The organism is Terribacillus halophilus, from assembly GCF_900101385.1.
Classification (GTDB): Bacteria; Bacillota; Bacilli; order Bacillales; family Amphibacillaceae; genus Terribacillus; species Terribacillus halophilus.
The window spans coordinates 1-115,343 of record NZ_FMZB01000006.1; the positions used below are offsets into that span (position 1 = coordinate 1).

Below are 115,343 nucleotides of genomic sequence, written 5' to 3' on the forward strand. Positions count from 1 at the left end.
TTTTCTGCATAAAAAATACCCTCCAAATTGACACTTAGTTTAAGTGTACCACTTGAAGGGTGTTTTTTTATGTCCCATTTGACTAGGTTAGTCTACTCGGGAAGTGTCTTTTTTATAATGCTAGATCGATTAAGGTGCAAAACCATAGAAAATAAGTATGAAGATAAAGAAGGATACATAACTCAATCCTGCCAGCAAAGCGAACCAAAAAATGTACATGGTGACTCTTATCCAAGTCAGTTCAGACAGCTTGGGAATCAGTTTGAATAATGTATATGCAATAAGTAAGATTGTTGGAATGATGTATAAATAGGAAAATACACTGACCCAATGATAAAGACTGTTGAAACCACCCTCCAATACAGGACCGTCATATATCCGATATTTGTTGGAAATGTATATGATTCCGGTTACGAAAATGATGGAAAGCAATGTGAAGTAGGTGAGGGTGGAATATCTTACACCTTTTTTTTCTCCCCTCAGAATGAAATACATAAAAAGAAGAAAAATTATCAAAATGAATATTTTAAACATTGTTTCACCTCGGATGAAAAGCATTATGCCAAAGACCAAGTGTACCATTATTTGCTACATGGAGACTAAGGTCGCTTAATAAAAGGGTATAAAAAAAAGCTATGTATTGCACAATAGTCATTCGAGTGTTAATATAGAAAAAATTTACAAGTGATGAAGCGGAGTAGTATAGTGTGTCAGTTCCTTCTACAGAGAATCCCCGCAATGCTGAAAAGGGTGGAGGAGCCCAGCTGGAACAAACCGTGGAGCTGCTTGCCGGATAGATGATGGCAGGCCGGGAGTGCTCGTTATTGCACAAAGGTCTACGCATTCAGCGTGTACTTTTTGAGTCTGGCAGGGTGACTTGTCAGGAAAACTAGGGTGGCACCGCGACGGAATCTCGCCCCTAAGATGACAATCTTGGGGGTGGGATTTTTTTATTTGCTTCACTTCAGAAAATGGGGAGGAATGAAGATGGGGAAATACCGTTTTCGTGCTATTGGAATGCTGATAGCGATTACCTGTGCATCTTGTGGGGATTGGTTGTATTTGATTGCTTTGAATTTGAAAGTATATGAGCAGGCAGAGCAGACAGCAGCAGCTGTCGCCATCCTCTATATGATCAAACCGGCAGCAGGATTGCTGATGAACAGCTGGGCTGGAAGTATTATTGATCGGTTGGATAATCGAAAGCTGATGATTACGTTGCACTTAATAAGGATTGTCGGATTAATCGGGATGATCATGGCTGATTCCCTATGGCAAATTTATGTGCTGGTGTTTTTCGTTGCAGCAGCTGGATCTATTTTTGAACCAGCGAGTTTGCCCTATATAACTGGATTGATCAAAGAACGGCACTGGCAGAAATTCAATTCATACCGCGCTATTGCAGATGGCAGCGGCTTTGTGATAGGGCCGGCAGCAGCGGGAATCTTGGTTGGTGCTGGGTCTGTTGAGGCTGCGTTAACCGTAAATATATTACTTTTGCTGTTGGCGGCAGTCATTTGCTTTGTTTTGCCATCTGTAAAAGTTGCCTTGGAGGAGAAAGCGGAAAGCAAATGGCTGCAGATCTGGAAAGAGGATTGGCGTCTAGTTTTCGATTATAGTAAAAGCTTTGCCATGCTGACATTTCTGCTTCTTTTATTCAGCTGCTTTACCGTCATGACCGCATCTGTTGATTCCATGGAAGTAGCTTTTGCGGCTGAAGCGATTGGGCTTTCAGAAGCTTCATATGGATTACTTGTAAGTATTGCTGGAGTCGGCTTTATCTCTGGTTCCGTACTGCTTACTGTAGTAACTCGTTATTTCAGGTCGGTTCAATTACTCACATATGGTGCATCAGCAGGAGCTATGGGATATGTACTGTTCGCTTTTTCACAAAGCTTCATACCGGCAAGTGCTGGTGTATTCATTCTATCCGGCGCACTGGCTTTTGCCAATGCTGGATATGTGACCTATATGCAAGAGCGGATTCCGGTCGAGCAGATGGGCCGTATGCTAAGTATGTATCAATCAATTGAAGCCGTCTTAATTATCGGGATGACGGCAGTACTTGCTGGTATCAACCAGTTGACGAGTGTGGCAGCTGCGGTACAAATCGGTTGTTTGATCATGCTGATGTTAGCGATCTTGCTAGGGATGTGCAGTTTGAAAGCGAATGTAAAAACAAAAGCTTGAATAATCAACAAAGGGTATGTGTCATCCTCATACCCTTTGTTGGCACATGGAAACTACTATAACACCAAGCCGCTGATAGCGCCGATTATTACAATGACCCAAGCTGGCACTTTCCAGAAGGCCAGCAGGCTATAGTAAACAGCAGCAAGTGCAATGTCAACAGCTGTGTGTATAGTCGTGGACCAGATAGGGATAAAAAATGCACTGATCAAGATTCCTACAACGGCAGCATCCCGATTATGAGCAAAAAGGCTGGAAGGAAAATGGCCAGTGTAGCAAGTAAACCTCCTTGCCAGCCGTACAGTACAGTTCCGAGATAAGCAGCAAATGTAAATAATGGCCCGGGTACTGCCTGGGCAGCGCCGTAACCGGCAAGGAAGTCTTGCTGACTGATCAATCCTGTAGAGACGAATTCCCGTTCAAGGAGTGGAAGGACAACATGACCGCCCCCGAAGACGAGTGAACCAGAACGGTAAAAACTATCGGCCATAACAAGAAAAGGAACATCTGCTATCAAACGCAGTAAGGGCAATCCGGCTAATAAAATGAAAAATAGACTTAGGCAGATTGCACCAATCTTTTTATTGATGGAGAGGCTTAGCTCGGCAGATTTTTTATCGCCCTGATCAGGGTGCAGCAGAAAATAGCCTGCAACAGCTGCAAGTAATATAGCCAGCAGCTGTGCCAATTGATGGGACCATAAAAGTGTAAGTACAAGAGCTCCTAATGCAATACCCTTTGTGATGGGACTTGCTGCGAGTTTCTGGCTCATTCCGAGTATGGCATGAGCGACAACGGCAACTGCTACGAGCTTCAACCCCTGAATCCACCCAGCATCCGCCAAATCTATATGAACAAGGAATAAGGCAAACAAAATGAGAATGATGACAGAAGGCAAGGTGAATCCTATGAATGAGATGATTCCTCCGAGTATGCCGCCTCTTATGATTCCGATCCCAATTCCAACTTGACTGCTGGCCGGCCCGGGCAGGAACTGACTTAATGCAACAAGATTGGCATATGCTTGTTCTCCAAGCCAACGTTTATTTCGTACATACGTCTCCTGGAAGTAACCAAGGTGGGCAATGGGGCCACCGAAGGATGTACAACCCAAGCGAAGAGATATAAGAAAAATTTCAATAAGGGCAGATAATTTCTTTTGGTTATTCGTCATATTCCATACGCCTTTCCATATATTAATCGTTGGTATGAGATGAAATGTGCTGTAAGAAATTCATTTGTACTATAACATTACCTTTGTTCTGGTGTTTAGAGATTTACAGTAACTTTATAAAATATTATACAGATTATATTCTTGACAGTCTGAACGAAAAAAAATATTATTATCTAGACCAATTGCTATAATTTAAGGAGTGTAAGGTTGTATGGTGCAGTGAAAAAGAAGGAAAGCACAAAAGAACTTATATTATGTACTGCTTCGGAATTGTTCCAGCGGCAGGGCTATCACGGAACAGGCTTGAATCAAATTATTGAGGAAAGCGGTGCCCCAAAAGGGTCGTTGTACTATCACTTTCCAAATGGAAAGGAAGAGATCGCAGTCGAAGCCATCAGGCTCATGAAAGAACATGTCTTGGAAGGAGCCGCGAGGGATCTGGCAGCGAAGGGTACGGCAGTAGAGGCTTTTCAGTACCATATTCACAAGATTGCTTCCGAATTTGAAAAAAAACATCAAATGGAAGGTGTGCAAATCGGACTGATTGCATCTGAAACTGCAGCAACGCACGAAGCATTGCGAAATAGCTGCCAGCATGCTTATGCAGATTGGCAGGCATTATATACAGATAGATTAATCGCCTTCAGTTACGATAAAGAAATGGCGAAAGAATTGGCGGTTACGATAAATGCCATGGTGGAAGGAGCGGTCATCCTTGCTCTGACAAGTGCATCGGGAAGTCCGTTGTATAGTGTCGCGAAACAGCTTCCATCATTACTTAATAAATAATTCCGCATTGGAGGAGAAAGCTTTGCAAATGGATAGTAATAATACAGCTGCAACAGCTGTGGATACCAGCAATATAAAGACGATGCCGATCATCATCTCATTCTTGATTGCTGGTTTTGTTGGACTTTTCAGTGAGACAGCGCTGAATATCGCGCTGCAGAATATCATTAATGGATTCGGAATATCCGCTTCCTCAGCTCAATGGCTGACTACTGGGTATCTATTGACATTAGGTGTGCTCGTACCGGTTTCCGGTTTAATCATGCAGTGGTTCACGACGCGTCAGCTATTCCTGACTTCTTTGGTCTTCTCGATCATTGGTACTTTGATCGCTGCCATTGCACCTTCATTCGCCGTATTGCTGATCGCGCGTATCGTGCAGGCAGTCGGGACGGCTTTGCTGCTTCCGCTTATGTTCAATACGATCCTGAACATCATCCCTCCGCATCGACGCGGTAAAGCAATGGGATTGATTGGATTGGTCATCATGTTCGCACCTGCCGTAGGTCCGACGGTTTCTGGTTTGATCATCGATAAATTGACTTGGCACTGGATCTTCTGGTTCTCCCTTCCATTGCTTGTAATTGCACTTGTTTTCGGTGCATTCTTTATGCAGAACGTTACGCAATTGACGAAGCCGAAAATCGATATCTTGTCCATCGTCCTATCGACTATCGGTTTTGGAGGAGTGGTTTACGGCTTCAGCCATGCTGGTGAAGGTGGCGGATGGGGCGATCCAATCGTTATTGTCACGATTGCGGTTGGTATCTTGAGTCTGATTCTATTCTCTGTCCGCCAAGTTAAGATGGAGCAGCCAATGATGAATTTGAATGCATTCAGATATCCAATGTTCGTATTGGGCTTGCTGCTGATACTTGTGAGTATGATGGTTATGCTTTCTTCCATGATCTTGCTGCCATTGTATTTGCAGACATCACTAGCACTCACACCGCTGGTTGCCGGTCTGACAATGCTTCCTGGCGGTGTTATCAACGGTTTGCTATCTCCTGTAATGGGTGGCTTGTTCGATAAATTCGGACCGAGATTCCTTGTAACACCTGGTCTGATCATCGTCACTTTGGTTATGTTCGGTTTCTCTACCATTTCATTGGAAACATCCACATCTTTCATCGTCGGTTTGCATATCGCGCTGATGATCGGTATTTCCATGATCATGATGCCGGCTCAGACAAATGGTCTGAACCAGCTGCCCCCTAGTCTGTATCCGGATGGGACGGCTATCATGAACACATTGCAGCAGGTTGCTGGTGCAATCGGTACAGCTGTTGCTATTTCCATCATGACAGCTGGAAGTGATAGATACATGGAGAGTGCTGCTAATCCGCAAGATCCAAATACAGCTATCCAAGCCTTTACAGAAGGTGTCCAAAGTTCCTTTATCTTTGGTATCATTGCTGCGATTGTCGGTGTTGTCATCAGCTTCTTCATCAGACGAGTGAAAGTGGACCATCAAGCAAATTAATCAGAATCCTGCCGTTAACGCGGCGGGATTTTTTATGTGGAAAATTAAGGTATAATAGGTGAAGCAACTGACATGGGGGGATCGAGATTGCTTACAGTGGCTCAACTAAAGGAAATAAAAGCGCTTCAGCAAACAGTGGAGCAGTACGACGGGATAGAGCTGAAACTGAATTGGGATATGCTTGAGAACAGGAGTGAATCCGAGCAGACAGATTTTATGTCATATGAAGCTGGCCAGCTTGTTGGTTTTCTGGGTCTATACAGCTTCGGCAGCAAAGTCGAGGTTTGCGGCATGGTGCATCCGGATTACCGGAGGAAAGGCATATTCAGTGAGCTTTTCCAAGAAAGCATCCCTGCCATGGAAAAAGCTCGGCACAAATTACTGAATGTGCCGGCAGATAGTATATCAGGCAAAGCATGGATAGAAACAGTGAATTGTACTTTTAAAGAATCGGAATACATGATGAGATGGGAAGGTGAAGCACTCCCAGGTTCCGATGGGTCAGTTCGTTTGCGCCCTTCTTCTTTGAAAGATATCGAAATGAAGATACAATTGGATATCCTTTGTTTCGACTTTGATGCGGAAGAAGCGCAAGTATACAATGACCGCATGGAGAAGGATGGTTTTCAGAAGGAGTTTTATATAATCGAGACTGAAAGTAAGGCAGTCGGAAAGATCCGGATTCATCAAAATGGAAAAAGAAGTGAGATATATGGATTCGCTGTGCTGCCGGAATTCCAAGGGAAAGGGTATGGGAGGAAGGCGCTGCAGGAAGCGGTGCGGATGGAAACAGCCAAGGGTCAACGTGTGTTTCTGGAAGTTCAGACCGAAAATGAAAAAGCATTGTCTTTGTATACTTCCATTGGATTTATGAAGGAAAGTCAACAAAATTATTATCTTTATCCAAATTGAAAGAGGCCGCCTCTATGGCGGCCTGATTTTATTTTTGCAACAGACGATTGATGCTGACCATTTCTACGCATAAGCATAGCACTTCGATAGCTTTTTTCAGCTCTTCAGTCGGCGGCAGTGTTGGTGCGATGCGGATGTTCCGGTCGGATGGATCCTTGCCGTACGGGTAGGTTGCACCCGCACCAGTCAATGTCACACCGGCTTTCTTGGCAAGCTCAACCACATCTTTGGCGCAACCGTCCATCGTGTTCAAGCTGATGAAGTAGCCACCATTCGGATTCGTCCAATCGGCAATCCCTTTTCCGCCCAATTTCTCCTCCAGGATGGATAAGACAGTATGGAATTTAGGTGCGATGATTGCTGCATGTTTTTTCATATGAGCAGAAAGTGTATCTTTATCTTTTAAAAATGCGACATGGCGTATTTGATTCAGTTTATCCGGACCAATTGATTGGACGGATAAGTTCTTTTTATAAAATGCTATATTCTTCTCGCTGGATGCAAGTGCTGCAACGCCCGACCCCGGGAAAGTCACCTTTGAAGTCGATGTGAATTCCATGATGCGGTCCGGGTATCCTGCTTTTGCTGCAGCAGGAAGGATGTTTTTCAATTCATCTGGTTCGTCTGAGAGATGATGGACGATATACGCATTATCCCAGAATATCCGGAAATCATTCGCGGCGGTCTGCATGCCCGCAAGTCGATCGACGACTGCATCGGTATATGTAAAACCATCCGGATTGCTGTATTTAGGTACACACCAGATTCCTTTGATTTGTGGGTCGGCAGCTGCCAGCTTTTCCACTTCATCCATATCCGGACCTTCTGGTGTCATCGCTACAGGAATCATTTCAATACCCAATGCTTCACAAATGGTGAAATGGCGATCGTAACCAGGGCTGGGGCAAAGGAATTTCACATTGCCTTGCTTTATCCATGGTGTAGCTTCCTCGGAAACACCATGCAGCAAAAATTGAACGATAGAATCATGCATCATTGTCAGACTGCTGTTTCCGCCTACGATCACTTGTGTCGGTTCAACTTCCAAAATAGAGGAAAAAAGTGCTTTTGCTTCCGGAATGCCGTCCAATACACCATAGTTCCGGGCATCTGTTCCGTTTTCTGTTTTGACTGTGCTGCTTGACGTAAGGATATCGAGCATCGGCTGGGAAAGATCAAGCTGCTCGGTGCAAGGTTTCCCGCGCGACATATCGAGCTGCAGCTGCTGACTGGCGATCGCCTCGTATGCATCCTGCAGCGTATTGTATTTCTGTTGTAACGCTTCATTCGAAAGATCTTGATAAGTAGCCATGGTTGCCGCCTCCGTCTGCGTGTTTTTCAAAGATAATCTTAACACGAAAAGTATGGAATTCCTAACGTGTTCGAATTATTCTATTATAATTACAAAGAAATGATTGGGGGTATGGAAAGTGGGAAATGTGTTTACTAGAATCGGGGAGTCAACAGGTGATTACCCGTTATTTGCAGGGGAATGGGAAAAACGAGCGCGGGAAATTCTCCCGGCTGGTCCGTTTGGTTTTTTGCAAAGCGGAGCAGGTGATGAGGTAACGTTAGGGCAGAATCGAGAAGCATTCAACGACTACGACATTCTGCCGCGGGTTCTGCGCGATGTTTCGAATGTGGATCCGTCCATCCAGCTGTTCGGCCAAGAACAAAGCCTGCCGTTGATGCTTGCTCCAGTCGGATTCCAAGGGATCTTTCATTCCGAGAAGGAAATTGGCAGTGTGAAAGCTGCTGCAGCTGCGGGTATTCCATTTGTTGCAAGCACGGTTACATCAGCTTCGTTAGAAGAGATTGCAGCGGCAGCGCCAAAAGCGGTGAAATGGTTTCAACTGTATTGGTCGAAGAATCTTGATTTAACTGCCAGCATGGCAAGAAGGGCTGAGGAGGCTGGTTATCAGGCTATTGTTGTCACAGTCGATACTGGACTGCTGGGCTGGAGGAAGCGAGATTATCGAAATGGATATTCTCCGCTCAAACTTTTGCAAGGAGCGGCAAATTACATACATGATCCTGTTTTTCAAGACATGGTGCCACAGCTTACAGAGAAGCATATAAGGGATGCGATTTTGGATAATATCCATCACCCGAATCTGTCATGGGATGATTTGCGATTCTTGCGGAACCAGACAAAGTTGCCGATTGTTGTAAAAGGTATCCTGCATCCTGCCGATGCAAGACAGGTAGTCGATTTGGGATTGGACGCAATTATCGTCTCCAATCACGGCGGCCGGCAGCTTGATGGTGCCATTGCTTCAGTGCGTGCACTGCCGGCTATTGTGCAAGAAGTAGATGAAGCAGTGCCCATACTGATGGATGGCGGTGTGCGGAGCGGTGCAGATGTATTCAAGGCGATCGCTTTGGGAGCTGACAGTGTCCTGATCGGCCGGCCTTATGTGTACGGACTCGTAGCTGATGGACAAGCTGGGGTAAGCCGTGTGATTGGTGATCTGCGAACTGAGCTTGAATTGACGTATGCATTATCCGGAGTGACACGAACTGCCGAAATCAGTTCCGCGTATTTGGTGAAAAGGTAGGGAATAGTAATATTTGAGGTGATACGATGCGGACCCAAATGCGTACAAAGAAGAAGCATACGAAAGCACAATTGCGAAAGTCTTGCGGAATATGTATTGAATATCGGCCTGATTCTTTTGGCAATCGCCATTACTATCTTGTTGGCGAAGGAATTGATCGATATTATCAACAATTCCTTATTCAATGAAGGGAACACTTCCAGACTGGAATTTTTGAATAATATTTTGGTGTTTTTCCTGTATTTCGAATTCATTGCCATGATAGTGAAGTACTTTCAGGAAGATTATCATTTTCCGATCCGCTATTTCCTGTATATAGGGATAACAGCATTGATTCGCCTTATCGTCGTCTGCGCACTCCATACATTATATTATTGCGGGGCAATCCTCTTGCTTGTCATCTGTTATTTCATTATGAATGTAGCTAATGAAAAATCGAAAAAGGAAGATTTCTAAAAAGAGAAGCATGCAGCTCTAGGAGCCTGCATGCTTCTCTTTTTTAGGAAACAGGATATAGCTGAAACTGATGAGAAAATCGATTCCGAGAACGATTGACCAGATCCGCAGAACACTGGTGAGTGCTGCTGTCCTTTCTGCATCATCAATCCAAAAGATGACAGCAAATAATAGCCCGGCACCAATGATATATGCAAGCACATGCTGCAGCCATCCTTTTACTTCCTTCAAGGCATGCTCTTTACCGTAGAGCTTCTTGGGCTTTTCACCTTGCTTTATGATGTAATAAGCAAACCGCTGATCAGCCCAGCGTATCATCGATTTCCCATAGGCTAGGCTTACACCGATGTACACGGCAGCAATTGCATGTGCGATTGTTGCTGTCGCTCCACGTGCCAAATCAAAGCTTGTAGCTGCAAGTAAAACCAGGTCGATCAATGGGGTTGCCGAGAGCAAGATCAAACCAACTTTGGGAAGCTTAAATACATAACGGGCAATTAACCCAGCTGCAATAAAAATCCAGAAACCAATTTCGCACAAGATGATCAATATAATGATGGCGTTCATTTTTCAGCTCCTTTTTTAGTACAGTTGTATTATTATGCTAACACAAGATTTATGGTGATACAACTGTATTAAAAAATTGATTTTGCATGCGCCCTCTGCTACATTAATGCTATGCCAAAAAAAATAGATCATGAAGCAAGGAAACAAGATATAGCCAAAGCAACTTGGAAGGTCATCATGGATAGGGGGATAGAGGCAGCATCCGTCCGGAATATTGCCAAGGAGGCCGGTTTGTCATTAGGTTCGCTGCGTCATTATTTCACAACGCAGGATGAACTGCTGGAGTATGCGATGGAACTTGTCAAAACCCGTTGTAAAGATCGGATCATGCAGGTCATCAAGCAGCCGCTGCCGCCAAAACAGCTTGCCAAAGAGGTGCTGTTGGAGCTTCTCCCGATAGATTCGGAGACAATGGCGGAGATGCAAGTATGGTTTGTATTCACCTTGCATTTCAAATATAAGCACGGGAATAATTTTCAGCAGACGGACGGAATCAGGGAAGTCGTACAGCGCTTATTGGTACTGCTTTCGGATAGTGATATATTGAAAAGTGGGAAGGATTTAAACAAGGAGACGGAAAAATTATATGCGCTGGTTGATGGATTGGCTATCCACCGATTTTTAGATCCAGGACATTTTACTGGCGAATATGCTGCGGAAATCCTAGGAGAATATGTAGATGATCTATGCCAGGAAGTGGAGGGGAGCGAATGATGCTCCTCTTTTTTTAGTTAAAAAAGAATGCATTTATACGTATATTCATCGGATTCCAATCTGTTATGGATAACAGATTTAACAATAATAATGACATACTAATTTTATATGTTATATACTTAGAAACCTTGATATTACGGAAAAAATTAAATTAATTTTTTTGAGCAAAAAGATTCCATTATAAAAATGTTAGTAGTAGAATGAGTGTCAGAAACTTTTTTAAGTTTTTTAATTAAATAAACTAACTGTAACACGAGGAGGAAAAAGGAATGGAGTCAACATTAACAGCACAACGTTATTACGTGAATGGCGAATGGAAAGAAAGCACCACCGGTAATGTAGTGGAAATCATGTCTCCGTACAAAGAGGGCGTCGTTGGAACTGTACAGGCATTATCCCAAGAAGAGGCAGCAGCGGCAATCCAATCTGCAAAGCAAGCACAAAAAGCATGGGCAAAGGTTTCCTTGCAGGAAAAGGCAGATTTGCTTTATAAATGGGCGGATGAACTGCTTGCAATGCAGGATGAACTTGCACAAACAATGATGTTTGAAGTCGGTAAGAGCCTGAAAGATGCCAAAAGTGAAGTGCAGCGGACATATGATTATATCCGTTATACTGCACAGGAAGCATTGCATACCAATGGCGAAAGCATGAGAGGCGATCGTTTCCCGGGTGGTTCCAGTTCCAAGGTTGGTATTGTGGATAGGGTACCATTAGGTGTCGTTCTGGCAATTGCGCCATTCAACTATCCAGTAAACTTATCAGCATCCAAACTGGCTCCAGCACTTATTTCCGGTAATACGGTCATCTTCAAGCCTGCAACGCAAGGCGCTTTGAGCGGTATCAAGATGATGGAGGCATTCGACCGAGCTGGCTTCCCAGCGGGTGTTGTCAATATTGTCACTGGCCGCGGTTCTGTCATCGGTGACTTCCTTGTGGAGCATAAAGATATAAGCATGGTTTCATTCACTGGGGGAACGAAAACAGGTGAGAATCTGGCGAAAGTTGCTGGCATGAAGCCTGTCGTTCTTGAGCTTGGCGGTAAAGATCCTGGTATTGTCCGCGAAGATGCAGATATTGATAAGGCTGTGAAGAATATCATCAGCGGAGCTTATTCTTATTCAGGTCAGCGTTGTACAGCGATCAAACGTGTACTTGTCCATGATAATGTGGCAAATGAATTGGTTGCGAAATTGCAGGCTGAAGTGGAGAAATTGGCTGTTGGTTCTCCAGAAGACGGCAATACAGTTGTTCCATTGATCGATAGTAAATCAGCGGATGGCGTGCAAGCGTTAATCGATGATGCATTGGAAAAAGGAGCGACACTTCTTGCAGGTAACAAACGCGAAGGCAATCTGATTCATCCGACTTTGCTTGATCATGTAACGGAAGATATGGATGTTGCATGGGTAGAGCCATTCGGTCCAGTACTTCCTGTCATCCGTGTTGGTTCTGATGAGGAAGCGATCGAAATCGCCAATAAATCCGAGTACGGCTTGCAGGCGAGCATCTTCACACGTGATGTGGATAAAGCCTTCTATATTGCGAATGAATTGGAAACTGGTGCTGTCCAAATCAACGGACGCACAGAGCGTGGTCCAGACCACTTCCCATTCCTTGGAGTAAAAGGTTCTGGTATGGGAACGCAAGGTATTGCGAACAGTATTCTTTCCATGACAAGAGAGAAACTGACTGTATTGAACTTGGATAAATAATAGAAAAGAGGAATCCCGCGGGATTCCTCTTTTTTGTGCTTAGTCTTTGTCGATGATTGTCAGCTGACGAGTTTTTTCAGCTACTTCTTCCGGATCAACCGTGATACGGTTGACACCAGTATCCATCGCCGCTTTTGCTACTGCTTTTGCAACAGCTGGCGCAACGCGAGGATCGAATGGAGCCGGGATTACGTAATCTTCGTTCAAATCGCTCTCGTCGATCAGCTCGGCAATCGCTTTCGCAGCTGCAATCTTCATCTCTTCGTTGATGCCAGTTGCGCGAACATCCAGGGCACCGCGGAAGATACCAGGGAAGGCAAGTACGTTGTTCACCTGGTTCGGGAAGTCAGAGCGGCCAGTACCGATTACGCGGGCGCCTGCTTCTTTTGCATCATCCGGCAGGATTTCCGGATCTGGATTCGCCATTGCGAAGATGATCGGATCTTTTGCCATTGTACGAACATCGTCTTTTGACAATAGGTTTGCCAACGATACACCAATGAACACATCAGCATCCTTGATCGCATCGGAAAGGCTACCTTCCTGACGGTCGCGGTTCGTGATTTTCGCTACACGGTCTTTCATTTTGTTCATGCCTTCCGGACGACCTTCGTAGATCATGCCTTTGGAGTCACACATGATGACATTGTTTACACCAAGGCTGTGCAGCAATTCGATGATTGCGATACCGGCAGCACCAGCACCATTCGCGACAACTTTGATGTTATCGAAGCTTTTGCCAACCAATTTCAACGCGTTCAGCAAACCGGCAACTGTTACAATCGCAGTACCATGCTGATCATCGTGGAATACTGGGATATCTGTTTCAGCTTTCAAACGCTCTTCGATTTCGAAGCAGCGAGGAGCAGAGATATCCTCCAAGTTCACGCCGCCGAATGTTGGCGCCATCAATTTCACAGTGCGAACGATTTCGTCCACATCGTTTGTATCAAGCACGATCGGGAAGCTATCAACACCCGCGAAACTTTGGAACAAGACAGATTTTCCTTCCATTACTGGAAGAGCAGCTTCAGGGCCGATATTTCCAAGGCCAAGCACGGCAGTACCGTCACTGACAACAGCAACCATATTGCCTTTCATTGTGTACTCGTAAACGTCATCCCTGTTTTGGTGGATTTCCTTACAAGGTTCCGCTACACCAGGAGAGTAAGCAAGGCTCAGATCCGTCGCATTACGAACGGGGATCTTCGACTTCATTGTCAGTTTCCCTTTATTTTCACGGTGTATTTTCAACGCATCTTCTCGTAGATTGCTCATCCTCTTACATCCCTTCTGTATATGTAAATATCTAATAGTAGATTTCTATACCAGCTTTGATTATACCTTTCTGCAGAGTAGGAAAGCGATTAATTGGCTTGTAATTTCCATTTTATAATTAAAATAATCGTTAGTTTAAATAAAGAAAGTGAAAACGGACTTTACTTCCTTAGATTGACAGGGAAATACTGCTGTGATATTTTCAGTGTAAAGCGTTTACAAATTGAGCGAGGATTGTTACCGCATTGCGGGCAAAACCTGAATTTGCACAAGCAGACAGCTGCTATGTGTAAATTTGGGTTTTTTTCATTCTGTTAGGACATGGGGGAAAACGATGAAGATAGAAAAAATCTTGAACAATAGTGTTGTAGTTACAAGGAATGATAAAAATCAGGAACTTGTCGTGATGGGAAAAGGTTTAGCTTTTAAGAAGAAAATAGGAGATAGCATAGATGTATCCCAGATTGAGAAAAAATTCATCTTGGAAAAGTCAGGTATGACCGATAAATTAGAGACATTATTGCGGGATGTTTCTCCAGTTTATCTTAATATTGTTGCCAAAATAGTGGAATATGCACGTGGCCATCTCCCGTACGACTTGGATGAATATCTTTATGTCGCATTGACTGATCACCTCAGTTTTGCCATCAGCAGAGAGAAACAAGGAATCACCTTGAAGAACCCGCTTGTTTGGGAGATACGGAAATATTATAAACAAGAATACAAGATTGCGTGGAAAGCGCTGGACATAATCGAGGAAGATACAGGTTATAAACTGGGTGAGGATGAAGCGGCATCCATCGCATTGCATTTGGTCAACAGTCAGCTGACAGGCGAGCACGTGATGACAGCCGTACAAGTGACGGAAATGGTCAGCAACCTGCTGAATATTGTTACGTATCATGTAAAAGGAAACCTGGATGAGAGCTCGGTCAATTATGAGCGTTTCCTGACACACTTGCGATTTTTTGCTGTGCGTTTCCTGCGAGATGAAAGATTGCCTGAATTAGCAGAATCATTCCTTTATGATCAAGTACGGCTGAAGTACAAGCATGCATTCGAATGTACAGAAAGAATAGACGTCTATTTGAGGGAAAAATTTGATTCTGGACTTACGCAGGATGAACAATTGTATCTTACTGTTCATATACATCGTCTGACAAAACAATCGAATCAGCATAAAAGTAAATAAATTGTAAATGTAAGCGTTGACATTTTTGGGTGAAGGTGATACATTTTAACCATCAGCTGAATATCCTTCGAAGGAATGTTACCTTAATAGGGCATAACCTGATTAGTTTGGCCGCACAGCATTTGTGCGCCAAAGCTAATCAGGTTTTTTATTTGCCAAATTCCAATAAAAGGTGGGATTAAGATGAAGTATGAACAATTGGCTAAAGATATCATCCAACATGTCGGCGGCCGGGAGAATGTCAACGGTGTTGTCCATTGTATCACCCGTTTACGGTTCAAATTGAAAGATGAAGATAAAGCAAACACCGATGCACTCAAGAACATGGACGATGTCGTCACCGTCCTGAAAAGCGGAGGGCAGTATCAGGTTGTCATTGGTAACCATGTGCCTGATGTTTATAAAGCAGTAACGCATGTCGGAGGTTTTACCGGCAACGAACAATCAGCACAGGAAGACGATAAAGATACGAATCCTTTCAATAAATTCATCGATATCATCTCAAGCATTTTTACGCCAGTACTTGGGGTTTTGGCTGCAACAGGTATGATCAAAGGTTTCAATGCCATGTTCCTGGCCTTTAAATGGATTGAAAAAGATTCCGGAACCTATCAAATCCTTAATGCTATTGGCGATTCCTTGTTCTACTTCTTTCCTATTTTCTTAGGTTATACCGCAATGAAGAAATTTGGCGGCAGTCATTTTATCGGGATGGCTATCGGTGCAGCACTTGTTTATCCGACATTATCGGGACTTACAACGGGCGATCCGCTGTATACATTATTCAGTGGTACGCTGTTTGAATCTCCTGTGCATATTACTTTCTTAGGGATCCCGGTAATCTTGATGACGTATTCATCCTCTGTCATTCCGATTATTTTGGCGACTTTCTTTGCAGCAAAGATCGAAAGAGGCTTCGCTAAGATTGTACCTGATGTCATCAAGACCTTTGTTGTACCGTTTTTGACACTGCTGGTGATAGTACCGCTGACATTTCTGATAATAGGCCCGATTGCTACGTGGGCAGGACAGCTTATCGGTCAAGCGACACTTAGCATTTATGATCTAAGTCCGATCATTGCTGGTTTGTTCCTAGGGGCTTTTTGGCAGATCTTCGTTATTTTCGGATTGCATTGGGGGCTTGTCCCAATCTCAATCAATAACTTGTCCGTATACGGCGGAGACCCGGTTTTGGCACTTGTTTTTGCTGCTTCCTTCGCTCAAATCGGTGCAGTATTGGCAGTGTGGATCCGTATTAAGCAGCGGAAACTAAAAACATTAAGCATACCAGCATTTATTTCAGGTATATTTGGTGTGACGGAGCCAGCAATTTATGGTATTACACTCCCGCTGAAACGTCCATTTATCATTAGCTGTATCGGCGGTGCTTTAGGGGGAGCTGTTTTAGGTATCTTCAAGACGACAGGGTATATGACAGGCGGACTCGGTATATTCCAGATTCCTACATTCATTGGTCCAAATGGATTCGACGTGGGATTCTGGGGTTCATTCGTTTCAATCGGAGTGGCGTTTGCTGCTGCATTTGTACTGACGATGCTATTTGGATTCACAAAGGAAAACAATAAGCCGGATACAGTTCAGGAGCCGACAACGCCAATTCAGAAAGAAGAGAAGCTAGCTATTGGCAATGATGTTATTGCTAGCCCATTCCAAGGTTCTGTAGTTCCTTTATCTGAAATCAAGGATGAGGCATTTGCAACAGGTGCACTAGGCAAGGGTGTGGCAATCATCCCGTCAGAAGGAAAACTGTACGCACCTGCTTCTGGCGTTGTGTCGGTTTTATTCCCAACAAAACATGCCGTTGGAATCACAACGGATAACGGAGCCGAAATTCTCATCCATATCGGTATGGATACAGTTCAGTTGGATGGGAAATTCTTTGAGGCTCAAGTAAAGCAAGGGGACCGCGTGGAAAAAGGACAGCTGTTAATAGAGTTCGATTTGGAAAGTGTCCAGAATGCGGGCTTCGATATCACGACACCAGTTGTAGTCACGGATGTAAAGGATTACAATCTGGTTGCGGCAACAGAGGAAAAGCAAGTGAAATGGGGCGAGCCGTTGCTTACCCTGAATATTTAATGCTTGATAGTAGATTGAGAGGAGCAGTGTACATGAGTATTTTTCCGGAAGGATTTTTATGGGGCGGTGCGGTTGCAGCCAACCAAGTAGAGGGTGCCTATCGTGAGGGCGGAAAAGGATTGACGACAGTCGATCTGCTGCCGATTGGAGCAGATAGATTCTCCATCATGCAAGGTAATATCGATACACTCGAACCAGTTGCAGGAGCGTATTATCCATCACACGAGGCTATTGATTTCTATCATAGCTATAAAGAGGATATTGCGTTGTTTGCAGAGATGGGATTCAAAGCATTGCGAGTTTCGATTGCTTGGGCTCGAATCTTCCCGCACGGGGATGACGAACAGCCGAATGAAGAAGGATTGCAGTTCTATGATGATTTGTTTGATGAATTGCTTAAATATGAAATTGAGCCAGTGGTTACGATGGCGCATTTCGATGTACCAGTCCATCTTGTACAGAAATATGGAAGCTGGCAGAATCGGGCACTTGTCTCCTTCTTTGAAAACTATGCCAGAACCATTTTCACCAGATACAAAGATAAAGTGAAGTACTGGATGACATTCAATGAAATCAATATGCTCCTGCATCTGCCATTTGTCGGTGCTGGATTAGTCTTCCGTGAGGGGGATGACAAAAAGCAAATCCAGTACCAGGCCGCTCATCATCAGCTGGTTGCGAGTGCATTGGCTGTGAAGCTATGTCACAAGATCATTCCCGGGGCAAAAATCGGCTGTATGCTGGCTGCGGGTACGACTTATCCGTATTCACCAAATCCGGCCGATTATCTGGAAGCGATGGATAGGGACAGGGATTCCTTCTTCTTTATCGACGTACAGGCTCGCGGTGCCTACCCAGGCTATGCGAAACGCTTTTTCAAAGATAATGATATTGTCATCGAGATGGAACCAGGCGATGAAGAAATACTGCGCCATACTGTCGATTATATTGGTTTCAGCTACTACGCCAGCCGTACGACAAGCACGGATCCGGAAGTGCTCGGCAAGACCACTGCCGGAAATGTATTTGGATCGGTGGAAAATCCATATTTGCCAAAATCTGAATGGGGTTGGACAATAGACCCGACAGGCTTCCGTATTACAGCGAATCAGCTTTATGATCGCTATCAGAAACCGTTGTTTGTAGTGGAAAATGGCTTGGGTGCAGTGGATACGGTCAATGAAGAGGGGAAAGTGGAAGATTCCTATCGGATTGACTATCTTCAAAAACATTTGGAACAAATGCGCGAAGCGATTGAGGATGGCGTAGAAATCCTTGGCTACACAAGCTGGGGACCGATCGATCTCGTCAGCGCGAGTACTGGGGAAATGAAGAAGCGATATGGCTATATATACGTAGATAAGGATAACGATGGTAATGGTTCTCTTAAAAGAGTGAAAAAGAGCAGCTTCCATTGGTATAAAAAGGTCATCAAAACAAATGGCGGAAGCTTGAGCGATTAACGAAAACAGCACCTCCCGGGGTCAGCCCGAGGGGTGCTTTTCCATTGTTATCAGTCTTTCTGTTTTGTCGGACGGTGGGCAGCTTCGGATATCAGATTCCACCTATTAATAACCTGTTTGGAGAATATGAAACATAAAAAAGAGCCTCCTTAAAGGAGACTCGGGTTTTGATCAGTCATCATCACCATCATCATCATCGTAATGGATGGATTCTTTTTCTGTATATGTCACGTCGCCGGATTCTGCGTCAACAGTCACTTCGATTTCATCCTTATCTGTGCGAAGTTCCACATCATATTCCAGTCTGCCATCGTCTTCATCTAGGGAGATATCAGTCAGTACAGCACCTTTTTCTTGTGCCAGAGCTGTTTTGGCTGCTGCTTTGATATCTACTTTTGGCTGCGTTACTTGATTATCATCATCATCGTCATCTTTCCGAGACTCGACTGATCCATCATCTGCATTTACGCGAAGATCATATTCTGCTTTATCGTCATTAATATCCACTTCGTAATAAGCCTGCCCATTACGTGCAGTATCCAGCTCTACGCTAGTGACTGTTCCTGCTTGTTCTTTGCTTGCATTATCGATTGCTTGATCCAGATTCACTTTTGTGTCAGTTGGAACTTTATCATCGTCCGCGCTCACATGCTGGAAACCGAACCCCAATCCTGCTGCCAATGTCAGTGCTAGACCGCTTGCTAGTAGATTCTTTCTTTTCATAGTAATCCATCTCCTTATTCGTTGTTATGGTTCTACTATATCCAACACATCTTAGAGCAGCATGAAGTGAAAATTAGAAAACGCTGAGAAATGGAGAAGACGTCTCACAGGTGACTTGTTTAATCTCATGCAGAGGGGGAATTGTCTCTAAGTCGAGATAAACCCAAGGGAGGCGTTATCATGCAAAAGCAGTTCGATTTACTTTATATAGACGGTGAATGGCGTAAAGGAAACAGTGAAGAGACGTTTGAAAATATCAATCCATATACAGGTGAAACTTTGTTTACGATTCAAGGAGCAAATGAAGCTGACGTGGATGAGGCTTATAAAGCAGCAGCCAGAGCGCAGAAGGAATGGGCAAAGCAGCCGCCGCAAGTGAAGCGGGAGCTTATTGAGAAGGCAATCCAGATCATGGAACAAGAGAAAGAGCTGTTCATCGAATGGCTGATCAAGGAAGCAGGCAGCACGTATCGGAAGGCGGTCGGCGAAATCACGACTGCGGTCAATTTTATGAAGGAAGCGGCTTCTTATCCGAATCGGATGAAAGGGGAAGTATTCCTTTCCCATGTTCCCGGCAAGGTGAATAAAGTTTATCAGGAACCGCTGGGAGTAGTGGGTGTTATCAGCCCTTGGAACTTCCCGCTTCATTTGACCATGCGTTCTGTTGCAGCGGCCTTGGCCGCTGGTAACGGCGTGGTCATCAAACCTTCCAAGGATACGACAGTGACAGCAGGTTCGCTTGTGGCTGCTTTGTTCGAGGAAGCTGGAGCGCCAAAAGGTCTGGTCAACCTTGTCAGTGGTAAGAGCTCCGAAATCGGTGATGCTTTTGTGAAGCATCCGATTCCGCGATTGATTTCTTTTACAGGATCCACCGGAGTCGGTAAGCATATCGCATCTCTTGCAGCTGGTGAACTTAAATGTACAGCATTGGAGCTGGGCGGTAACAACGTGCTCATCGTGATGGATGATGCCAGCATCGATATGGCAGTGGAATCCGCTGTTTACGGTAAGTTCTATCACCAAGGACAGGTTTGTATCGCGCTGAACCGCATCCTCGTTCAAGCCTCCGTAGCCGAGGAATTCACGAGCAAGTTCGTTGCAAAAGTCAAAAAACTGCGATACGGTGACCCTGGAGATAAAAATACTCAAGTAGGTCCGATTATAAATGCGCAGCAAGTGGAAAGCATAAAAGAGCAGCTGCAGCGTGCGATTGATGCTGGAGCAAACGTTTTGACTGGCGGCAATTGGAATGGCAATGTGTTAGAGCCTACTGTCGTCAACCAAGTGGACAATCGGTCTCCGCTTGCCGCAGAAGAAATTTTCGGACCGATTGCACCGATCATTACATTTGAAACAGAAGAGGAAGCGATCGAGATGGCCAATGAGCATCCATACGGTCTTTCCGGTGCTGTGCATTCTACAGTGGGGCATGGTGAATTGATTGCCAAGCGAGTCGAAACGGGAATGATTCATGTCAACGACCAGAGCATCAATGATGAACCGCAAGCGCCATTTGGCGGGGTGAAGCAATCCGGGCTTGGCCGTTTCAATGGTAAATGGGCATTGGAGGAATTCACCGAAACGAAATGGATCGGTGTCCAGAATGAGCGCACGGATTATGACAGCTTTTTGAAATAAACGGAAATGAGGGATGAACATGAGCAAAGTATTCATTATCGGAGCAAACGGTAAAGTAGGGAAAAACCTGGTTAACGTACTGAATGAGAAGAAAGAGCACGAAGTATCCGTCGGATTGCGGAAGGAAGAACAATTCGGATATTTCGAAGAGAAAGGCGTAAAACCGGTCTTCTTGAACTTGGAGGATAATGTGGACGCGATTACAGACGCAATTCAAGGCTCCGATGTTGTTGTATTTACAGCAGGTTCTGGAGGAAGTACTGGAGCTGATAAGACGTTGGCGATTGATTTGGACGGCGCTGCGAAGTCAGTGAAAGCCGCTGAAGCAATTGGAGCGAAGCAATTCATTATGGTCAGTGCTATCCACGCTGATTCTCCAGAAGAGTGGAGCGAAAGCATGAAGCCGTATTACATCGCGAAGCATTATGCGGATCAAATCGTTCAAGGCAGTAAGCTGAACTATACGATTTTGCGTCCAGGTGGATTATCGGATGATGCAGGAACTGGCAAAGTTACAACAGATCCATCCGAATTCAAGACAACACAGATTCCGCGAGAAGATGTGGCACGTGCAATTGTCGCAGCTATTGGAAATGAGAAGGCGGAAGGGAAGATTGTTTCCTTGCTGGCTGGAGATACACCAGTTGAGGAAGTTTATAGCTAATATAATGGAAAGAAGACCGCTAAAATAGTAGTGGTCTTCTTTTTATTGCCTTTTAACAATACTGCATAACGTTAATATATAATTTTAGAAATTAGATTAGAAATATCGGAAAAGTGTAATTCATATAAAGCATCCCATCTATCGTATTTAGCTTCTCGATAAAGTTAAAACAATAATTTCTGGACGATTAAATACTCCCAAAGGAATTGTACTATTTCCAAGACCTCTATTAACAAACATTGAAGTATTATCTGAGACGTGTTTACCTGCAGTATACTTTGGGAGAAAACCTTGGTTCGGAGCGACTAAACCACCAACAAAAGGTATTCTAACTTGACCGCCGTGAGCATGACCTGAAACTAATGCAATAACTGCTATTAAGGTAAATAACAATCGCTTTTTTATCTTCTTCAAAGTATCACTTCTTTCATTGTACGTGGAATATTATACCAATTTGTGTCTATTCAAAGAGATATTGATCGATTATACATAAAAAAAGAACCTCTTTAATTGAGGTTCTTTTACGTGATTACTTCCAAAGCTCGGATAGTAATGTATAGCTATTTCTGCGTTTTTCCTGATCAAAAATGTCGGCTGAAACGATAAGTTCATCAAACTGCGTTTTCGCATGGAATGCTTCTAATTCACTGGCTACTTTTTCTTTATCTCCGACGAAGGAGTAGGTCAATGTGTTTGTCACATGCAGCTTTTCGTGCTCGTTCCAAATATGATCCATGCTCTCGACAGGGGCAGTGGAAGATCCAGAGCGGCCGCGAATGATGCTGAGGAATTTAAGCTTTAATGTCGTGGAAAGGAATTCCGCTTCTTCATTCGTATCTGCAACGATACCGTTAACTGTAACCATTGCATATGGTTTGTCCAGGTAAACAGAAGGCTGGAATCGTTCGCGGTATAAGCGCAGTGCATTGTGCAGCTCTCCTGGTGCAAAGTGGCTGGCGAATGCAAAAGGCAAACCGAGCATCGCAGCAAGCTGTGCGCTGAACGTGCTGGAACCTAATAGATAAACCGGCACATTCGTACCGTGTCCAGGGTGTGCTTTAATTGGCAGGTTGGCATCACTGAAATAGGCGAGCAGCTCTTTCACGTCTTCTGGGAAGTTCTCTGCACTTGTATGTGCATCACGACGCAAAGCGCGGCTTGTCATATAGTCTGTACCAGGTGCACGTCCTAATCCAAGGTCGATACGGTCTGGATACATCGTTGCCAATGTGCCGAATTGCTCCGCTATGACTAGCGGAGAGTGGTTCGGCAGCATCACACCGCCGGAGCCGACACGGATAGTGGAGCTATGGCCAGCTAGATAACCGATCAAGACAGAAGTCGCAGAGCTGGCAATGCTCGGCATATTGTGATGCTCCGCAACCCAGTAACGATTATATCCCAGTTTTTCTGTGTGCTGAATCAGCTGTTTGCTGTTTTCAAAGGCTTCTTTTGGTGTTTTATTGTCTGGTACAGGTGATAAATCCAAAACCGATAAAGGTGTTCTGGTCATCATTCATACTTCCTTTCTGCTTGCTTCTTTTTATTTATAATCGTATCCGCTCTGTTTCAGAACGTCTGTTACTTTTCCGTATTCTTTATACCGTTCGGAATAGAAAGCGGCAATTCTTTCCGACCAAGGGTGTGCTTTCGTTTCGCCGGTGCGGGCTTTGATTGCTTCTTGCTGTCTTTTATCCATTTCTTCAACTGCTGCTTTCTGATTTTGTACGTATGTTTCCTTATGATAGAAAGCTTCCATTGGAATTCGCGGGCTCTGAGCTGGCAGTGGATCAGCAGGATAACCAATAGCAAGACCGGAGATCGGGAATGCGAGCTCTGGCAGCTCAAGCAGTTCGGAAATCTCAGCAGGACTTCTGCGGACGCCGCCAATCGGAACAGTGCCTATACCCATGGATTCTGCTGCAGCAACAGCAGTACCAAGCGCGATACCTACATCTGTAGAGCCTACTAATACAGCTTCGATATCCCTCATAACCTCAAGTTTCTTATCGTGTATATCAGTTATGTGCTTAGCGCGGCTGTAATCCATGCAGAAAACGAGAAAAGCAGCAGCGTCATCAATATGCTTCTGATTACCGGAAAGCTCCGCTAATCGGCTTTTTCTTTCCTTATCAGTTACGGCGACAACAGAAACCTGCTGGCCGTTAATCCAGTTCGGTGCTTGGATAGCTGCACCCATAATCGCATCCAGCTGCTCTTGAGTGAGTTTTTTATCAGTAAATGTCCGTACGGAACGGTGATTGTGCAATTGATTGATGAAGTCGTTCATAATAGCCTCCTATTTCGTCATGCGACTTACATGCTCTACGGAATATTATACGTAGGTGAAAGAATAGAAAGCAAAAGAACAGCTTACAAGCAGAAAGCACAAGCGCTACGCTCGTGCTTTCCTGCTTAGTCCTTATTCAATGTCAGAACTGTTTCAGCTGTTTCGTTCAATACATGAATCTGCTTGGTTTGAGTTTGTGGGAAGTAATAGCCATGCTCCATCATGTAACTGAAAATACGTTCATGCTGTTCGATGTGTTCATGTAGCTTTGATTTCAAATCGGTGCGCAGCTGTTCATTGCTCGTCTCATTTATAGCCTTCGCGGTGTTTATGATGCCGGTTTTAACAGTGACAAGTAAATCAGTCACAATGACTTGATCTGTTATTTCCCGGGCAGATCCAAGTATTTCAATAAGCTTATCCATGCGGCTCCTCCTGGTTCAGAAAGCGCTGCAGCATATGGATATGGCGCTTATCCGAATCGGCTTGAACTTTCAATAGCGTTTTTAGTCCATCATCTTTTGCCAAAAAGCGCATACCGGAGGATTTTGTCAGCGAAAGACACGATGTATTTAATAATTCCATTGCTTCCATGGTTTCGTGGATACCGGAATGATGCATACCAGAACGCCTCCTTTTTACTGATAGCTTGTGAGAAACAGGCCCATTTATACATAAAAACGTGTTCAGGGGACAAGCTGAAACAAGATAAGGAGGTTGGAGGATGAGTGATAATCAGCAATTGGCTCCGCATGAAACGATGGAGGTCCATGAGCTGCTTAACTTTAAAACGACAGCAGTCATGAAAGCGAAATTCCTGCAAGGTGTCGTGTTCGATCAGAAGATCAAGCAGCTGATGGAGAAAGATGTAGAAACTTCTGTACGTCAAATCAGGGAGCTGGAGGAGCTGTACAGCAAGTCCCAGCTGGTAAAGGGGGCCGAAGCGGATGCGTGATTACTTGGATCCGGAAAATGCAAAAGGGATGCCCGACTTGATGGATTCGGCCATTTGTACGGAAATGCTCATCACGGCGAAGTCGGCTGTGAACAATTATGCAATTGCGGTGACCGAAGCTGTGAATCCGGAATTGCGCCAAATATTGGTGCGCCATTTGGATGAAGCCATCGAGATGCAGGGCGCTATTTCGGCTTTGATGGCGCAGCACAACTGGCTGTTTCCAGCTGACCCGAAATCACAGTATCCGTTTGATAGGAAAGCAGCCAATACAGCAATCGATGTCGTCAGTATGGATTTATTCCCATATGATACCGACCGTCTGGGTATGTTTGCGACACCGACGAATACCGAATCTAAGGAGAATCAGCCATGAAGGCAGTGACATATCAAGGGATAAAGGATATCCGCGTAAAGGAAGTGAAAGCACCTTCGATCAAGAAGCCGGATGATATCATCGTCAAGCTGACTGCCACAGCGATATGCGGATCTGATTTGCATTTGTTCCATGGGATGATCCCGAATATGCCGGAGAATTATATCATCGGACATGAGCCGATGGGTGTCGTCGAAGAGGTCGGATCCGAAGTGACAAAGGTGAAAAAGGGTGATCGTGTCGTCATTCCGTTCAACGTAAGCTGCGGAGAGTGCTTCTTCTGTCAAAACCACTTGGAGAGTCAGTGTGATAACAGCAATAAAAATGGCCAGGTGGGTGCTTATTTCGGCTACTCGGACAATAATGGCGGCTATCCAGGGGGCCAAGCAGAATACATGCGCGTTCCATATGGTAATTTTGTTCCTTTCAAAATACCGGAAAACTCAGAGGTTGCGGATGAGCAGTTGATTATGCTGGCAGATGCAGGATCGACAGCGTTTTGGTCCGTCGATAATGGGGGTGTGAAGCCAGGGGATACGGTTATCATTTTTGGCTGTGGTCCTGTGGGTCTGCTGGCACAGAAATTCGCATGGCTAAAAGGTGCCAGCCGAGTCATCGCTGTCGATTACATCGATTATCGGCTGGAGCATGCCAAGCGAACCAATCAAGTGGAAATAGTCAATTTCGAACAGCATGAAAATACCGGGGAATATTTGAAAGAAATCACCAAAGGTGGTGCGGATGTTGTCATCGATGCAGTCGGCATGGACGGGAAGATGACGCCGATGGAGTTCATCGGCAGCGGGCTGAAGCTCCAGGGCGGAGCATTAGGTGCATTCGTCATGGCTGCGCAATGTGTGCGCAAGGGTGGCAATATCCAAGTGACAGGGGCATATGGCGGTCGTTATAATGCCTTTCCATTCGGCGACATCTTCCAGCGCAATATCACGATCAAGAGTGGTCAAGCGCCTGTCATCCATACAATGCCTTATTTACATGGTCTGCTGCAGGAGCGGAAAGTCAATCTTGCTGACATCATCACGCATATCCTGCCGCTTGATCAAGCGAAGGAAGGCTATGAAAAATTCGACACGAAAACGGATGGCTGTATCAAAGTCATCTTGAAACCTTAAAAGCACCCTGAGCAAGGGTGCTTTTCCTATGCCAATTTATCAATCCACAGTTTACGGAAATTCGGGTGGCCGAATCCAGTCAGTTCCAAATCCTGCAGAAAAGAAGTATGGGTTCGTTCTTTGATCGGATGGTTTTGAAAGATGATAAGTCTTTCCATATGAAGATAAGCTTCGATTTTTTCAGCAATACTGCTGCGTTCGTCCTTGGTCTGTCCTTGTTGATAGCGATCTAATTGTGCGTCGATTTCCTTTAAATGGGGACCGAAATAAGTTCGAAACAGCAAAGCTTCATTCTTGAAGGCGCCGATAAAGGAAAGTTCCCGATCACTGTTCGCCACTTCTCCCATAAAAGCCATATCAAATCCAAGCATTTCCTCATTATTATAAATGCTGTCCAAGTTATATTCGCATAGTTCGAGCATGATGTTGTATTTAGCTGCTTCCTCTACGAGCCACTCGGCCTGCACAAGGGCTGATTTATGACGGAGAACGCCAACTTTCAGTGCCTCACCTTGATATGCTGATTTAGCCAGGGCTCGCTGCATTTCCTCTACACTTTTCCGGGGAGGGAAAGAGTTTTCGGGAAAGTAGCTGCTCGCATGCTTCAGCTTACCAAACTGCTGCTCCAGATTTAATTCAGTAAAAATTCGCTCCGTATCTACTAAGTGATACATTGCTTCCCGGAAATATCTGTCCTGGATAATGGAATCACTATGAAAGTTGAATGCAAGGAATCGGAACCCTTGCTCGATTTCATAATGAGATTGGGTCGGCCCCTTTTGATCAGGCAGGCTGTAATTCACTTCTTTTTCGTCTGGTTTGATGCGCCACATTTCAATCCGGTCAAGGAAGGGGCGCATATGAAAGTAGGAAGGGAAGATTTCTAGTACAATTCTTTGATCAGTCCGTTCTTTCAGTTGATAAGGGCCGGTAGCTACCCATTCATTTTCATCGAAAGGTACATCATGCGGCAAGATGGCCATATGAGCACTTGCTATGTATCGCAGAAAAAACGGATTCGGTTTGGCTAATTTGAACCGGATTATATAGCGATCCATCACTTCGGTCTGTGAAATATCCCTGACTAGCCAATGAAAAGGGGTACCGACAGTAAATCGTTCCACTGTATAAGCGATGTCTGCCGCACTCATCTCACGTAAATGATGGAAGAGTACGCCTTTGCGTAAATAAAAAATCCACTCGGTACAATCCTCATTGGTTTTCCAATGATGGGCAAGATGAGGGTGTACGCTATCTGTTTCTTGATCATAAATGACAAGTGTATCGCTGAGTTGTTCGATTAGATGGCTTTCGAAGGTGACTGAGCTTTTGCAAGGGTCAAGCGTCGTAATCTGTCGGTTAAAGACCGTGCGAAGTGTATCCTGCCCTTCCTGCTGCTGGTATCCGAAAAGCTGCTCCAGCTCCGTCATATGCGTATACCAGTGACGAGGGATCGGCAGCTGCAAGACCTGGAAAAGAATAGTTGGCTTGTCCTCGCGAATACAATAGGACAGACAGTTTTCAACCTCTTCCTGGAAATCGGTCAAAAACGTAAGGGCAGAACTGTGTCCTCTGCCGCGCCCTGGCTGATAACGAAGCATACCGAGCTCCTCCAGCTTTTTCAGCTTGCGGATGACATGCCTTCTAGTGCATTGCCAAATAGCCTCGATTTCCTGCAGCGTACATGAAACTTGTTGGTTCTGTTCTTTCCCGTATAAATGAGCTCGTAAAAGGTAGTAACTGATATCCAACTTTCTCCCCCCTAAAAGGTGACATCTTTAATAGAATTATACACTTTTCACCTCTTTTTAACTTCTACATAATGGAAAAAAGAGAGAGGGGGAGCAGAAATGTTCAAAAGCCTGCATCCAAATATACGGATAAGAATTTATACATCTTTCATGAGCCGGATGATCGGTTCGATGATTTTCCCATTCATGGCGGTCTATTTCGTTCGGGAAATGAATGCTACGATTGCTGGAGTGCTGATGATGATCAATGTCATCATCCAGTTCCTTGCGAGCCTATATGGCGGGCACTTAGCCGACCGGATCGGGAGGAAGCGGATGATGGTGCTTGGAGAAGCGGCGAAAATGATCGCATTCATCGGAATGGTACTTGCTAATATGCCGGGCTTCACTTCCGCGATCATTACTTTTGCCATGCTGATGGTGATCAGCGTTGCCAGCGGGATGATCATGCCGGCGCAAGAGGCGATGCTGATAGATGTGAGTACACAGGAAACGCGAGCATATATGTATGCCATCAACTATTGGGCTAATAATTTGGCCATGATGATCGGTCTTACGATTGGTGGCTGGTTGTTCCAGGATTATATGTTCCAGCTGCTTATCGGATTGGCCGTCATGTCACTTGCAACGCTGGCTGTCACTGCAGGATTCATCCAGGAGACATATACTGTCAGCTCGATGTCCGGAGAAAAGAACAATCTGGGATTGAAATCTTTATTTGCAAGTTATCGCAGCGTGAGCAAAGATACGGCATTTCTGCTGTTCGTTCTAGGTGGAATCGCTATTCTTTCGCTTGAATTTCAGCGCAGCAATTATTTGACAGTCCGAATGGAGAAGGACATTTCCGAAATGGGGTTATCCTTATTTGGTTTCAGTTTTTCCATTGACGGTTTGCGATTGGTCAGTCTCCTGACGGTGGAGAATACGCTTTTGATCGTGTTGTTCACAGGGGTGGTTACCAAATTGATCAAAGGACATAATGAACGTCTGGTCATGTATGCAGGCTTTATTCTGTTCGGAGCGGGATTCATCATCATGGCTGTCAGCAATAACCCATTCATATTGGCGGCAGCGGTATTGATCCTATCCGTTGGCGAGCTGATGTATGTGCCAACCCGACAAAGCATGCTCGCTGATATGGTCGATGATACAAGACGAGGGACATACATGGCCTTCCATGGTTTTGTGTTCCAATTCGGGAAGCTGATTGGCGCAGGGGGCATCATCATGGGTGAAGCAGTTGGTAAATACGGCATGGGTCTTAGCTATATTGTGCTCACCTTGCTTGGCATCTTGTTTTGCGAAATGGCAAGGAGGCAGCGTCAAGTTTCTATTATGCCTACATCAACAAAAGAAAAAGAACTTATCTAGAAGTTGGAACAAAAGCCCCCATCTCTTCGTATCCAGGAAATAGAGATATTAGCGGAGGTGCGGCAATATGGGGACTTATTATATCAAGCAAAAAGTATTCAGCTTCAAGGATAGCTTTTCAGTATTTGATGAAAAGGAGCAGGAGGTTTACCGCGTCAAAAGTAAACTGTTCTCCTTCCAGGATCGATTGACAATCACCGATTTGAATGATCAGCCGCTAGTTGCGATCAAGCAGCAACTATCCTTTTGGAAGCCAAGATATATTATTGAAGAAAATGGCAGGCAGGTAGCTGAAGTGACCAAGAATTTCACCTTTTTTAAAGCCAATTTCTCGTTGAAGCCGCAAAACTGGACCCTGGATGGCGATGTGTGGTCTCACAAGTACACACTGTCGGATGAGAATGGATTGCTGATGCATGTAACGAAGAAGTGGTTCACTTGGGGTGACACATATGAGCTGCAGATAGAGGATGAATCCCATCTGCTTACCTATATCGCTGTCATGATCGTATTGGATATGGTCTTACACAATAATAATGGCTCCTTCTCAGTGGATGGAGGCGGAGGGGAATGACAAAGGCAGCACGTCATGTACAGCACGGTATATAGGGAGATACGTTTTAAGATCAATCAGGATAAAGGGTGGGACACATATGAAATTGGAGCGTTTGATCTCTATAATCTACAAACTTTTGAACAACGAAGTTCTGTCTGCATCTATGCTCGCTGAAGAATTTCAAGTTTCCCCAAGAACTATCTACCGGGATATTGATGTGATTTCAGCTGCGGGCATCCCAGTTATATCGTATCAGGGAAATAAGGGTGGCTATGGCATAGTGGACGGATACAAGATGGACAGAAGTTTGCTCGGCTCATATGATGTCGACTATCTAATAACGGTGCTCAAGAGCCTTTCCACTGTATTTGAAGATGAGCGTGCACAGGGAACCATTGAGCGACTGCAAACAATTGGGGAGGAGCATAAGCATCAGAATCTCTCGGTGGACTTTGAAAGCTATCGGACAGAGCCTGAAGCACTTCGCCAATTGCGCTCTGGCATCACGGAGCGGAAGGTTGTCCGCTTTGATTATATCAATGCACAGAATGAACGTACCGCACGTGATATGGAACCACTACAGCTACATTATAAGTACAGCAATTGGTACATTAATGGATTTTGCCGTAAACGACAGGATTATAGGGAGTTCCGATTGTCGCGGATGCTGAACTTGACTTTGACACAGGAAACATTTCAGCCACATGATGAAATGCCGAAAGAAGACCTTACTTCCGATAATGTATGGCGGAATAAGGTGTCTGATGTGGTAATAAAGGTTAGGAAGGAGGCATTGGCGGAAGCGCTCGATCAGTTTCACCAGGTGGATAAGCAATTTCAAGATGATGGTAGCATGATGATGAGAATCCCTGTTTATGAGCCTTTAAAAGCAAGATGGTTATGGTCGATCCTGCTGAGTTTCAGCAGCGGAGCTGAAGTTGTCGAGCCACTTGCCTTGCGAGTCATTCTAAAAGAGAGGCTGCAAAACACCATTAAACTTTATGAAGAAGTATGACAGACTGCTGTCATACTTCTTTTTTTATAATGTGATCAGCAACAACTCAATACTATTATCTCAAAAGGAGACGATACGAATGAATCATCCTGAACAAATGTTTAACTACCACTCTTGGGCTAATCAAGTTCTCTTGAATCGGATCAAGGAGCTCCCATCCGCTGTGCTGCGCGAAGAAGTGAACACCTCGTTTCCGACTATCGCCCAAGCTTTTGGCCATATCTATGCAGTGGAAAGCGTCTGGTATAGGGTTTTAAATGGTGTCCGTATGCAGGAGGCTCTGGAGATGTGCATGCCTCTCGAAAAGGAGACCCTGCTGCATTCTGCAGATCATTTCGCAAACGACTTCGCGCAGTTGGCAGAACAATACAGAGAATGGTTTCGAAGGCAGGAGGATTTGGACCGGACTATTCTGCTCGAGAACCCATATGCTGGAACGAGGGAAACTCGTTTATCGGAAATTGTACTGCATGTAGTCAATCACGGTACCTATCACCGGGGTAATATTTCTGCAATGCTGCGCCAGTTGGGTCACGCCTCTACTATGAACGATTATTCACTCTTTTGGTATCAAGGAGCCGGAAACTCAACTAATCTTTGACATAGTAACTTTATGGTTGATGCACGCTGGGAGAATCCTTTTTGATCTTTGGCAGCTCATTAGGGGCTGCCTTTTTCCAATGTTATGCGCGAATTTGGCTGCTTATTACGGATCAGTCGCTTAAGATGTATCCGATACAGGAACATGACAAGCATATGAATTGGTGCTTGGGTATATTTGTAAACAATCCATGGCAAGGACGGCAAATACTCGTGGATTGCTACGATCATCTCCTCTTTCCCGGGTATTTGCCGGAATTCGATCCGACCGTTCTGTGTTTCTTTGACATTTGCGAATAAGCCACCAGTAATATAATAAAGCGCACAACGAGAGGTGCTTCTTTCTTTGGCGTAAGAAAGGATCAATATGGATTTCTTCATAAACGTTAGATAGATTTTGCAATTGTGGTTCTCATCAACTTCTGTCCGAACAAAAGGCCAGAGCGATTCGGATAACCAGCTCATATAATGCTTGGCTGCCCAATCTGCATCTTTAAAATCGGGAAGCGGCATCCGTTGAACAGATCGTACATCCTGGCGAGATGGGAGGGAAGGGAGCTTCGTATTTTTGCTATGCTTGGGACCTTTATTTTGCTGCTCCTCTTCCAGGGCTGCCCGGGCAGCTTCCTCAAAGGAAATCTTGCCATCACTATAAACCTCTACATAGTGGGATGGCTGTGCTACCATCGGATGGGACAAGCTTTCGATAAGAGGATAGACCGTCTCTTTTGGTATACCGCTGATTAATTTCACCCATAGGCGGGAAAGCCTGACTGTCGGAAATGGTATATGGAAACTGCGGAATTTCTTCCCCGTCACATGTGCAATGTGCTTCAGCATTTCTTGATACGTCATGACCTCCGGACCGCCGACATCAATTGCTTTGCTAGCAACATCATGGTTGCCGACACTCTTTTGTAAGGCAGTCAGTACAACGGCAAGCGCAATCGGGGGTGTTTTCGTCCTTGTCCAGCTCGGAAGGATCATGACAGGCAAGCGTTTGACCAATTTTTCGGCTATCGGGAAGGAGGAGCCTTTCGGGCCGACAATAAGTCCGGCACGAACAGTTGTGACCGGCACACCATAGGATCCCAGGATTTTCTCTACTTCCAAACGGCTGCGGAGATGGCGCGAAAGTTTCTCTTCTGGCGGTATGATGCCGCTTAAATACACGATTTGCTTCACTCCGTTTTTCTTGGCAGCCTGGGCGAAATTATCGGCCAGGATGACGTCCATATCCTCAAACCGAGCCTGTGTGAGTTTTGCGGAAGGGCGTATGGAATGAACAAGGTAAACAGCGATGTCAGCTCCATGCAGTCCTTTTTCGGTATCGATCTGGGAAAACAGGTCACATGACTGCCATGTAACATGTTCTGTATTTTCCCGCTTATCACCGCTGCGGGACAGGGCGATGATATCAAAGCGCTCCTTCAATTTATCCAGTAAATGACTGCCGATATAGCCGCTTGTCCCTGTCAAAGCAACAACTGGCCGATTCTTCTTTTTTGTCTCCATGATATATACACCTCTATCTTCTCGTTAACCGTTGTAAACGTACCCTTCGTTCAGATGACTGTAACACGAATAAACCTTCTCTGTAACAGAGAAGGTCAATTTGGTACAAGTTTAGTAGCGCCATTCTTGTTATAAAGGTGAGAAAGCGCCAGCTGCAGCTGATGGAGCTCCTGCTGCAGGTCGAGTTCCTCGTACCTTTCAAAGGAAACAGGCTGACGTGTGGTGAGACTGGTCATGATGCTTGCAAGTTGATTCTGAATCGCGTCGTATTGAGCTTCCGTCAATTTATCTTTGTGCTTACGGTAGGACATGAGCAAGTAGCCGGCATGCTGGGTGTGCATGATGGCAGGCCAGAGAATCTCTGCTTGCTGCTGGGAAGCCGAGAGGTCACCTAGGCTTCGCTCATAAGCAGCGCGCAGTTCGATCAAATTGTTCATCAGTTTTTTCGTTTGTTTCTTTTCCTGACCTCCTGAGTGTATGGCACGGAGCAGCTCCTGCATATGCAGAATGGTTTCTTTCATTATGATTGGCAGGAAGCGGGAATGGATACTGCGCCATAGAAGCAAAACCGCCAAAATGGCGATCAAGCTGCCGACAATCGTATCCACGACTCTGGCTGTCACGAAGTAGCTCACGGTATTGCCAGGATTCATTGTTTCTACCAGTACAAGGACGAGTGGAGCGATGAACATATTGGCAAAGACATAGTTACGTACAATCACAAGTTCCACGCATAGCTGCAGCAGACCGACAATAAAGATCAGATAAAAGCCTGACGGGTCCAATGATAGAATCAATCCGCCGATTAATGTACCAACAATGGTGCCGAGTGAGCGCTGAATGGCCCGGTGTATGGTCAGGGTCATATTGGCACCGATAAGGACAGCAGCGCAGGCAACAGGTACCCAGTATGGACGATTGAAACCAAGCCAATGTGCCAGTAAGGATGCAATCATGATAAACAGACCATAAAACAAGGAGTGCCGGACAGTGATGTTCGTGCGGGAAATACCATTGCGAAGCACATTCCAAGCAGATTCAGTCTCGACTTGCGCAGGAACCTCTGCCGTTTGCTGTGAAGCGAGATTATATGCTTGTTCCAGTTCGGATTGAAGCGTTTTTAGCAATGGTTTTTCGGATGCTGTATATGCAGGCCAATTACCTTTTGCATCCTCAAGTGCATCGACGACGGCAGTCAGTTGATCTTCCAGCGGCTTTCGAATGTCCGTTGAGAAATTCTTGCTTTTGAGCTGAGTCAACGTTTGGAAAATGTCGGCGGCCAGTTCATGTAAACGAAGTGTTGCAGGTTGTCTTTTGGATGCATAGATGATTCGATCCGCTTGCTTCAAAGTAAGGACAGTGAGATGCTGCATCTGATAAAACGATGGTGACCCGATCGACTGCAGCATAGCCATAAGCTGTCGGTAAGATTTGACAAGCATTTGCTTTTCGCTGTTTTTCTTCGTCCATAGCCAGCTTGACATGGCCAACAGCCAAGAGAGTGCGCCTCCGAGCAGGACATAGAAACCTCTTTCCCAGGCACTCTGTGGATCCAGGGGCAGCCCCGTCGCCATAGAGAATATCAAGACGAAGAACATCGGGCCGGGAATGAGGAGCTGCAGGGTGTTCAGGACATAAAAAGCAATCACACCGATAATGCCTGCAACAATGGAAAGTAGAATGGTATAAGGGGCAAGCAAGCTTCCAAGTACCATGGATACTGCAAGGCAGATAGCGACTGCAGCAAGTTTTTTGGCACGTTGTTTATACGTTTCAGCTCCTATATATAAAAATGTGAAAGCACCTAGAGCGGCCGAGAATCCATGTGTGATGTCACCCAGCAGGAATCCGATCAATATCGGCAGACAGGTGGCAAGACCTGAGCCTATTGCCCGGTTCCAAGGATAAGCTGCGGATCTGACACGCAATGCATCTCGCAGACTGAGTCGCGCCGGTGCTTGTGGTAAATGATAATCTTTCAAGTAAAATCCCTTCTTTTCTTCCGTGATACCCATAAAAAAAGGGCTTAATCAGAACTATTATATTGTAATGCAATTCACAAACTAATTCAATCGAGTGAAGTATTAACCTGTAATCAAATTTGTTGCAAGGCATCCATTTTTACTTTTTAATGTTATGATGAGATGTGAAAGATGAAATCTATTAATTCTGTAATAAAGGAGCGATTAGATGGCAAAGAAGAAATCCGCAGGCAACACATCACAGGCTGCTTCCAAAGCCTCGAAGGTCATCGTTTGGGTAGTCTTGGCGATTGTTCTTTTAGTTGTGGCGCTGGTCCTTATCAATTCCTATTCCGGCAGCGATGACGCACAGGACATCGACTACAGCAATCAGCCATTCCTCGGTGATGAAAATGCCCCGGTTAAAATAGTTGAATTCGGCGATTACAAATGCATCCACTGCCAGGAGTTCCATCATAATAATTTCCCGGTGATCGATCAGGAACTGATCGAAACAGGTAAGGCTAGTTTTTATTTCATGAATATGCCAATCATCAATGCAGACTCAAAGAAGGGTGCGCGTTTCAGTGAGGCAGTTTACCAAGTCCTTGGAGATGATGGGTTCTGGAAATTCCACGATGTTCTCTTCGCCGAAGATTTGAACACGAGTTTCACCGAGGAGTTCCTGATGGACAAGCTGCGTGAAGTGGTCAGCGATGAAGAAGCGGAAGAGGTGCTGCAAGTCTATCAAGATAACGGCACTGATGATGCCGTTTCAACGGATACGGAGCTTGCAAAAGAACTCGATGTCCAAGGTACACCTACGATCTTCGTCAACGGAAAGCTATTCGAAGGTGAAGATATGAACGACCTGATTGAGATGGTGGATGAGGAAACACAGGAGGCGAACTGATGAATAAGAGTCTGTTATTTGCCTGGATAACAGCTGTGATTGCTACGCTGGGCAGCCTCTACTTCAGTGAAATCATGAAGTTCGTTCCATGTACGCTCTGCTGGTACCAGCGGATCCTCATGTACCCGCTTGCCATCATACTGGGCATCGCATTTTATAAGAACGATGTGCGGATCCATAAATATGTGCTGCCGCTCAGTATTCTTGGCATAATCATTTCAGGTTATCATTACTTGCACCAAAAAGTGCCTGCTTTGCAGGGGGCGAGTCTATGCTCGGGCGGTGTGCCATGCTCCGGTTATTATATCAACTGGTTCGGATTCATTACGATCCCGCTGCTGGCCTTCACCGCTTTTGTGATCATTACAGTAAGCATGTTCATCCTTCGTAAAAAACATGCATAAGAAAAAGCATTTGCCATATTGGCAAATGCTTTTTTTTATAAGATGGTGATCTGCAGCAAGGAAGGAATGAGCAAGCCTGCCCAAATCAATGTCATACCAGCAGCCATGATCATGCCGATCGTGGAGAATGTCCCTTCTTGCTCACCATATTCCATTGCTTTGTTGGTGCCGACTCCATGGGCACCCATACCAAGTGCCAAACCACGGGCAACTGGGGATTTAAGTGCCATCAGACGAATGACGTAAGGACCGATGATCCCGCCTGTCACACCGGTGACAATGACGAAAACGGTCGTCAATGTTGGTAAGCCGCCGATTGTCTTCGATACTTCGATAGCAATTGGTGTTGTAATCGACCGAGGCAGGATACTGATCAGTAAATCGCCATTGAATTGCATGACAAGGCTCAACAGCAGGGAAGACCCGATTGCAACCAGTGTCCCGGCTGCAATACTTGTCAAAATGATCATGATATTTTTGCGTAGCAAGTGAGCGTGTTTATAGATGGGGATTGCAAAGGCTACAGTCGCAGGTCCAAGCATATGTGTCCACAAGCTCGAAGATAAGGCATATTCGCCAGGATCTAAATGAGATAATTGAATGATTGCAATCAGAATAAGCGGACACAAAAGCAATGGGTGAAAGAACGGCAGCGGCCATTTTTTATACACGATCTTAGAAGCGCGGTAAATGACATAAGTAACGATGGTGCCGATCAAAATGATGAGTGCAGTAGTCATGATGTGTGTCCTCCTTTTCTTTTTCGTCTATACAGTTTCTCAGCAGTGAATCCAGTAGCGGCCATCACGATGAAGGTACTGATCAGGATGAGCAGGACGGTCTCCAGCCCTTGCCAATTCAGTATTTCCTTATAATTCAGGATGCCGACGGCGGAGGGGACAAAGAAAAGCAGAAGTTCAGCTAACAGCCAGCCTCCTGCTTTCTCGATCCATTCCAGTTTGACGATGCCTGCAAATAAGCTTAGTAATAACAAGACCAGACCTACAATCGAGCCTGGTACCGGAAGTGATAGTATATGTGCTAAGCCGACACCGGCAAAATAAAAAACGTGAATGAGCGCTAGCTGAGAAAGTATGGTAATCGTTTTTAGTACCATATTTCTTCCTCCTAACGGAAAGTTATCCATACCTAATATTATTGATAACTCCATCATACAGCGTTCCCCACGTATTCGTAAAATACATATATTTCATATTATATATAACTTATAGTTATATCGATTCAGAGGAAAAATTCGATGAATCGTCTGCCGGCATAAGAGATATATCTGTCTTTTTTTGTGATGATTGCCAAGTTCCATGGGATGGAAGGCGTTAAGTCGATGATTCGGATGTCAGCATTATAGGTTCGATTACAGATTGACTCAGGCAGCAGGCTGACACCGAGGTTAGCGGCAACCATTTCACTGATGAAATCCCATTGCGCACTTTTGAAGAGGATATGCGGTTCGAAACCTTCTTCAATGCATCTTTTCCGCATGATATCGTGCAAAGCAAATTCTTCATTATAGAAAATGAAATCTTCATTCTTCAGTTCCTTGAGTTCGACCAATTCCCGATTTGCCAACGGATGATCGCGATGCACCATCAGTTTCATGTCTTCCTCGACAATCGGATAATAGTTGAACTCTGTTTCATCAAGAGGAAGTACTGCCACCCCAAGCTCGAATTCACCTTCATTTACCGCTTTAACGACACGAGCAGCCCCGTATTCGGTGATGTTGATCGTGACATTCGGATAGGTTTGGTGAAAGCGTGCCATCACTTTCGGGAAGAAAAGACTGCCGATGATTGGCGGTATTCCGATTGTAACTGCCCCTTGTTTCAAGTCGGTAAGATCTTGAATCGTTGTCTGCATTTCATCCAATTGAGCGAGCACCTGCTGAGCGTAAGTATGTACGACCTTCCCAGCATCGGTCAAGGTAGTTGATTTGTTAGTTCGATTGAATAAAGTGATGCCGAGTTCCTCTTCCAAGCTCTTGATGGTCTTGCTGAGAGCTGGTTGGGATACGTGCAGGTTCTCGGCTGCTTTGGTCAACCTTTTCTGTTTCACGATTTCGACCAGATATCGCAGCTGCCGTAATTCCATAAACGTTACCGTCCTTTCTTATATTCAAGTATACCCATTTCTCAGTGAATGAGAAATGCTATAATACAAGCAAAAGTAATAGAAGGAGTCCTATCGATGGGATATGAGATAAAATCTTTAACTGCTGATGATGCGTATACAATATTACATTGGCGTTATGCCCCTCCTTACGATCTTTATAACCTCACCTATACGGAAGGTGCCGTCATGATGCTCATGGTCGGTGGCTATTATGGGGTATATGAAAATGGGGTCCTGCTCGGGTACTTCTGTGTCGGAGAAGATGCCCGTGTGCCTGGTGGTGATTACAGCGATCATTCCTTTCTCGACATTGGAATTGGCATGGCACCTGAAAGGACCGGACAGGGAAAGGGCTCGATGTTTTTCACCCAGATTCAGCATTGGATCGAAGGGAATTTACAAAAGAAACGTTACCGCCTTACGGTAGCTGCATTCAATGAGCGTGCTATCCGTCTTTACGACAAAACTGGGTTCAGGGAAGTAGATCGTTTTACAAGGGAAAAGGATGGATTGCTGTTCATGGTTATGACAAAGAGCCCATGCTGAACATGGGCTCCGTTTAAGCTAACGCGCCTTCCGGATTATAGGCAGAGATATTAATGTCCGTTTCCTGTCCAAGCATCAGCTTGGTGAGCTGGTAGGCGACAAAAGGACCCATCGTGAGCCCCGACGCACCTAACCCATTCATCACATATAGATTCTGATGCTGTGGCATACGGCCGAATACTGGCAAGAAGCCGGGTGTGAATGGACGGAAGCCGACTCTTGTCTCGGTCAATCCAGCTTCGGCAAGTCCTGGAGCAAGCTGCATGGCTTTCGTCAGCACTTCATGCACCCCGCCAGCAGTGATGCTTGTATCCATTTCGGTATCATTTTCGTGCGTAGCACCAGCCACGATTCTTCCATCAGGGAAAGCTAGCAGGTATTGGTCATTTGGAGGCATAATCACTGGCCATTCATCTGTCATCCTATCTTGCAGCTGCAAATGGCAGATTTGTGCTTTCTGGAAACTGACTTGCATGTTATAGTCCAATGGCGCTAACAGCTGTTTAGTCCAAGCGCCTGCTGTGACAGCAACTTGATCAGGAGTCCATTCTTCATCGCCGGCTGTGACGACAATTGCTCCTTCTCTCATGGAAAGGTGGGCTTCGGCCGCGATGAAACGTGCGTTGTATTTCTTGGCTGCTCGGTGCAAGCTGTTACGTAAAGCCCGGCCATCGACACGAGCTGCACCGCTTACATGGACGGCGCCATATCCAGGTGCAAGCAAAGGAAACAGATTGCGTGCGTCTTCCTCATCGAGTCGGGTGATCGTACCGATTTCCGGTGCATCCGCTTTCCGTTTCTCTGCCCGATCCTGCATGGCATCAAGTTTCTTCGAATCTTGATGCAGACTTAAGGCGCCCACTCGGGCGTAGCCTGTTTCCTCTTCTCCGTCAAGGCGAAGTTCCTCGATGATTTCTGGGTAATAACGGGCTCCGCCCTTGGCAAGCTGGTACCAATCCTTATTCCGTCGCTGAGACAGCCACGGACACACAATTCCGGCGGCAGCGTCTGTTGCTTGTCCATCATCGAAACGATCGACCACAGTTACCTGCATGCCAGCTTTGGCCAGCTTATAAGCGGTGACGGATCCAGCTATTCCGGCTCCAATGATTGCTATATGCATATCGAACATCCTTTTCTTTATTTAGCTACAATATACCATAGCATATTCGTCCTTTTTTCAGTATCATAATCGAATGATATAGTATGAGTGGAGGTTCCAACAAAAAATTCACAATTGATAGCTATATTGTCGATGTATCCGTTTTCGGTTTCTCAATCTTTTTATTTCAGATAAAATAAAACTTACATCATTAAGGCATTAGGGGAGTGACAGACTTGGATAAGAAAGAAATAGAAATACTCGAGCTATTAGAAAAAAACGGCAGAATGGATGTACATATGATAGCGCGCATGGTAGAGATGTCTGCTGAGGAAGTGGAATCTGCCATCAAAAAATTCGAGGAGATGCAGATCGTTCACGGCTATTCAACGCTGATTGATTGGACAGAAGTACGCGGTTATGAAGGAGTGACCGCTATGATAGATGTAAAAGTGACACCTATACGAGGCAAGGGATTCAACGATGTAGCAGAGCGGATTTATCGTTTCCCGGAAGTGAAAGCTGTCTACTTGATGTCGGGTGCATATGATCTTTCCGTTTCAGTGGAAGGGAAAACAATGTCGCAGGTTGCACGCTTTGTATCCGAAAAGCTGTCCACTCTGGACACAGTCATTTCGACGACAACACATTTCATCCTGAAAAAGTATAAACATGATGGCATCATTTTCGGTGAGGATGACGATAACGACCGCAGAATGCCGGTGAGCCCATGAGTCCCGGTACAAGCCGTTTCATTGCGGAACATGTAGAGGCATTGAAACCATCCGGAATCCGGCGTTTCTTCGATCTGGCTTCGACGATGGATAATGTCATCTCGCTGGGTGTTGGGGAACCAGATTTCGTCACGCCGTGGAATGTAATCGAAGCGAGCTATCATTCACTCGAGCAAGGTTATACGGCCTATACGGCCAATGCTGGGCTGATGGAACTGAGGGAATTGATAGCTGATTACCTTAAAACGACTTATTCCGTTTCTTATCGTCCTGCAGATCAAGTGATCGTGACAGTAGGAGCCAGCCAGGCCATCGATATTGCCTTGCGGGCAATCCTCAACCCTGGTGATGAGGTTATCATCGTCGAACCGTGCTTTGTGGCCTATGCTTCGGCTGTGACATTGGCAGGCGGTGTGCCGATCTCTGTCGGTACGAAGGCGGAGAATGGCTTCAAACTGCAGCCAGAAGAGCTGGAGAAAGCCCTTACGCCGAAAACCAAGGCAATCATCCTATGTAATCCGAACAATCCGACAGGCACGATGCTGAATCGGGAGGAATTGCTGCCGATTGCAGAGCTTGTGGAGGCACACGATTTACTCGTCCTATCTGATGAGATATATGCAGAACTTAGCTATGAAGCTGATTATGTCAGCTTTTCCAGTTTGCCTGGTATGCAGGAACGCACCATCCTCATCTCTGGATTCTCCAAGTCATTTGCGATGACAGGCTGGCGTCTCGGCTATGCCGCAGGACCTGTGGAACTGATCCAAGCAATGACGAAAATTCATCAGTATACGATCATGTGCGCGCCAACCATGGCTCAATACGGTGCAGTCGAAGCGCTGCGCAGCGGATCTGCAAGTGTGGAACATATGAAGAAAAGCTATCGGCAACGGCGGAATTTCGTCACTTCATCCTTTGAGGAAATGGGTTTGATGACGAACAGACCTGGTGGAGCTTTCTATATCTTCCCGTCTATCAAGGAGACCGGAATGAGCTCGGAAGCCTTTGCGGAAGCTTTGTTGATGGAAGAAAAGGTTGCCGTTGTACCCGGAAGTGTATTCGGGGAAAGTGGGGAAGGCTATATCCGCTGTTCATACGCAACTTCCATGAAGCAGCTGACCGAAGCGATGAAACGGATGAAGCGATTTGTTGACAAACGCCTTGCAAGATAAAACCCCTCTCGTATGAGAAGGGTTTTTGGCTATTCATTCAATAATAGTTTATCCCGGCCGAACTGGAACCAGTCCTTAACCGTCTGCTTCTGATCCTTGTCGAGACTAGTCAGTCCTTTATCGGATTCTGCTGCAAAAACAGCATCGCCATGGAGCTTGCCCAATTCATGAACGTGATCATTGTGGCGTTGGAAAATGGTGAAGTTCAATGGATCATTTTCTGTAGCATTTTCATTGCTGACGACGACAATTCCATCAACCAATCTTGTCATGATCGGTGAACCGCCGACATATTTCTGAATGCCTTGCGGGTCTGAAGGTACAGACTTAGCAGCGAAATCTCTTTCTGGTTTAAGTACCAATGCTGATATTTTTGCCATAGTGGCTCTCTCCTTCGTGCTTTTCTTCCATTAAAGCATAATGCAGTATGCTTTTGCCATTACTCTGCTTTGGTCGGAACCCAGCCTTTTGTTTGCAGGATGATATTCCAAAGCGGCTCTGGAATGCCGTGGTGGTCTTCGCGTGCTGGGTCGATCAGACGGATGATCTCGTCTTCGCGCCCTTCTTTAAGCTTGGTAACGAATTCTGGATCGATCAGCAGTTCGCGTCCCATGGCAATCAGCGGAACACCGGTAGCTTTAGCTGCAGCTACGTCTTCTGCGGAATACAAAGATCCGACACCAATCAATGGAATTCTGCCATTGATTCGTTCTTTGAGCAAATCGATACGTTTCGCATTTGCGTCAGCACCGCGACGAGCTGTGGAATGGAAGTCCATCAAAGATACGTGCAGGTAATCCAATGGTTTCTCTACAAGCGCGTCAATTAGCTCAAATGTTTCTTTCATTGTCAATCCAGGTGTTTCCGGTTCTTCTGGAGAGAAGCGGTAGCCAATGATAAAGTCTTTGGAGCCATGTTTTTCTACCGTTTCCTTCACTTTGTCAATGACAGCTAATGGGAAGCGCAAACGCTCGCCCCACTCATCGTCACGACGATTGGAGAATGGAGAGAAGAACTGCTGAATGATATAGCCATTAGCACCATGGATCTCTACTCCATCAAAACCTGCTTCGATAGCGCGGCGAGTAGCTTCACCGAAATCTTCTATAATTTGCTGTACTTCAGCTGTTTCCAATGCGCGCGGAGTAGCTGCGCCTTCTTTTTCAACAGCACTAGGGGCAACAACATCTCCATTAGGCACAAGATCAGCAACTGCTTCACGGCCGCCGTGGTGGATCTGGATGATTGCTTTTGCTCCTTCAGCCTTGATTGTGTCTGCCTGCTTTTTCAAGCCAGGAATGTCTGTATCGTGGGCAACAGAAGGCTGTCCAGGGAATGCTTTCCCGCTGTCAGATACATTGGATGCAGCAGTGATGACCAAGCCGATATCCTTGGAACGCTGGGCGATATATGGAAGTTCCTGATCGGAAATCGTACCATCAGGATTCGAAGAGTAATGTGTCATCGGGGCGAGTACGAATCGGTTTTTCAACGTAACGCCATTTGGTAAAGTCAAACTTTCGAAAAGTGAAGCGTATTTTTCATTCATAGGGAACTATTCCTCCTTTATATGGACTTTATTCTAGAGACTTGTGAAAAGGGTAGCAAACAAAATGCTCATTCGTAAGCAAGTTACCATTGGTAACAGATGTATCTGCAAAATATACTTTCGTCATGCTATACTGTTGACACAACATAGACAGGAGCAATGATAGTATGCTGAACAAATATGATTATTATTATGGTGCCTTCCTCTCCAAGCTTGTGTCCATGCAGATCGTTCCGGCGCTGATCGAGGAAAGTAAGGAAAGGCGCGTCTACCAGCTTGAAACACGTTCGAATCGGATGAAAGTCTACTCTAAATATGCGACAAGTACGACTAATACATGGAATTTTCGTTTTTCAGAAGAAGAAAGGGTACGGCTGCTGCAGTGGTCTGACGAAGAACGTGACCAGCTTTTCGTGCTGATTTGCAGTAAAAAAGATCTTCTTGGGGGAGAAATCGCTATCCTGACCTTCGACCAGTTGCTTGCCTGTATGGATGTCCGGGAAAAATACAAGGAAGCAAGCTTAAGAGTTGCAATCAGGAAAAAGAAACACAGTCCGTTCCTTTATGCGTACGGTACTTCCCGAAGCTTGGATGATGCCTTGCCGGTAACGCGTAATTTCGCAGATATTTTATTGCATACATCGATACCAGAGCCAGTATAAAGAAGTGTATAGCATAAAATAGCTATGCATTTTTTCTATTTAGGGAAGAAAGCGGATACAAAAAAATTACACAAAGGACTAAATATCTATTACAATGGCGGTATGAATAAAAAAGGAGAAAGTCTATGGGGAAATCCTTTTCTGTCCAGAAGGTATTGAATAATAATGTACTGATTGCCGAAAATGAGGAGACAAAAGAAGTTGTGCTGATCGGTAAAGGCGTCGGTTTCGGGAAAAAAGCAGGCAGCAGGCTGGAGGAGGGCGAATTTGAAAAGTTGTTTGTGCTTCAGGATGAAAAGGAGCAGAACAGCTACAAGCAGATGCTGGATCATATCGATGAAGAACTGGTTGCGGTGATGAATGATGTGATCCGTATGATTACAGAGCGGATGGAACAGCCGCTGAATGAGCATATCCACGTTGGATTGACAGATCATTTGGCTTTTGCGATGAAACGTCTGGAAGAAGGTTTGGGTATTAAGAACCCATTTGCAGTTGAAACAAAATTTATCTATCCGAAGGAATACAGCGTGGCAAGTGAGGCAGTTTCACTTTTGAATGAACGGCTCGGCATTCAGCTGCCCGAAAGTGAGATCGGTTTCATCGCCCTGCATATTCACAGTGCTTGCATCAACCAGCCTGTAGGAGAACTTAGTCAATATACGAGACTGATTGCACAGATGTTCCAAGTGATCGAGGGGAGTTTGGCTATTACAGTGGATCGGGAAAGCATAAATTATATAAGGCTTGTCCGTCATTTCCGTTTTGCGATCGACCGGATAAAACGGGGAGAGGAAGTTAGGGAGCCGGAAAAGATTATGAATCTATTGAAAACCGAATATCCGCTGTGCTATAATACGGCTTGGAAGTTAGTCAAAATATTACAACATACGTTAAAGCGTCCAGTACAAGAAGCAGAGGCAGTCTATCTCACTTTGCACTTGTACCGTTTGACCAATAAATTATAAGGTGCATTGCATTTGTACGTGTAACTGATTTGATCAGGCATGAGGATAAAGGATGCGCAGAAAGAATTATATTCTTTTTGTGTTATTTTCTTTATTTCTCGTGCTTTTTTATTGGCTGGATTGTAACCGTTACCATAATTTGTGATGGAGATGAATAGGATGAAAAACGCTTTTGGAGTCTTGCAGAAAATTGGCCGGGCACTCATGCTTCCTGTGGCGATCCTTCCTGCTGCGGGTATTTTGCTCGCGTTGGGTGATGCGCTGCAGAACCCTGATTTGATAGGTAATATCGGATTCCTGAACAGTACTTGGATGCAGCTGATTGCTTCTGTCATGCAAAGTGCGGGGGATATCGTATTTGACAACTTGCCGCTGTTATTTGCTGTCGGCGTTGCCATCGGGCTTGCTAATGGTGATGGCGTGGCAGGTATTGCTGCAATCATTGGTTATCTTATCATGAATGCAACGATGAGTGCGGTACTCATCGCTAATGGAAGCATCCCGGCTGATGCTGTAGAGCGGGCAGAATTCATTGCAGGAAATAATCCGGCTTATACATCGATGCTCGGGATACCGACACTCGCCACGGGTGTATTCGGCGGTATCATTGTCGGGGTGCTGGCAGCTATCATGTTCAATAAGTTTTATAAAATCGAATTGCCGCAGTATCTAGGTTTCTTCGCGGGTAAACGTTTTGTCCCGATTGTCACATCGCTTGCGGCTTTGGCTCTGGGTCTGATGATGCTCGTCGTCTGGCCGCCGATCCAAAATGCGCTGAATAGCTTCTCTAATGGTCTGTTATCATCTAACATGACACTAACAGCTTTCATTTTCGGGGTCATCGAGCGAGCCTTGATTCCCTTTGGTTTGCATCATATATTCTATTCACCGTTCTGGTATGAGTTTTTCAGCTACACGAATACCGCTGGTGAATTGATCCGCGGCGATCAGCGTATTTTCATGGCACAAATCAGAGATGGCGTTGAACTGACAGCAGGTACTTTCATGACTGGTAAATATCCGTTCATGATGTTCGGTTTGCCAGCTGCTGCTTTGGCTATTTATCACGAAGCAAGTCCGACTAGGAAAAAAGTCGTGGCAGGTCTGATGGGTTCAGCAGCATTGACGTCTTTCTTGACTGGTATAACCGAGCCGCTGGAGTTCTCCTTCCTGTTCGTAGCACCATTATTGTTTGCTGTACACTGTGTATTTGCTGGATTGTCCTTCATGACGATGCACATTCTGAACGTCAAAATCGGGATGACTTTTTCCGGAGGGTTCATTGATTTCTTCCTTTACGGAATCCTGCCGAACCGGACGGATTGGTGGCTGGTCATTCCGGTGGGATTGGCTATTGCAGTCATCTATTATCTTGGATTTCGATTCGCTATCCGTAAATTCAACCTCATGACACCAGGCCGTGAAAAAGAGGTGGCAGAGGATGGAGATGGTAGAGGTGTACGGACAGGTCAATTATCTTATCATGTGCTGGAAGCAATGGGGGATAAAGAAAACATCAAGCATTTGGACGCTTGTATCACACGTCTGCGTGTGACAGTACATGATAAGAACAAGGTCGATAAAGATGCATTGAAAAAACTTGGCGCAGCAGGTGTCCTGGAAGTCGGCAATAATATGCAGGCTATCTTCGGGCCTATATCGGAGGGCCTGAAAGAACAGATACAGGATATCATTCTTGGGAAGATGCCAACCCCGCAGGCAGAAGCTGCTCCAGCTGTAGAAGTTGGCAAGCAGATTGAAAATATCATGACGAATCCCTTTCAATATGACCCAAAAGCAAACGTCTTTGTCATCCCGATGACCGGAACGCTTCGTTACTTGGAGGATGTGCCTGATCATGTATTCTCGGAAAAGATGATGGGGGATGGGTTTGCTATCGAGCCGACTGAAGGCACGGTTGTTTCTCCGGTGAATGGAAGAGTGATCAATGTCTTCCCGACCAAGCATGCGATTGGATTACTGGCCGACAACGGTCGCGAAATACTGATCCATATCGGTTTGGAAACGGTGAATTTGAAAGGGGTAGGTTTTCATGTCTTCGTGAAAGAGGGAGATCGGGTTACTGCGGGTCAGAAGCTTGTAGAAGCCGAATTTTCTAGTATAAAGACGCAAGTTCCCTCCTTGATGACACCGATTGTATTCACGAATCTGGGGGCTGCCGAGAGAGTTATCTTCCAGGAAGGGGAGCAAGTAAAAGCAGAGCAGGATAACAAAGTAAACATTGAGGTGTTCTAAGTAAAAACAGCTATAGCGTAAATGCTATAGCTGTTTTTATTCGTTCAGATATGTTTTTTCGAGATAATCCTCTTTATTACCGTACACTTTGACGATATGCGATTCACCCCAGCTGCATAAGGAATCAAGAATTCCTCTCAAGCTCCAGCCATAGTCGCTCAGCTCATATTCGACACGCGGCGGCAGCTCATGGTATTGGATGCGAGTGATGATACCATCAGCTTCCAGCTCCCGGAGCTGCTGTGTGAGCATTTTTTGGGAGATATTCGGCATAAGCCGCTTCAATTCGCTTGTCCTTCTTTTACCGTGAGTCAGATGACATAGAATGACAGTTTTCCATTTACCACCGATCACTTCCAGCGTTGCTTCCACGGAAATATTGTATTTTTTCTTCAAGCTGATTCCTCCTTGATAGGTACTGAAAGGTGCCTATAGCACAAAAAAGTACGTACTGTTCAAGCTGTACCCCATACGACATAATAACATTACTCCAGCAGAAGCGGGAGATAAAAAACCGGAAAGGAAACGTAGTATGAAAGGAAAACAAACCTTTGCTTTGATTGCTTTGGCTATTACTGCTTTTGCGATCGGCACGACAGAATTCATCAGTGTGGGTCTGTTGCCGCTGATTGCGGATGACTTTCAATCATCAGTGCAGGCGGCCGGACTTACCGTATCCCTATATGCCATCGGGGTCGTGGTCGGTGCGCCGATCCTGACACCGATGCTTTCCAGGATACCGAAAAAGAAGCTACTTCTTTTGGTCATGCTTGTCTTTTTGATAGGTAATAGTATAGCCGCTGCCGCTCCGAGTATGTCCATTTTACTCATGGCGCGTTTTATATCAGCTTTGGCGCATGGTGTCTTCATGTCGATCGGTTCGACAATCGCTGCCAGTCTGGTTCCGCCCGATAAGCGAGCTGGAGCCATCAGCATCATGTTCACAGGACTAACAGTTGCGACCATCACTGGCGTTCCATTCGGCACGTTCATCGGGCAGCAGCTCGATTGGCGACTGGCATTTTTATTTATTGTAGTGATCGGGCTTCTCGCTTGTTTGGCTAATTTGGCGCTGCTGCCGAATACCCTTCCCAAAGGTGTGAAAGTTCATCTGAAAGATCAAGGAAGCCTTTTGCGATCGGTGCCTATCCTGCTTGTTCTTATTATCACGGCGCTTGGCTACGGCGGTACATTCGTCGTCTTTACGTATTTATCACCATTGCTCCAGCATATAAGCGGATTCCAGCCAGAGACCGTGACGTGGCTGTTGCTTGTGTACGGAATAGCAGTTGCTATCGGAAATATTGCTGGAGGCAAGCTTGCCAATAAACGGCCCGTCCATGCGTTATTTTATATGTTTGCCATCCAAGCAATCGTACTTGCAGCACTGTACATTACTTTGCCTGTCAAATGGCTTGGGCTGGTCTTTATTTTGCTGATGGGATTATTCGCTTTCATGAATGTGCCAGGTTTGCAGTCCTATGTCGTCGTGCTGGCAGAGCGGCTTGTACCGCAGGCCGTCGATGTTGCATCTGCTTGGAATATCGCTGCTTTCAATGCAGGGATTGCCCTCGGTTCTTATTTGGGTGGAATGATCTCAGATCAATTCGATCTCCTCCATACAAGCTGGGTGGCAGCAATCATGGTTGGTACAGCAGCTGTTTTAACAGCTATTTCGAGAAAACTTGAAAACAAAGGAGAAGTATATCGTGAAATCAGTAAAGCTCAATAATGGCATATCGATGCCGATGTTAGGTTACGGCGTTTTTCGTGTGGAAGATGGAAAGGAACTGGCTGATAAAGTTTATTTCGCTATCGAACAAGGCTATCGCAGCATTGATACAGCGGCCATTTATGGTAATGAAGCAAGTGTGGGGGAAGGGATCAACCGGGCCATAGAAGCAGGCGTGGTGAAAAGGGAAGAGTTGTTCGTCACCTCCAAAGTGTGGAATGCAGGTCTGACGTTTGAACAGACGAAAGCAGCCTATGCAGAAAGTTTGGAAAAGATGCAGCTGGACTATTTGGATCTCTATTTGATCCACTGGCCAGGAAAAGATAGGTTCAAAGAGCCATATCGAGCACTGGAGGAACTTTACAAAGACGAGAAAGTGAAGGGCATCGGCGTCAGCAACTTCCAAGTGCATCACCTGGAAGAACTGCTAAGTACAGCATCTATCGTGCCTGCAGTCAATCAGGTAGAATTCCATCCGCGTTTGATCCAAGAAGAACTCCGAGTGTATACGGATAGGAAGGGAATACTTTTGGAAGCATGGTCTCCGCTTATGAATGGGGAACTCCTTGCACATCCCTTGCTGCAAGAGCTATCCAGCAAATACGGTAAGTCTTTGGCACAAATCGTTCTTCGCTGGGATATCGAGCATGGTGTCATCACGATTCCTAAGTCCATGACAGATTCAAGAATCATCGAAAACAAAGACATCTTCGATTTTGAGATTGAGCCAGCGGATATGGAGCGCTTGGACCAATTGGATGACGGTACGCGAAGCGGACCGCATCCGGATGAATTTGATTTTTGATCAAAACAAAGGCAGCTGTCGTCTCCAGACAGCTGCCTTCGTTTATTTATATTGTTTGAACCATTGTTTCCATCTGGACTTGCCGGCTTTCAGCAAGGATTCAGTGGTTTTGTCGTGCTTCTGTTTCTGGTATTCCATGTAGCTCGCTGAAGCGATTAGCAATAAGCCGGCCCCGATGAGGTAAAGCCACCACGGCGCACTGCCCCAAAGCATGCGCGTGTTGAAGAATAAATTGAATACAACGGTGATTGTCCCAGTCAGGAAGTATGCACGATATTTTCGTAAAAATCCGATGACCGCTGCTGCCAGGGAAAGGCTGCCAAGGGACAGTGCATCATAAATCGTCATGGTAGACAATCCATCTATCACCAGTACGCCAAAGCCGATGGATAGCAAAATCAGCTCAATATGCGGCGTTACTTCAGGATCGTAAAAGAACAACCGCAAAATGATCAGGACGAGCAAGGCAACCGGAACGACGTGTAACTCTGCCGATAAATACGGACTGATATCTGCAATCTGCAGAGCAAGCAGATAAGGATACAGACAGGATATAATGGCAGCCAACCGGACATAACGCTTTTCGGCTGCAGGTGCCGTGTACATGCTGATTGCGAACAACAATGCCGGGATCGTCAAACCAAACAGTGTATCCGCCAAGCCGGATTCGTAGGCGTTGACACCGGCCAGACTCCCGATGAGTGCATACACGATGGCTGAGATCCGGTAAACATCCACTCTGTTCCAAACAGGGTGCTTTTCTGCTTTGGCAACAAAAGATTGGTAGTTGCTGAAGCTGGTAACAGCCAAAGCTATTGCGCCTGCGAGCAGTAAGTAAGCTGTCCGGGCTTCCTCGCCGATTGTTCCATACAAAAGAATAATAGCTAAAAGCAGGAACAAGGTGCTGGAAGAAACGAGGTCCAGCTGCCACTTATACTGCTGATAAACTGCGATAATCCCGACAATGATGGATAATAAAATGATCTGCCAAGAGAACGAAACAGTGAGTTCGGCTAGAGCGAACAGCAGCATCATATTATAAACTGCCAGAAGGCTGAAGCGCAGGAAATCACGCCACACAGGCAGCAATGCATAAACACTGGCTGTGCAGATTGCTGTCAATGCCATAGATAACGTCATCAGATGCGTCAAATTCGTGTACTGATACAGATGCGTGGTTGCCAGGATGAAGACCATGAAAATACTGACATTGGCAAAGATGAACCTTTCTGCCATTCTCTTTGTCTGATGTGCTGAAAAAACGAACTGGGCGAGCGGCAGGAAAAGCCAGGCCGGCGGAACCAGATCGATACTTTGCGCGAAGAACACCCACATGATGGCGAATGCAGCGACAGCATGACTGCACCAGAAGAAATAAACGGCGCCAATCGGAATTCTTCTCTGCATGAAGAGGCTTCCAGCGAACAAAAGCACAGCGCATGCTATTAGATAGGCTGCCGTTGCATTCGGACCTTCGATTCCAACTAAATCCTGCAAAGAGGCATACGACACGATGATGGAACCAAGCAGAGCAGCCCACAGTGGATGCTTGCGGAATATAGTGAGTGCAATGAACTGGATCCCTACATTGATGAGTGTGACCAAAGTGACGGTTACAGCAGGCAGATTCCAGGATAAGATGGCCAGTAAAGCTGCCAAGCTTTGCAAAATCTGGCCAGTTAGAAAGAACGACAAAAACATAGGTTGATATTGGTATTTACGGCTTAGGAAGGCAATGCCCAAAGCTACGATAGCGATCAACGTTGCGTGCCCGGGAATCCCGAATTGCTGTTGATAAAATTCATTTTCAGCATATAAGCGGTAACCGCCAAGATACAAGGCAGCAATCAAACTGACAGGTGTAATGATCTTACTGATGAGCACGATTTCTGTATTTTCTTTGCGGTAGCAGAAAAAGCCAGCTGCGGCCACCAATAAGAGAAGGTAGCTATTTGCCTCATACAGACTGTAATGATGATTCACAAAGAATAGAGGAATCACCAAGCCGACTGCAACCCAGTTGATCGTTTTTTGGAATGACCTCAAAAAAGTCTTTCCCGGCCAAATATAACAGTATGCCAACCCGATGAAAGCCAAGGTTGCAAAGGTGCCAGTATACAGCCAAGTCGGTGCATCGATCATATAAAGCAGCCAGTAAAAGACTACTAGAATCAGCCCGACACTTGGATAGCTGTAATAGACATTGCGGGACGCTGCCGTCCAAACCGTATATTGGACAAGCAGGAATAAGATTCCGATCAAGTACGCCCAGTCGAACACAAAATAATAGATAAGACTTGTGAAAATAAGAAAAATAAATCCGTTAATAGCATGAATCAAGCATTCATAGACTATTTGCAACCACCTTGGCATATTCCATGTCAGCAAGACTAAAATGAAACCTACGGACAGGAATTGACCCAGGAACATGTTGAAAAAAGAATCGAACTCCAGTAGCAGCAAGATGCCTGAAATCAACGTAAAAGCCATGAAGCCGAAATGGTAAAGTCTGCTGAAATTCTTGGCAGCCAAAATCAATGCGTTGATTCCGATCAACAGCACAGTAAGATCATAAGTAATGGCGCTGCTCATGAGAATGATGGTGATGACGGCTTCCGTGCCAAGCTTCATCTGCAAATAGTAGGGCCAGTATCGCTTTAAAGCCTGCAAATTAAGTGATTTGCGAATCGTTCGCTCGAATAGAAGCAGCAGGAAATTGGCCAGCTGTAAACAAAATAAGAAGGCGCTATACGTAGTCGTCATATACAACAATGCAGAGATCAGTGTGGTCGATAAACCGACATAAGTCACCCAAATGAATGCTTTGGACCCTGTACGTGCTGCCACGGAATAGTACAAGGCAGTACATCCCAATGCCGCTATGGTGCCAATCAAGGCCGCTCCATCACCACCGAAGGACAAATAGCTGCCGAACAGCTGATAATAAGAAGCAGAGAAAATCACGATTGGTACGAACAAGGCTGCCAGCATCAAAAAGGCAAAAGCAGTCTGCGGTATGGCAACTTTATAGCTGATATAACTCAAGCCGGCGAAAAGGAAAGGAATCAAACTGATTAACAGCACTTTTCCTAAAGAAGAAAAGTTCCCCCAATTGGAAGTTCCAAGATACAATCCGCCGAAGAAAAGCATGATGATTCCGAGAACAAGTATGATTGTCAGATTGCGTTCCCGGATTTGTTCGGGAGTCTTTTGTTTTTTCTGCTTTTGGTGAGAGTATGCGTTTTTGGCCATAGCAGGTTTTCGTGAAGCTTGCATATGCTCTATGGCTGCAGCTGTTTGCGGCACAGGAGATGCTGCTTTTTTAATCTGTGTCTCCCTGCGTTTGGAGGCATCACCAACCAGTTTTGTCCGGTAACCGGTCAAAACACTTGTGTATGCTTCGTCAGATATGTAGCCTTGCGCAAATAAATCCTGAAGCTTTCGTTCAAAGAGATCCTCGGATTTATTGGGAGGCATATTAGCCATCATTTCACCCCGCGTTGGATTGGTTTTTATTTCCACAGTCCATTATATAGAAGTGTGACTTGTCTGAAAAGACGTGTCATTCCTTTCATTCCGGTTTTCTGTTATGATAGGCGGTAGAAAACGTGAACGAATCTGTTCATATAGAAGGAGAATGGATATGAAGGATTTTCTACAATTAAAGGATAAGCACATCGTCATCATGGGTGTGGCGAATGATCGCAGTATTGCATGGGGTGTTGCACAATCCTTATATGCAGCAGGTGCGAAATTGATTTTTACATATCGTCAGGATCGCTCTGCCAAAAAGTTGAACAAGCTGTTGGAGAAAAACGAGATGGAAGCAGCAGTCATTCAATGTGATGTGAATGATGATGAAAGCATCGCGTCTGCATTTGCTGAAATCAAGGAAAAATACACAACTGTCCACGGCTTGGTACATTCCGTTGCCCATGCGCATAAAGAAGATTTGAACGGCGATTTCATCGATACTTCCCGTGATGGCTATGCATTTGCACAAGATACAAGTGCCTACTCGCTGGTAGCGGTAGCGAAGGCAGTCCGCCCGCTGATGACCGAAGGTGGTTCAATCGTGACGATGAGCTATCTCGGAGCTGACCGAGTACTTCAAGGCTATAATGTCATGGGTGTAGCGAAGGCTGCCTTGGAAGCAAGCGTACGCTACCTGGCAAATGACCTTGGTCCGGATGATATCCGTATCAACGCCATTTCTGCAGGTCCAATCCGTACTTTGGCCGCAAAAGGTGTACCTTCTTTCAATGACATTCTGTCCAAAGTGGAAGAAACAGCACCGCTTCGCCGTAATGTGTCTGCCGAAGAAGTCGGCGATATGACTGTTGGCCTTTTGGGTGCACTATCCCGAGGTGTGACTGGTGAAATCGTTTATGTGGACGCAGGTTTCAACATTATCGGCATTGGCTAACTTTGTGCTTATGTCCGCACCAATCCTTGATTGGTGCGGTTTTTCATGTTCTCAATAAATGGGTACGATACTTTTGGTGCGAAAGAAGCAATTGGAAAGTTATGCTTAATTTAGCTTATGGAAAACCGGACTAGAGGGCAGATCAAATTAGATTCGCCCTCTAGTTCGGTTTATTTATATGCAGCAGTAATTACACTCGCTGAGTACTGCATGATGAGGCTAACCAGCCGCCCACACGAAAACGGAGTGTTCTGCGGTGCCGGACATCCATATTATTCGTATTTAGAAAGGGTCTCCTTTCTTTTTTGTTTTTTGGAAGAAAGTTCTTTTCAATTGGTAGACGTTGGTGTATACTACAGTGTATCAAGCGTACTACTATAACTAATACAGTTAATACAGAAGCCTGAATGAGGTGAATTCATGTTTGAACTTGACTTGCGAAGCGGCAAGCCGATTTATGAACAAATCGTGGATAAGTTCAAGGAACTGATCATCAATCAGGTGCTGGATACAGACGAAAAGCTCCCTTCGGTACGGGAACTTGCCCAGCAGCTGACGATCAATCCGAATACAATCCAAAAAGCGTACCGTGAATTAGAGAATCAGGAATTGATTTATTCCGTAAAGGGACGGGGGAGTTTCGTGAACGCGATTAGTTCAAAAGTCAATCCGCATAAAGTGAAGCAAATGGAGGAAGAGTTGAAAAAACTGCTGACCGAAGCGCTGTATATCGGCATGACAATAGATGAGATTCGAGATGTTGTGGAGCAGCAGCTGCGTAATGGGGGAGGAAGCGACACATGATCAAAGCAGTGGAGATCAGTAAGAAATTCGACCGGAAGCAAGTACTGGATCAGGTCGGTTTCCAAGTGAGAAAAGGAACAATCTATGGCCTGTTAGGTTCGAATGGTGCTGGGAAGACAACCATCATGCGTATCCTTGCTGGTATTTTGAAGCAAGACAAAGGCAGCGTGCTGGTTGACGGTAAGTCTGTATTTGAAAATGTAAAGCTGAAACAGCGTGTCATTTTCATGCCGGATATCCTTTACTTTTTCCCGCAATACACCGTGAAGCAAATGGGACAGTATTATGCCGATATGTACGACAATTGGGACCAGCAGCGATATGATCAGCTGATCAGCCAATTCAAGCTGGAGAATAAGAAAGTCACAACATTTTCCAAAGGTATGCAGCGGCAAGTGGCCTTTTGTCTGGCATTGGCAGCAAAGCCTGATTTTTTGATCATGGATGAACCGCTGGATGGGCTGGATGCTGTCGTGCGGCAGCGGATCAAAGGCCTGCTCATCAATGATGTCGCGGAGAGGGAAATGACCGTACTCATATCTTCCCACAATCTGCGCGAGATGGAAAACCTATGTGATGACGTCGGTATCTTACATAAAGGGAAGATGATTTTGGAGCGTAATCTGGATGATATGAAGACGGAAGTGCAGAAGGTTCAATTCGCATTGCGAAAAGGTCAGGATATGAGCTTCCTGGAAAAACTGAACATCCTGCATCAGGAAAAACGCGGCAGCATTCATCTGCTGATCGTGAAAGCAGACCTCCAGGAAGTGGAGACGATACTTACGGCGCAGAATCCAGTCGTGCTCGATATGCTCCCGCTTTCCCTGGAAGAGATCTTTATTTACGAAATGGGAGGTGCTGGCTATGCCATCGAAAACATCCTCGATTAAGAAACAGATCATTTTGCACGACATCCGTCAGGGTGGCTGGCTTAGCGTGCTGTACTTTTTGGCTTTATTGCTTATTTTGCCACTACAAATCATCATTCAGTACTCGGATCCACAAACGAGGAAGTATATGGAAAAAGGGAATCTATTCCTTTATTCCCCTGATCTCCAATGGCTTCTTTCTATAACAGTACCAGTGCTTTTGGGAATATTACTGCTGCGTTACTTGCATAAAAAACAGGTATCCGATTTCGTTCACAGTATGCCTATTAAAAGGGTGTCCTTGTTCCATCATCATTTGATAGTGGGAATGGTACTGTTGATTATACCAATCTTGCTTAATGGACTGATTCTTTTTGGTTTACGTGCTTTTGGTAGTATAGGAGATTATTTCACTGCCCTGCATGTTTTTGCCTGGCTGGGCATGCTGCTATTCCTGAATATCCTTATGCTGCTTGCCACGGTATTCACAGGGATGATAACGGGTATGTTCTCCATGCATTTCATACTCACGTATATCTTTATTTTGCTTCCAGCTGGTCTTGTCCTTTTAGTGCTGGCAAACATGGGTGTATTATTCGTTGGTTTTCCAGTTGATTATTATTTTGAATTGGCAATTCATAAATTTTCGCCAATCTCTTATTTCTTTGTTAACTTCACTGCTACCCTGAATTTATCTTGGGTTATCATGTCTGCCTACGCAGTTGCAGGTATCCTCTTGTACTTGGCAGCATTATGGCTGTATATTCACCGCCGAATGGAAGCAACATCCCAAGCAATCGTGTATCCATTTATGCGACCTGTCTTCCGTTATGGCGTAACTTTCTGCTTTATGATGGCAGGAGGGTTCTATTTCCATGTGATGTCTTCCTCATTCGCTTGGGTGATATTCGGCTATGCAGGAGGATCGCTGATTGGTTTTATCATCGCCGAAGCAATACTGCAGAAAACATGGCGTATATACAGCAGCTATAAATCATATTTGGTATTCGTGATTTTCTTGGCTGTTGTGATGGTTGCAACCAACCTTGTAAAAGGGAACTATGATAATAAGATTCCTTCAGCTGATGCTGTAAAACAAGTTTATTTTGGAGAATTTTATAACTACACAGGAGACGTGGAAGATCAAAGCATCAAGCCATTATACTTCACGGACAAAAGAGAAATCGAATTGGTTCAGAAGTTACATGAACGAGCTATAGAAACTCCTGAAATAAACGGTTGGTATGAAGGAGATCAGCGTACCACGTTCATTGTATATGAGATGAAAAACGGAAGTAAGGTGAGCCGATCTTATACGTATGCACTTGATGATGATCCGGAGCTTAAAAAATTGCAATACGAAATCGAGGGATTGAACGCGTATAAGCATGCGAATAATCCGGTTTTCAATATAGCGTCGAGTGAAGTGTATGGTGTGGATGTGCAGCCGAATAATATTAAACAAAGCAGCACTACCATATCAGATCGTGAATTGATCGATAGGCTTATAGAAGCTGTTAGAAAAGATATTGAGCTTGCGGATCCACAAACTGATCTAGAAGAAGTGCGTACTTATTCTATGGATCTATTGACAAATAAAGAGCAAGGTTACTATTATGTCGAATTTGATGATAGTTATAAGAATACCATCAGTGTATTGAAAGATGCGGGACTGTATGACGATTTACATGTGTATCCAGAAGATATATCCAGTATCAAATTAGAGAATTTTGAACGAAACAATACCATGATGGTTGAGGATCAAGAAGATATCAAGCATATACTCGATCATGCTATTTACTACAGTGAAGAAGAGGATTCTTATTATGTAACGTTCAACCTCGACAGGGGAAGAAGTTTGCAGGATGAGCTGTCGATTGAATACGAAGACCTGCCAGAATCTATCAAAAAACAATTGGAGGAATAAAACGTGGCAAGCGAATGTGTATATGTGATGGAGTCGTTGTTTCAGCATATCTATTCGCTCTACCATCAGCGAGTTTATCACGCAGCCCAGAAGGTGCTGCGTGATGCACAGCTGGCGGAGGATGCGGCGCAGGAAACGTTCATTAAAGCTTATCGGAATCTGGATAAGCTGGACGATATGGCAAAGGCGGGTGCATGGCTGGCAACAATTGCTTCCCGCACGGCAATCGATATGCTGCGTAAAGAAGGAAAGCGAAAGTTCATCAGTATGGAGCTTGCCAGCTGGGAACTGGAGCAGCATTATCTTGAGCATATCGTCATCGAGGAAGTCGAATTGCGGGAGACACAGCAAGAACTTGAGCGGGACATTCGGGAATTGAAGCCGAAGCTCAGAGAAGTGCTGGCACTGCGCTATGTGAATGAAATGAAAGAGAGTGAAATTGCTGCTTCTTTATCCTTGCCCAAAGCAACAGTGAAGACAAGGCTGTACCGTGCGAAAGCAGCAGTTAAGCAAGCAAAGCTGCAGCGGGAACGAATAGAGTATGTGTAAAGGATACAGATCAATCGACGATCTGTATCCTTTTTGCCGAACTTTTCTTTTAATTATTCCAAATAATATGTATAATTTAATTGGAATTATGATTTTTAATAAAAAAATGTTCGTGTTTGGGGTGTTTTATGAGGGAAAAGCTGATTTTGGATGTGGATACAGGCATTGATGATGCAATTGGGATTCTTATGGCAGTGCAAAGTGAAAAGTTAGAGCTTATCGGTATCACCACTGCCTGCGGAAATGTTTCGTTGGAAGCCGCAACAAGGAATACATGTAAGGTGCTGGATCTAATTGATGCACCTGTGATTCCGGTAGTCCAAGGTAGTGATAAACCGTTAAAACGCCAGCCGCATTATGAGCATAAGGTGCACGGGACGGATGGAATTGGCGGAGCCTTGCAGGATGTTGTCTCCAATCGAAAGCTAGCAGATGGAGATGCAGCTGCTTTTATGGTCGAGCAAGTCATGAAAAGTCCCGGGGATATCACAATTGTCTGCACTGGACCGCTTACCAACCTGGCTTTGGCCATTCAACGGGAACCAGCCATTGTAAACAATGTAAAAGAAGTCATCTACATGGGCGGAGCTATCAACGGAGTTGGAAATGTCACGCCGGTTGCAGAATTCAATATGTTTGCCGATCCGGAAGCTGCAGCCATTGTTTTGGAAGCTGGTATACCGAAACTAACCCAAGTTGGGCTGGACGTCACAAAAAAGGCTTTGCTCACAGAGAAGTATATCGGTGCAATTCAGCATCCGGTGCTGCATGATTTTGTGAAAACGAGTACAGCTACATATCGAGAAGCATTCTATGAACAGAACGGAATATGGGCATGTGCCATGCATGATCCGCTGGCAGTAGGGGTGCTCATCGATCCAACCTTGGTTGAAAAGGCATCGTGTTCAGTTGCAGTGGAAACAAACAGTACATACTGTGATGGTCAGACTGTGTGGGACCGCCAAGGAAAATGGGGTAAGCAGGAGAATGTCCAAGTATGTATGGAAGTCGCAGCAGATCGTTTCCTCGAATTAATGGTTGATGTGCTGAACCGTGCATAAAAGTTACTTGGGGGTATCCTTTTTCGTGCGGGAGTTTTTACATAGTTAGATGGAAGGAGTCTGCGTCTGCAGGCTCTTTTTCATATGCTCATGATAGAAGCGTTTACCTTGTTTCGATATAATGAAGGAAAATCATGAAGATGAAGGTGAATTCGCATGCTAGACATAAATGAAGCACTTTACGACTACATCATGGATAGCGCTCCTCAAATAACGGATCGGTGGGCCTCTTTGTTATATGATTACAAGAATTCGATTTATGCAGAGGATGCTGGTGATGAGATGCGTGCGAAACTCCGGAAACAGCACCGGATGACAATTGAGACTGTAGCCAGTGCAATCTTGGGAGATGAAGAGCAATACAATAAAAATGTGAAGGTATGGGTGGACAGAGTAGCGAATAGCCGAGTGAAGACGAATACGCCGATCCATGAAGTGCTGAAAGCGGTAGGGAAATCAGGAACGGTCATTTGGGAATTCATCGAAACTTTCACTGAATTGCATAGGCAGCATGTTACTCCGGCAATGGTCATCCATTGGTCGAAAAATCTCCACCGGGCATTAGATGAGGTTAACAATAAATTTACAAGATTTTATTATGAGCTGATCGACAGGAAAATCAAGAGCCAGCGCGAAGAGATTCATAAGACTAGTTCGCCTGTTATCCCGATAATGAAAGGTATCGGAGTTTTTCCCCTGGTTGGGCAAATCAGTGAAAGGCGGGCAGATCTGATCATTCAATATATACCGCAAGTTTGCAAGGAGAAAGACATCGAAATACTCTTCATAGACCTGTCCGGGACAAGTTTTACGGAGACATACGTTAGGGAAAAGCTCAGACAGATGGTAGGGATCCTGCATATGCTGGGAATTGATTGTGCAGTTTCCGGTCTCCGTCCTGATTCGGTGATGATTTTAGGAGGGAACAGGCAAGTGCAGGATATTCCTTTCTATAATTCCTTGCAGCAGGCATTGGCACATTATGGTTTGACCCGCAGTTAATACTTCATAGGAGGATTCGAATGAGAGTCGAGCAATTAACAGTGAAAGCGAATGGAATAAATTTGCATATGGCTGCAGCCGGTCCGAATGATGGGGAGTTGGTGATACTCCTGCATGGGTTCCCGGAATTCTGGTATGGATGGAAGGAGCAGATTGTGCCGCTTGCGGAGCAGGGGTTCCGTGTGCTGGCGTTGGATCAGCGAGGCTATAATCTAAGTGATAAACCAGAAGGTGCTGACAAGTATGTGCTCGACATGTTACGTGATGATGTACTTTCAGTCATGCGCGTTTTCCAAAGGGAAAAAGCAATTATCATCGGGCATGATTGGGGAGGAGTTGTTGGCTGGCATTTGGCAGTAACGCGTCCCGAGCATGTGGAGAAATTCATTGTTATCAATATGCCGCATCCCGCTAGCATGCCGAAAATACTTGCAACCGAACCACTGCAATGGTTCAAGAGTTCCTATATGGCTTTTTTCCAAATGCAGGATGCACTTGAGCGTTCTTTGGCAGCCAATGATTATCATCGCCTCGCAATGGCGCTGACAAAATTCAGTCAAGCAGGCGCGTTTTCCCAGTTGGATGTGGATCATTATAAAGAAGCGTGGGCTAAGCCAGGTGCGCTGACAGGGATGCTGAATTGGTATCGAGCGTTGACGGAAAAGGACAATATTAGCATGTATGGCAAGAAGGATTCAGTCATGGTCCATGTTCCGACAAAGATCATCTGGGGAATCAAGGATCAATTCCTGTTGAAGAAATTAGCCCAGAAATCAACGGAATTTTGTACCGATTACGAGCTGGTGTACATCGATGATGCAACGCATTGGGTCCATCATGAACAGCCGGAAATCGTCAATCGACTGATAAAAGAATTCCTGGAAGATAAAAGCCAAGTGGCAGAAGGAGCAGGTGTATGACATTCGATTTGCATACACATCATTATCGATGTGGGCACGCAGAAGGCCAAATAGAAGACTACGTCAAAGCAGCGATAGAAAAAGGATTGGACTATATCGGAATCGCAGATCACTCTCCGTATTTCTATAGTGAGGAAGACCAGCTTTATCCTGGTATTGCCATGCCGATCAGCGGATTCGAAGCTTATGTTCAGGAAGTACTGCAACTGAAAGAAAAATATAAGGAGCAAATCCATGTCCTGTTAGGAATGGAGAGTGACTTCTTTCCGCAGCATGCTGCATTATATGCGGACTATTACCGTAAATACCCATTCGACTATATTATCGGCTCGGTGCATTATGTGGATGAAGTGAATATCTTCAAGAAAGGCAGATGGGATGGCTTATCGGAAGCAGAGCATATCAGAGTGAAAGAATCCTATTATGATTTGATTCAGCAGTCGGCAAGAAGCGGCATATTCCAGGTGCTTGGTCATATCGATGCGATGAAAGGATTCTATCCGGCTTTTTCTGATATTCCTGCTGATCATGCCATCGAACAGACATTGAAGGTGATTGGGGAAGCTGGCGTCGCCATTGAAGTAAATACATCGGGAAGTACGAAAGCAGTCGGCGGCTGGTACCCTTCCGACCGTATCCTTGAGCGGGCGCTGCATTATGGAGTGGATATTTCCTTCGGTTCCGATGCCCATATACCTTCCCGGATCGGCGAGGATTTCGATAAAGTGAAAGCGCGTTTGAAGGATATCGGATTCAAGGAAATGGTCTACTTTGTCCAAAAACAAAAAAGGTCGCTGCCATTGTAATGCCCGTTTTTTGTTTACTTTCATTGGGAAGGGGTATGTATACACCAATAGAGCAAACAAAAAAGTCTAAGGAGTGTTCATAATGGTACAAGCACAAACAGTAGACAAGCATGAAGTGAAAGAGCAGGCAAAAGCAGGTTCCAAACTATTGACTGGCGCAGTCGCTGGAGCTGTTACCGGAGCGGCAATCGTTTTACTCAACAAACACACACGTCAGAAAGTATTCCAGAATGTCGGCATGGCAAAGGATACAGTTGTCAGCTTTGTGAAAGAGACGAAACAAGATCCGCAGGGTACAAAAGAACAAGTGATGTCCAAAGTACAGGATGCGACGGAGCTCGCCAAGGATGCGGCGAATGACGTCAAGAATGTATATGACAAAGCGCAAAACGAAATCATGTCTTCTGTCAATGACGTTCAAGAAGACTCCAAATCAGCTCTAGGCACTGTGAAAGAAGTAAAAGACGATTTGAAAAATGCCGGCAGCAAAGCGAAGGAAGCTTCCAATAAGCTGATGGAAACTAAACCGGAAAGTGCACCGGATAATCCAATGACAAAGCCAAAGAATGAAGCTAATGGTTCTTCGGATGAACAGAAGAACCAGCCGACCAACAAGACAACCAACAAGACAACAACAACACCAGCAGCTCCAAATAATAAACAGTCTATCTAAAAAATCGCCTCCAATTTGGAGGCGATTTTTTAATTGGTGATTTCTTTAATATATTGTCCGATGTCATTGCTTTGTGAATCGAGGTTCTGAATATCTTCCATGAACTCTACCATCACACGGGATTGCTCTTCGGAGGCAGTGGATACCTCGCCGATACTTAATGTCAGGTTCTCCATATTAGTCCGTATCTCCTGAAGCGACTGCCCGATCGTTCCGACAGCCTCCTTCGTTCCAATGGAAAGCTTGCGGATCTCATCTGCCACGACACCGAAGCCTCTGCCAGCATCGCCTGAGCGGGCTGCTTCAATGGCTGCATTCAAGCCGAGTAAATTCGTCTGTGTCGAGATATCTTCAATTAACTGAACAACCTTGCTGATTTCCTGAGAGTTGGCATTCGCATGGGATGCTTGACTGTTGATATCGGTACTTGTAGCGGAGAGCTCTTCTGCTTGCGCTGCCACTTGCTGTACTTTTCCTTGCAGGCTGCTTACGATTGCACGTAATTCATCCAGCTCTTCATCTAATGCTTCTTCGTCTTTCAACGTTTTGGTGATCTGGATGACACCGACGACTTCTCCACTTTCGTCACGGATAGGATTGGCGGTGTTTTGCATACCGATGCCAAAGCGTTCTTTTGGAATATGTACTTGTACTTTTTCACCTTGTAACGCTTGAAGCAGCAGGTCATTTTCCTCTGTAAAGGCAAAATCGCCAACCTTGATACCCAGATCCAAATCTTTAGAAGGAGAGAAATAAACGAAATTTTCCCTATCTGTTACTGTTACAACATTGTTTTCCCCGATATTCTTTTTGATTTCCGGTGCTAAGTGGACCATTGCTTGTACTGTAGGGTGCATGGTATGGATAACCTCCTTAATCTTGGTTCGTTACTTTTTTCATTGTTTCGATGATTTGTTTGCTCTTTTCATCCAAAGCCTGGATATCATCCATGAATTCAACCATGACGACGGACTGCTCCTCGGAGGAAGTGGATACTTCATTGATGCTTAGTGTGAGATTCTCAATGCTGGTACGGATTTCTGTTAGGGATTTACCAATCGTTTGGACGGCTTCCTTTGTGTTATCGGATAGCTTTCGGATTTCATCTGCTACAACTCCGAAGCCTTTTCCTGCTTCGCCTGACCGAGCTGCTTCAATGGCTGCATTCAGACCAAGAAGATTTGTCTGTGTGGATATTTGTTCAATAAGCTGAACCACTTCACCGATTTGGTGTGAGTTTTGATTGGCGCTATTCGCTTGCGCATTTATGTCACTGCTTGTAGCGGAAAGCTCTTCTGCTTGGGCAGCTACATGCTGTACTTTTCCTTGAAGGGCATCAATCACTTCATTTAATTTGCTAAGCTCTTTATCCAGCTTAGCTTGATGCTCCAATGTACGGGATAAGGATAATAAGCCTACAATTTCATTAGTCTCCATATCGCGGATGGGAGTTATGGAAGTGACGACAGGTGCGCCAAGTTCTTCATAATCCTCAGTGATGGCAAATACGATTTGTTCCCCTTTGATTGCGCGCAGATAAACGTCATGTTCATCCAGTCTTGTTTTTCCCGCTTCGATGTCTAGAGTCAAGATTGTCGATGGTGCATAGTATACAAACTTCTCGGTATCCAGTACGCCCATAGCGGCTGTCGGGCCTAGTGTGTCCTTTATAATCGGGGCAATATTGACTACTGCCTGAATTGTAGAATTCATAAAGCGAGCTCCTCTGCACATGATTTCTCTTTATATCGGTAAGAAGTACCTGGAAGTGAAGCGCTTCACTGCAAAAAGTCCTATTTTGTCATATTTTGTAGAAAAGTTTCCTTGAAATGAATTAGGGGAAAAGCAGAGAAGAACATAATTCGGGAGGGTATCGACATGTACAATGACCTGGAAGGAAAGACTGCAATCGTCACTGGATCATCCAAAGGAATCGGGCGGGCAATTGCAGAACGTTTCGGACAAGAGGGCATGAATGTTGTTGTTAATTATCACGGAGATGAGGATGGTGCTAACGAAGCTGCTGAAAATATCCGTCAAGCAGGTGGGGAAGCGATCGTCATTCAAGCGGATGTATCCAAGAAAGATGAGGTACAGCAATTGCTGGAGGCGGCATTGAAGGTATTCGGCGGAGTGGACATAATGGTGAACAACTCTGGTTTCAGTAAGCCGGAGTCATTTCATGAAATGGATGAAGATACATGGAGAAGTGTCATTGATGTGAATCTGACGGGTACCTTCCTTGGCGGGCAAATGGCCCTTCGTCACATGCTGGATCATGATATGAAAGGCAGCATCATCAATATCTCGAGTGTGCATCAGCAGATTCCGAAACCGTCGGATAGTCATTACGCAGCGTCAAAAGGCGGAATCAAGCTTTTGACGGAGACAATGGCCCTCGAGTATGCAGACAAGGGTATCCGTGTGAATGCCATTGCACCAGGAACGATCGCCACGGAGCGAAACAAAGATACAAAACCGGAAAATGAAGCAAAACAGATGAAAAAGATACCGATGCAGTCCTTCGGTAAACCAGAGGAAATTGCAGCAGCAGCGGCATGGTTGGCATCTAAGGAAGCAAGCTATGTAACGGGCACGACACTCTTCGTCGATGGCGGAATGACGCTGTATCCTTCCCAACTTGAATTGTGATAGGTGACAAAATCGTCACTTCCCTGCTCATAATGTTACCAAAATAACAGGAGTTCGTACCCGTTTCCTTCTATTATAAGAGTAAGGAATGGAAAAGGAGAGGGTGGAAATAGAGCAGATCACTTTTGTAGGCGCTATGCTGATGCTGGGGATTACCTTTGTGCTTGCAGCAGCCGCTATTTTGTCCAATGGGTTGAAGGTGTTGTTCGACCTGACAAGCAATTACATGCGAGTAGCAGTTTTCTGTTTTGCCATCTACGTTATCAGTTTTAGTGCCTATCTTGTTATTGCTAACTAAAAAAGCGCCTTTAAGGGCGCTTTTCTTTTTAGAGAACGTCATAGTATATAACTATTGCAATCGAGCTTACTAAAGCAGTAAATGGGAGGTAAGCAGAAGGTGGAAAATCTTATTTCAGCCGTTTTATAACCTAGATAACTTTATTATGGGCTTGTGCCCGATTGCTCGCACTTATCGAAAATCACTATGCTTGCCAGAAGTAATAACACCATCAAGTCCATATAGAAACTTATGGATAGAAGCCAAATCAATGAAATTCCGCAACAATAGTAAGACAGACGATAAGCGAAGCATTATTGGCTAGGAACCATGCTGTTAATGGCGAGCCAGCAGTGTACGATATTGATCGTTCGCTTACAGCCTTCCCCGGATTTAGTGTAATAATCAAAAAAGCGCCTATAGGGCGCTCTTCATTGGTCGATATGCATTTCCAGATGCGGGTAATCCTTGAAGCCCTGCCAATCCCCGCCCCATTCAAAGCCAAGGTTTTTGGCGATTTCGACTACTTCCATCCAATCGGATTTCCCATTTTCATTCCCATCGTATTCCATATCCCAAATGACATTTCCCGGTTCTGGCTCCAAGGCGAAATCGATGGCGAGTCCATAATTATGCATGGATTCTCCGCCTTGGACATTAGTGACGATCTGTCCATCTGTTGTCCGTCCTTGGGCGTACAGCTTGTCTTGTTCTTCATTGGAACGATAGTCATCTGTTATGATGATGGAAATTCCGATATCAGCAGACTTGTCGATTAGTTCATGCATGTTCTCTTCCACTGTAGGATGGAGGCCGGTGATGCCTTGTGTATCCATGGAATCGGCTGGGGTGGATTGATTGGGCGAAAGCTGCTCTATATGCAAAAAGCCGAATAGGATCAACGCTGCAACTGTCAAAGCCAAGGTCGTTACTATAATCCTTTTCCAGTGCAAGTTCTATTCTCCTTTTGTAATCTCGAATACTATAAGTCTAGCATAGCGGAATGAGGGACAGATTGCACGTTTTGAAGAGTAGATTTAACAGGTAAGATAGGAGATTTAAGGAAGGGGGAGGAAGCGGTCATGATCAGCTTGTCTGGACTTGTCTCATCATGCGCTTCTCGATGCTTGCGTCCAATTTGCGGATGCGTTTCAGTGCTTCCTGCTGAGAAATGGTCTTGTAATGATGTGCGCCGCCAGCTTCTTCATCAGCCGTATCTGCTTCAGCTACCACTTGCTGTAATGGATCAAGCTTCAAGTTATGCTCTGGCAAGTACGAGTCAGTATGCAAAAGGATAGCCAAGGAAATCGCTTTAGCTGCCTGTGGATCTTCACCTAAACGGATCAATAATTTGTGGGCACGCGCAGCCCCTTTGATGGCGTGGATATCGTTTTGTTTATAAAGATCATAATCCCATTTACCATCACGATACCATTCGTAATGACCAATATCATGCAGCAATGCCGCTTTGACTGCCATGTCTGGATCGACTTGCTCCCTTTCACTGATGATCAAGGCTTTTTCCGCTACCGATATCGCATGAGCCTGCCCGGAGCGTCCGAGGTATTTCAATGCAATCGGATGCGTGTAGATCTGTTCTAATGTTACTTTTCTCATTTTTGTGTCTCCTTCCTTTGTAAAAGTATATTGTTCAAGATATTAACACGTCGGGCTGAAGACTGCAAGTGAAAAAAGTTGAGTTCCATGTATATGGAATAACCGTTTGTACTAAAACTAAAACACAATGGCTGCGCATACGGGTCTGTGTTGCATTCAATGTATGCTATGCTAAAATTATTGTTACCATAAACTACTACATATAAATACCACAAAGAAGGAAGAGACAGCATGAAAGAATATGTAAGTCTGTTACGTCAGGGAAGTAAATCAGCTGCATTGGCTGCAATGGTCAATCTGGTTATTGCACTTGTAAAAGGAGGAGCTTTCCTGCTGACGGGGAATGTGGCAATGTTCGCGGAAACGATGCACAGTTTCGGTGATGCTGCTAACCAGCTATTCGTCTATGTTGGATCAGCGCTTAGCAAGAAAGCCCCGACAGAGCGGTTCCCGGGAGGGTTTGGCCGGGCAGTCAACTTAGTGCTACTTGGGGCTGTCCTGATCGTCGGGATATTAGCTTATGAAACGATACGTGAGGGAATTACGCACTTGGCGCATCCATCGGAATCAGAAGGACTATGGATAAGTATCACAGTACTTGCACTCGGCTGTATTCTTGAAGGGTATGTGCTGCTGAAAGCGATGCGTGAGATTGCCCATGAGAGTGAATCAGGTGCGAAGGGGTTTGCGGTCATTCCAATGAGTTTCGTGCATGTGAAACGGGCTAAGCCAGCTACAAAATTGGTTTTCATGGAAGACTTGGTGGCAACCAGCGGGGGACTGGTTGCCATTATCGCGATCCTGATTGCTGCGTATACACCGTTTTACCAAGCAGAAGGCATCGCTTCCATCATAATAGGTGCAATGATGTTTTTAGTGGTGGGACGCGTTTTCCTTGATAATGCTGCTGGTGTCATCGGGGAAGCTGACGAGGAGATGGCCGACAAAATCGGAAATATTCTTTTTGCAGATAAAGACGTGAAGGATATCCAGGAAATGACCGTGGTAAAGGAAGGAGAGTCCTTCCACGTAGAAGCAAAACTGGAGATCGACCCGGCACTTACAGTAGCTGCTGCCGATGATATCAAGGACCGTCTGGAAGCTCAGATAATGGAGCATAGAGGTGTCACGGATGTCATTATCGAATTTGATGAAGATGATAAAACACAAGCTTGGAAAAGCAAAGAATAAGGAAGCTGCATCTGCAGCTTCCTTATTTCATTTAAGATGACATATAGTCTCCGCCATTTACGTGGATGAACTGTCCAGTAATATAAGCTGCTTCATCACAAGCGAGCAGCACATAGCTTCCGATTAGATCAACAGGCTGGCCGGGTCTGCCAAGGGGTGTTTGGGTACCGAAGCTTCCCAGGGTCTCTTGCGGCATGGTGGCCGGGATGAGCGGTGTCCAAATCGGTCCGGGTGCTACGCCATTCACTCGTATTCCTTTGGAAGCAAGACCTTTCGCCAGTGAGCGAGTAAAAGCGACGATGGCTCCCTTGGTCGACGTATAGTCAATCAATGTCGGGTTGCCGATATACGGTGTGACGGATGATGTATTGATGATACAGTTGCCTTTGCCAAGATGCGGCAGCGCAGCACGTGTCAGGTAGAAATAGCTGAAGAAATTGGTACGGAATGTACGCTCTAACTGCTCAGGCGTAATATCGGTCAAATCATTCTGAACTTCCTGACGTGCAGCATTGTTTACCAGGATATCAAGCTTATTGAAGTCCTGTACAACATGATCGATCAGATTGTCACAAAACACAGCATCGCTTATGTCCCCTGGATAGAGAATACATTTGACACCTTCTTGCTCGATGCGTTTCTTTGCATAGTCCGCGTCCTTTTGTTCATCCAGATAGGAAATCGCAATATCAGCACCTTCTTTTGCATACGCGATAGCAACAGCACGTCCGATACCGCTGTCTCCTCCGGTAATCAAAGCCACCTTGCCCCGCAGTTTTCCGCTTCCCTTCCAATGCTCGAATTCCTCAATCGGGAGGGGGTCCATCTCATGCTGGATACCTGGCTGTCTGGTTTGTTGTCTCCCGGGATTGCCCTCTTTCATGAATTCATATAAATCCATCTTTTCTCTGCCTCCTTCTGTTCCATAAATGAAGTTATTGACATAAACGGGATGTTCTAAAACGCAGGGAGGGTGAATAAGTTCCTTTGAATGGGTTTTTTTCGGCAGGGAATTGAGCTAGAATAGACGAAAGAAGAAATGGAAAGGAGTTGTTTGCGATGCGAGCTTATGAAGACTACATTGCAGAGCTTTTCACTTTTGATGATCCATTCTTTCGTTCAACAGATCTTGATTTTGATATAGATGTCCAGCGTATGGAAAAGACGATGGAGGATATGAAGGCATATCTGAATACGAAGCCCGCGGAGAACTGATTCGCGGGTTTTATTTTTCGGCTTTTATCAGGTGATTGGTTTATACTATAGAAAGAGAGCATGATACATAAATAGATTACGTTCCAGCTTGAGAGGGAAAAGAGTACTATCATTATTCATCGAGGAGGCAAAATCATGTCCAATCAAACAAGAATCATCGAAGAGCTGCAAGTAAAACCAACAATAGACGCTAAGCAGGAAATCCGCAGCCGAATCGACTTCCTGAAGGAATATTTGCTTAAGACCGGTGCTAAAGGTTTCGTTCTCGGTATCAGCGGGGGACAGGATTCCACATTGGCAGGACGTCTTGCGCAGCTGGCAATTGAAGAATTGAAAAACGAAGGCAAGGATGTGACCTTTGCTGCAGTACGTTTGCCATATGGGGAGCAAGCGGATGAAGAAGATGCACAGCTGGCATTGAAATTCATCGATCCGGCCGAGTCTTATGTATACAATATCAAGGAGGCTGTAATCAAAGCTGCCGATGCTTACGAAGATGCTGCAGGCGAAAAGCTTGCTGATTACCATAAAGGCAATATCAAAGCAAGGATGCGTATGATTGCCCAATATGCAATTGGCGGTCAGAAGGGGTTGCTTGTCATCGGTACAGACCATGCAGCGGAAGCAATCACCGGTTTCTTCACGAAATACGGAGATGGCGGGGCAGATGTTCTGCCGCTCAGCGGCCTGAATAAACGGCAAGGCAAGCAGCTGCTGATAGAGCTTGGTGCCCCGGAACGTTTATATGAGAAATTACCAACTGCTGATTTGCTTGATGAAAAGCCAGGGCAAGCAGATGAAGCGGAGCTTGGGTTGAAATACGAGGATATTGATGATTATCTCGAAGGGAAAATCATCGACGAGAACACGGCAAAGCTGCTTGAAGATCGTTATTTCAAAACAACACATAAACGGCAGCAACCTGCATCCATACATGATGACTGGTGGAAATAATTATAATGGCAAACGGGACTCCATGCGGGGTCTCGTTTTATTTTGGGATGGCTATACTTGAAAAAGATAGATGGATGCGTAAAAATGGTACTAGCCGAAGGAGGGATACATACGATGCTCAAGGAATTCAAAGAGTTTGCGTTACGCGGAAACGTCGTGGACTTGGCTGTAGCCGTAGTGATCGGTTCCGCGTTCAGTGCCATCACGACTTCCCTCGTCAACGATATCATCATGCCGATTATCGGCATCATCACAGGCGGGCATGATTTTAGCGGGCTTCAGTTCACTGTTGGCAGCGCTGTAGTGAAGTATGGTGCATTCATTCAAACGGTGATCAATTTCTTTTTGATTGCTGCAGCGTTATTCATTGTCGTCAAAGTAATGAATCGTCTGAAGCGCAAGCAGCCGCAGACAGAAGAGGTAGTCGAGAAATTGAGCGTGGAACAGGAGCTGCTCACGGAAATTCGCGATTTATTGAAAAAAGAAGAGAAATTGGAGGATCAGATATGAGTCTGATCCTTTTTGATTATTTTCTGAGCGGTTCGGGAATGCAAGAACAGCACCCTTGTAATCTGCTATAATCTGGATTATGAGGAGATGAGACAGCATGTCAGTTTTACGTTCACTGCATCCTTTTAGCTGGACGATCATCATCGGAACGGTGTTCGGCAGGATGGCCACTAGTATGAGTATTCCTTTTTTAGCAATTTATTTGACGCAGGAGAAGGGAGCGTCTGCCGGGTTCACAGGATTGATCATTGCCATCAGTTCCTTGGTCGGTATATTATCCAGCTTTTACGGCGGATACTTTTCTGATCGATTCGGCAGAAAGAAAATCATCGCTATCAGTATATTTGGCTGGTGCGGCGTTTTCGTAGGATTCGCGCTGGCAGATGCCATCTGGGTATTCTTCGTTATGAATGCACTGAATGGATTATGCCGTTCATTATTCGAACCTACATCGAAAGCCCTTTTATCAGATGTGACTGATCAAAAAAATCGATTGCTCGTTTTCAATCTGCGCTATACGGCAATCAATATTGGAGTCGTATTCGGACCGCTCCTGGGGCTGTACTTCGGTTCCGCTTCTTCGACAGCTCCATTCCTGATAGCTGCTTTCGTTTATTTTGTATATGGACTTGTTTTGATTTTTCAATTCTTACGTGTCAAAGTGGAAGAAATAGCTGCCGCAGCAAACAGGATCAGCGTCCGTGAAGCATTTCATGTAACGCGAAAGGATACTTTATTTATGTTCCTGCTGATCGGGGTCACGATCAGTGTGTTTGGGTATTCGCACTTTAGCGCTACCTTGCCGCAATTTTTCGCAGCTACGCCTACTATAGAAGATGGGGCTAAAGTTTTCAGCATGATGCTCACGTTGAATGCTCTAACAGTCCTGGTTGTGCAATATCCGATAGTGGCTGTGGCGAAACGGTATTCGCTTGTTTTGTCCTTGATGCTTGGGAATATACTGATTGCCATCAGTTTGCTGAGTATGGCATTCTTGCATAATATCATCTGGATTGCAGCTGCCGTCATATTATTCACGATCGGGGAAGTGCTGTTATTCTCGATGTCGGATATGTTCATCGATGAGATTGCCAATCCTGATATGAAGGGGACATATTTTGGGGCGATGGGCTTTACAGGCTTTGGAAGTGTGGCAGGCCCGCTGATCGGAGGCATGCTGCTGGATCGTTTCGGTGCTGTCCATCCGATTCCGATATTTACTATCATAAGCCTTCTCGTCATTATCGGTGCCCCATTCTTATTCCAAGTTTGGGTAATGCTAAAAGGGAAGGAGCAAAAACCGAAACCTCTTTTGAAAAAGGAGCATGTTAAATGACAAGTTATCCACCGCTGCCCCAATCATTTTATGAGCAGCCTACACTGGAGCTGGCTCCAAGTTTATTGGGTTGTCTGCTCGTACATGAAACGCCGGAGGGGATCACCTCCGGATATATTGTAGAAACCGAAGCATACCGTGGGTCACTCGACCGCGCTGCGCATAGCTTCAATAATCGGCGTACGAAACGCACGGAGATCATGTTCCATGCCCCGGGTCATATCTATACGTACACGATGCATCGGCAAGTGCTGCTCAATGTCGTCAGTGCTGATTCAGAGATACCGGAAGCAGTTCTCATCCGAGCGCTTGAACCGAAGGAAGGCATCGAACTCATGGAAACGCGCAGACCCGGACGAAAACCGAGGGAATTGACGAATGGTCCAGGTAAGCTGTGTCAGGCGATGGGGATCATGCAATCGCAGTACGGCGGTCACTTTACCAATCCGCCATTATATATCACACAAGGTTACAAACCGGAGCAAGTGGAGATAGGACCGAGGATCGGCATTCCGAATGCACAGGAAGCCCGTGATTTTCCTTGGCGTTTCTGGGTTCACGGAAATAGGTATGTTTCCAAGTGAGTCCCTTTTTAAAACAGCTATAATCATGTAAAATAAATACATCATGTCCGGCATTAGCCGGCAATGCAAAAAAGGAGAGATAGGCAGTGGGTAAAGTACTCGTCTTTGGACATAAAAACCCGGATACAGATGCGGTTACATCCGCAATTGCATACGCACATTTGAAAAATAAACTAGGTATGGAAGCAGAAGCAGTCCGCCTGGGGGAATTGAATGAAGAAACGGCATACGCTTTGAAAGCTTTCGGTTTGGAAGCTCCCCGGATGATCGAGGCAATCGATGGAGATGCAGAGCAAGTCATCCTAGTCGATCATAATGAAAAACAGCAAAGCGTATCAGATATCGACACCGTTTCTGTCGTTGAAGTGGTCGACCACCATCGTATCGCGAACTTCGAAACGGCGGATCCGCTTTATTACCGTGCAGAGCCAGTAGGCTGTACAGCTACCATCATCAAAAAAATCTATAAAGAACATGATGTGGAGATTCCGAAAGAAATCGCAGGTGCCATGCTGAGTGCGATCATCTCTGACTCTTTATTGTTCAAATCTCCTACTTGCACGGAACAGGATGTCAAGGCCGCGAAGGAACTTGCAGAGATAGCAGGTGTCGATGTAAATACATACGGCTTGGATATGCTGAAAGCAGGCGCGGATGTCAGCAAGAAAACAGCCGATGAATTGATCACACTTGATGCAAAAGAATTTCAGATGGGTGATGCAACAGTGGAAATCGCCCAGGTCAATGTCGTCGACGAACAGGATGTCCTTGTCCGTCAAGCTGAAGTGGAAGCAGCGATGAAGCAGAAGATCACGGATAAAGGGTTGAAACTGTATCTGTTCGCCATCACGAATATCCTGACCAATGATTCCACAGCAATTGCAATCGGGGCTGATACGGAAGCCGTTGAAAAAGCGTTCAACGTGACACTATCCAACAATACAGCAACACTTAAAGGTGTCGTATCCCGTAAAAAACAAATCGTACCAGTTCTGACTGAAGTCATGAATGGCTAATAATATCCGAGCAGGCTTCTAAAGGCCTGCTCATTTTATTTGCTGTCAGCTTGTACTTAATGCTAAAGTGGATATACACCCGCATAGGAAACAACCTCGCAACATCTTCTTCCAATCAAGAACTCTGTTTTTTCTGCAGCGGCAAAGGATGCTTTTTCTCTGAAAGAGGGAATAGGTATGCAAGCTACTGACTTATTTTTCAGAATAAAAGGGAGGCTTTTCGGATGAAATATACAGCTATGCCAGGAATCGAGCGCCCGCTCTCAAAATTGATCCTGGGAACGACAAAATTCTTCGAAGAAAAAAGACAAGATGTATTCGCTGTTCTGGACGCTTTCTTGCAGGTAGGAGGCAATACAATCGATACAGGTCCGAAATACGCAAAATACCAGGCGGAGAAATTGATCGGACAATGGATGCAAGAGCGCGATACCCGCAAAAACGTCATCCTCATTTCAAAAGGCGGCCATTATCATATCGATCGGGATGGAACGCATCATCCAGAAGTGAAGCGCGTGGATCCGGATGAGATCACGAAGGATCTTCATGAGAGCTTGGAGAACTTGCAGACTGATTTCATCGATATTTACCTCATACACCGAGATGATCGGAGTGTACCTGTCCAGGTACTGATGGATATGCTGCATGAGCATCAACAGGCCGGCAAAATAGGCGTATATGGAGTATCAAACTGGCAGCCTGACCGTATGGAAGAAGCTAATGCATATGCCGATAGCAAAGGATATGACAGGCTGGTGGTCAATAGCCCGAATCTTAGTCTTGCGCAGCTGAATGAAGTACGATGGGCGGAGACAGTGGCGCTGGATGATGAATATTTAGCTTGGCATCGCCGTACGGGAATGCCGGTGATTTCATGGGCAGCCCAGGCAGGCGGTTTCTTCACCGGTACATATGATCGAAACCATGTGACAGATGAAGAAGTTGCTCGCGTCTATTACAATGATGATAACTGGGAACGATTTGACCGAGCTGCCGAAATAGCCGCTAGAAAAGGCGTGACTGCGAACCAGGTTGCGATTGCATATGTCCTGCATCAAGCGTTTCCGACATGCGCCATTGTCGGTTGTAAAAATGTGCAGCGGCTGGAAGAAGCACTCCCGGCAATCGATATCGATTTGACTGACGAAGAAGTGAAGTGGCTGAATTTGGAGCTGGAAGATGCCAAGGTGGAATAAGGTATTTCTCTCTTACGATTTTTTGACTTATCGTATACAATAGAACATATTACAAAGTATACGGTAAGAAAGAGAGGAGTTATGGTGTGCGGACAATGAGCAGACAGCATATACCCGTGAGGGCGAAAAACATCGTCCTGATCGGATTCATGGGTGTCGGGAAGACGACGATCGGCAAGCTTGTGGCCGATAAACTATTTAGGGACTTCATCGATATCGATATCGAAATCGAGCGCCGTTACGGCATGACAATACCAGAAATATTCGCACAGCATGGTGAAGGATATTTTCGGGAGATCGAACGGCACACTGTCATCGATATTTGTGATAATAAACAATGTAATATCGTTTCCCTTGGCGGCGGTGCGTTCAAGCAGGAAGCCATCCGGGAGAAATGTCTCGACAGCTGTCTCGTACTATTCCTTGATTTAAGCTGGGATCGATGGAAGGAACGTATGGATCTGCTGATCGAAAATCGTCCTGTACTGCATAATAAGTCGGTAGACGAGGTACAGCAGATATTCGATGAACGGCAGGCAATTTATGCAGAACATAACGCACGCGTTACAACTGATAATCTGAATCCGGAAGAAGTTGCGGATTATATCGTAGAAATATTGAAACTGGGATGGGAGCTCCACGAGCCGCTATCCTGATCAATGACTTGATCAAAGAGCTATTGCAATAATACTTGTTGTAATAGCTCTTTTTAACCGGAATAATTGTCCTAATTGTCAAATAATTATAAGTCCTATCTGCTTATTTTCGTCGCTTCATGTTTTCAAAAACGGAAAGCAGGGTACAGAAACTTACGATTTCAAAGGAGGATGAACGTCTTGCATCACAAAGATACGATCCATGTTGTTTCCAGTGCGGATGATAATTATGCTCACCATCTTGGTGTGATGCTGGCATCACTGCTTACAAATGTCAATCGAAATAGACGAATCATGCTATATGTAATCGACGGAGGAATTACCAAGCCGAACAAGCGGATGCTGATGAAGACGACGATGCAATTTGGTGTTCCGATCCGTTTTCTGACCATAGATACGGAATCATATAAGAATGCAACGGAAAGCAGATATATCAATAAAACAGCTTATTACCGAATCTCAATTCCAGAAGTCATTACAGATCCAAACGTAGAACGTGTCATTTATATCGACTGCGATACATTGGTTCTGACGGACATTTCGGAGCTGCATGACATGGACTTTGATAGGAAATTGATGGCCGCAGTGGAAGATGCTGGCCAGCTGCAGCGACTGGAAAAGATGGATATTACGACGGAAGGGAAATACTTCAATTCTGGCATGATGGTCATCGATATGGAAGGCTGGCGCAAACAGAATATCTCCAAGAAGGTGCTGCAATTCATCGATGAGAACAATGATCCGGATTTCCTCTACTTGCATGACCAGGATGCCCTGAATGCAATTCTTTGGGATAAGTGGAAGCCGATCCATCCACGATGGAATGCGCAATCCTTCATCATACTCAAGACCAAGACGCCGACGGAGCTGGCAGAACGGAAACGGTATAAGGAAGCACGTCAATCACCGGCCATCGTGCATTTCACCGGTGCAAATAAACCGTGGAATTCTGATGTCGGACATCCATTTGCGCCGCTTTATTTCGATTTCCTGCAGCAGACACCATGGAAAGTACTTCCCGGACAAAAGGAACAGGAAGTATATGCAGACTAAGGCACAGCTGGGGTGGCTGTGTCTTTTTTATTTGCTATAATACAGGAAACGGCAAAAAGGGCGGATCAGAATGGTTCAAGAGAGAAAGAAGCTATTGGGGAAAACACGCAGGAAATGGCTGTTGGAAAAGCTGCAGACAGCAGATGCTCCACTCAAGGGGAGTGAATTGGCCAAAGAAGCAAATGTCAGCAGGCAAGTGATCGTAGGCGATGTCACACTGCTGAAAGCGGAGCAGCATCCGATCATTGCTACCAGTGAAGGATATATACTCCAGCAGCAGCCTGTTTATGCAGTGGAAAGAATCGTAGCATGTCAGCATGCACCAGAACGGACAGAAGAGGAGCTGCAATTGCTCGTGGATTTGGGTGTGATAGTGAAGGATGTCCGGGTGGAGCATCCTGTTTACGGGCAGATAACGGCCTCCATCATGGTTTCCAGCCGCAGGGAAGTCAAGAAGTTCATTGAAAGGATAGCAAACAGCAGAGCGGGTTATTTATCAGAATTGACAGAAGGCATTCATCTTCATACATTGGCAGCAGACGATGAAACAATAATGGATGAAGCGATCGAGCTGTTGAGGGAGCGCGGCTTTCTGGTGCCAGAGTGGGATTGACTAAACAGTCAATCCCACTTTCCTTTCGCTCATTGCCCATAGCTGTTTGGCTAATTCATCGTTATCCGCTTGTCCTTTTACTTCCTGGATCCGTCGTTTATAGAAATATCCTCCGGAGACATGCTGAACATCGGGGCTTTCTGCTAAATACAAAGCAGTATCCGCTCCTTCGGCAGGTGATTGGAAAAATGGGCGGAGCAGTTGATGGACTTTTTTGCCGAAACCGGATTGTCTGTCCACCCCAAGACTCGTGCTGACCGCTCCTGGGTGTACAGCATTCACCGTGGTGTTTGAATGATGCAGCCGTAAGGAGAGCTCTTTTGTGAACAAAAGGTTAGCAAGCTTGCTGTGACCGTAATTTTGCCATGGCGTAAAAGATGCTGTTCCCCCTAAATCATCAAGGTTGATTTTTCCGATTTTATAGGCACCGGAGGATACGACGACAATGCGTCCCTGAATTGCTGCTTTGATCTGTTTCAACAGCAAATTGGTCAGCAGAAAGTGGCCGAAGTGATTCACGCCCATCATCATCTCCAATCCATCTGCAGTGTATTGCTTTTTTGTTGTGACAACGCCGGCATTATTGATGAGAATATCGATAACAGGATACTGTGTTCTCAATACTTCTGCACAGGCATGGATACTGGAGAATGACGCAAGGTCACATACATACAGATGGATATTGTCCGAACCACTGCGTTCTTTTGCTTCCTCCAATGCTTGCAAACCACGCTCTTCAGAACGACAGAGCATACATACTGTATGACCTCTCCTGGCTAAAGTTACCGTTGTGGCAAAACCCATGCCGGAATTCGCTCCGGTAATTACAACTGTCTTCTGCATTGTGAACACCACTTTCCTGTTTATTCTGGACGTTTCAATGTAAATAGCTCACCCAGCTTACTATAATCATTGCCTGCTAAGCGGCTGATTGGCTGGATTGCTCTTGCATCCAAATAGCCGGTATTTTCATCATAAACTTCCGGCGAAAGATGATACCCTACTACTTTTGCGAGCAATAAGTCCGCTGTCACTGTTCCTTCTTCATCCTTAATCTCGATATGATCATATAATGTGCATTCCATCCGGATGGATGTTTCTCGAATTCCAGGAACCGAGACATATGTGCTCGGTGCAAGCGTCAAGTTGGTGCGGTCCAATTCACTTTCTTCAGCAGGCAAGGTGGCTGCTGTTTTGTTCAAATCCTCGACAATCGGCTCGGTGCTGATATGGACCACAAGCTCCTTGGAGCGAATGGCATGTCGTGCTGTGTCTTTCTGTCTGCCCTCTTTACGCTGTACCGAAATACTGATCAGCGGAGGTGCTGCACTAACGATTGAGAAATAACTGAATGGTGCGGCATTCACGACATCTGATTCTGCTGATTGGGTTGTGACGAAAGCTACCGGTCTTGGAATGATGCTTCCCGTCAGTATCTTATATTGTGTTTTGGCTGAGAGATTGTTCGCATCGAATGTATACAAGCTTTTTACCCCTTTCTGTCAGGCTAACATATGAATCTTACGGGCACTTAACAGTTTTATTACCTTTTAAAGATATTCTTAAGCATTGTTGCAAAGGAGTTTTCCTTTTTTTCGGTGATTTCCTCTGCTGTATCTTCCTCCAAAAAGATGTCTTGCTTATTTATCGCATGGTCGACGTGCAGCACAAGCGCAATGTCCACATCGGCTTCTTGATTGGTAACCGATGTGTAAGGGATACGGCGTGATGATGCGAGTGTTTTATATGGCTTGAAGAATCGTATATTCACTTCTCCCGATAAACGCAAGGATGCATCCGGATAGCTCTTCATTGCTGCTTCCAGTTGCTTCAGTCCTTTTTGCTGGACGACATCACCTTCTGTCATAGCGAGAATGGTACGCTCCCGCAATGTTCCTAAATACTCTCTCCTTTCACTTGCTTTTGTTTCTTTCGTTCCGTATATTCCCTCATTAAGGTAGTCATCTATATTTTTTTTCAAGGCATTTCATCTCCGATTCAGTATTTCTAATTCATGGCGTTAGCTTTACAATAAAAGTAAAACAGGAGGCGATACATAAATGACGACATTGCAATTCGAAAATATCAGCAAGACTTTCCATAATACAATGATCCTGCCTCCAATCGATATAGAACTGCAAGCAGGGGAATGTTATGTGATTCGCTGTAATAAAGTGATTGGGAGTCAGCTGCTTAAAATAATTAACAAAATAGAAAACCCTTCTACCGGTAGTGTACTACTATTCGGTGAAAATATCGAAAACCTGCGTTCCGTGAATGATCGGATCGGCTTTCTTTATCTTGACGATGCCACGTATACGAGGATGAAGGTAAGGAATTATCTTGCTTTCTTTCGGAAACTGTATGGCAGTAAGATCGATTTAGAAGAAGTGATGCAGCAAATCGGCTTGCGTGAGTGGCAAAGTACAAAAATCAGCAAATTGACGTTTTCGCAGGTACGCCGCCTGCAAATCGGCAGACTGCTTGTGCAGGATCAGCCGATTTTCATCATGGAAGAACCTGAACAGAATGTTGATTTGGAAACCAGCTTGATCATTCATCGCGTTATTGAGGAGCTGAGAAACAAAGATAAAACGATACTCATTACCACTATAGACTTGGAAAATGCATTGGCACTGACCAATCATGTCTATTCTTTGACGGATAAGAGCTGTAAACGGATAGCTGTTGAGGAAGAAAATGAAAAAGAAGTTGAGAGAGGAGAAGTGGCTCAGCCAGTCAAATTAGAAAAGATACCGGCGAAAATCGATGATAAGATCATTTTATTCAATCCGTTTGATATTAACTTTATCGAGAGCAGTGAAGGAGTGGCGCAGCTTCATCTACAAGATGGAGTCTATCCATGTACATATACGCTTCAGGAGTTAGAGGAGCGGCTTAGGGCTTTCGGCTTCTTCCGCTGTCACCGTTCTTATCTTGTGAATCTGCAGCAAGTGAAGGAAGTGGTGACTTGGACGCGGAATAGCTTTAGTTTAATTCTGGATGACCATTCGCGCAGCTCGGTTCCGTTATCGAAGAACCGTTTCGAAGAATTGAAGGGAATGCTCGGCTTATAACCTGCTCCATTCACCCTGATATTTTGCAGTATTCAGGGGCCTAATTGCTCCATTCAGCTTTTTTAGGCGCTATTAACCCTGATTTTACAGCGTTTTTTCGTGAATGCCAGTAAGCTATGGTTATCAACCGTTACGAACGGAAAGGAGCAGCACAATATGGAGTACGCATTGCAAGTCAAAGATTTGTCCAAGATATTCGGACAGCAGCGTGCGCTGCAGCAAGTCTCATTCAATGTAAAAAAAGGTGAAATCTTTGGTTTTCTGGGACCGAGTGGTTCAGGGAAGACGACGACTGTTAAAATCCTGACCGGTCAGCTTTTGCAGACTGCGGGAGATGTTAATATCCTGGGTAAACCAGCTTCTAAAATGAAAGATGCCGATTTGGGGAAAATAGGTATTTTGACAGATAATAGTGGGTTATATGAACGGATGACAGTTAAAGATAATTTGGAGTTTTATGCAAAACTTTATAGAACACCGACTGAGAGAGTGGAAGAGGTTCTAAAGCAAGTTGGATTAGCGGATGAGAAAAAGAAGCAGGTCAAAAAGCTGTCAAAAGGAATGAAGCAGCGAATCTTGCTTGCTCGTGCCGTGCTGCATAAGCCTGAAGTATTATTCCTGGATGAGCCTACCTCAGCACTTGATCCTGCCAATGTCCAAAAGATGCATGAGTTGCTGCTGGATTTAAATAAGGAAGGCACGACGATATTCCTCACGACACATAACATGGAGGAAGCGGCACAGCTTTGTGATAGGGTCGCATTTCTCCATGAGGGACAGATTCGGGAATTGAACTCCCCGAAAGCATTACAACATCAATATGCGAAAAAAACCATCCATATCGAACTGAAGGATGGACGACTGGAAACGGTAGGAAATGATGCGGCAGGTGCTGAAAAGATTTATCAATACATGCAAACCGATCAACTACTGACCGTACATTCTGATCAACCGACATTAGGAGATATATTCATTGAAGTGACAGGGAGGAAACTGGCATGAATGCAGCGCGTATTTCAGCAATTATCGTAAAGGAATATCACGACTTGAAAGCGAATGTGCAAGTTTTGATGATGCTTTTAATACCTATCTTTTTGGCTGTTTTGTATAGCAGGATGGGGGATGATGGGAAGGAATTCAGTTTTGTGTTCGTCTCTCTGTTTTCTCTAACTTTCGTCACCATGTATGTGCAGTCCATGCTGATTTCTGAGGAGAAAGAGAAAAATACGCTTCAAGCTTTACTTATGTCCCCGGCTAATACAGTGGAGATAATGGTTGGTAAAAGTACTATGACTGTAATAATCACCATAATATCATTGGTTATATCTTGGTTTATTATGGATATAGAGTTAAACAATCTCGGAATCTTACTGCTTGTTTTTATCTTGTCCGTTGTACTGTTCTTGTGTATTGGAACGATTGTTGGTCTGATCAGCAAGAACTTGATTCAAACAGGCGTCTATATCATGCCTTTTATGTTTTTGTTTGGGCTTGCCCCGATGATTCAGTTATATTTCTCGGAAAGCTGGATAGGAGACATTCTTTCTTATTCCCCAAGCGTATTTACAATGGATATCTCGATGAGTGCTTTGGAAGGGAGTGCTTTTTCGTCTTATCAAACTGATTTACTATGGTTAGCAGGTTGGATGATTGTCGGATTAATCGGTACGTTTATGTTACTCAAAAAGAATAGTCTTTCCAATTAAAAATGCCGCCCGATATGGGCGGCATTTTCATTTAACTGCTGCGTGTACGCAAATCTTCCTCTATTTGTTCCAAGCTCTTTCCTCGTGTCTCGGTCGTGAAGAACTTGATGAATAGGAAGGCCAGGATACCGATGACGGCAAAAATATAGAATAGGTAGCTGATACCGATTGCTCTGAGCAAGATCGGGAATAGCAGGGATACGATCAAGTTGGCACCATGCAGAGCGAATGTAGCTGCACCTGTTCCGATTCCCCGGACGCTGGCAGGGAATAATTCTGGAAGCATGATCCAAACAACTGGTCCCCATGTTGTGGAGAAAGCGACAATGAAGGCGCCGAGGCATACAATGATTGCCCAGGTGGCTGCTGTGGAATCAGGTGCCAGTAAGTTGATGGTAGAGAGCACAATCAGGCTGACAACCATACCGATATTACCTGCCATCAGCAAGGTTTTACGGTTAACTTTGTCTACAAATCGGATCGCAATAATTGTCATCACAACATTGACCGCGCCGATGCCAACAGTACCAAGAATGGCAGCAGAATCCGCAAATCCGGCATTTTCCAATGTTATTGGCGTGTAGTAGATGATAGTATTGATACCAATGAACTGCTGGAAGAAGGCGATACCTACTCCGGCGATCAATGCAGGACGAACCCAACTGGAAAGCAGTTCCTTCATGCCGCCTTCCTCTTCTTTTGCTGTCTTATTAACTTCGGAGATTTCTTCATTGATGGAAGCATCTTCGCCTCGTACACGTCTCAGGATGGCACGGGCTTGTTCTTCTTTTCCTACTGTCAGGAGCCAACGCGGGCTTTCAGGCATGAAAATCATGCCGATGATCAAGATGACTGCTGGAATGACAGCTAGTCCAAGCATCCAGCGCCATGCGCCTGCATCGGACAGAGCATAGTTCACGAGGTAGGAAGATAGAATACCGATTGTAATGAGAAGCTGATTCAATGAAGCGAGTGAGCCGCGTTTTTCTTTTGGAGCAAGTTCAGATAAGTATAATGGTACAATCGTAGTGGAACATCCGACGGCTAAACCAAGGATGACACGAGCAATAACCATCATCGTTACATTGACAGCCAGTCCGGCAGCAAGTGCGCCGATAAGAAATAGGATGCCGGCTCCGATTATCGTTTTTTTACGTCCGATCTTGTCTGTAACCCGTCCAGTGATGGCGGCACTGATGATGGCGCCGACTAAAAGGGAACTGACGACCAAGCCTTCTGTAAAGGAAGTGAGGCCGAGATCTTCATCGATGTACAGCAACGCACCAGATATGACTCCGGTATCATAGCCATAAAGCAAGCCGCCTAATGCACCGAAAAAATACAATAAGCTGCTTGATTGCTTTTTCTGCATATTTTGCTACCTCCTAAGTTGTGCGATGATTGTGTTATAATATGTAAGCCTTTTCCTCTTTCGTTATAAGATGAAACCTTTTCACCTGCTCTCGATTGAAAAGTCCCACAATAAACCATTATAATTTAATAATGGTAGAAATGACTACATAAAAATATTATTAGGAGGATTTTACTTGGCTAAAAAAATGATCGCGATCGATTTGGATGGAACATTACTGAATACCGAGAGTCAAATCCCCAAAGAGAATAAAGCGGCAATCAAACGTGCCATCGATGCTGATATGCTGGTTGCCATCAGTACCGGCCGTGCGACATTCGATGTGAAATCCCTTGTAGGCGATGATTTGGATATTCCGATCATCGCATCCAATGGCGGCACGATTCATGATGTCGGCTATAGGTTACTAAACAAGATTACTTTTGAAAAAGAATTGGCGAAGGAAGTTGCGAATTTCCTAGTCGAACAGGATATCTACTTTGAGGTGTATACAGAAACAGAGCTGCTTTCCCCATATAATGGGGAAGAGAAGCTGAAGGCGGAATTGGATAAGGTGGTATCTGCCAATCCGGATGAAAGTCTGGAGCAGCTATGGGTCGGTGCCATGTCTCAATTCAAACAATCGGGCATTCGCTTTGTGCCGAATATCGACCATATTTTCACTGATGAAAATACAATCTTCAAGATTCTTTGCTTCAGTTTCGATCTGCAAAGTCTGGCTGGAGTATATAAGGCAATCAGTCAGAATTCCAGAATCACAGTGACCTCTTCCGGGGAGCATATTTTGGAGATTTTGCCGGAGAATTCAGGTAAAGGATATGCGGTTACCATGCTTGCTGAAAAGTACGGGATCCAAACGGAAGATATCTATGCGGTGGGGGACAGTCCGAATGATATCAGTATGTTCGAGGTTGCTGGTAACGGTGTAGCCATGGAAAATGCGATGACAGAGCTTATGGAAATCGCTACACATGTGACAAAATCCAATGATGAACTTGGCGTTGCTTACTTCTTGGATAAATTGATTGCTGGGGAGCAGGATGAGCTACGACGAGTCGAGGAAGAAGTGTAAGGGAAACCGGTGCAGCATGCGCCGGTTTTTTTGTGTACTAAATTCTGATAAAGGGATGCGCTGTCGCGTTGTTTTATGTAAAATAGAGTGATAATCATTCTCAGAAAGAAGTGTTGGTTCTTGTTAAAGGATTTTTTCGCTTTTTATAAACCATATAAACGGCTGTTCATGCTGGATTTCGGCAGTGCGGTCTTTGTAGCTATACTGGAGCTTGCTTTTCCGATCGGCGTAAATATGATGGTGGACCGCTTGCTTCCGACGGAAAACTGGAGCTGGATTGTCACTGCATGTATTTTGCTGTTCATCGTCTATGGCTTGAGTACAGTCATGCAATACATCGTAACCTATTGGGGGCATAAGCTTGGTATCAATATAGAGCGCGATATGCGTAAACAGCTGTTCACGCATATGCAGAAACTGAGTTTTCGTTTCTTTGATAATACGAAGGTAGGAAATCTGATTTCCCGCTTGACCAACGATTTATTCATGATCGGGGAGATGGCCCACCACGGCCCGGAAGATTTGTTCATAGCAGTGATGACGATTGCTGGTGCGCTGTTGATCATGTTCTTCATCAATTGGCCGCTGGCGCTGATGACAATGCTGGTCGTGCCGATTCTATTCTGGATTGTCCTTTATTGTAATAAGAAAATGACAGAAGCCTCCAGAAGGATGAATGAAGATACTGCCGATTTCAGTGCCCGTATCGAAAACACTGTCGGCGGTATCCGGGTCGTGCAGGCTTTTACTAATGAAGCGCATGAAGAAGCGCGCTTTAAGGTCAATAATGAACGCTACCGTCTGACGAAATTACTATCTTATAAGATCATGGCTTTGAACTTATCTGTTACGTATATGTTGATGCGATTCATAGCGGTGTTCCAGTTAGTTGCCGGTGCATGGTTCATCATCCAGGATAGGATGTCATATGGGGATTTAGTAGCTTTCATTCTCCTGACAAATGTATTCTTCCAGCCGATTCAGAAAATCGGCGCCATCATTGAGCTATATCCGAAAGGAATCGCGGGTTTTCAACGTTATATGGATATCATGCGGCTGGATCCGGATATTAAAGATGCTCCAAATGCCAAGCATGTAGAAGCTTTGTCCGGGAATATCCGCTATGATAATGTTTCCTTCGGATATAAAGAGGGCAGCTCGATCCTTAAAGATATCAGTTTCTCCATCAATGCCGGGCAGACGGTCGCTTTTGTCGGTCCGTCAGGGGCTGGTAAATCCACGATTAGCAGCTTGCTGCCGCGTTTTTACGAACGGAATGCCGGAGAGATCACCATCGATGGCATACCAAACAATGAAATGACGCTTGCATCCCTGCGCAGTCAAATTGGGATTGTGCAGCAGGATGTGTATTTGTTTGGCGGTACAATCAGAGAGAATATCGCCTACGGTAAGTTGGGTGCAACGGATGATGAGATCGAGGAAGCAGCCCGAAGAGCACAGTTGACTGATTTTCTAGCAGAACTTCCGGATGGATTGGATACTGTCATCGGTGAACGAGGCGTAATGATTTCTGGTGGTCAGAAACAGCGCATATCCATCGCGCGTGTATTCTTGAAAAACCCGCCGATCCTTATTCTGGATGAAGCGACATCTGCACTGGATACAGAAACGGAAGTGAAGATACAAGAAGCGCTGGATGAGTTGTCAGCAGGACGGACAACATTAGTGATTGCGCATCGCCTGGCTACAATCAAACATGCTGATAAAATAATAATGGTCACCAAGCAAGGTATCACAGAAGAAGGGAAGCATAGCGAGCTATTGGAAAAAGAAGGTGCATATCGTCGCCTTTATGACGCGCAATTTACGCATTGATGTGTGAAACAGGGAGTTTTCTTCCGAACAAGGGATAAGACTTCCTGTTTTTTTGTCAAATATGTAAGCGTTTTCTTTATGATATGGTAGAATGGCTTACAACAAAAAAAGAATTATTAGACTTTTTTGACGATATGCTATTGCGGATTTTTATTTCTTTATGTAACATCACAGGTGAAGAAAGCTAACATGAAAACTTGTGCCAAGGAGGAGAGTCAATGGAAACAATCTCGGTGGATGGCCTTTTAAAAGATAAAGCAGCAAAACTATGCGTGGTGAGTGAACGGATTTGGGAGTTCGCGGAATTGCGCTTTCAAGAAAAGCAATCTGCTGCTCTGCTTGCAACCGTACTGGAAGAGGAAGGTTTTGAAGTAGAGCGTGGTATAGCTGGGATTGAGACAGCTTTTGTAGCGAATTATGGTCAAGGAAAGCCGGTCATTTCCTTTTTGGGAGAATTCGATGCGTTGTCGGATTTAAGCCAGGAGGCGGGAGTCATTGAACAAAAGGCAATCATACCTGGAGGTACAGGTCATGGATGCGGACATAATCTGCTTGGTACAAGTGCTCTTGGGGCAGCGTTGGCTGTCAAGGAGTATATGCAGGAAAACGGGTGGAGCGGAACGGTCCGTTATTACGGCTGCCCTGGAGAAGAGGGTGGATCGGGAAAGACGTTCATGGCAAAAGAGGGCGTCTTCGATGATGCGGATGCAGCCATTACGTGGCATCCGTTTACGCACAGTGGGGTGCAAAGAGCCGAGACGCTGGCCAACTATCAAGTTTATTTCAAATTCAAAGGGAAAAGTGCACACGCAGCAGCCGGGCCCCATTTAGGAAGAAGTGCACTGGATGCAGTTGAATTGATGAATATCGGTACTAACTTCCTGCGCGAGCATGTTATACAGGATGCGCGTCTGCATTATGCGATTACGAATGCGGGCGGAGTGTCTCCAAACGTTGTCCAACCGGAAGCTGAAGTACTTTACTTAGTCCGGGCTCCGGAGACAGAACAGGTGGAAAGCATCTATCAGCGAGTCGTAAAGATTGCCCAAGGTGCGGCATTGATGACGGAAACGGAGCTTGAGATAACTTTTGATAAAGCTTGTTCCGGATTCATCCGCAATACAGTCCTTGAACGAATCATGCAAGAACAAGTGGAACGTATCAAGGTCCCTGATTATACAGCAGATGAACTTGATTTTGCCAAAGGTATTCAGGCGACATTGAGTGAAGAGGATATTTCCTCTGATAAACGATCCATTTTGCAGCTGATTGGAAAGGATGCCGTACTGTGGGAAGAAGAAATGGATGCATCGCCAATCCTTACAACACCAATTCCATATCATGATTCGGAGAATTTCCAATATGGCTCGACTGATGTAGGGGATGTGAGCAGAATCACACCGACTGTCCAGTTCCACGCAGCTTGCTTCGCTGTTGGGTCGCCATTACATACATGGCAAGTAGTATCCCAAGGCAAAACATCCCTAGCCCAAAAAGGAATGTTGTATGCGAGTGAAGTAATGGCAGCCACGGCGCTATCTTTATTCGATAAACCGGAGCAGCTGGAGGCAGCGAAGCTCGAAATGAAAAAACGCCTTGGGCCAAATGGATATACGAATCCTATTCCAAACAGCGTCAAACCAACTATTTTAGCTTAACTAACAGATTGGGGGTAAAGAGATGGAAAATCAAAAGCGAAATGGCGGCTCGCGAAAGCCTAAAAAGGAAGAGGGTCGGGCCCTGAGATTCCTTTCTGCAATTGAACGTGCTGGGAACAAGCTTCCTGATCCATTCATGCTTTTCATTTATCTGGCAGTAATCATTGCCATTGTTTCCTGGGTCATGAGTATGCTTGGTGTATCCGTCACCACGCCTGAAAACGAGGTTGTGGAAGTAAACAACATGCTATCGAAGGAAGGATTGATTTTCGCTTTATCCTCCATGCTGGATAACTTCACTGGATTTGCTCCGCTTGGTCTTGTGCTGGTGATGATGTTTGGTATCGGACTTGCGCAGCATGTCGGATTTTTTGAGGTAGTCATGCGCGGAATGGTAGCAAATATCCCGAAAAGCTTGATCACCTATATGGTCATCTTCACGGGGGTGTTAGGAAATATTGCTTCTGATGCTTCGATGGTTATTATACCGCCGCTCGCTGCGATGATTTATTATTCCGTTGGCAAGCACCCAATTGCAGGACTTTTAACTGCCTTTGTTGCTGTATCAGCCGGATTTACAGCGAATTTCATGATTGCTGGAACAGATGTATTGTTATCTGGCATTTCAACAGAAGTCATTCAAGGGCAGTATAGTGATGCCAGAGCTGTTTCGCCGCTGGATAACTGGTACTTTATGGCTGCATCGACGATAATGCTTGTTTTTGTTGTAGCTTTCATTTCGAAGAAGTTAATTGAACCGAGGCTTGGTGAATATAATCCTGAATTCGCAGATAAGAGCATCCTGACTGCACAGATAGAGAAGCTGCGTCCAGAACAAAAACGCGGCATTCGGAATGCATTCATAGCAGCCGGAGTTTATTTGATTCTTGTTTCCTTGCTTATTTTACCTTCCAATGGTCTTTTGCGCGGAGAAAATGGAGAAGTTCTGCAATCACCATTTTTGAGTAATATTGTTCCGCTGATTTTAATGCTTTTCATCATTCTGGCAGTGTCGTATGGTTTTACTGCCGGTACACTCAAAAAAATCTCTGATATCCCAGAGAAAATGGGCGCAGCGATGAAAGAGATGTCGGGATTCATCGTGCTCGTCTTTGCTGCTGCGCAATTCATCGCATATTTTGAATGGACCAATATCAGTACGATCATTTCGGTGAACGGCAGTATCGCTTTGGAAAACATGAATATGACGGGCATTGGGGCGATGGTGGGATTCACCATCATCTCATCTATCGTCAACTTGTTCATCACGAGCGGCTCAGCGCTTTGGGCACTGCTTGCACCGGTATTCCTTCCTATGTTTTATCAGCTGGGTTACGACCCGGCTTATACACAGGTAGCGTTCCGTATCGGGGATTCAGCTTTTAATATCCTGTCTCCAATGAATCCATATGTTGTCATGCTGCTTGGGTTCATGAAACGATATGATAAGCGCTCTGGTCTCGGTACACTTATGTCGCTGATGCTTCCGTTTGCCCTCTTGATTTTGGCTGCTTGGATCATTATGTTCGTCATATGGAGTTTGCTCGGTTTGCAAGTTGGTCCGGGTGTTGATATTCGTTTATAAGAAAATTTTGAGGCTTCCTTTTTTATTGACGTTTTCTTTTGGATACGATAAATTGATTACTGAAAGTAACTCGATTATTTTGGATAACTAATAGAGGCTTACCTATTCGGGTATGCTATCAAGCGGTACTACAATTTTTGGAGGGATATATAATGACTCAGGATTTTTTCAAAGCATTGGAAAACAGAAGGTCCATTTATGGACTAGCAAAAGAATCTCCGGTTTCTGATGAGCGTATTCAGGAAATTGTGGAGTTTGCAGTTAAATATACGCCATCCGCATTCAATTCTCAAAGCACGCGTGTAGTCGTACTTCTTGGAGACAAGCATGATCGTTTCTGGGATCTTACAGAAGAGCAGCTTCGTGCAGTTGTACCGGCTGATAACTTTGCGCCGACGGAAGAAAAAATCGCTTCATTCCGCAATGGATACGGTACGGTACTATTCTTTGAAGATGAAACAGTTGTAAAAGGTCTTCAAGAGCAGTTCGCGCTATATGCGGATAACTTCCCGATCTGGTCTGAGCAGACTTCCGGTATGCATCAGCTTGTTGTCTGGACTGCTTTGGAAATGGAAGGACTCGGTGCAAGCTTGCAGCATTATAATCCATTAGTGGATGAAGCAATTCAAAAGGAATGGGATATCCCATCCAACTGGAAACTTCGAGCGCAAATGCCTTTCGGTAAGCCGGCGATGCCAGCTGGAGATAAAGAATTCAAACCATTGGAAGAGCGTGTGAAAATCATTAAATAAGGTACACAAAGCGCTATTGCCCCATCTGGACAATAGTGCTTTTCTTAGGTATAATTATTTGAAAATTCTGTTACAAGTATATTACATATGTTTCTTGTCCGGGGAGCCGGGGTATATGGTAGCTACCAACATAATCAATCCTATTAAAATGAAAGGAAGGAAGTAAAGTGAGTGCAAATCCATATAAGAAGTTGCAGCATGCCGGTGACTTGTCGGATGACGAACGAGATGAAATTCTAACCACTTTGGAACGATACATGGATTACTTGCGAGACGAAATGTCGAAATCAGATGACCTTCCTGCCGTCAAATAGAAAAAGGAGTATCCCCGATAAGAGGGATACTCCTTTTGTTTTACATTATGGCCGTTATTAAGAATGGCAATGTAATGATAGAGAGGATTGCACTGATTACAAAGGCAGATGCAACCTCTGTTTCCAAGCTTCTGAATCGAATTGCGATCATAGATGCAACCGCAGAACCTGGGAAGGATACAAGCAATACAGCCATGACGAAATCATCATGTTTCAAACCAAGTGCAAGCGCGATGAGAACCATTGCAAGCGGCTGAACGATTGCTTTCAAGATAGCGATCGAGAATGCGGAGAAGCTTAGTTTGATTCTGTTGATACCGATTGTAACACCGACTGCGAACAACGCAACACCGGATACGACGTCACCGATTTGATCAAGTGATTTCTCTCCCAATTCTGGTAGATGGAAGTTAAAAACGAGTACAAGGATCAAACCGACGATCGGTACACAAGCAAGTGGCTCACTAAGACCATGCAGGATGGACTTGCCTGTCACTTTGAGAAGGCTCTCTTGTTTTTCATCGGAATTCGCATCAGTATTACGGTTACGTTCGCCGACTGTACCAAGGATGGTTGCCAATGGATCGAGCACGGCGTTTACGATGATACCCATCAATGCAATCGGAATTGCAATTGCTTCGGCTCCAAAGATACTTCCCATAACAGGAATACCCATGAATGCGAATGTTGGCTGTGTCGAGTTCAAGGAAAACATCGTTGACTGTACAAAATCATATTTAGAAGTCCATTTAGTGATAAGAAGTACAACAACGAAGAATCCGATGACACCAATCAATAATGATCCAAGAAATGAAGCTTTATCAAAGATCGTTTCGCGTGATGTAGTTGTAATACCTACGAATAAGTGTGCTGGTAATGCAATTTTTGTTACAAGCGTATTAATCCCTTTAGATGTTTCTTTATTGAAAATGCCACGATTTCCGGCGATGAATCCAAGTAGGATGACGAAGAAAATCGGGACAAGTATGATGAAAATTTCACCAAAACTCATGTTCATTCCACTCCCTCAGTAGTAATGTTGCTCAAGTTGTCAAAATTAATACAGGTGCCTCCTTATTGGAAGGAGTCACCTGCACCATGAGAAATTCTTTAAAATCTTAGCCTCTGATGGATTTGTATTCTGGTTTCCATACAGATTTAGCGATAAGGTCTTTGATTTCTTCAGGTTTTGCATCAGATACGCCGTCTTCGATTGCAGCTTTAGCAACTGCTTCTGCAACAGCGGTTGAAACAGGTTGAAGTTCGTCGATTGCCGGAAGCAAAGAACCGCCTTGTGTGTTGCTTTCAACCATGTCCGCGATTGCGTTGGCTGCAGCAGCAAACATGGAATCAGTGATACGGCTAGCTTTCACAGCGATGGAACCAAGTCCAAGACCAGGGAAAGCAAAGGCGTTGTTCGCTTGACCGATATGGTAAGTCGTACCTTTGTATTGAACTGGATCGAACGGGCTTCCTGTTGCAATCAATGCTTTTCCGTCAGTCCACTCAAGCAAGTCTTTTGGAATTGCTTCTGCTAGTGGAGTTGGGTTGGACATAGGCATGATAACTGGATATTCTACATGTTTTGCCATTTCCTTGATGATTTCGGCACTGAATGCACCAGCTTGTCCGGAAGTACCGATCAGGATAGTCGGTTTCACTTGGCGGATAACTTCAGCAAGTCCGATGATGCCGTCTTCTTTATTCCAGTCTTTTACTTCATCGGTAGGACGAAGGTATGGTTTCTGGAAGTCAGCAATGCCATCCATATCATCAGTCAAAAGACCGCGTTGGTCGATCGCCCAGAAGTTTTTCAATGCATCTTCTTTGGAGATACCATCAAGTACCATTGCAGCAGCGATTTGATCGGCATTACCGATACCTGCAGAACCAGGACCGAATACAACGACGCGCTGCTCGCTGATTGGTGTGCCGGCTACCTTGGAAGCACTCATGACAGCAGCAAGTGTGATGGCGCCAGTACCTTGAATGTCATCATTGAAAGTAAGGATCTTGTCGCTGTACTTATCGATGATGTTACGTGCATTGCGGTTACCGAAGTCTTCCCAGTGAAGAAGTACGTTAGGGAACTTCGCAACTGTTTTACTGATGAATGCATCGATGAACTGATCATATTGCTCACCGCGGACGCGTTTGTGGCGGTTACCAACATAAAGTGGGTCGTTAAGCAATGATTCGTTATCTGTACCTGCATCAATAACTACAGGAAGTACACGGTTAGGATCGATACCAGCAGCTGCTGTGTATACAGCCAATTTGCCGATGGCGATATTCAAACCGCCGACACCCCAGTCACCTATTCCAAGAATGCTCTCAGAGTCAGTTACTACGATCAAGTCGATTTCATCTGTGTTAAGCAATGTATTGTCGTATGCTTGCTCGATGTTGTCCGGGTTGTTGATATCAAGGTAAACACCGCCTGGACGTTGGTACTCGTGGCTGTATTCCTGGATAGCTTGTCCTACAGTCGGAGTATAAACGACAGGAAGCATTTCGCTTAGATGATCAGTCAAAAGACGATAGTAAAGAACGACATTACGGTTGTAAAGCTGGTTCAATGTATTGTTTTTCAACAAATTGTTCGGCTGTGCATTGAACTGTTCGTAAGCACGCTTCACTTGCTCATCCAATGTCAAAACTGTCGCTGGCAAAACGCCTTCAAGACCAAGCTCTGCGCGTTCATCTTTTGTAAAAGCGACACCTTTATTTAGAAAAGGATTTGAAATTAAGTTTTTACCTCTTAGAGAAGTGGAAATGGATCCATCTTCATTATTACGATATGTGTTCATATCTGATTCCACCTTTTCGAATGATTACTTACCTTTTGTAACTGCCACAGACAATTCTATCACTAATCAATTGTTAATCAATTTTAACAAAGTATTTAAAATAACTATTGCATTTATAGAGTTTGTGTGATATTTCACATACTGATTGACGTTCCGAAAAACCGCGGCATCAGAGTATTTAACAGATGTGAAATAAATTAGATATTTACTTTATTATTGTTTTTTTTACTTAGAAAAATATACATACTGCGGGTTATCTTATCATGTTTATTTATTCTAATTATTCTGCTTTTTAATTCACAATCATCATGTTAAGCTTATTTATATATAGAAAGAAGGTGCAGTAAGGCATGGACATTGTGAAAGAACTGAGTAAGATTGTTAATCCAGGGAGAATTTCAACCGCAGCTGCGGTCATCAGTCAGCATAATCACGATGCATCCTATCACCCTGAGGCAGATCCGGATGTTGTAGTCTTTCCGGAGAATACGGAGGAAGTCAGCGCAATCGTTGCATTTGCCAGCGAACACGGAGTGCCTGTCACTCCTTTTGGGAAAGGTTCCAGCTTGGAAGGGCATGCTATTCCTTATGAAGGTGGCATATCACTGGACCTTGGGTTGATGAACGATCTGAAGGCGGTTGGAGATAGGGATGGTTATGTTGTTGTCGGAGCGGGGCTGACGCAGTTTCAGTTGAATGATGCCCTAAAGAAGCATGGATTATTCTTCAGTGTAGATCCTGGGGCTGAGGCAACACTTGGAGGGATGGCGGGTACGAATGCAAGCGGCTCGTATACAGTGAAATACGGTACGATGCGGGATAATATACTTGATATGGAAGTAGTGTTGCCGAACGGTGAAATCATCCACACAGGTTCAAAAGCAGTGAAATCATCTTCCGGATTGCATCTTTCGGGTATATTTGCTGGTTCGGAAGGTACTCTTGGTATCATTACGGAACTCACACTACGTGTCTATCCGATACCTGAGGCGACAGTGGCTGCACGTGCTGTGTTCCACGATTTCGAAGAAGCCGTTACAGCTGTCGTAACACTGCGTACCGCCGGACTGGATTTGGCGCGGATTGAATTCGTGGATGCTGATTCGGTGACACATGTCAATCATTTCGCCAAAACAGCTTATATCGAACAGCCGACCATCTTTTTCGAATTGAACGGGGAGGTCGAGCATCTCCAGCATCAGCTAAAACGGATGGAGGAATTATTGAAACCTTTCGAGGTGGTCGAATTCTTGGCAGAGACAGATCAGGCAGCCCAAGAGCGATTGTGGGATGCAAGGCATAACCTTGCTTATTATTACATACAAGGGGCTCCGACGAAACAAATGCTCGTAACAGATGTATGTCTGCCTATATCTGAACTATCCGCGGCGATTCTGCATGCAAGAAGGGCAGTGGATGAAAGCGGCTTGGAAGCTGGAATTGTAGGACATGTAGGAGATGGGAACTTTCATATCATTGCCATGGCGGATTTCGCGGATGAAAAGGAAGTGGCTGCAGCTAAACTGCTCCATGAAGCGGTTGTGGACTATGCGCTTGCACATGATGGTACTTGCACAGGTGAACATGGCGTAGGGGTCGGTAAGAAAAGATACCAATCAAGGGAACATGGTACAGCCTATGATTTGATGCGCACAATCAAACATGCGATCGATCCGCATGGCATCATGAATCCTGGCAAATTAATCGATTAAATAAAAAAGAGCGTATTCCCCCTCAAGAATACGCTCTTTCCTATTTATCCTTTTTTGCTGAATAGGTCTGAAATCGCATGCACCACTTCAATGCCTTGATATGCAAAGATGGATAGTGCGCTAACGGAAAGTGCTATGACCATGATCGCTCTTGCCACAAACATTTTCGTCCCCTCCTTTGGATTGCTAAAACAACCTAAAGCAAAAGGAGTGCTATTCAGCGGTAACTCGATTGATAGAAGACGGCCAGCAGGAAATGCCGGACCGCCTGCTTGGTCTGCAACATACGTGCTTGTATCATACTTGTGGCAAGCAGTATTGGCAGAAAAGTCAGGACTGCTGTTTGTGCTATAATCGGAAGCCAATGTTTTTCATCATCCGGTAAATCGGCCTTATGGATGACAACATGCTGTGGTTGGATATCATCTGTTCCCAGATGATAAATCGGATGCAGCACCATTACTTGCAGTGTGATCGACATCACGAGACCAATGAACAAAAGAGCAGCTTTACGTTGCATTTCCTCCCCACCTCCTATCCGTCATGATTTCTTAACTATATACCCGTTGCGGCAAAATGTAAATAGTTTTTTAATAATATTTTCATAATTCAGAATAGTTTACAAACAAAAAAACCTGTCCTATGGCTAGGGCAGGCCATTTTCAGCATACTATTGTTTTGTTGGGGCTGGTTCATCCGGTGTAATCCATTTCTCCGCCCATTCTCTTATGGAAGTAATCACAGGGCGCAATGCATGCCCTTTTTCTGTCAGTTCATATTCAATACGGACAGGTGTGTCCGGATATACTGTTCTTGTTGCGATACCCGCTGCTTCGAGCTCTTTGAGGCGTTCGGAAAGCAAGCGGCCGCTGATCGGAAGGGAAGATTCCAATTCGGAGAATCGCTGTGATCCTTCTAAGAGGCGGAAAATGATAAGGCCAGTCCAACGTTTGCTTAGAAGCTCCATTCCTGACTCAAAGCGTGGACATAATTCTGCAGATTTCATCTGTCATCACCTCTTCAAAAGCACTGTTTACTTAATCTTTTATGTTTCATTATATATGAGGTTACGAAAAGTAACAAGTGTATTGTTCCTGATCATAGCGTATTCTATGCAGACTTTCTGGCTAATAATTATGAAAAATCTTATAATTGGATGGTGAGTATGATACAGGAGGAGATGGAATGAATCATCATCATTATATAGAATACGCATGTAAACTGGCAGTTGAAAATGTAACCAGTGGCAAGGGGGGACCCTTCGGAGCTGTGATCGTCCGAGATGGGGAAATTGTCGGTCAAGGAACGAATCTGGTGACAAGCTTGCATGATCCAACCGCGCATGCGGAAATACAGGCTATCCGGGACGCCACAAGCAATCTGGGGCATTACGAACTGGAGGAATGTATCATTTACTCCAGTTGTGAACCGTGCCCGATGTGTTTGGGAGCAATCTATTGGGCTCGTCCAAAGGCACTGTACTTTGCATATACAAAAAAGGATGCTGCAGCAATCGGTTTTGATGATGACTTCATTTATCAGGAAATTGAAAAACCATATGAGAAACGGAAGATTCATACGGTACAGCTTCGTGATAAGGAGACATCTGATCCGATGAAAGCTTGGATGCAGCAGGAAGATAGAGCAGAATATTGAAGAAGGCGATCCTGTCATACAGGAGTCGCCTTCTTTTTTTGCTGCATGGAATGTATGGGGAAAAGTCATGAACTCCGATACTAGCAATGGTTTACTGAACATATTGCCTTGTGCATAGTCGCACCCACGTCAGCTGTTCTTGGCTTTCCGCATCTTCAGCCACTACGGACACTTAGCTACATACATGGCGATATCGGCAAAACGCATCAATTTCTTGCTTGAGGTTCCGTTGTCCGGAATCAGATCGATATCGATACTTGAACTGCCCTCGATGAAAAAAAGGTTCCTTTACACGTGAGATGATCGCTTGTGTCAGTTGTGTTGTGTCTACCTTTGCAAGGTGAATTGTTCTTCGACTAGCTGACAGCAGTTTGTCTTCGAATTTATGTCTAAGTGACTGCTAGGAAAAGAGCTGCTGGCCACTTGTACGCTCTTTCAAATAGTTGAGGGGATGTTGTTCGAAATAATGGCAATTTGTAGCTTCCGCCAATTCCTCGGAGTGAATACGACTTTCGTTGTTGTATAATGCATGCGCGCCATCGTTAAAGTGGTGATGAATTTCAGCAAGGACGGTTTTGTCCCATGGAAGTAATGGCATATTAATCGAGCAATTCAAGGTGTTATAATAGCAACAATGAGCTGCAGGGAGGGTTCTACATTGCGGAATGATCTTATATACGATGTGATCATCGTAGGAGGAGGGACGACCGGCCTCTATACGTCCTTTTATACAAAGCTGCGGAGAATGACGACATTATTGATTGAAGCTTCATCGGATTTTGGCGGGAAAGTGGCGCAGTTCTATCCGGAAAAGCAAATTTATGATGTGGGCGCATATCCCGTCGCCACGGGGGAGGAGATGGTCGACAGGCTGCTTGAGCAAAGCAGGGCAGCAGAACCTGAAATCGTAACCGGGGAATTTGTCGAACAGGTGAGAAAACAGGAAAACGGGATATTCGAAGTGAAAACCACTTCCGGCAAGCTGTATATGACTCGGACAATCATCCTTGCCTGCGGAATGGGAACTTATCAAATGAAACCGTTACGGCTTGCAGAAGCGCCGTTTTATGAGGGGAAAAATCTACATTATTATTTGAAGTCGGCCGAGAGATTCCGTGATATGAGCGTCACTGTCTATGCGATGAACAGGACGGGTATTGATTGGGCGATGGCACTTGAGAAGACAGCAAAGGAAGTGACATTGCTTAATCAGCAGGATTATTTTCTATACACGCCGCCGCATGTAATTGAAGCACTGGAGGAAACTTCGATAAAGGTCAAGTACAATCATAAAGTGACTAAGCTAATAGGGAACAGCCAAGGGTTGCATACATTATTAGTAGATCAGGAAGGTTTACAGAGGATGCATGAGACCGATGCGCTGCTATATTATGAAAACGTCAATTTGACACAAACACCTTTTGCAGTCTGGGGAATCGAGACAGACAAGAATAAAGTCATCGTAGATCATACGATGTCGACAAGCATACCGGGCATCTACGCCGCAGGTGATGCTGTACATTATCCCAATAAGAATATGCTGATTGCGACAGGTTTCGCTGAGGCAATCACTGCAGTCAATAGTGCGAAGCTGTATCTGGATCCTTCAGCAAGTGCTCAAGTATATAGCACAATCGAATATCAAAAAAATAGAGGCTGATGGCAGCCTCTATTTTTGTAGTATTTCACGTTCGAGCATTCTAGCGACGCCGCCGTTCTCATTGGTCTCGGTCGTGTGGTCGCAATACTGTTTCACTTCTTCAGCTGCATTGCCCATAGCGACCTTCGTCCCTGCTACTTCAAGCATTGGCAAATCATTCATGCTGTCACCGATAGCAATGATATCCTCTTTCTTAAAGTCCAATTTCTTTGCGAGTTTTTTCAGTGCATGTCCTTTCGATGCTTTGCCATCAACGATTTCCAAATTGAAATCGGCAGAAGAAAATAGATTCAGCCCTTTCTTGCTCAGTGTATCGGCTGCGACGCGCTGTCTTTCTTCATCAAAACTTACAATGGTTATTTTGTAAATTTCTTTCTCGGACTGAAAGACTTCGATATAATCCTCAACTTCCTGCAAATTAGTCTGTCCGAGCTGGCGTTTGCGGGCTTTCTCCATCTCGCTTCTGTCCACATTCTGCACTACGTCCATTTCATCCAGCAGCAGTTGCTTCGCTTTGCTCGTAATGAATATTTCGTCATCTGTGACAATTTCATAATAATAATTCTCTTCATTCAGCCATGTGACAATCTCTTTGGCATAGATAGTTTCTAACGGCAGGGAAACTGTCAATTTCCCTGCCGGATCGCAGGTGGTAGCTCCATTTGCTCCGATCACCCATGTTGAAAGCTGCTGGTCTTGGAAGAGGCGATGAACATCGAAGTGCGCCCGTCCTGTTGCGATGACGATTTCGGCGCCTTTTTGCTGCGCTTTTTTTACGGCAGCGGCATGCATCGCAGAGATAGTATAATCTTGATTAAGAAAAGTTCCATCCAAGTCTATTGCTGCTAATTTGCGCATCTCTCTAGCTCCTTTACTCATTTTTAACACATATTCCCTCTTTTAAATAGGATGTAAACTGACGAATTAAGGGTAGTAAAGTATAATAAGGAGTCAAGCCGCTCACAATTTTAACAATACATAGATAATGGTTTATGTCTAAATGGAGGGAAAAGAATGGCTGGGAGATTACTATCCGTAATTGTGCCTTCGTTTAATGAAGCGGAAAATGTGAAGCTATTTTATGAAGAACTTGCCAAGGAATTGCAATACGCATCCTATGATTATGAAGTGATTTATGTGGATGATGGCAGTTCAGACACCACGCTATTGGAACTGAAAGAATTAGCAGATATGCATTACAATGTGCGGTATTTGTCATTCACAAGGAATTTCGGCAAGGAGGCAGCAATTTTGGCTGGATTCCAACATGCCAAGGGAGATTGCGCGGTCGTCATCGATGCGGATTTGCAGCACCCTGTTTCCTTGCTGCATGAGCTATTGACTGGCTTCGAAGAGGGATATGATCAAGTCATCGCCCGAAGAAACAGAAAAGGGGAAAGCCTTTCGCGTAAAGTTATTTCGACGATGTACTATAAGATCATCAACCGTTTCATTGATGTCCGCATTCAAAATGGGGTCGGGGATTTCCGTTTGCTCAGCCGCCGGGCTATCGATGCCTTGCTGATCCTGAGTGAGGGCAATCGGTTTTCAAAAGGATTATTTTCCTGGATTGGATTCGAACAGAAAACGGTCTACTATGATAATGTTTGCCGTCAAAATGGGGAATCAAAATGGTCGTTTGGAAAACTATTCGATTATGGTGTGGATGGTATCGTATCCTTCAATACAAAACCATTGCGTGCCTGCTTGTATGCTGGTTTCATCGTGTTATTCCTTTCACTGGCATATATCCTTTATACGTTCGTGGAAGTGCTGGTCCGCGGAGTCGTCACACCGGGTTATTTCACTTTGATCACTGCCATCTTGTTCTTGGGTGGAGTGCAGCTAGTCAGCTTGGGTGTGATCGGGGAATATATCGGTCGTATTTACAACGAAACAAAACGCAGACCGCATTACTTAGTAAAAGACACAAATATCGAGGCAAGGAAACGTTATGAAAAAAATATGGAAGCTTGAATTCACTCGTTTTATCATTGTCGGTGTGCTGAACACTATCTGTTATTACCTGGTGTACTTGTTCTTTTATCAGCTGGCAGATGTGCATTATCTTGTATCCCATTGGATTGGGATCATCATCAGCATGATTTTTTCATTTTTCTTGAACAGTTACTTCACCTATGGCGTGAGACCGACTTGGCGGAAGTTTTTCCAGTTTCCGTTAACGCAGGTTGTCAATATCACCGTATCGTCCGTCCTGGTATACATCTTCATCGAGGGCTTCGGCTGGAATGGTACAGTGGCACCTGTAGCGGCAGTCTTCTTCACTGTGCCGATCACGTTTGTCATTACTAGTAAAATCATGAAAAATGGGCGTGGGGATGTGACAAATGAAGCGTAGATGGAAGCTGGTGCTGCTCGTTTTAGCAGCACTTGCATTTGCTATTTTAGTACATATACATTTCATTCGGGAATACTTGGATGGTCGCCTCATGCTCGGCCCGAATGATGGAATGGCGCAGATGCTGCCATTTAAGCAGCACTTGTATGAGCAATATGCGCAAGGGAACTTCTTCTATTCGTTCTCTTTCGGGCTTGGAGGCGGCATATACAGTCAGCTGGCCTACTATTTCTCTACAAGTATCGTTTACCTGCTGACAATGCTTGCGATAAAAGTTCTCGATATTACCAATGTGATCGGAACCCCGGATGCCATCACCTGGGCGAAAGCTATTCTGCCTGTCAGTATCATCCGTCTTACTACGGCGCTTTTGCTTGCGGTCGGTGTATTTCGGTATATGCGTATCCCCTTTATACCTGCATTTGTTGGGGCTTGTTTTTATGCCGGCAGTGCAATCTATTTCCGGCATGTCGTATATTGGGAGTTTTTCGCCAATGCTTTTCTTTGGCTGCCGCTGCTAGTACTTGGAGTGGAAAAAATCATTCGGGAGCGGAAACCATACTGGTTCATTGCCGCTGTGGCGATATCCGTTTTCGATAATTTCTATTTTGCGTACATAAGCTTTGTTTTTATCGGAATCTATGTCATCGCTCGGTGGTTTATCAAATTGTCAGAGGATGAACTGCCAGTCAAATTCCAGCTGCTTTATTTTATTCCGGCTGCATTGCTTGGTTTTGGAATCGGTTCGATTTCATTCATTCCATCTGTCTATGCATTTCTGAATAATTACCGGCCGGCTTTTGATGACCCGATACCGTTTTATGGAAATGACGATAATATCCTGTTCACGAGCCGAACGTTGCTTCTGCCTGTCTTATTTGTCATCTTTGTATGTGTAGCAGGGTTTTATAAGAACAAGTTGTTCCGATTGTTTGCACTGTTGAGCATCTTGTTCATTTTCTTCCAAGGCAGTCCTCGTATCGCCAGCATTTTCAATGGTTTCTCGGCGCCACAATATCGTTTTGAGTACTTATCGATGTTCGTTGTTGCGGGTACCATCGCTGTGGGGCTCACATTATTGCCAAAGGTGAAAAAACTGCATCTGCTATTGGCTTTAGGGCTTACGGTTCTATTGTACAGCCTCTATCTGCACCATGATTTGAGGATGGATTGGGAGGATGACTGGGCGAAATACGTTTGGAATGGTGTTGCGCTGGTACTGTTTGTTTTCCTCTTTTATACTTTCAAAAGGAAAGTATGGATGTTAGGTCTTTGTCTTATCGTTGTTTTCGCGACCTACATACCGCTGATCAATGCACATCAGGAAAGGCAGCTGTCTGATTCGGGTCATGTAGAGAATTCCACACTCCAATTCCTGACAAGTGACAAGTATGCAAGTGATGAACAGCAGGAATTGATACAGGATGTCCTTGATTCGGATGAGAGCTTTACCAGACTCGAATGGAAGACAGACAATCGGAATAATACGAATTTGGTGCAAAGTTTTCCCGGTGTCAGCATCTATTCAAGCATTTTGAATAAGGAACTGCTGTTTTTCTATTACTATGATCTGAATATCGATATGAAACGGGAAAGTGTGAGCCGCTATTCAGGCTTTGGCAACAGAGCGAACCTGTACAGTTTGCTCAATGGGAAATACATCATGTACGATAAAAAGGAGCCGATTGCTGCACCGTACGGCTTTGAGCCGTACATGGAAAGCAGCAATTATATCGTTTATCGGAACGACAATTTGCTTCCGTTCGCAAAGGTTTCCACAGAAGTTTTCCAGGAGGGAAATCTGGAAAGTCATACGCCGCTTGAACGGGAACATGCAATGCTTGAGGGCATAATTCTTGCAGATGGTGAAACGACCGGAACTATCGATTCACTGCCGGATCTGATGGATCAGGTAACAGTAGAGGCTGCCGGGGGTACTTATCAGGATGGACAACTCCAGGTAGATCAAGAGGAAGGCGGGCTCGATCTGCGGCTGGATGATGATTTACCACAAACAGGTGATTATTACATCAGCTTCTATCTGAAGAATAATGATGCCAGCGCTCCATTATATGATTTGACAGTCAATGAGTTTGAAACAAACAGGAAATCCCAGCAGTCGATTTATCGTACGAAGGTCGATGAATTGACCATCCGCGTCAAGGCAGCTGATACAATTCGGATAAGGCTGCCCGAGGGGAGTTATACGATCGAAGATTTCCAGCTGCAGCATGAGAATTACCAAAAGCTTGAGGAGACTGAATCTGCAGCGGAGGCAATACCATTTTCGATCAATAACAGCCAAGTGACGGTGGACTACGATAATCAGCAAAACGGTGAAAGCTATTTGAAAATACCTGTGCCATACGAAAAAGGTTGGCAAGTATCCGTGAATGGTGAGGAACAGGAACTCCTGAAGGCTGATTATGCATTTGTAGGTGTCAAGCTTCAGGATGGGGAAAATCATATTGTCTTCACATACAGACCACCGTTTTGGAATATGCTGCTCGTTCTCTGTCTGGGAAGCATCCTCATGTCACTAGGATGGGGAGGCTTTCTGCGAAAACGTCATATGGCGGGTGAGAAAGGTGAAAAAGAAGCGTAACAGGAAGAAACAATCTCTTTTGTATGCATTTGGTACAGTACTTTTGTTCGGTTTGGGTCTATTCTTTCTTCTGTTCTTGCTGTCTGTTGTGGTAAACGATAGCGACAATGAGCAGAACGAAGGAAGGGCGCTTTCTGAGGATGCATTGGCTTATCGGGATATGGTAGAGCAAGAATTAGCCAAAACGAATCAGGAATCGCTGGCGCCGCTCGTTCTCTCTGTCATGATGCAGGAGTCTGGCGGCAGGGGAAGTGACCCGATGCAAGCTTCCGAAAGCAAATGTGGAGTGCCAGGCTGTATACAAGATGCAAAGGAATCCATCGTCTATGGCATCGCCCATTTTCTCCGTATGCTGGAAGAAGCGAATGGAGAGGAAGATGTAGCAATCCAGGCTTATAATTTCGGTGCGGGATTTATTGGTTTTGTCAATGAAAACGGCGGGGTATTCAGTGAAGATCTGGCAGTCCGATTTGCTCAAGAACAATATGCGAATCTTGATAATCCGGAAGATTATCGCTGTATACGTCCAGAATCGGAAGAATTGGATGCGTGTTACGGAGATATTCATTATGTAAAAGCTGTCTACAGTTACTTGCCTGCAGCAAAAGCTGCTTATAAATAAAAAATGACCCCCGATCAAGCCGTCGGGGGTTTGAAATTGGAAAATACTTTAAAATCACGCCACGCCTGCTCAATTGTGCGGAGGCGTTTTTTTACGTCATCAGCTTTTTCTTTTCCAATCAAAGCGATGAACGCATGAATCAGACTGATCGGGGCAGTCAAAGAATGTGTCAGCGATGGCGATATGCTTGAAGCCATGAATGAATAATCCGCCGCTGTAAGCAGAGGAGATGATAATCCATCGGTAATGGCGATGGCTTTAGCACCGCGATCCTTGGCCATCTGGAATAACCGCAGCGTGTGATTCGAATAACGGACGAAGCTTAAGGCAATCAGTGCATCTTCCTCTCGTATGGTGGAGATCTGGTCTATTGCTCTGTCAGAGGGTTCGACGATCTCGACATTTTCGAAGATGAAAGATAGGTGATAATGCAATAGATCCGCTACACTGATGGCACTTCGGTTTGCCAGGATGAAAATACGTTTGGAATTGATCACGGTATCAGCAGCTGCATGGAATGCCTGCATATCGATTCCTTCCATTGTTTCCTGGATATTCGCTTGGTCACGGAGGAAGATGGCATATAAGTCTTGGTCTTCCGCCTGGGTGTCCTCCGAAGGATGCTTGAAACGTTCCGTTGCATTCAGCTGCTCTTGCATCGCGTTCTGCAAAGCAAGCTGCATCTCAGGAAAACCGCGGTATCCCATAAAAGCGGCAAAGCGTACGATCGTAGCATCACTCACACCTGCTGCATTCGCCAACCCCTCCACATTGAGGAAGGGTGCTTGATTCGGATGTTCGATGATGAAATTAGCAATTTTCTTTTGGGACTTTGACATCTGCTCCCGCTGACTGGAAATACGGTGGTAGATATCCGGCATGACGGAAAAAGACCCCTTTCGCTTCAGAGTTTACGTAAATATACGTCTTCGACTTCATGATTGTTGCCCTTGCGGAGGATGAGATCGGAACGGCCCTTGGTGGGCAGTATGTTCTCATGCAAATTCTTTGCATTGATCTCCTCCCATATCGTATCGGCAGATTGTAATGCTTCTTCAAGGGAAACTTCCGCATAGTGGCGGAAATAGGATTTTGGATCCTGAAACGCCGTTGCACGCAGCATAAGGAAGCGTTCCTTATACCATTTTTCGATGTTAGGTTCTTCGGCATCGATATATATTGAGAAATCAAAGAAGTCGCTGACGAAGAATTGATATTCTTTCTTCACTTGCAGCACATTCACTCCTTCAACGATCAGGATATCCGGATCAGAAACCAATTCTTCCTGCTCTGGCAGGACGTCGTAAGTAAGATGGGAATACTGCGGCCCCATGATATGCGTAGTGCCTGCCTTCACCTGTCCCATAAAATCGATCAATGCTTTGATATCATAGCTTTCCGGGAAACCTTTCCGTTTCATCAGCTGCTTTTCCTGCAGTACAGCATTCGGATAAAGAAAGCCGTCAGTCGTTACAAGTTCTGTTTTCTTATGAGGCAGAACCCGGGAAAGCAGCAATTGCAGCAATCGCGCGATTGTACTCTTGCCGACTGCTACACTTCCAGCAATACCAATTATGAAAGGTACTTTTTTCTCACTTGTACCAAGGAAAGCACCTGCTTTCGCATGAAGCGTTTCTGCCGCTTCAAGATAAAAGGAAATCAGTTTCGTCAGCGGCATATACGCGGTTTCCACCTCGGATAAGGAAATCCGAGTATTGATGCCACGAATTTCTTCCAGCTCTGTTTGCGTCAGGGGCGGTGTTTCAGTTTCCGAAAGAGCAGCCCACGCTTCCCGGGAAAAATGATAGTAAGGTTTGTATGTATGCATGATTACCCTCAACTTTTGTCTGCGAATTTGAGAATTAGTGCCAAGTAAAAACGTTTACAAATACTTTTCCATTTTACTACGACAAAATTTAATAATCCAGAGTTGAATCTTGGGGTATAGAGAAGTAGTAATCGTTTGCATAACTTGTATATACAAGTTATGATAAAAATGTATTCGCCTTCATTTTGAATGGGAGATGAGGTGTCCGAAGTGGATTTAAAACAGCACGCAGAGGAAATACTGGCAGCTCTTGGCGGTAAGGAGAACGTCCAGGCTGCGACACATTGTGTCACGCGGCTGCGGTTGGCGTTGGTGGATGAAAGAAAAGTGGACAAAGAAGCATTGCATCATATCGATGTTGTTAAAGGTTCTTTTTCAGCAAATAACCAGTATCAGGTTGTCATCGGACAAGGCACAGTCGATAAAGTATATAAGGAATTCATTCAAGTTGCCGATATCGGGGAATCCAGTAAGGAGGAAGTTAAAGAGACTGTAAGCGGTAAAGGAAATCCGCTGCAGCGGGCGTTAAAGACACTCGGTGATATTTTCATCCCGATTTTGCCAGCCATCGTCACAGCAGGACTATTACTGGGAATTCATAACATCCTGAATAATGAAGGCATCTTCTTTGATGGCGCATCGATCATACAGGTTTATCCACAGTGGGCCGGTATTGCCGATATGATTTATGTAATCGCTAACACGGCTTTTGCTTTCCTGCCAGCACTGATCGGCTGGTCAGCCGTCAAAAAGTTCGGCGGCAGCCCGCTGCTTGGTATGGTGCTCGGGTTGGCTTTGATTCATCCATCCCTATTGAATCCGACTGATTACGCCAGCGCTGCCTTGGAAGGGAATGCACCGGTATGGAATCTGTTCGGAATGGAAATCCAGCGTGTCGGGTATCAAGGACAAGTACTGCCCGTATTATTTGCGGCTTGGGTTTTGGCAAAGATAGAAATATTCCTGCGCCGGAAAGTGGCTGACAGTTTCCAGCTCCTCGTGGTAGCTCCTGTGGCGCTCTTACTTACTGGGATTGTAAGTTTCGTAGTGATCGGGCCGATCATGTTCACCGTTGGAAATGTCATCACTGATGGATTCGTTGCTGTTTTTGATACAGTAGCTCCGCTGGGAGGGCTGCTGTATGGGGCATTATACGGAGCTTTGGTCGTTACCGGACTGCACCATACGTTCCTCGCGCTTGATTTACAGCTGATTGCCAATACAGGTGCCACTTTCCTATGGCCGATATTGGCTTTGTCCAATATATCCCAAGGATCAGCCACACTTGGTGTAATGCTGGCAACCAAGGATGAAAAGCTGCGCGGATTGTCGCTGACATCCTGGATCAGTGCTTGGCTCGGTGTCACGGAACCAGCTGTGTTCGGTGTCAATTTGCGTTTTCGCTATCCTTTCTTCCTTGCTCTTGGAGCGTCGGCCATCGCTGGAATGGTCATTGCCTGGAGGGGCGTAGAAGCAAGCTCAGTGGGAATAGGCGGCGTACCAGGTATCTTCTCGATCCTTCCTGACAGTTGGGGAGCATTTGCTATCGGAATGGTGGTTGTCATCGTTGTACCATTCATAACAACATATTTAGTGGCTAAAAAGAAAAGGAATGTGTAAACGGGAGGGAAAATGATAATGCAAGAAGCCTGGTGGAAAAGAAGTACGGTTTATCAAATTTATCCGAAAAGCTTCCATGATACGAAAGGCACAGGCATGGGAGATATACAAGGAATCATCGAGAAGCTAGATTATCTGAAGGAGCTTGGTGTGGATATGGTGTGGCTGACGCCTATCTATCAATCTCCCCAACAAGATAATGGGTATGATATCAGTGATTATTATAGGGTAGTGCCAGCATATGGCACGATGGAGGATTTGGAGCGATTAATCAGTGAATTGCATGATCGTGATATGAAATTGATGATGGATATAGTCATCAACCATACGTCAACTGATCATGAATGGTTCCGCCAGGCTACTTCTTCAATCGATAATCCATACCGTGACTATTATATTTGGCGTGATCCCCGGGAAGGAGCAGAGCCGAATAATTGGGTATCCAAGTTCGGCGGCAGTGCTTGGTCATTGGAAGATCATACGAATCAGTACTATTTGCACTTATTCGACAAGACACAGGCTGATCTTAACTGGGAAAACGAAAAGGTGCGGGAAGAATTATTTCAAATGATGAATTTTTGGGCAGATAAAGGCCTCGATGGGTTACGGCTGGATGTCATCAACCTCGTGTCGAAAGCTCAGAGCTTCCCTGATGATCATGACGCCCCGGATGGTCAGTACGGTAAGGAATATTACACAGATGGCCCCCGTATCCACGAGTTTATGCATCAGATGAACCAAGCGGTATTTGCTCCGCATGACTTGGTGACAGTCGGCGAGATGTCATCCACGAGTTTGGCCGCTTGCCAACAGTATACGAAACCAGATGCCGAGGAACTGGATATGACATTCAACTTTCATCATCTGAAAGTGGATTATGAAAACGGGAAAAAATGGACGGATGGCAGACTTGAATTTATCAAACTGAAACAAATCCTGTCAGATTGGCAAGTTGGTATGCAGGAAGTCGGCGGCTGGAATGCCCTTTTCTGGTGCAACCACGATCAGCCTCGCATTGTGAGCAGATTCGGGAATGAAGGTCCTTATTGGAAAGAGTCAGCAAAGATGCTGGCATCCGTTCTGCATATGATGCAAGGAACCCCTTATATCTATCAGGGAGAAGAGATAGGGATGACAGATCCGAAATTCACAAAGCTGGAAGATTATAAGGATGTCGAAACACATAATGCTTATATGGCTCTAAGAGAAACGGGGATGGCGGAAGAACAAGTGCTGCGGATCATCCAGCTTCGCTCGAGAGATAATTCGAGGACCCCGATGCAATGGAATGACACAGAAAATGCCGGGTTCACAGACGGCAAGCCATGGCTTAAAGTAGCATCGAATTATCAAGACATCAATGTGGAAAAGGCACTCCGGGATGAAAATTCCATCTTCTATCATTATCAAAAGCTGATTCGCTTGCGGAAGGAGTATGCTATCATTACTCATGGAGATTATGAACCGTTATGTATGGATGATGAGCGCATCTTCTGTTATGAGCGAAGGTGGAATGGTGAAAAACTACTTGTCGTAGCGAATTTTTTTGGAGAGGAAGCGGAATTTTCCTATCCAAAAGCCCAAACGGCAAAAGCTGAAATCCTGCTTTCCAATTACCAGGACAGTCCGTCTGAATACAGACAGATCAAGCTTCGCCCGTACGAAGCGGTCATTTATCACAGCAAAGTGTAAAGGCCTGATGGGATGGAGAAGAAATTTCAAGCAATCTATGATGTATTAGCTAAAGAAATTCAGACAGAGAAAATCCGGGCGGGACAATTACTGCCTTCTGAAAATGAGTTGACGGAGAGATTCGCGACATCACGGGAAACGGTTCGTAAAGCTTTGCAGCTATTATCCCAAAATGGATATATCCAAAAGCTGCAAGGAAAAGGCTCGATTGTGCTTGAACAGGACAAGCTGCCTTTGCCTGTCAGTGGTTTGACAAGCTTTAAGGAACTGGCACGTTCGATGTCCCAAAAAGTAGAAACAAGTGTCATCGAACTCTCAAGCAAGGAAGCGCATGGATGTAACCAGCAAGTGCTGCAATGCGAGGAAGGCACACCTATATGGGAGTTGCAGCGAATGCGCAAGCTTGATGGAGAAGCGGTCATTTACGATAAGGACTTGCTATTGAAGAAGCTGGCTCCGGGTCTTACGAAGGAAATTGCCGCTGATTCGATTTATGATTATCTGGAACAGGAACTGGGCTTGTCAATCAGTTATGCGAGGAAGGAAGTTGTCGTCGAAGAAGCAGATGCAAAAGATAAAGAGATATTGGATATGGGAAGTTATCAACAGCTGGTGGTCGTTCGCAGTGCTGTTTATCTGGAGGATACAACTTTATTCCAATATACGGAGTCGAAACACCGTCCCGACAAGTTCCGCTTTGTCGATTTTGCACGAAGGACAAAATAAGAAATACATAAAATGTGCATAGTTCAGAGGCTATGCACATTTTTGTGTGAGTAAAGAGAAGTTTGTACACAGAAAAATTCTGTTTGTTCACATAATTTGTGTGTAACATCAGTTATACACAGAAAAATTTGGCGAATGATGCTGCAATGTACTTATCCACAAGTGGATAGCTGTTACGGACGAATCCGCTTGCCTAAAATAACTAAATCGCGCTCTATGCCATCCAGCTCAGCTACATGCGGCATATTGGCCCAACGCTCGAATCCAAAACGTTCAAAAAGCCGGATGCTCGGTTTGTTATGTCCAAAAACAAAACCTAAAACGGTCTTGAAATCCAATGCCTCGGACTGATCAAGAACGAACTGCAGCATATTTCTTCCCAGCCCTTTGCCTCGGGCATCCTCATGAAGATAGATACTGACTTCCACAGTCTTATGATAAGCAGCCCGGCCGTAAAACGGCTCCAGGCTGATCCAGCCCAATATTTTCCCATCTTCCTCCACGACCCAAAGCGGTCTTAAGTCAGTATGACGCTGGAACCATTCCAATCTGCTTTCGACGGTTATCTCTTCCAGATCCGCTGTGACCATCCTGCCGGCAATCGTTGAATTATAAATGGAAACAATCGCGGGAAGATCATGAATGTCTGCGATACGATATTGCATGTCCATTTCCCCCAGTGTTTTTGGCTTATTATACTAAACGATCGGATGGAAGAATAGTCTCATTCGGTTTGGGGTAGAAGAAAAGTAAGTGAAAAGGCAGATGAGAGGATGTGGATAGATGTATTCCGTAACATTCGGTAAAATACTCCAATTCACTGCTATTGGCTTAGTGATCGGATTTGTCATCGGTGTGATCGCTATGCTCGGCTTTGATTTAGACTTCATGGCAATGATCGTAAGTGTGCTGCTCAGCATCATTGGGGCATTTGCAGCAGGTATGTATGCTGAATTGTATCATATTAGACAAGCGGTGAATGAACAGACGGACAAGACATTGAAAAGAAGAGGATAGAAGGGAGTTTCAGCTGCTGATGATGGCGGTTGAAACTTTTTTTGATAAAATTTATTTCACATGTATGAAGTAATAATGTATACTAATACTAGTAGAAAGCAATTGGGGGTTTGTCTGTGGAAAGCAGAGATATGGTAGATTTTATCGAATTAGTGCGCAATGTCAATAAAGCGTTGCGGAAGGAATGGGATTTTCAGATTTCCGGGCCGCAGCTCGTGTTGCTGAGGCTGCTGAAAAATAATGGTCCGATGCGCATGTCTGATTTAGCCGAAGAAGTAGGTATCAGCTACAGCGGAGCGACGAATTTAGGGAACCGTATGATCAAGGAAGGTTACCTGGAGCGCATCCATTCAGAGAAAGACCGTCGGGTGGTCATGCTTACAATTACCCAAAAAGGGTCTGAATTCTATGAGAGCTTCTCAGGTGCCAGGGATAAAGCATTTGGTTCTTTTTTGGATAAATTGACGGAAGAAGAAAAGAATGAGTTCATAAGGCTGAGCCGCAAGATGCTCGCCGAATAAAAGAAAGGAGATGAGTGTATGTCGGACATTCGTAATGAAACGATACCCGATGGACACGAAATCGAACAAGCAGAAAAAGAATTACAGGAAGACGCACACAGTATAAAACGGATTTTTCAGCAACCGAAAGCAGCATGGGCGGTTGCTTTTGCATGTGTGGTTGCATTTATGGGGATCGGGCTGGTCGACCCGATCCTGCCTTCCATTGCAGCCCAAATGGATGCGACGCCAAGTCAGGTCGAATTATTATTTACGAGCTATTTGCTCGTTACCGGGATCATGATGCTGATCACAGGCTGGTTATCGAGCCGGATCGGTCCGAAAATGACGTTGCTGACTGGATTGGTCATCATCATCTTGTTCTCGACCTTAGGTGGACTGGCAGGCAGTGTCGATGAACTGGTCGGACTTCGTGCCGGCTGGGGATTAGGCAATGCATTATTCATCTCCACTGCACTTGCTGTGATCGTCAGCGTGGCCAGCGGTGGTTCGGCAGTTGCCATCATGCTTTATGAAGCGGCTCTTGGTTTGGGGATGTCAGTTGGACCGCTTTTGGGCGGTTTGCTCGGATCTATCCACTGGCGCGCACCTTTCTTCGGGGTGGCTGTACTGATGTTGATCGGATTGCTGGCAGTATGGATATTGCTGACCGATGTACCGAAACCGGCGAAGAAAATTTCGCTTTCGGCACCATTTCAAGCGCTTCGGCATCCAGGACTCCTGACGATGGGTTTGACCGCTTTATTTTATAACTTCGGGTTCTTTACTTTACTGACTTATTCACCATTTGTTTTGAATCTTGGTGAATTCGGTATCGGATTCGTCTTCTTTGTCTGGGGTATCATGCTGGCGATCGGTTCAATCTTCATCGCTCCGTCTTTTGAAGCAAAATTGGGCACGAAGAAGTCACTTAGTCTGGTGATGGTAGGTATCATCATTACATTGGCTTTAATGGGAGTAGGAGCAGATTGGCCGGTGTTCTTGATAGTGATGATTGCCTTGATGGGATTATTACTCGGTATCAACAATACTGTCATGACAACAGCTGTCATGGAAGTATCGCCAGTTGAACGTTCCACTGCATCAGCGGCATATAGTTTCCTTCGCTTCACGGGCGGTTCGATATCACCGTGGCTTGCGGGGAAAGTATCGGAGCATATTTCAATCGGGGCTCCATATTATGTAGCTGCAGCAGCAGTGCTTGTCGGATTGCTCTTATTCACAGCAAGAAGAAGTGCAATGGATCGTTTGAACTGAAAAAAGCCATGATCATTTGATCATGGTTTTTTTGCATGGAGATAGAAGGTGAACTGCTATAATCGCTTTTCTTCATTTGCTGCCCTAAAGTTAGCGAAGAATAAGGCTTTTTAAAGGATTCCGTGTATATCGTCGACTCGATTTTCAATGTACCTGCTGAAAAATCGAAACCGATCGAAACTGGTGGATCAAGCTCTTGGTTTCTGCCAAGTTCAGCAAGCCAGGAGAGCTGACTGTCGAAATTACTTGGATTGGGGGAGCGGGGAAATACGAGTTGGAGAAAAAGGATCCGGATCAGGAGCTTGCAGCAATCCGACCGATCGTGAAAATGCTCGGGGTGGTGAACCAGCAGTCAAGAAATGAAGCATTGCTTGATGAAATCGTAGAGGATATTTTTGCTGCATGTCCATCTATTTATGGGCGATATGGCGAGAATGGGATTTGGGTAATTATTCCAAAATAGCCCCGAAGAAGGAATCCAGGCATTGTTTGCAGAAAATAAAAAGATGGAGACAACTGAGGATGATACATGATGACAAAAGCACAGCGTTTTGCTGCTGCGTTGCTTATGGACGGCGAGCGACGATGGGCAGTCTCAAACAGGTGATTTCCCAATATATAAAAAAGCAGAACCAAAGGTAGTTCTGCTTTTTCGTTATAGATCGACAGTATATACGTCGTTTTTACTCACGTTCTTCAAGTAGATTTTATCGGGATTGATCTCCAATACGACATAATCGGGGTCATCGGGTCCGTCCAGCCATGCACGGAAGCTGTCTTTCCAAAGCTGTTGTTTCAGTTCGGGAGACTCACTCACTTTGGCATCGGCCTCGATTTCCACGTAATCGTCACCGACGCCATCCCCATTATATCCGAGCAAGATATGAACGTTGTGATTGCTCTTTATATCGTCCACTTTGTGTGAGTTGCCGCTAGTTGCACAATATAAGGTATACCCTTCGTTGAAGAAGGCCATATATCGAGTATAAGGCTTGCCGCCTTGAATGGTGGCAAGTGTGCCGATTTTTTGATTTTCGAGAATTTGTTCAACGTGTTTTCTGACTTCCGATTGTTCCATCGTGCTCTCCTCCTTCTGATTTCTACAGGTAGTATCCCTTTTTTGGTAGCTTATTAAACCCGAAAACAGGGAATGATATGGAGAGTGTTGTCCAAAAGCCAACAATGGAGGGTACCATATGACTAAGATGCAGGAAGAGAAAAAACCTCAAATCAAGTGCCAGACGGAATTTGGTCTGCTTAAGCACGTTGTCGTCTGTCCGCCAACATTTATGGAAATACGGAAAGTGATCAATGAAACACAAAAGCACTATTTGAATCATAATATCGATCAGCATACAGCCATGAAGCAGCACGCCGATTTTGTAAATGCACTAAGGGATCATGGGGTGGATGTGATGTCATTACCGGCACAGGAACCATTCAATGAGCAAGTCTATACCCGGGATATCGGTTTTTGTATAGGAGATACGTTATTCGCGTCGAATATGGAAGATGACATACGCAAAGGGGAAACCAGAGTATTGCGTGAATGGCTTGAGGAACAGGAACTTACATACAAGGATATCACGGCGGGTACGATTGAAGGCGGGGATGTTGTTGTTGATCATCAACGAGTATGGATCGGTCTGAGTAAACGGACAGACAAGAATGCTGTACAGCAATTACAGCAGCTGCTGCCGGAATATGAAGTGATTCCAGTGAAGATTCGTGAGGATATCCTGCATTTGGATTGCGTCTTCAATTTGGTCCGGGATGATTTGGCAATCCTTTATCCAGGAGCTTTTGAGCAGGCAGATCTGGATAGGTTCCGCAAGCTGTATAAGACGATCGAGATTTCTGA

General features: G+C 45.0%; 115 protein-coding genes and 2 pseudogenes (1 of these 117 running past the window's edge). 77 read left to right on the forward strand and 40 right to left on the reverse strand.

Translation table 11 applies throughout. The features are described 5' to 3' along the window. Positions 1-129: 129 nt before the first annotated feature. Positions 130-534 (reverse strand): hypothetical protein, encoded by a 405-nt coding sequence (locus BLQ53_RS11080; RefSeq protein WP_093727390.1) that lies wholly within the window; start codon positions 532-534, stop codon positions 130-132. Positions 535-987: 453 nt separating this feature from the next. Between BLQ53_RS11080 and BLQ53_RS11085 the strand changes: the two genes are divergently transcribed. Then, positions 988-2,190, forward strand: a complete 1,203-nt coding sequence (locus BLQ53_RS11085; protein ID WP_170829667.1) for an MFS transporter — start codon at positions 988-990, stop codon at positions 2,188-2,190. Between the two features lie 56 nt (positions 2,191-2,246). Here the strand turns inward: BLQ53_RS11085 and chrA are convergent. Next, a pseudogene (chrA, locus tag BLQ53_RS11090) lies at positions 2,247-3,364 on the reverse strand (chromate efflux transporter). A 207-nt stretch (positions 3,365-3,571) separates the two neighbouring features. Here chrA and BLQ53_RS11095 point away from each other — a divergent pair. From BLQ53_RS11095 to BLQ53_RS11105, 3 genes are all read left to right on the forward strand, one after another. Beyond that, positions 3,572-4,153 carry a TetR/AcrR family transcriptional regulator gene (locus BLQ53_RS11095; protein WP_244499334.1) on the forward strand — a complete coding sequence of 194 codons (582 nt, stop codon included), beginning with the start codon at positions 3,572-3,574 and terminating at the stop codon, positions 4,151-4,153. Positions 4,154-4,181: 28 nt separating this feature from the next. Next, positions 4,182-5,636 carry a DHA2 family efflux MFS transporter permease subunit gene (locus tag BLQ53_RS11100; protein ID WP_093727392.1) on the forward strand — a complete coding sequence of 485 codons (1,455 nt, stop codon included), beginning with the start codon at positions 4,182-4,184 and terminating at the stop codon, positions 5,634-5,636. Positions 5,637-5,732: 96 nt separating this feature from the next. Beyond that, the gene (locus BLQ53_RS11105; RefSeq protein WP_244499342.1) at positions 5,733-6,548 is read left to right on the forward strand and encodes a GNAT family N-acetyltransferase; all 816 of its coding nucleotides are present in this window, start codon (positions 5,733-5,735) and stop codon (positions 6,546-6,548) included. Positions 6,549-6,576: 28 nt separating this feature from the next. Here the strand turns inward: BLQ53_RS11105 and BLQ53_RS11110 are convergent, their stop codons facing one another. Continuing rightward, entirely contained in the window at positions 6,577-7,860 is a 1,284-nt protein-coding gene (locus BLQ53_RS11110) for an aspartate aminotransferase type Ic (RefSeq protein WP_093727394.1), read from the reverse strand. A gap of 118 nt (positions 7,861-7,978) precedes the next feature. On the opposite strand from BLQ53_RS11110, the gene BLQ53_RS11115 reads away from it, so the two are divergent. Both BLQ53_RS11115 and BLQ53_RS11120 read left to right on the forward strand, forming a co-directional pair. Further along, the gene (locus tag BLQ53_RS11115; RefSeq protein WP_244499335.1) at positions 7,979-9,106 is read left to right on the forward strand and encodes an alpha-hydroxy acid oxidase; all 1,128 of its coding nucleotides are present in this window, start codon (positions 7,979-7,981) and stop codon (positions 9,104-9,106) included. A 96-nt stretch (positions 9,107-9,202) separates the two neighbouring features. Then, entirely contained in the window at positions 9,203-9,562 is a 360-nt protein-coding gene (locus BLQ53_RS11120) for a phosphate-starvation-inducible protein PsiE (protein WP_244499336.1), read from the forward strand. Between the two features lie 18 nt (positions 9,563-9,580). Here the strand turns inward: BLQ53_RS11120 and BLQ53_RS11125 are convergent, their stop codons facing one another. Beyond that, positions 9,581-10,129, reverse strand: a complete 549-nt coding sequence (locus BLQ53_RS11125) for a hypothetical protein (protein ID WP_093727395.1) — start codon at positions 10,127-10,129, stop codon at positions 9,581-9,583. Positions 10,130-10,240: 111 nt separating this feature from the next. Between BLQ53_RS11125 and BLQ53_RS11130 the strand changes: the two genes are divergently transcribed. Then, positions 10,241-10,843: a TetR/AcrR family transcriptional regulator gene (locus tag BLQ53_RS11130; protein WP_093727396.1), complete on the forward strand. Its 603-nt coding sequence runs from the start codon at positions 10,241-10,243 to the stop codon at positions 10,841-10,843. A gap of 269 nt (positions 10,844-11,112) precedes the next feature. Next, positions 11,113-12,558, forward strand: a complete 1,446-nt coding sequence (locus BLQ53_RS11135; RefSeq protein ID WP_093727397.1) for an NADP-dependent glyceraldehyde-3-phosphate dehydrogenase — start codon at positions 11,113-11,115, stop codon at positions 12,556-12,558. A gap of 39 nt (positions 12,559-12,597) precedes the next feature. On the opposite strand, the gene ystJ is transcribed toward BLQ53_RS11135, so the two are convergent. Next, positions 12,598-13,836: an NADP-dependent malic enzyme gene (ystJ, locus tag BLQ53_RS11140; protein WP_093727398.1), complete on the reverse strand. Its 1,239-nt coding sequence runs from the start codon at positions 13,834-13,836 to the stop codon at positions 12,598-12,600. Between the two features lie 334 nt (positions 13,837-14,170). Between ystJ and licT the strand changes: the two genes are divergently transcribed. From licT to BLQ53_RS11155, 3 genes are all read left to right on the forward strand, one after another. Then, positions 14,171-15,028, forward strand: coding sequence for a BglG family transcription antiterminator LicT (gene licT / locus BLQ53_RS11145; RefSeq protein ID WP_093727399.1), 858 nt, complete (start codon positions 14,171-14,173; stop codon positions 15,026-15,028). 183 nt (positions 15,029-15,211) lie between these two features. Further along, positions 15,212-17,128: a beta-glucoside-specific PTS transporter subunit IIABC gene (locus BLQ53_RS11150; protein ID WP_093727400.1), complete on the forward strand. Its 1,917-nt coding sequence runs from the start codon at positions 15,212-15,214 to the stop codon at positions 17,126-17,128. Between the two features lie 32 nt (positions 17,129-17,160). After that, positions 17,161-18,591, forward strand: a complete 1,431-nt coding sequence (locus BLQ53_RS11155; protein WP_093727401.1) for a 6-phospho-beta-glucosidase — start codon at positions 17,161-17,163, stop codon at positions 18,589-18,591. 171 nt (positions 18,592-18,762) lie between these two features. On the opposite strand, the gene BLQ53_RS11160 is transcribed toward BLQ53_RS11155, so the two are convergent. Then, entirely contained in the window at positions 18,763-19,314 is a 552-nt protein-coding gene (locus BLQ53_RS11160; RefSeq protein WP_093727402.1) for a PepSY domain-containing protein, read from the reverse strand. Positions 19,315-19,494: 180 nt separating this feature from the next. Between BLQ53_RS11160 and BLQ53_RS11165 the strand changes: the two genes are divergently transcribed. Beyond that, the gene (locus BLQ53_RS11165; RefSeq protein WP_093727403.1) at positions 19,495-20,952 is read left to right on the forward strand and encodes an aldehyde dehydrogenase family protein; all 1,458 of its coding nucleotides are present in this window, start codon (positions 19,495-19,497) and stop codon (positions 20,950-20,952) included. 19 nt (positions 20,953-20,971) lie between these two features. Then, the gene (locus tag BLQ53_RS11170; RefSeq protein ID WP_093727404.1) at positions 20,972-21,616 is read left to right on the forward strand and encodes an SDR family oxidoreductase; all 645 of its coding nucleotides are present in this window, start codon (positions 20,972-20,974) and stop codon (positions 21,614-21,616) included. Between the two features lie 147 nt (positions 21,617-21,763). On the opposite strand, the pseudogene BLQ53_RS11175 reads toward BLQ53_RS11170, so the two are convergent. From BLQ53_RS11175 to BLQ53_RS11195, 5 genes and pseudogenes are all read right to left on the reverse strand, one after another. Then, positions 21,764-21,979 (reverse strand): annotated as a pseudogene (locus BLQ53_RS11175) (metallophosphoesterase); the annotation flags it as partial. A 166-nt stretch (positions 21,980-22,145) separates the two neighbouring features. Further along, positions 22,146-23,129 carry an LLM class flavin-dependent oxidoreductase gene (locus tag BLQ53_RS11180; RefSeq protein ID WP_212733366.1) on the reverse strand — a complete coding sequence of 328 codons (984 nt, stop codon included), beginning with the start codon at positions 23,127-23,129 and terminating at the stop codon, positions 22,146-22,148. 30 nt (positions 23,130-23,159) lie between these two features. Further along, a complete protein-coding gene (locus BLQ53_RS11185) occupies positions 23,160-23,906 on the reverse strand; it encodes an NADPH-dependent oxidoreductase (protein WP_093727406.1) in 747 nt (248 codons plus the stop codon). 125 nt (positions 23,907-24,031) lie between these two features. Then, positions 24,032-24,331 (reverse strand): spore coat protein, encoded by a 300-nt coding sequence (locus BLQ53_RS11190; RefSeq protein WP_093727407.1) that lies wholly within the window; start codon positions 24,329-24,331, stop codon positions 24,032-24,034. Beyond that, positions 24,324-24,527, reverse strand: coding sequence for a hypothetical protein (locus BLQ53_RS11195; RefSeq protein WP_093727408.1), 204 nt, complete (start codon positions 24,525-24,527; stop codon positions 24,324-24,326). Before BLQ53_RS11195 ends, BLQ53_RS11190 begins: the two co-directional genes overlap by 8 nt. Before the next feature lie 103 nt (positions 24,528-24,630). On the opposite strand from BLQ53_RS11195, the gene BLQ53_RS11200 reads away from it, so the two are divergent. From BLQ53_RS11200 to BLQ53_RS11210, 3 genes are read left to right on the forward strand one after another with little or no spacing between them, the layout of a single operon-like run. Continuing rightward, entirely contained in the window at positions 24,631-24,861 is a 231-nt protein-coding gene (locus BLQ53_RS11200) for a spore coat protein (protein WP_093727409.1), read from the forward strand. Continuing rightward, the gene (locus tag BLQ53_RS11205; RefSeq protein WP_093727410.1) at positions 24,854-25,237 is read left to right on the forward strand and encodes a spore coat protein; all 384 of its coding nucleotides are present in this window, start codon (positions 24,854-24,856) and stop codon (positions 25,235-25,237) included. The genes BLQ53_RS11200 and BLQ53_RS11205 overlap by 8 nt, the downstream gene beginning before the upstream one ends. Next, positions 25,234-26,370: a zinc-dependent alcohol dehydrogenase gene (locus tag BLQ53_RS11210; protein WP_093727411.1), complete on the forward strand. Its 1,137-nt coding sequence runs from the start codon at positions 25,234-25,236 to the stop codon at positions 26,368-26,370. The genes BLQ53_RS11205 and BLQ53_RS11210 overlap by 4 nt, the downstream gene beginning before the upstream one ends. A 26-nt stretch (positions 26,371-26,396) precedes the next feature. On the opposite strand, the gene BLQ53_RS11215 is transcribed toward BLQ53_RS11210, so the two are convergent. After that, positions 26,397-28,121 (reverse strand): ABC transporter substrate-binding protein, encoded by a 1,725-nt coding sequence (locus BLQ53_RS11215; protein WP_093727412.1) that lies wholly within the window; start codon positions 28,119-28,121, stop codon positions 26,397-26,399. Positions 28,122-28,220: 99 nt separating this feature from the next. Here BLQ53_RS11215 and BLQ53_RS11220 point away from each other — a divergent pair, with 99 nt between their 5' ends. The 4 genes from BLQ53_RS11220 to BLQ53_RS11235 all read left to right on the forward strand — a co-directional run bounded on the left by BLQ53_RS11220 (position 28,221) and on the right by BLQ53_RS11235 (position 31,664). Beyond that, complete coding sequence (locus BLQ53_RS11220) at positions 28,221-29,492, forward strand: MDR family MFS transporter (protein ID WP_093727413.1); 1,272 nt, start codon at positions 28,221-28,223, stop codon at positions 29,490-29,492. Between the two features lie 67 nt (positions 29,493-29,559). Next, positions 29,560-30,066, forward strand: coding sequence for an LURP-one-related/scramblase family protein (locus BLQ53_RS11225; RefSeq protein WP_093727414.1), 507 nt, complete (start codon positions 29,560-29,562; stop codon positions 30,064-30,066). A gap of 79 nt (positions 30,067-30,145) precedes the next feature. Next, positions 30,146-31,063, forward strand: a complete 918-nt coding sequence (locus BLQ53_RS11230) for a helix-turn-helix transcriptional regulator (protein ID WP_093727415.1) — start codon at positions 30,146-30,148, stop codon at positions 31,061-31,063. Positions 31,064-31,142: 79 nt separating this feature from the next. Continuing rightward, positions 31,143-31,664 carry a DinB family protein gene (locus BLQ53_RS11235; RefSeq protein ID WP_093727416.1) on the forward strand — a complete coding sequence of 174 codons (522 nt, stop codon included), beginning with the start codon at positions 31,143-31,145 and terminating at the stop codon, positions 31,662-31,664. 59 nt (positions 31,665-31,723) lie between these two features. Here BLQ53_RS11235 and BLQ53_RS11240 read toward each other — a convergent pair whose 3' ends face one another. Both BLQ53_RS11240 and BLQ53_RS11245 read right to left on the reverse strand, forming a co-directional pair. Beyond that, complete coding sequence (locus BLQ53_RS11240; protein ID WP_093727417.1) at positions 31,724-33,178, reverse strand: NAD(P)H-binding protein; 1,455 nt, start codon at positions 33,176-33,178, stop codon at positions 31,724-31,726. Positions 33,179-33,273: 95 nt separating this feature from the next. After that, complete coding sequence (locus BLQ53_RS11245; RefSeq protein WP_170829669.1) at positions 33,274-35,160, reverse strand: FUSC family protein; 1,887 nt, start codon at positions 35,158-35,160, stop codon at positions 33,274-33,276. Between the two features lie 208 nt (positions 35,161-35,368). On the opposite strand from BLQ53_RS11245, the gene BLQ53_RS11250 reads away from it, so the two are divergent. Continuing rightward, positions 35,369-36,052, forward strand: a complete 684-nt coding sequence (locus tag BLQ53_RS11250; RefSeq protein WP_093727419.1) for a DsbA family protein — start codon at positions 35,369-35,371, stop codon at positions 36,050-36,052. Then, complete coding sequence (locus BLQ53_RS11255) at positions 36,052-36,456, forward strand: disulfide oxidoreductase (protein WP_093727420.1); 405 nt, start codon at positions 36,052-36,054, stop codon at positions 36,454-36,456. Before BLQ53_RS11250 ends, BLQ53_RS11255 begins: the two co-directional genes overlap by 1 nt. Positions 36,457-36,491: 35 nt before the next feature. Here BLQ53_RS11255 and BLQ53_RS11260 read toward each other — a convergent pair whose 3' ends face one another. The 3 genes from BLQ53_RS11260 to BLQ53_RS11270 form a co-directional block, all read right to left on the reverse strand. After that, the gene (locus tag BLQ53_RS11260; RefSeq protein ID WP_093727421.1) at positions 36,492-37,196 is read right to left on the reverse strand and encodes an LrgB family protein; all 705 of its coding nucleotides are present in this window, start codon (positions 37,194-37,196) and stop codon (positions 36,492-36,494) included. Continuing rightward, positions 37,193-37,573, reverse strand: coding sequence for a CidA/LrgA family protein (locus BLQ53_RS11265; RefSeq protein ID WP_170829670.1), 381 nt, complete (start codon positions 37,571-37,573; stop codon positions 37,193-37,195). The genes BLQ53_RS11260 and BLQ53_RS11265 overlap by 4 nt, the downstream gene beginning before the upstream one ends. 125 nt (positions 37,574-37,698) lie before the next feature. Beyond that, entirely contained in the window at positions 37,699-38,565 is an 867-nt protein-coding gene (locus tag BLQ53_RS11270) for a LysR family transcriptional regulator (protein ID WP_093727422.1), read from the reverse strand. A 96-nt stretch (positions 38,566-38,661) separates the two neighbouring features. Between BLQ53_RS11270 and BLQ53_RS11275 the strand changes: the two genes are divergently transcribed. Then, the gene (locus tag BLQ53_RS11275) at positions 38,662-39,132 is read left to right on the forward strand and encodes a GNAT family N-acetyltransferase (protein ID WP_170829671.1); all 471 of its coding nucleotides are present in this window, start codon (positions 38,662-38,664) and stop codon (positions 39,130-39,132) included. A gap of 13 nt (positions 39,133-39,145) precedes the next feature. Here the strand turns inward: BLQ53_RS11275 and BLQ53_RS11280 are convergent, their stop codons facing one another. Next, a complete protein-coding gene (locus tag BLQ53_RS11280) occupies positions 39,146-40,255 on the reverse strand; it encodes an NAD(P)/FAD-dependent oxidoreductase (protein ID WP_093727424.1) in 1,110 nt (369 codons plus the stop codon). Between the two features lie 215 nt (positions 40,256-40,470). Here BLQ53_RS11280 and BLQ53_RS11285 point away from each other — a divergent pair, with 215 nt between their 5' ends. Further along, the gene (locus BLQ53_RS11285; RefSeq protein ID WP_170829672.1) at positions 40,471-40,968 is read left to right on the forward strand and encodes an Lrp/AsnC family transcriptional regulator; all 498 of its coding nucleotides are present in this window, start codon (positions 40,471-40,473) and stop codon (positions 40,966-40,968) included. Then, positions 40,965-42,143, forward strand: a complete 1,179-nt coding sequence (locus tag BLQ53_RS11290) for an aminotransferase (RefSeq protein ID WP_093727426.1) — start codon at positions 40,965-40,967, stop codon at positions 42,141-42,143. The genes BLQ53_RS11285 and BLQ53_RS11290 overlap by 4 nt, the downstream gene beginning before the upstream one ends. 29 nt (positions 42,144-42,172) lie before the next feature. Here BLQ53_RS11290 and BLQ53_RS11295 read toward each other — a convergent pair whose 3' ends face one another. After that, positions 42,173-42,523, reverse strand: coding sequence for a DUF3846 domain-containing protein (locus BLQ53_RS11295; RefSeq protein ID WP_093727427.1), 351 nt, complete (start codon positions 42,521-42,523; stop codon positions 42,173-42,175). 59 nt (positions 42,524-42,582) lie between these two features. Next, complete coding sequence (locus BLQ53_RS11300; RefSeq protein ID WP_093727428.1) at positions 42,583-43,692, reverse strand: NADH-dependent flavin oxidoreductase; 1,110 nt, start codon at positions 43,690-43,692, stop codon at positions 42,583-42,585. A 167-nt stretch (positions 43,693-43,859) separates the two neighbouring features. Between BLQ53_RS11300 and BLQ53_RS11305 the strand changes: the two genes are divergently transcribed. The 3 genes from BLQ53_RS11305 to ptsG all read left to right on the forward strand — a co-directional run bounded on the left by BLQ53_RS11305 (position 43,860) and on the right by ptsG (position 47,578). Continuing rightward, positions 43,860-44,354, forward strand: coding sequence for a hypothetical protein (locus BLQ53_RS11305; protein ID WP_093727429.1), 495 nt, complete (start codon positions 43,860-43,862; stop codon positions 44,352-44,354). Between the two features lie 125 nt (positions 44,355-44,479). Beyond that, positions 44,480-45,322, forward strand: a complete 843-nt coding sequence (glcT, locus tag BLQ53_RS11310; RefSeq protein ID WP_093727430.1) for a glucose PTS transporter transcription antiterminator GlcT — start codon at positions 44,480-44,482, stop codon at positions 45,320-45,322. Positions 45,323-45,481: 159 nt separating this feature from the next. After that, positions 45,482-47,578 (forward strand): glucose-specific PTS transporter subunit IIBC, encoded by a 2,097-nt coding sequence (ptsG, locus tag BLQ53_RS11315; RefSeq protein ID WP_093727431.1) that lies wholly within the window; start codon positions 45,482-45,484, stop codon positions 47,576-47,578. A 36-nt stretch (positions 47,579-47,614) separates the two neighbouring features. Here ptsG and BLQ53_RS11320 read toward each other — a convergent pair whose 3' ends face one another. Further along, positions 47,615-47,974 carry a winged helix-turn-helix transcriptional regulator gene (locus BLQ53_RS11320; RefSeq protein WP_093727432.1) on the reverse strand — a complete coding sequence of 120 codons (360 nt, stop codon included), beginning with the start codon at positions 47,972-47,974 and terminating at the stop codon, positions 47,615-47,617. Positions 47,975-48,110: 136 nt separating this feature from the next. On the opposite strand from BLQ53_RS11320, the gene BLQ53_RS11325 reads away from it, so the two are divergent. Together BLQ53_RS11325 and BLQ53_RS11330 are read left to right on the forward strand one after the other, a co-directional pair. Continuing rightward, on the forward strand, positions 48,111-49,310 hold the full coding sequence (locus BLQ53_RS11325; RefSeq protein WP_093727433.1) for an MFS transporter: 1,200 nt from the start codon (positions 48,111-48,113) through the stop codon (positions 49,308-49,310). A gap of 10 nt (positions 49,311-49,320) precedes the next feature. Further along, positions 49,321-50,115 carry an aldo/keto reductase gene (locus BLQ53_RS11330; RefSeq protein ID WP_093727613.1) on the forward strand — a complete coding sequence of 265 codons (795 nt, stop codon included), beginning with the start codon at positions 49,321-49,323 and terminating at the stop codon, positions 50,113-50,115. A gap of 42 nt (positions 50,116-50,157) precedes the next feature. Here BLQ53_RS11330 and BLQ53_RS11335 read toward each other — a convergent pair whose 3' ends face one another. Next, positions 50,158-53,601: a hypothetical protein gene (locus tag BLQ53_RS11335; protein ID WP_093727434.1), complete on the reverse strand. Its 3,444-nt coding sequence runs from the start codon at positions 53,599-53,601 to the stop codon at positions 50,158-50,160. Between the two features lie 157 nt (positions 53,602-53,758). On the opposite strand from BLQ53_RS11335, the gene fabI reads away from it, so the two are divergent. The 10 genes from fabI (at position 53,759) to BLQ53_RS11385 (ending at position 63,155) form a co-directional block, all read left to right on the forward strand. Then, a complete protein-coding gene (gene fabI, locus BLQ53_RS11340; protein WP_093727435.1) occupies positions 53,759-54,541 on the forward strand; it encodes an enoyl-ACP reductase FabI in 783 nt (260 codons plus the stop codon). 420 nt (positions 54,542-54,961) lie between these two features. Continuing rightward, positions 54,962-55,345, forward strand: a complete 384-nt coding sequence (locus tag BLQ53_RS11345) for a GntR family transcriptional regulator (protein ID WP_093727436.1) — start codon at positions 54,962-54,964, stop codon at positions 55,343-55,345. Further along, complete coding sequence (locus BLQ53_RS11350; RefSeq protein WP_093727437.1) at positions 55,342-56,238, forward strand: ABC transporter ATP-binding protein; 897 nt, start codon at positions 55,342-55,344, stop codon at positions 56,236-56,238. The genes BLQ53_RS11345 and BLQ53_RS11350 overlap by 4 nt, the downstream gene beginning before the upstream one ends. Beyond that, positions 56,213-58,144 (forward strand): DUF6449 domain-containing protein, encoded by a 1,932-nt coding sequence (locus BLQ53_RS11355; protein WP_093727438.1) that lies wholly within the window; start codon positions 56,213-56,215, stop codon positions 58,142-58,144. The genes BLQ53_RS11350 and BLQ53_RS11355 overlap by 26 nt, the downstream gene beginning before the upstream one ends. A gap of 3 nt (positions 58,145-58,147) precedes the next feature. Then, complete coding sequence (locus BLQ53_RS11360) at positions 58,148-58,693, forward strand: RNA polymerase sigma factor (RefSeq protein WP_093727439.1); 546 nt, start codon at positions 58,148-58,150, stop codon at positions 58,691-58,693. A 128-nt stretch (positions 58,694-58,821) separates the two neighbouring features. Beyond that, on the forward strand, positions 58,822-59,754 hold the full coding sequence (locus tag BLQ53_RS11365; RefSeq protein ID WP_093727440.1) for a nucleoside hydrolase: 933 nt from the start codon (positions 58,822-58,824) through the stop codon (positions 59,752-59,754). A gap of 156 nt (positions 59,755-59,910) precedes the next feature. Further along, entirely contained in the window at positions 59,911-60,756 is an 846-nt protein-coding gene (locus BLQ53_RS11370; protein WP_093727441.1) for an STAS domain-containing protein, read from the forward strand. A gap of 20 nt (positions 60,757-60,776) precedes the next feature. Continuing rightward, positions 60,777-61,676 carry an alpha/beta fold hydrolase gene (locus tag BLQ53_RS11375; protein WP_093727442.1) on the forward strand — a complete coding sequence of 300 codons (900 nt, stop codon included), beginning with the start codon at positions 60,777-60,779 and terminating at the stop codon, positions 61,674-61,676. Then, positions 61,673-62,482 (forward strand): histidinol-phosphatase, encoded by an 810-nt coding sequence (locus BLQ53_RS11380; RefSeq protein ID WP_093727443.1) that lies wholly within the window; start codon positions 61,673-61,675, stop codon positions 62,480-62,482. The genes BLQ53_RS11375 and BLQ53_RS11380 overlap by 4 nt, the downstream gene beginning before the upstream one ends. 82 nt (positions 62,483-62,564) lie before the next feature. Then, positions 62,565-63,155 carry a hypothetical protein gene (locus tag BLQ53_RS11385; protein WP_093727444.1) on the forward strand — a complete coding sequence of 197 codons (591 nt, stop codon included), beginning with the start codon at positions 62,565-62,567 and terminating at the stop codon, positions 63,153-63,155. A gap of 29 nt (positions 63,156-63,184) precedes the next feature. Here the strand turns inward: BLQ53_RS11385 and BLQ53_RS11390 are convergent, their stop codons facing one another. Further along, positions 63,185-64,012, reverse strand: a complete 828-nt coding sequence (locus BLQ53_RS11390; RefSeq protein WP_093727445.1) for a methyl-accepting chemotaxis protein — start codon at positions 64,010-64,012, stop codon at positions 63,185-63,187. Positions 64,013-64,028: 16 nt separating this feature from the next. Beyond that, complete coding sequence (locus tag BLQ53_RS11395) at positions 64,029-64,868, reverse strand: methyl-accepting chemotaxis protein (RefSeq protein WP_212733367.1); 840 nt, start codon at positions 64,866-64,868, stop codon at positions 64,029-64,031. 165 nt (positions 64,869-65,033) lie between these two features. Here BLQ53_RS11395 and BLQ53_RS11400 point away from each other — a divergent pair, with 165 nt between their 5' ends. Next, the gene (locus BLQ53_RS11400; RefSeq protein ID WP_093727447.1) at positions 65,034-65,807 is read left to right on the forward strand and encodes an SDR family oxidoreductase; all 774 of its coding nucleotides are present in this window, start codon (positions 65,034-65,036) and stop codon (positions 65,805-65,807) included. Between the two features lie 88 nt (positions 65,808-65,895). After that, complete coding sequence (locus tag BLQ53_RS11405) at positions 65,896-66,105, forward strand: hypothetical protein (RefSeq protein ID WP_093727448.1); 210 nt, start codon at positions 65,896-65,898, stop codon at positions 66,103-66,105. A gap of 410 nt (positions 66,106-66,515) precedes the next feature. Here the strand turns inward: BLQ53_RS11405 and BLQ53_RS11410 are convergent, their stop codons facing one another. Beyond that, positions 66,516-67,037, reverse strand: a complete 522-nt coding sequence (locus BLQ53_RS11410) for a M15 family metallopeptidase (RefSeq protein WP_425288302.1) — start codon at positions 67,035-67,037, stop codon at positions 66,516-66,518. Positions 67,038-67,170: 133 nt separating this feature from the next. Beyond that, on the reverse strand, positions 67,171-67,701 hold the full coding sequence (locus BLQ53_RS11415) for an HD domain-containing protein (protein ID WP_093727449.1): 531 nt from the start codon (positions 67,699-67,701) through the stop codon (positions 67,171-67,173). A 231-nt stretch (positions 67,702-67,932) separates the two neighbouring features. Between BLQ53_RS11415 and BLQ53_RS11420 the strand changes: the two genes are divergently transcribed. Next, positions 67,933-68,892 (forward strand): cation diffusion facilitator family transporter, encoded by a 960-nt coding sequence (locus tag BLQ53_RS11420; protein WP_093727450.1) that lies wholly within the window; start codon positions 67,933-67,935, stop codon positions 68,890-68,892. A 31-nt stretch (positions 68,893-68,923) separates the two neighbouring features. On the opposite strand, the gene BLQ53_RS11425 is transcribed toward BLQ53_RS11420, so the two are convergent. Further along, positions 68,924-69,793, reverse strand: a complete 870-nt coding sequence (locus tag BLQ53_RS11425; protein WP_093727451.1) for an SDR family oxidoreductase — start codon at positions 69,791-69,793, stop codon at positions 68,924-68,926. Between the two features lie 158 nt (positions 69,794-69,951). Between BLQ53_RS11425 and BLQ53_RS18960 the strand changes: the two genes are divergently transcribed. From BLQ53_RS18960 to BLQ53_RS11470, 10 genes are all read left to right on the forward strand, one after another. Continuing rightward, a complete protein-coding gene (locus BLQ53_RS18960) occupies positions 69,952-70,107 on the forward strand; it encodes a hypothetical protein (RefSeq protein WP_170829673.1) in 156 nt (51 codons plus the stop codon). A 135-nt stretch (positions 70,108-70,242) separates the two neighbouring features. After that, positions 70,243-71,061, forward strand: a complete 819-nt coding sequence (nadE, locus tag BLQ53_RS11430; RefSeq protein ID WP_093727452.1) for an ammonia-dependent NAD(+) synthetase — start codon at positions 70,243-70,245, stop codon at positions 71,059-71,061. Positions 71,062-71,175: 114 nt separating this feature from the next. Continuing rightward, positions 71,176-71,571: a large-conductance mechanosensitive channel protein MscL gene (mscL, locus tag BLQ53_RS11435; protein WP_093727453.1), complete on the forward strand. Its 396-nt coding sequence runs from the start codon at positions 71,176-71,178 to the stop codon at positions 71,569-71,571. Between the two features lie 97 nt (positions 71,572-71,668). Beyond that, complete coding sequence (locus BLQ53_RS11440; RefSeq protein ID WP_093727454.1) at positions 71,669-72,907, forward strand: MDR family MFS transporter; 1,239 nt, start codon at positions 71,669-71,671, stop codon at positions 72,905-72,907. Then, positions 72,904-73,491: a DNA-3-methyladenine glycosylase gene (locus BLQ53_RS11445; protein ID WP_093727455.1), complete on the forward strand. Its 588-nt coding sequence runs from the start codon at positions 72,904-72,906 to the stop codon at positions 73,489-73,491. Before BLQ53_RS11440 ends, BLQ53_RS11445 begins: the two co-directional genes overlap by 4 nt. A gap of 86 nt (positions 73,492-73,577) precedes the next feature. Further along, entirely contained in the window at positions 73,578-74,507 is a 930-nt protein-coding gene (locus tag BLQ53_RS11450; protein WP_093727456.1) for a manganese-dependent inorganic pyrophosphatase, read from the forward strand. Positions 74,508-74,731: 224 nt separating this feature from the next. Further along, the gene (locus BLQ53_RS11455) at positions 74,732-75,703 is read left to right on the forward strand and encodes an aldo/keto reductase (protein WP_093727457.1); all 972 of its coding nucleotides are present in this window, start codon (positions 74,732-74,734) and stop codon (positions 75,701-75,703) included. A gap of 95 nt (positions 75,704-75,798) precedes the next feature. Further along, positions 75,799-76,359, forward strand: a complete 561-nt coding sequence (locus BLQ53_RS11460) for a shikimate kinase (protein WP_093727615.1) — start codon at positions 75,799-75,801, stop codon at positions 76,357-76,359. Between the two features lie 180 nt (positions 76,360-76,539). Next, positions 76,540-77,412: a glycosyltransferase family 8 protein gene (locus tag BLQ53_RS11465; protein ID WP_093727458.1), complete on the forward strand. Its 873-nt coding sequence runs from the start codon at positions 76,540-76,542 to the stop codon at positions 77,410-77,412. 70 nt (positions 77,413-77,482) lie between these two features. Beyond that, on the forward strand, positions 77,483-78,025 hold the full coding sequence (locus BLQ53_RS11470; protein ID WP_093727459.1) for a transcription repressor NadR: 543 nt from the start codon (positions 77,483-77,485) through the stop codon (positions 78,023-78,025). Here BLQ53_RS11470 and BLQ53_RS11475 read toward each other — a convergent pair whose 3' ends face one another. The 3 genes from BLQ53_RS11475 to BLQ53_RS11485 are packed head-to-tail and all read right to left on the reverse strand — an operon-like array spanning position 78,026 to position 80,006. After that, on the reverse strand, positions 78,026-78,868 hold the full coding sequence (locus BLQ53_RS11475) for an SDR family oxidoreductase (RefSeq protein WP_093727460.1): 843 nt from the start codon (positions 78,866-78,868) through the stop codon (positions 78,026-78,028). A 20-nt stretch (positions 78,869-78,888) separates the two neighbouring features. Continuing rightward, the gene (locus tag BLQ53_RS11480; protein WP_093727461.1) at positions 78,889-79,509 is read right to left on the reverse strand and encodes a flavin reductase family protein; all 621 of its coding nucleotides are present in this window, start codon (positions 79,507-79,509) and stop codon (positions 78,889-78,891) included. Positions 79,510-79,568: 59 nt separating this feature from the next. Then, complete coding sequence (locus BLQ53_RS11485; RefSeq protein ID WP_093727462.1) at positions 79,569-80,006, reverse strand: YueI family protein; 438 nt, start codon at positions 80,004-80,006, stop codon at positions 79,569-79,571. A 79-nt stretch (positions 80,007-80,085) separates the two neighbouring features. Between BLQ53_RS11485 and BLQ53_RS11490 the strand changes: the two genes are divergently transcribed. From BLQ53_RS11490 to BLQ53_RS11500, 3 genes are all read left to right on the forward strand, one after another. Further along, positions 80,086-81,102: a LytTR family transcriptional regulator DNA-binding domain-containing protein gene (locus tag BLQ53_RS11490; protein WP_139180874.1), complete on the forward strand. Its 1,017-nt coding sequence runs from the start codon at positions 80,086-80,088 to the stop codon at positions 81,100-81,102. Between the two features lie 156 nt (positions 81,103-81,258). Beyond that, entirely contained in the window at positions 81,259-82,104 is an 846-nt protein-coding gene (locus BLQ53_RS11495; RefSeq protein WP_093727463.1) for an ABC transporter ATP-binding protein, read from the forward strand. After that, positions 82,101-82,808 carry an ABC transporter permease gene (locus BLQ53_RS11500; RefSeq protein ID WP_093727464.1) on the forward strand — a complete coding sequence of 236 codons (708 nt, stop codon included), beginning with the start codon at positions 82,101-82,103 and terminating at the stop codon, positions 82,806-82,808. Before BLQ53_RS11495 ends, BLQ53_RS11500 begins: the two co-directional genes overlap by 4 nt. 31 nt (positions 82,809-82,839) lie before the next feature. On the opposite strand, the gene BLQ53_RS11505 is transcribed toward BLQ53_RS11500, so the two are convergent. Continuing rightward, positions 82,840-84,180, reverse strand: coding sequence for a sugar porter family MFS transporter (locus tag BLQ53_RS11505; protein ID WP_093727465.1), 1,341 nt, complete (start codon positions 84,178-84,180; stop codon positions 82,840-82,842). Positions 84,181-84,367: 187 nt separating this feature from the next. On the opposite strand from BLQ53_RS11505, the gene BLQ53_RS11510 reads away from it, so the two are divergent. The 6 genes from BLQ53_RS11510 (at position 84,368) to BLQ53_RS18965 (ending at position 91,397) form a co-directional block, all read left to right on the forward strand. Further along, positions 84,368-85,252 (forward strand): Cof-type HAD-IIB family hydrolase, encoded by an 885-nt coding sequence (locus tag BLQ53_RS11510; RefSeq protein WP_093727617.1) that lies wholly within the window; start codon positions 84,368-84,370, stop codon positions 85,250-85,252. 120 nt (positions 85,253-85,372) lie between these two features. Further along, the gene (locus BLQ53_RS11515; protein ID WP_093727466.1) at positions 85,373-87,088 is read left to right on the forward strand and encodes an ABC transporter ATP-binding protein; all 1,716 of its coding nucleotides are present in this window, start codon (positions 85,373-85,375) and stop codon (positions 87,086-87,088) included. Positions 87,089-87,306: 218 nt separating this feature from the next. Continuing rightward, complete coding sequence (locus BLQ53_RS11520) at positions 87,307-88,746, forward strand: M20 family metallopeptidase (RefSeq protein WP_093727467.1); 1,440 nt, start codon at positions 87,307-87,309, stop codon at positions 88,744-88,746. A gap of 22 nt (positions 88,747-88,768) precedes the next feature. Further along, positions 88,769-90,331, forward strand: coding sequence for an AbgT family transporter (locus BLQ53_RS11525; RefSeq protein ID WP_093727468.1), 1,563 nt, complete (start codon positions 88,769-88,771; stop codon positions 90,329-90,331). A gap of 152 nt (positions 90,332-90,483) precedes the next feature. Then, complete coding sequence (locus tag BLQ53_RS11530) at positions 90,484-91,083, forward strand: nitroreductase family protein (protein ID WP_093727469.1); 600 nt, start codon at positions 90,484-90,486, stop codon at positions 91,081-91,083. 167 nt (positions 91,084-91,250) lie between these two features. After that, positions 91,251-91,397: a hypothetical protein gene (locus tag BLQ53_RS18965; protein WP_170829674.1), complete on the forward strand. Its 147-nt coding sequence runs from the start codon at positions 91,251-91,253 to the stop codon at positions 91,395-91,397. A 40-nt stretch (positions 91,398-91,437) separates the two neighbouring features. Here BLQ53_RS18965 and BLQ53_RS11535 read toward each other — a convergent pair whose 3' ends face one another. Together BLQ53_RS11535 and BLQ53_RS11540 are read right to left on the reverse strand one after the other, a co-directional pair. Next, a complete protein-coding gene (locus BLQ53_RS11535) occupies positions 91,438-92,409 on the reverse strand; it encodes an AEC family transporter (RefSeq protein WP_093727470.1) in 972 nt (323 codons plus the stop codon). Between the two features lie 106 nt (positions 92,410-92,515). Next, entirely contained in the window at positions 92,516-94,207 is a 1,692-nt protein-coding gene (locus BLQ53_RS11540; RefSeq protein ID WP_093727471.1) for an NAD-dependent malic enzyme, read from the reverse strand. A 350-nt stretch (positions 94,208-94,557) separates the two neighbouring features. Here BLQ53_RS11540 and BLQ53_RS11545 point away from each other — a divergent pair, with 350 nt between their 5' ends. Then, positions 94,558-95,919 carry an FAD-binding oxidoreductase gene (locus tag BLQ53_RS11545; RefSeq protein ID WP_093727472.1) on the forward strand — a complete coding sequence of 454 codons (1,362 nt, stop codon included), beginning with the start codon at positions 94,558-94,560 and terminating at the stop codon, positions 95,917-95,919. 217 nt (positions 95,920-96,136) lie between these two features. Here the strand turns inward: BLQ53_RS11545 and BLQ53_RS11550 are convergent, their stop codons facing one another. Next, complete coding sequence (locus tag BLQ53_RS11550; RefSeq protein ID WP_093727473.1) at positions 96,137-96,439, reverse strand: hypothetical protein; 303 nt, start codon at positions 96,437-96,439, stop codon at positions 96,137-96,139. A gap of 150 nt (positions 96,440-96,589) precedes the next feature. Beyond that, the gene (locus tag BLQ53_RS11555; protein ID WP_093727474.1) at positions 96,590-96,925 is read right to left on the reverse strand and encodes a winged helix-turn-helix transcriptional regulator; all 336 of its coding nucleotides are present in this window, start codon (positions 96,923-96,925) and stop codon (positions 96,590-96,592) included. A 179-nt stretch (positions 96,926-97,104) separates the two neighbouring features. On the opposite strand from BLQ53_RS11555, the gene BLQ53_RS11560 reads away from it, so the two are divergent. Then, the gene (locus tag BLQ53_RS11560) at positions 97,105-97,575 is read left to right on the forward strand and encodes a nucleoside deaminase (protein WP_093727475.1); all 471 of its coding nucleotides are present in this window, start codon (positions 97,105-97,107) and stop codon (positions 97,573-97,575) included. 658 nt (positions 97,576-98,233) lie between these two features. Continuing rightward, positions 98,234-99,235 carry an NAD(P)/FAD-dependent oxidoreductase gene (locus BLQ53_RS11565; RefSeq protein WP_170829675.1) on the forward strand — a complete coding sequence of 334 codons (1,002 nt, stop codon included), beginning with the start codon at positions 98,234-98,236 and terminating at the stop codon, positions 99,233-99,235. Between the two features lie 9 nt (positions 99,236-99,244). On the opposite strand, the gene BLQ53_RS11570 is transcribed toward BLQ53_RS11565, so the two are convergent. Next, positions 99,245-100,093, reverse strand: a complete 849-nt coding sequence (locus tag BLQ53_RS11570; protein ID WP_170829676.1) for a Cof-type HAD-IIB family hydrolase — start codon at positions 100,091-100,093, stop codon at positions 99,245-99,247. A gap of 156 nt (positions 100,094-100,249) precedes the next feature. Here BLQ53_RS11570 and BLQ53_RS11575 point away from each other — a divergent pair, with 156 nt between their 5' ends. Genes BLQ53_RS11575 through BLQ53_RS11590 form a run of 4 tightly spaced genes read left to right on the forward strand, consistent with a single transcriptional unit; the run spans position 100,250 to position 104,821 of the window. Continuing rightward, positions 100,250-101,212: a glycosyltransferase family 2 protein gene (locus BLQ53_RS11575; RefSeq protein ID WP_093727478.1), complete on the forward strand. Its 963-nt coding sequence runs from the start codon at positions 100,250-100,252 to the stop codon at positions 101,210-101,212. Further along, positions 101,190-101,594, forward strand: a complete 405-nt coding sequence (locus BLQ53_RS11580; protein ID WP_093727479.1) for a GtrA family protein — start codon at positions 101,190-101,192, stop codon at positions 101,592-101,594. Before BLQ53_RS11575 ends, BLQ53_RS11580 begins: the two co-directional genes overlap by 23 nt. Further along, complete coding sequence (locus BLQ53_RS11585; RefSeq protein ID WP_093727480.1) at positions 101,584-104,199, forward strand: YfhO family protein; 2,616 nt, start codon at positions 101,584-101,586, stop codon at positions 104,197-104,199. Before BLQ53_RS11580 ends, BLQ53_RS11585 begins: the two co-directional genes overlap by 11 nt. After that, the gene (locus BLQ53_RS11590; RefSeq protein ID WP_139180875.1) at positions 104,183-104,821 is read left to right on the forward strand and encodes a lysozyme family protein; all 639 of its coding nucleotides are present in this window, start codon (positions 104,183-104,185) and stop codon (positions 104,819-104,821) included. The genes BLQ53_RS11585 and BLQ53_RS11590 overlap by 17 nt, the downstream gene beginning before the upstream one ends. Before the next feature lie 14 nt (positions 104,822-104,835). Here BLQ53_RS11590 and BLQ53_RS11595 read toward each other — a convergent pair whose 3' ends face one another. After that, entirely contained in the window at positions 104,836-105,702 is an 867-nt protein-coding gene (locus BLQ53_RS11595) for a MurR/RpiR family transcriptional regulator (RefSeq protein ID WP_093727482.1), read from the reverse strand. A 23-nt stretch (positions 105,703-105,725) separates the two neighbouring features. Next, positions 105,726-106,649, reverse strand: a complete 924-nt coding sequence (gene coaA / locus BLQ53_RS11600; RefSeq protein WP_093727483.1) for a type I pantothenate kinase — start codon at positions 106,647-106,649, stop codon at positions 105,726-105,728. A 210-nt stretch (positions 106,650-106,859) separates the two neighbouring features. Here coaA and treP point away from each other — a divergent pair, with 210 nt between their 5' ends. The 3 genes from treP to treR are packed head-to-tail and all read left to right on the forward strand — an operon-like array spanning position 106,860 to position 110,687. Further along, the gene (gene treP, locus BLQ53_RS11605) at positions 106,860-108,269 is read left to right on the forward strand and encodes a PTS system trehalose-specific EIIBC component (RefSeq protein WP_425288303.1); all 1,410 of its coding nucleotides are present in this window, start codon (positions 106,860-106,862) and stop codon (positions 108,267-108,269) included. 18 nt (positions 108,270-108,287) lie between these two features. Next, positions 108,288-109,961, forward strand: a complete 1,674-nt coding sequence (gene treC, locus BLQ53_RS11610; RefSeq protein WP_093727485.1) for an alpha,alpha-phosphotrehalase — start codon at positions 108,288-108,290, stop codon at positions 109,959-109,961. 12 nt (positions 109,962-109,973) lie between these two features. Next, on the forward strand, positions 109,974-110,687 hold the full coding sequence (gene treR / locus BLQ53_RS11615; protein WP_093727486.1) for a trehalose operon repressor: 714 nt from the start codon (positions 109,974-109,976) through the stop codon (positions 110,685-110,687). A 173-nt stretch (positions 110,688-110,860) separates the two neighbouring features. On the opposite strand, the gene BLQ53_RS11620 is transcribed toward treR, so the two are convergent. Further along, positions 110,861-111,352: a GNAT family N-acetyltransferase gene (locus BLQ53_RS11620; RefSeq protein ID WP_342005188.1), complete on the reverse strand. Its 492-nt coding sequence runs from the start codon at positions 111,350-111,352 to the stop codon at positions 110,861-110,863. A gap of 118 nt (positions 111,353-111,470) precedes the next feature. On the opposite strand from BLQ53_RS11620, the gene BLQ53_RS11625 reads away from it, so the two are divergent. From BLQ53_RS11625 to BLQ53_RS11640, 4 genes are all read left to right on the forward strand, one after another. Next, positions 111,471-111,704 (forward strand): hypothetical protein, encoded by a 234-nt coding sequence (locus BLQ53_RS11625; RefSeq protein ID WP_093727488.1) that lies wholly within the window; start codon positions 111,471-111,473, stop codon positions 111,702-111,704. Between the two features lie 116 nt (positions 111,705-111,820). Next, on the forward strand, positions 111,821-112,225 hold the full coding sequence (locus BLQ53_RS11630; protein WP_093727489.1) for a MarR family winged helix-turn-helix transcriptional regulator: 405 nt from the start codon (positions 111,821-111,823) through the stop codon (positions 112,223-112,225). Positions 112,226-112,243: 18 nt separating this feature from the next. Continuing rightward, positions 112,244-113,482, forward strand: coding sequence for an MFS transporter (locus tag BLQ53_RS11635; RefSeq protein ID WP_093727490.1), 1,239 nt, complete (start codon positions 112,244-112,246; stop codon positions 113,480-113,482). A gap of 196 nt (positions 113,483-113,678) precedes the next feature. Then, a complete protein-coding gene (locus tag BLQ53_RS11640) occupies positions 113,679-113,945 on the forward strand; it encodes a hypothetical protein (protein WP_093727491.1) in 267 nt (88 codons plus the stop codon). Between the two features lie 192 nt (positions 113,946-114,137). Here the strand turns inward: BLQ53_RS11640 and BLQ53_RS11645 are convergent, their stop codons facing one another. Then, positions 114,138-114,560, reverse strand: coding sequence for a pyridoxamine 5'-phosphate oxidase family protein (locus tag BLQ53_RS11645; protein ID WP_093727492.1), 423 nt, complete (start codon positions 114,558-114,560; stop codon positions 114,138-114,140). 118 nt (positions 114,561-114,678) lie between these two features. On the opposite strand from BLQ53_RS11645, the gene BLQ53_RS11650 reads away from it, so the two are divergent. Next, a protein-coding gene (locus tag BLQ53_RS11650; RefSeq protein ID WP_093727493.1) for a dimethylarginine dimethylaminohydrolase family protein crosses the window boundary here: on the forward strand, positions 114,679-115,343 show its 5' portion. It continues 193 nt past the right edge of the window; the window shows 665 of its 858 coding nt (coding positions 1-665); it begins with the start codon at positions 114,679-114,681; its stop codon lies beyond the right edge, outside the window.

What these genes read in the sequence shown, in the direction of transcription:
- BLQ53_RS11080 (WP_093727390.1), bottom strand. Translation starts at nt 534, where the DNA reads ATGTTTAAAATATTCATTTTGATAATTTTTCTTCTTTTTATGTATTTC.
- BLQ53_RS11085 (WP_170829667.1), top strand. Translation starts at nt 988, where the DNA reads ATGGGGAAATACCGTTTTCGTGCTATTGGAATGCTGATAGCGATTACC.
- BLQ53_RS11100 (WP_093727392.1), top strand. Translation starts at nt 4,182, where the DNA reads ATGGATAGTAATAATACAGCTGCAACAGCTGTGGATACCAGCAATATA.
- BLQ53_RS11110 (WP_093727394.1), bottom strand. Translation starts at nt 7,860, where the DNA reads ATGGCTACTTATCAAGATCTTTCGAATGAAGCGTTACAACAGAAATAC.
- BLQ53_RS11125 (WP_093727395.1), bottom strand. Translation starts at nt 10,129, where the DNA reads ATGAACGCCATCATTATATTGATCATCTTGTGCGAAATTGGTTTCTGG.
- BLQ53_RS11130 (WP_093727396.1), top strand. Translation starts at nt 10,241, where the DNA reads ATGCCAAAAAAAATAGATCATGAAGCAAGGAAACAAGATATAGCCAAA.
- BLQ53_RS11135 (WP_093727397.1), top strand. Translation starts at nt 11,113, where the DNA reads ATGGAGTCAACATTAACAGCACAACGTTATTACGTGAATGGCGAATGG.
- ystJ (WP_093727398.1), bottom strand. Translation starts at nt 13,836, where the DNA reads ATGAGCAATCTACGAGAAGATGCGTTGAAAATACACCGTGAAAATAAA.
- licT (WP_093727399.1), top strand. Translation starts at nt 14,171, where the DNA reads ATGAAGATAGAAAAAATCTTGAACAATAGTGTTGTAGTTACAAGGAAT.
- BLQ53_RS11150 (WP_093727400.1), top strand. Translation starts at nt 15,212, where the DNA reads ATGAAGTATGAACAATTGGCTAAAGATATCATCCAACATGTCGGCGGC.
- BLQ53_RS11155 (WP_093727401.1), top strand. Translation starts at nt 17,161, where the DNA reads ATGAGTATTTTTCCGGAAGGATTTTTATGGGGCGGTGCGGTTGCAGCC.
- BLQ53_RS11160 (WP_093727402.1), bottom strand. Translation starts at nt 19,314, where the DNA reads ATGAAAAGAAAGAATCTACTAGCAAGCGGTCTAGCACTGACATTGGCA.
- BLQ53_RS11165 (WP_093727403.1), top strand. Translation starts at nt 19,495, where the DNA reads ATGCAAAAGCAGTTCGATTTACTTTATATAGACGGTGAATGGCGTAAA.
- BLQ53_RS11170 (WP_093727404.1), top strand. Translation starts at nt 20,972, where the DNA reads ATGAGCAAAGTATTCATTATCGGAGCAAACGGTAAAGTAGGGAAAAAC.
- BLQ53_RS11180 (WP_212733366.1), bottom strand. Translation starts at nt 23,129, where the DNA reads ATGACCAGAACACCTTTATCGGTTTTGGATTTATCACCTGTACCAGAC.
- BLQ53_RS11185 (WP_093727406.1), bottom strand. Translation starts at nt 23,906, where the DNA reads ATGAACGACTTCATCAATCAATTGCACAATCACCGTTCCGTACGGACA.
- BLQ53_RS11190 (WP_093727407.1), bottom strand. Translation starts at nt 24,331, where the DNA reads ATGGATAAGCTTATTGAAATACTTGGATCTGCCCGGGAAATAACAGAT.
- BLQ53_RS11195 (WP_093727408.1), bottom strand. Translation starts at nt 24,527, where the DNA reads ATGCATCATTCCGGTATCCACGAAACCATGGAAGCAATGGAATTATTA.
- BLQ53_RS11200 (WP_093727409.1), top strand. Translation starts at nt 24,631, where the DNA reads ATGAGTGATAATCAGCAATTGGCTCCGCATGAAACGATGGAGGTCCAT.
- BLQ53_RS11205 (WP_093727410.1), top strand. Translation starts at nt 24,854, where the DNA reads ATGCGTGATTACTTGGATCCGGAAAATGCAAAAGGGATGCCCGACTTG.
- BLQ53_RS11210 (WP_093727411.1), top strand. Translation starts at nt 25,234, where the DNA reads ATGAAGGCAGTGACATATCAAGGGATAAAGGATATCCGCGTAAAGGAA.
- BLQ53_RS11220 (WP_093727413.1), top strand. Translation starts at nt 28,221, where the DNA reads ATGTTCAAAAGCCTGCATCCAAATATACGGATAAGAATTTATACATCT.
- BLQ53_RS11225 (WP_093727414.1), top strand. Translation starts at nt 29,560, where the DNA reads ATGGGGACTTATTATATCAAGCAAAAAGTATTCAGCTTCAAGGATAGC.
- BLQ53_RS11230 (WP_093727415.1), top strand. Translation starts at nt 30,146, where the DNA reads ATGAAATTGGAGCGTTTGATCTCTATAATCTACAAACTTTTGAACAAC.
- BLQ53_RS11235 (WP_093727416.1), top strand. Translation starts at nt 31,143, where the DNA reads ATGAATCATCCTGAACAAATGTTTAACTACCACTCTTGGGCTAATCAA.
- BLQ53_RS11240 (WP_093727417.1), bottom strand. Translation starts at nt 33,178, where the DNA reads ATGGAGACAAAAAAGAAGAATCGGCCAGTTGTTGCTTTGACAGGGACA.
- BLQ53_RS11250 (WP_093727419.1), top strand. Translation starts at nt 35,369, where the DNA reads ATGGCAAAGAAGAAATCCGCAGGCAACACATCACAGGCTGCTTCCAAA.
- BLQ53_RS11255 (WP_093727420.1), top strand. Translation starts at nt 36,052, where the DNA reads ATGAATAAGAGTCTGTTATTTGCCTGGATAACAGCTGTGATTGCTACG.
- BLQ53_RS11260 (WP_093727421.1), bottom strand. Translation starts at nt 37,196, where the DNA reads ATGACTACTGCACTCATCATTTTGATCGGCACCATCGTTACTTATGTC.
- BLQ53_RS11265 (WP_170829670.1), bottom strand. Translation starts at nt 37,573, where the DNA reads ATGGTACTAAAAACGATTACCATACTTTCTCAGCTAGCGCTCATTCAC.
- BLQ53_RS11270 (WP_093727422.1), bottom strand. Translation starts at nt 38,565, where the DNA reads ATGGAATTACGGCAGCTGCGATATCTGGTCGAAATCGTGAAACAGAAA.
- BLQ53_RS11275 (WP_170829671.1), top strand. Translation starts at nt 38,662, where the DNA reads ATGGGATATGAGATAAAATCTTTAACTGCTGATGATGCGTATACAATA.
- BLQ53_RS11280 (WP_093727424.1), bottom strand. Translation starts at nt 40,255, where the DNA reads ATGCATATAGCAATCATTGGAGCCGGAATAGCTGGATCCGTCACCGCT.
- BLQ53_RS11290 (WP_093727426.1), top strand. Translation starts at nt 40,965, where the DNA reads ATGAGTCCCGGTACAAGCCGTTTCATTGCGGAACATGTAGAGGCATTG.
- BLQ53_RS11295 (WP_093727427.1), bottom strand. Translation starts at nt 42,523, where the DNA reads ATGGCAAAAATATCAGCATTGGTACTTAAACCAGAAAGAGATTTCGCT.
- BLQ53_RS11300 (WP_093727428.1), bottom strand. Translation starts at nt 43,692, where the DNA reads ATGAATGAAAAATACGCTTCACTTTTCGAAAGTTTGACTTTACCAAAT.
- BLQ53_RS11305 (WP_093727429.1), top strand. Translation starts at nt 43,860, where the DNA reads ATGCTGAACAAATATGATTATTATTATGGTGCCTTCCTCTCCAAGCTT.
- glcT (WP_093727430.1), top strand. Translation starts at nt 44,480, where the DNA reads ATGGGGAAATCCTTTTCTGTCCAGAAGGTATTGAATAATAATGTACTG.
- ptsG (WP_093727431.1), top strand. Translation starts at nt 45,482, where the DNA reads ATGAAAAACGCTTTTGGAGTCTTGCAGAAAATTGGCCGGGCACTCATG.
- BLQ53_RS11325 (WP_093727433.1), top strand. Translation starts at nt 48,111, where the DNA reads ATGAAAGGAAAACAAACCTTTGCTTTGATTGCTTTGGCTATTACTGCT.
- BLQ53_RS11330 (WP_093727613.1), top strand. Translation starts at nt 49,321, where the DNA reads ATGCCGATGTTAGGTTACGGCGTTTTTCGTGTGGAAGATGGAAAGGAA.
- BLQ53_RS11335 (WP_093727434.1), bottom strand. Translation starts at nt 53,601, where the DNA reads ATGGCTAATATGCCTCCCAATAAATCCGAGGATCTCTTTGAACGAAAG.
- fabI (WP_093727435.1), top strand. Translation starts at nt 53,759, where the DNA reads ATGAAGGATTTTCTACAATTAAAGGATAAGCACATCGTCATCATGGGT.
- BLQ53_RS11345 (WP_093727436.1), top strand. Translation starts at nt 54,962, where the DNA reads ATGTTTGAACTTGACTTGCGAAGCGGCAAGCCGATTTATGAACAAATC.
- BLQ53_RS11350 (WP_093727437.1), top strand. Translation starts at nt 55,342, where the DNA reads ATGATCAAAGCAGTGGAGATCAGTAAGAAATTCGACCGGAAGCAAGTA.
- BLQ53_RS11355 (WP_093727438.1), top strand. Translation starts at nt 56,213, where the DNA reads ATGCCATCGAAAACATCCTCGATTAAGAAACAGATCATTTTGCACGAC.
- BLQ53_RS11365 (WP_093727440.1), top strand. Translation starts at nt 58,822, where the DNA reads ATGAGGGAAAAGCTGATTTTGGATGTGGATACAGGCATTGATGATGCA.
- BLQ53_RS11370 (WP_093727441.1), top strand. Translation starts at nt 59,911, where the DNA reads ATGCTAGACATAAATGAAGCACTTTACGACTACATCATGGATAGCGCT.
- BLQ53_RS11375 (WP_093727442.1), top strand. Translation starts at nt 60,777, where the DNA reads ATGAGAGTCGAGCAATTAACAGTGAAAGCGAATGGAATAAATTTGCAT.
- BLQ53_RS11380 (WP_093727443.1), top strand. Translation starts at nt 61,673, where the DNA reads ATGACATTCGATTTGCATACACATCATTATCGATGTGGGCACGCAGAA.
- BLQ53_RS11385 (WP_093727444.1), top strand. Translation starts at nt 62,565, where the DNA reads ATGGTACAAGCACAAACAGTAGACAAGCATGAAGTGAAAGAGCAGGCA.
- BLQ53_RS11390 (WP_093727445.1), bottom strand. Translation starts at nt 64,012, where the DNA reads ATGCACCCTACAGTACAAGCAATGGTCCACTTAGCACCGGAAATCAAA.
- BLQ53_RS11395 (WP_212733367.1), bottom strand. Translation starts at nt 64,868, where the DNA reads ATGAATTCTACAATTCAGGCAGTAGTCAATATTGCCCCGATTATAAAG.
- BLQ53_RS11400 (WP_093727447.1), top strand. Translation starts at nt 65,034, where the DNA reads ATGTACAATGACCTGGAAGGAAAGACTGCAATCGTCACTGGATCATCC.
- BLQ53_RS11405 (WP_093727448.1), top strand. Translation starts at nt 65,896, where the DNA reads ATGGAAAAGGAGAGGGTGGAAATAGAGCAGATCACTTTTGTAGGCGCT.
- BLQ53_RS11415 (WP_093727449.1), bottom strand. Translation starts at nt 67,701, where the DNA reads ATGAGAAAAGTAACATTAGAACAGATCTACACGCATCCGATTGCATTG.
- BLQ53_RS11420 (WP_093727450.1), top strand. Translation starts at nt 67,933, where the DNA reads ATGAAAGAATATGTAAGTCTGTTACGTCAGGGAAGTAAATCAGCTGCA.
- BLQ53_RS11425 (WP_093727451.1), bottom strand. Translation starts at nt 69,793, where the DNA reads ATGGATTTATATGAATTCATGAAAGAGGGCAATCCCGGGAGACAACAA.
- BLQ53_RS18960 (WP_170829673.1), top strand. Translation starts at nt 69,952, where the DNA reads ATGCGAGCTTATGAAGACTACATTGCAGAGCTTTTCACTTTTGATGAT.
- nadE (WP_093727452.1), top strand. Translation starts at nt 70,243, where the DNA reads ATGTCCAATCAAACAAGAATCATCGAAGAGCTGCAAGTAAAACCAACA.
- mscL (WP_093727453.1), top strand. Translation starts at nt 71,176, where the DNA reads ATGCTCAAGGAATTCAAAGAGTTTGCGTTACGCGGAAACGTCGTGGAC.
- BLQ53_RS11440 (WP_093727454.1), top strand. Translation starts at nt 71,669, where the DNA reads ATGTCAGTTTTACGTTCACTGCATCCTTTTAGCTGGACGATCATCATC.
- BLQ53_RS11445 (WP_093727455.1), top strand. Translation starts at nt 72,904, where the DNA reads ATGACAAGTTATCCACCGCTGCCCCAATCATTTTATGAGCAGCCTACA.
- BLQ53_RS11455 (WP_093727457.1), top strand. Translation starts at nt 74,732, where the DNA reads ATGAAATATACAGCTATGCCAGGAATCGAGCGCCCGCTCTCAAAATTG.
- BLQ53_RS11460 (WP_093727615.1), top strand. Translation starts at nt 75,799, where the DNA reads ATGAGCAGACAGCATATACCCGTGAGGGCGAAAAACATCGTCCTGATC.
- BLQ53_RS11470 (WP_093727459.1), top strand. Translation starts at nt 77,483, where the DNA reads ATGGTTCAAGAGAGAAAGAAGCTATTGGGGAAAACACGCAGGAAATGG.
- BLQ53_RS11475 (WP_093727460.1), bottom strand. Translation starts at nt 78,868, where the DNA reads ATGCAGAAGACAGTTGTAATTACCGGAGCGAATTCCGGCATGGGTTTT.
- BLQ53_RS11490 (WP_139180874.1), top strand. Translation starts at nt 80,086, where the DNA reads ATGACGACATTGCAATTCGAAAATATCAGCAAGACTTTCCATAATACA.
- BLQ53_RS11495 (WP_093727463.1), top strand. Translation starts at nt 81,259, where the DNA reads ATGGAGTACGCATTGCAAGTCAAAGATTTGTCCAAGATATTCGGACAG.
- BLQ53_RS11500 (WP_093727464.1), top strand. Translation starts at nt 82,101, where the DNA reads ATGAATGCAGCGCGTATTTCAGCAATTATCGTAAAGGAATATCACGAC.
- BLQ53_RS11505 (WP_093727465.1), bottom strand. Translation starts at nt 84,180, where the DNA reads ATGCAGAAAAAGCAATCAAGCAGCTTATTGTATTTTTTCGGTGCATTA.
- BLQ53_RS11510 (WP_093727617.1), top strand. Translation starts at nt 84,368, where the DNA reads ATGATCGCGATCGATTTGGATGGAACATTACTGAATACCGAGAGTCAA.
- BLQ53_RS11520 (WP_093727467.1), top strand. Translation starts at nt 87,307, where the DNA reads ATGGAAACAATCTCGGTGGATGGCCTTTTAAAAGATAAAGCAGCAAAA.
- BLQ53_RS11525 (WP_093727468.1), top strand. Translation starts at nt 88,769, where the DNA reads ATGGAAAATCAAAAGCGAAATGGCGGCTCGCGAAAGCCTAAAAAGGAA.
- BLQ53_RS11530 (WP_093727469.1), top strand. Translation starts at nt 90,484, where the DNA reads ATGACTCAGGATTTTTTCAAAGCATTGGAAAACAGAAGGTCCATTTAT.
- BLQ53_RS11535 (WP_093727470.1), bottom strand. Translation starts at nt 92,409, where the DNA reads ATGAGTTTTGGTGAAATTTTCATCATACTTGTCCCGATTTTCTTCGTC.
- BLQ53_RS11540 (WP_093727471.1), bottom strand. Translation starts at nt 94,207, where the DNA reads ATGAACACATATCGTAATAATGAAGATGGATCCATTTCCACTTCTCTA.
- BLQ53_RS11545 (WP_093727472.1), top strand. Translation starts at nt 94,558, where the DNA reads ATGGACATTGTGAAAGAACTGAGTAAGATTGTTAATCCAGGGAGAATT.
- BLQ53_RS11550 (WP_093727473.1), bottom strand. Translation starts at nt 96,439, where the DNA reads ATGCAACGTAAAGCTGCTCTTTTGTTCATTGGTCTCGTGATGTCGATC.
- BLQ53_RS11555 (WP_093727474.1), bottom strand. Translation starts at nt 96,925, where the DNA reads ATGAAATCTGCAGAATTATGTCCACGCTTTGAGTCAGGAATGGAGCTT.
- BLQ53_RS11560 (WP_093727475.1), top strand. Translation starts at nt 97,105, where the DNA reads ATGAATCATCATCATTATATAGAATACGCATGTAAACTGGCAGTTGAA.
- BLQ53_RS11570 (WP_170829676.1), bottom strand. Translation starts at nt 100,093, where the DNA reads ATGCGCAAATTAGCAGCAATAGACTTGGATGGAACTTTTCTTAATCAA.
- BLQ53_RS11575 (WP_093727478.1), top strand. Translation starts at nt 100,250, where the DNA reads ATGGCTGGGAGATTACTATCCGTAATTGTGCCTTCGTTTAATGAAGCG.
- BLQ53_RS11580 (WP_093727479.1), top strand. Translation starts at nt 101,190, where the DNA reads ATGAAAAAAATATGGAAGCTTGAATTCACTCGTTTTATCATTGTCGGT.
- BLQ53_RS11585 (WP_093727480.1), top strand. Translation starts at nt 101,584, where the DNA reads ATGAAGCGTAGATGGAAGCTGGTGCTGCTCGTTTTAGCAGCACTTGCA.
- BLQ53_RS11595 (WP_093727482.1), bottom strand. Translation starts at nt 105,702, where the DNA reads ATGCCGGATATCTACCACCGTATTTCCAGTCAGCGGGAGCAGATGTCA.
- coaA (WP_093727483.1), bottom strand. Translation starts at nt 106,649, where the DNA reads ATGCATACATACAAACCTTACTATCATTTTTCCCGGGAAGCGTGGGCT.
- treC (WP_093727485.1), top strand. Translation starts at nt 108,288, where the DNA reads ATGCAAGAAGCCTGGTGGAAAAGAAGTACGGTTTATCAAATTTATCCG.
- treR (WP_093727486.1), top strand. Translation starts at nt 109,974, where the DNA reads ATGGAGAAGAAATTTCAAGCAATCTATGATGTATTAGCTAAAGAAATT.
- BLQ53_RS11620 (WP_342005188.1), bottom strand. Translation starts at nt 111,352, where the DNA reads ATGCAATATCGTATCGCAGACATTCATGATCTTCCCGCGATTGTTTCC.
- BLQ53_RS11625 (WP_093727488.1), top strand. Translation starts at nt 111,471, where the DNA reads ATGTATTCCGTAACATTCGGTAAAATACTCCAATTCACTGCTATTGGC.
- BLQ53_RS11635 (WP_093727490.1), top strand. Translation starts at nt 112,244, where the DNA reads ATGTCGGACATTCGTAATGAAACGATACCCGATGGACACGAAATCGAA.
- BLQ53_RS11645 (WP_093727492.1), bottom strand. Translation starts at nt 114,560, where the DNA reads ATGGAACAATCGGAAGTCAGAAAACACGTTGAACAAATTCTCGAAAAT.